The sequence below is a fragment of the Coleofasciculus sp. C1-SOL-03 genome, assembly GCF_040220555.1.
Taxonomy (GTDB): domain Bacteria; phylum Cyanobacteriota; class Cyanobacteriia; order Cyanobacteriales; family Coleofasciculaceae; genus Coleofasciculus.
This window is the reverse complement of the sequence record NZ_JAVJUO010000027.1, coordinates 1-115,343: the sequence shown is the minus strand read 5'-3', so window position 1 is coordinate 115,343 and position 115,343 is coordinate 1. Positions and strand designations below refer to the sequence as shown.

The following is a 115,343-nucleotide window of genomic DNA, read 5'->3' as shown; positions in this document are numbered from 1 at the left end:
CTTTGATAGTTATTTAAAAATTATCAACACGCCTCCGACAGCCTATTTGATTTCCAAAAAGCTAGACCGATTAGAAGCCAAACTCCAAACCACTCAGATTCAACTTCAAACCACTCAGGAAGAAGTGCAACATATCTCTATTAGATGGCAACACAGCCAAGCTAGAATTGAAGCCATGGAAAGCAGTAAATTTTGGAAATTGCGGCAACTGTGGTTTCGATTTAAACCCAAAATTGGCTTATCAGTAGATGAGTGAGACAGAAGTGTTGCAATTTGAACGCCAACAGACTAAAACTGAACTAAAACTCCTGCGAATTTACCCCTAACGAATTAAAGTGAATCTAGACGTTATGCCAACCCAACAAACGCCGACTGACTTGAATCGCCTCCAAGTTCAACTGCAACAAACTCAAGCTGAGCTGGAACTCACCAAAAGCCAACTGCAACAAACTCAAGCTGATTTAATACAAGCTAAGGCTACTATCATAGCCATGGAAAGTAGCAAGTTTTGGAAATTGCGGAAAGTATGGTTTAGTCTGAAACAAACGTTAGGGTTAACCAATCCAGCTACGGCTACAGCCCTAGAAAGGCTTAAGTTTTGGCAGCAGACGGCGTGGCGATCGCCACAGGGAGGGCAATTAGCAGGAGAACCCCCCATTCCTCCTCCCCACTTGATCCATTTCGTTACAGGTTCCTATGACGCCTCCTGGTTTCTTAAGTCAGGAGCCTTAGCTGCCCAAAGCATACGGGATACCTTAGAGAAAAACGGACTCCAGATTGAGAACTTTAGCTCAATTCTGGATTTTGGTTGCGGCGTGGGAAGAGCGATCCGCTACTGGAACAGGTTAGAAAAAACCGCTGTATACGGTACGGACTATAATCCCGATTTAATTGAGTGGTGCAAGAAAAATTTAACCTTTGCCCACTTTCAAACGAATAATCTTGTTGGCAAGCTTGAATACGAAAATGAGCAGTTTGATTTCATCTATGCTTTGTCAGTGTTTACTCATCTAACTGAAGCTAATCAGTTTTTTTGGATAGAGGAACTGACCCGAATCTTACAACCAGGGGGCTACCTTCTGATCACCACCCATGGAGAGCAGTGTACTTCCCATCTATTTCCAGAGGGGCGGGAACTGTTTAATCAGGGGCAATTAGTAGTCTATGGAGGAGAACAAGAAGGTACAAATGTATGTGCGGCGTTTCATCCACAGAGGTATGTACGGGAAAAGCTAGCTAAAAATCTAATCGTAGTGGATTTTATTCCAGCAGGCGCTTTAGGCAATCCGCCGCAAGATGTTTACTTGTTGAAAAAACCTTTAGCTGATTAGAAAGGCAAGTATCTGGTTAGTAATTATTCAGCTAAGGAAAGCAGTCAGTGTTGAAAACGTGATCAAGTACCAGCACCCCTCGGAAACCACTATCTATTCTGATGATCGCCCTCTTCTTGCCACACCTGAGGGGGGCAAAATCGCACTGGATGCTGTTTTATTTTCTCTATGGCAGCAAGCGAAGGATCGCGAGTTAGACGAGATTGTCGCTAATTTTCAAGCTCAAGGAGCCACATCCAACGCTATTAGTGCGGCACTAGCCTGCTTAGCGGAAGCGGGACTGCTGATCAGACCAGCCCCACCGGAACCTCAGCCACTAAAATCCTTTTCAGGGGCTTTAGTTTCTGCCATAATCGTGAGCTACAATAGCCGGGATTGGTTGGACGATTGCCTTCAGTCTCTTTTTTCTCAGACCTATTCGCCCCTAGAAATTATTGTGGTAGATAATGGCTCGGCTGATGACTCAGTAGAGTGGTTAAAAGCCAATTATCCCGATGTCAAACGTTTAGGTATAGAAAAAGCTCGCTCACTAGCCTATGCGCTTAATCAAGGAGTGGCTGTAGCAGAGGGAGCCTACTTTCTGGTTTTAAACCCAGACATCAAGCTAGAATCTGATGCTGTGGCGCAGATGGTTGCTGTGGCAGAAAGTGACCCCTGCTGTGCGGCTGTCGCTGCCAAACTTAAGTTTTGGTGGGCGCCTGCTTTTCTCAATGGCTTGGGGAACCGAGTGGAAGCGTTTTCCTGGGGAACAGATAATGCCATAGGACATCTAGATTTGGGTCAATTTGACGATTGGCATGAAGTTCCCTCCGCCTGTTTCGCGGCTACCCTGATTCCCTGTTCCGCCTGGGATGCTGTCGGTTCGGTGGATGAAGCGTTTCCGCTTTACTACGAAGACAGTGAATGGTCCTATCGGGCAAGATTGTTAGGCTACACGGTGCGTGCTGCTCCCCAAGCGGTCGTTTATCATGCTTTTGGCAGTAAAGTTCCTTCCGGTGAAGACAATGGGTTAACAGCTCGTAAACTGCGTCGGGTCGTACATGGTCGCTTGCGCTTTGCGGGAAAGATTTTAGAGGTTCCTTACCTGAGAAAATTTTTCCGCAACTATATAGTAGAAGATTGGGTCAACTTTTCGCGATCGCTATACCAGCGTCAGTGGTCTACGGCTTTGGCGTATCTCGCTGGCTGGTGGGATTTTTGCCAGAACCTGCCCATGCTGTTCCCTGAACGGCGAAGGTTGCAGGCGCGTCGTTCTCGTGGCGATGACGAATTATTCGCTTTACAAGACGGTATGCCCTCTGGACTCGTCTGGCAAGGGTTGCCAGAACTCACCTGGGATTCGATACTGTATCATTACTTACCCCTGTTGCGATCGCACCAGACACGACCCATGCCAGAATTTGAAGCTTGCCAACGCCGCCCTCATTTACTGATTGTCAGTAATGATGTGGTCAATACCAAAATGGCGGGTCCGGGAATGCGTTATTTAGAGATGGCGCGTGCCTTAAGCAGCGATATGGACGTAACCCTCGCTGTCCCCTCTGACACTGACTTGGACGTTCCGGAGCTGCGTTTAGTCCGTTACTGGTTGGAGCGTCCAGGAAGTTTACACCTGCTGGTAGAAAACAGCGATGTGGCATTAGTTTCTGGCTACATGATCGAACAATTCCCGTTTCTCCAACTCACTCAGACTCGCATCGTTGTGGATCTTTATGATCCGTTTATCCTAGAAAACTTCCACTACCATCTCAACGAACCGATTGCCGTCCAGGAAAGCTTCAATCAAAAAGCCGTAGATATTACCAATAGTTTAGCCCGCTTAGGCGATTTTTTTATTTGTGGCAGCGATCGCCAACGGGATTTCTGGATGGGTACATTAGCATCGAATGGACGTATTAATCCCCATACGTTTGCCCAAGATCCGACGCTGCGCTCCTTGATTGATGTTGTCGGCATCGGCTTTCCCCACCAAGAACCGCGATCAACTCCCATGCTACGTGGCATACACCCCGCATTCCCAGAGGATGCCCAAATTGTATTGTGGTGGGGCGGAATTTGGGATTGGCTAGACCCCCTAACTTTAGTCAAGGCTTGGACTCAAGTGGTGGCAAAGCATCCCAAAGCCAGGTTGGTTTTTGTCGGCACACGCCATCCCAATCCTCTAGTACCACGCCATAAAATGGTCGATCAGACACTTGCTTTGGCGACTGAAATTGGTGAAAAAGAGCGTACAATTTTCTTCTATGAGTGGTTAGCTTATGATCAGCGAGAAGCGTTATTGTGTGAGGCAGATATTGGTGTGACACTTCATCCCCCCTACGTGGAAACCCGCTATTCAATTCGGACTCGGATCTTGGATTATCTCTGGGCACGTTTACCTGTCCTGGTCAGTGAGGGTGACGTAACCAGTGAATGGATCAGCCAATACGGTGTGGGGCAAGTCGTGCCTCCTTTGGATGTGGAAGCACTAGCACAGGCATTAACAGAAATGTTAGACAAACCCAAATCAAGCTGGGCTTCAGCCTATGAACCTTTCCGAGACTCGTTTTGTTGGTCACAAGTCGTCGAACCCCTTCGTCGCTATTGCTGGCAAGGAGAACAAGCTCCTGATCGCCATTTGCGTAACCTATCCGTAACCCTGCCAACAGCGGCACTTAGACGGGGAAGGGTGGCGCGTGCGATCGAAATTTGGCGCACGGATGGTCTTCAAGTTCTCCTATTTCGACTCCGGCAAAAACTTCAGCAGAAGCTGGTACGCCTGTAGGGTAAAGAACTGTAACTGAATTCCTGGACATAGGAAAAATAAAAGATTGATTGACGGAATGACGCAAGCTATCAAGGATGTACAGTGATGCTGTTAGGGCTCAAAACTGAATTGAAGTTGAACAACAAGCAGCGAACCGCATTAGCCAAGCACGCAGGCGTTGCCCGTCATGCTTGGAACTGGGGGCTAGGTTTGACCAAACAGATACTTGACCACAATCAGGATAATCCATCTGATCAAATCAAATTTCCCACTGGGATTGATCTGCACAAGTGGCTGGTAGCGCTGGTCAAGCCGGAATGTCCTTGGTACTATGAGGTGAGCAAATGCGCTCCGCAGTACGCACTCAGGCAATTAGTTGAAGCCTGGAAACGGGCATTCAAGAAAACAAGCAAGCCACCTCGGTTCAAGAAAAAGGGGCGGGGTGATAGCTTCACCCTAGATGGTTCAATCAAACTTGACCATTTTCAAATCAGAGTCCCGGTCATTGGTTGGCTGAGGACGTATGAACAATTACCCATTTGTTTTCAGCCCAAATCTGTTACCCTATCCAGAACGGCTGACCGATGGTTTATCAGCTTCAAGCTGGAATATGATCCAGTCAACCGCCCCAAGCCCCACCCTGTAGTGGGAGTCGATTTAGGTATAAAAGCGCTAGCCGTCTTATCTACAGGTATCGTGGTCGAAGGCGCTAAGAGTTATCGGAAGTACTCCAAAAAACTCTCACGTATGCAATGGCTAAACCGTCATAAACAAATTGGTTCAACTAACTGGAAGTCTTCCCAAATCAAGATAGCTAGACTCCATCGAAAAATAGCTAACATTCGCAAAGATACATTACACAAGCTCACGTCCTATTTAGCCCAAAACCACAGCCGGATAGGAATAGAGAACCTCAATGTGTCCGGCATGATGGCTAATCATAAATTAGCTAAAGCCATTCAGGATATGGGATTTGGGGAATTCAAACGCCAGTTAGAGTACAAGTGCCAATTGTACGGGTCAACCTTAATCGTGGTTGACAGATGGTATCCTTCGACTAAAACCTGTTCAAGATGCCACACCGAAAAGGATGAAATGCCCTTATCTGAGAGAGTTTTCCGCTGTGACAACTGTGGGTTTGAGTGCGACCGAGATTTGAACGCATCGCTCAATTTAGAGCAAGCCGCCAGTTAGGTGGTGTTAGCCTGTGGACTGGTTAAGTGCCGTCACTGCCAGGATGAAGCAGGAAGTAAGTTCCAAGGATGTCCATTCGTGGGTAACTTTGGGTAGGTCTTATGTAACGGTTTATGAAGATATTACATATTACTCAAGGTTATTCCCCAGCCATTGGCGGTACTGAATGGCTGATCCAGCGTGTTTCGGAAGAGTTGGTTCAGCAATTTGGTGACGAGGTAACTGTTTTTACGACGAATCGCTATAACGGAGAGGGTTTCTTTAATCCAAAGTTACCCCGTATGCCCATAGGCTGGGAGAAAATTAATGGGGTAAACGTCAGGCGCTTTCCCGTTTACAGCCACATCAGCCAGATGTTTCGACGACCTCAGGCATTGGCGTATCGTCTGCGCTTACCCAAGAATGAGTATTTGCGGGCAATTTCTGGAGGACCGATCATTCCTGGGTTAAGGCAGGCTATTCGAGAATTTCCGGCTGACCTTATTGCTGCCTCTTCTTTTCCTTTATTACACATGTTTTCTGCTTTAGGCAGCGCTCAAGAAACTGGACGCCCTTGTGTCTTCTATGGCGGTTTACATCCGGAGGATGATTGGGGATATCAGCGTCCCATGATCTATCGTGCTATTGAACAGTCTACTGGTTATGTTGCGTATACAAAATTTGAAGCCGATTATGTAATTCAACAGGGGGCATCCCCAGAACGTGTATTCGTAGTAGGTCTGGGAGTAGATCCAGAACCCTTTGCACAAGTTTCCTCAGATGAAGCCAAACAGCGGCTGGGTTTTGACCATAAACCAGTAGTAGGGTTTATCGGTCAGTTGGGGGGTCATAAAGGCGTAGATACAATCTTGAAAGCGATGCCAATTGTATGGCAAGTTGTGCCTGATGCTCATCTATTAATTGCCGGGGCACGTACCATGTTTGCAGCGCGATTGGAGCAACTTATTCAATCCTGGTCTAAAGAGGAGCAAGATAAAATTACATTGCATTATAATTTCTCGAATGAAGAAAAACCTGCTTTGTTTGCCGCCGTCGATGTATTTGCTTATCCATCGGGTTACGAGTCTTTTGGGATAGCGTTTTTGGAAGCTTGGGCAGCTAATAAACCTGTAATTGGTTGCCGTAGAGGAGCCGTTCCCTGGGTCATTCAGGCAGGAAAAGATGGATTATTAGTGGATTATCAAAGCGAGCAAATGTTAGCCGAGGCAATCATCATGCTCTTAACTAATCCTGTCTGGGCAAACCAATTGGCAGAATTTGGGCGTCAGAAAGTACGTTCCCGCTATACTTGGTCAACCGTAGCTAAAAATTTCCGAGAAGTTTACGTTGAAGCCAGTAAGAGATCACAAAACCTAGTTAATTAATCTAATTGCAGTAATTAATGTCATGACTGAATTACAGGTGATTTTAGCCGAAGCATTTGTTGAAGTCCCACTATATAACCATAGCGGTTTTCCACAAAACTGCATAAGTCTGCTTCAGTCAGAGATATATGGATGCAGGCAAATACGCCATATCTAAATCAGGAGAATCCCATGGTTGACATACTCTTTGATGAAAGTGTTTACTTAGCCACTTACCCCGATGTTGCTGCTGCTGTGGCGGCTGGGTTTTTTGGCTCTGGGCGAGAACATTTTCTTAAACATGGTCTGGGCGAAGGTCGGGTGGCAATTTCGTCGTCTTATGATGAGCAAACCTATTTAGACGCTAACCCAGACGTGGCGGCGGCGGTGGCGGCTGGTGGTTTCAGCTCTGGACTGGAACACTATGCCTTTCACGGACAGTTCGAGAATCGGGCTGGAGTTGCTTCAGATGCAGTAGTACCGCCTGGTTCTTTCTCTATCTTTGACGAAAGTTTTTACCTGTCAATTTACCCAGATGTGGCGGCTGCGGTGGCGGCTGGTGGTTTCAGCTCTGGCTTTGACCATTTTCAGCAGTTTGGTTTACAGGAAGGTCGTATCAGCTCAACATTCTGGAATGAGGGAGCGTATTTAGCTGCCAATCCTGACGTGGCATCGGCTGTGGCTGGTGGAGCTTTTGGTTCCGGCTTGCATCACTTTGCCCTGCATGGACAGTTAGAGAATCGTCGTGGAGCCTTGCCAGGTGCTGTAGTACCGTTTGGTTTCAATGAAGAATTCTATCTCTTAGATAATCCCGATGTAGCCGCTGCCGTTAATGCTGGAGGATTTGGCTCAGGTTTGGAGCATTACAATGAATTTGGACAATTTGAAGGGCGACCAACAGTTTTTGGTGGAACTTCAGGCAGTGATTTGGTTGTTGGGTTTGGAGGTTTGGAGGATGGATTTAACGTAATTACAGGAGTTGCAGTTGAGCCGACAAGGGTGTTTGAAAATGGAGAATTCATCAGGGCAGATGTTAACTTTGTTAGTTTTGGAGTTGGCGAATTTGATACCCTTGTGGGTAGTGTAGGAGTAGATGTATTTGAACTAGGAGTACCTACTCTTATTGCCCCAACTGTTTTGTCAGAACCGTTTTATGTCGGTCGTGGCAATGCTGACTTCGCTACAATTAAGAACTTTAAAAGGGGTGAAGATATTATTACGTTAGCGGGTTCAATAAGTGATTACCGTTTTGATCCCTCTAACGGTAATTTCAACATTTTCTTCTCGGGAGATCTAGTTGGACGTGTTGAAGGTGTTACAGATTTGCTAGCATTGCCTTTTCCTGACGCACCTGGAGCACTTATACTCATTTAATGCCTGATTCAGTTGCATAGAAGCTATTTTAGCTTCTACCTTAATGTAAGTTCTGTTAAGCCGAAGTTCTTCTGACCCGGAGAACTTCGGATTTTTCTAAGATTGATTGAACTCCAGTGATATCATATCCGGTCAAACACCCCTCAATTACCAGTTGCTGCTGCACGACTATCTTAACCAGTTCTGAGCGGGGCAACTGTGGCAGACGCTCTAAATCTAAATCTAAATCTAAATCTAAATCTATTTCTGGCTTCATGGCAGTAGCATAACTCTCGACTTGATTAAAGCACATTTTTTGGTGCTTTGATTCAATGATTGCTCCAATTCCACGCTTAGGGCGGACAGTGAGGCGAAAGTCGGGACTCCCGCCAGAAGTTGACATTGGACAGAAATTTACGGTAGAATTCGGATTAATTATTTGTTCAATCAGTAATCAGGGGGTTAGCCAGACATTTGATTATTGTTTTTATTGTATTTATCAATACTATAAATAATCTTGCATCATTTTATTAAATTCCCTAAGACAGATTTCCATTAAAGCCATGAAAAAAATAAAAGAACCTTTATTAGAGCCGCTTTTGCGAGAGATGAGATTAAAAAGAGTAAAATATTATATTCCGAAATGCTCTACTTTACTAGATATTGGTTGTGGCAATTCAGCCGCTTTTTTAAGATCTATATCTAGTTACATAAGACATGGAATAGGTGTAGACTTTAAAGTGCAGTTCTCTCAATGGAAAAATATCACAACTAAACAAATAATACTAAGTGATTATTTGCCTTTTGAAAATTCGAGTTTTGATGTCGTTACAATGCTTGCTGTTTTGGAACATATTGAATATGAAAAGGAGATTTTGCAAGAAGTTTATCGAATTCTTATTCCCGGAGGTAAACTTATTATTACGGTTCCATCTATCTGGTCTCAACCCATACTAGAGTTTTTGGCTTATCGACTAAGGATAGTCAGTGAAGCAGAAATTCGAGACCATAAAAGATACTATACTCGTCAGCTTCTTGAAAAACTTTTGATAGATGAAATTGGATTCCAAAATTTTCATCACCAATACTTTCAATTGGGGATGAATAATTTCTGTACTGTAACTAAGGGTAAGTAACTATTTCAACATGAAACTATCAGTTGTCATACCTTGCTATAACGAACTAGGAACAATTTGCCAAGTGGTTGAAGCCGTAAAAGCAGCTCCCGTTATAGATATAGAAATTATCATAGTTGACGACTGTTCAAAAGACGGTACACGAGAACTCCTACAATCAAGAATAGAAGCACAGGTTGACCAGGTCATTTATCATCGGAAAAATCAAGGTAAAGGAGCCGCTTTACGGAGCGGATTTGCCGCTGCAACGGGAGACATTGTGATTGTCCAAGATGCCGATCTAGAATACGATCCTCAAGAATATCCTATCCTGATAGATCCTATCCTTAAGAAGAAAGCAGATGTTGTTTTTGGCTCGCGCTTTCAAGGAGGTAGACCTCACCGAGTTGTATATTATTGGCACATGGTAGGTAATAAGTTTTTAACCACCTTTTCTAATATGCTCACGAATATAAATCTAACCGATATGGAAACTTGCTATAAGGCATTTCGACGAGAGATTATTCAATCAATCAAAATTCAAGAAAATCGATTTGGCTTTGAACCCGAAATAACAGCCAAGGTAGCGAAAATGAATTGTCGCATTTATGAAGTTGGTATATCCTATTATGGTCGTACCTATAAAGAAGGAAAAAAAATCGGGTGGAAAGATGGAATTATAGCTATATTTTGTATTTTAAAGTACAATATTTAATGATCAATATTTTTATTCTATGCTGTGCTATTTGAATTTAAATGTTTGTAATTTGTCTATAATTTTATTCAATAAATTAATGAAATTTAAATTCAACTGGAATACGTTTACACCAAAAGTCAAATGCCTGCTTGTTTTTTTGATTAGTTTTACAGTTTACTTGATAAATGATCGAACTATTGCCGCAGGTGATACAGTTTCTAACTCGCTTTTAATATTTAATTTTTTAGAAAATAAAACGTTAAATTTTGATTCATTTAGTACAAGTTATTTTGCCAGTGATTCTTGTTTAGAGTGTTTTTTTAGAGAATCCCCTAACGGACATTTAACATCTGTTTATCCTATAGGTACGGCAATTTTAACGTCGCCTATATACTTGATTTTTTATGGTTTTTTAAAGGTGTTTAACATTCCAGTTGAATTAACTCATGCCGATTTTGAACCCTATAGATTATTTTTTGAAAAGCTGGCAGCAACCCTAGTAACGTCAACGTCTGTTGTTATGTTTTACTTAGCCTCAAAATCGAAATTCAGCGATAAAATCTCAGTTACTTCAACTTTTATATTTGCTTTCACCACAAATACATGGATGACAAGTTCACAAGGGTTATGGCAACATGGTTCATCTAATTTAGCGGTTATAATTATTATTTTATGTTTCCTCAAACTAAATCACACTAACGTTAAGAAAAATAAAATTTTATTTTTAATTGGCGCGGGTATTATGGGTGGATTGCTGCCTATAATTCGTCCAACAAGCACATTGTTTTTAATTGCAGCTTTGGTTTATTGTTTAGTAATAAATAAATATAAATCTGTTTTTTTTATAGTAGGAATGCTGTCCATATTGCCAGGTTTAATGTGGAATTTTTATTATTTTGGCAACTTAACAGGAGGATACTCAAATATTGGTCAATCTTACTATTCATTTACCCTAAATACTTTTTTAGAGTCTTCATTAGGTACTTTACTAAGCCCCAGTCGGGGTGTTTTATTTTTTTCTCCAATCCTAATATACTCTTTGGTCGGAGCTTATAAAGTATTTCAACTGAGATTTAGGAAAGATGAGCAATTAATCCTGTGTATGACTACTGCTGTTATCCTGTTATTTTTAAATTACTGTTTCTATACCGTTTGGTGGGCTGGACATAGTTATGGGCCAAGATTCATGACAGATATTATGCCTGTTGCCTGCTATCTGATGAATTACTCTCTAGGTAATGTAACAAACAGACTTTTTTCCCATAAACCCAAAAACGTTAGTTCTTTTGTATTTTTATCACTTCTGATGTTTTCTTTGTTTACTCAGGTAGTAGGAGCATTTGGCAATAGGGGTGTGTATTGGAATGGTTCTCCTCTTAATGTAGATGTTTATAGGTCTAGACTCTGGCAATTAAAAGATAATCAGATAGAGAGACACTCAAAAGCATTATTTTACAGGATATTTTCTCCTCCTGTAGAGAGTAAAAAATATATTAATGGTCTTAGTGGGACTATAGAGTCGGTAACCTTTGCTAATCAAAAAAATACAAATAAAAAGTTGCAATTGCCAGCCCATTCCGGATTTTTACTAAAAGCTCAAGTTAAAAATACAGGTTTGTCACAATGGTTTGGTTATCAGTCGGCGATTTATAAAGGAGAAATTCGCGTCAAAGTTAGTTTTTACAATACACAAGAAAATTTAGTCAAAGAAAGCGATTTATATGTATCTGGTCGCATAAGTAAAGGCGAGACAACACAGGCAATTGGAACGGTTGTTAGTCCTGATCAACCAGGAGTATACGATATGATTCTTGAACTCGTCTCTCATAATAATGTTGATTTTCCGGAAAATTCCCATAATCCATATAAGTTGCAAATTATAGTTAAATAAATTATAAAATTTATGATTGATTGTGCTTATTACTTTCACTTTATGTGATTTACTTCCTTACAGTTAACTACTATTCAACCTCGCTAATTGAGCAACTTATCCGTTCAATTCCAACTAACCTAGACATTCCTTACAAAATTGTCATCGTTAATAACTCAATCCATGACCAAACGCTTCAACAACTTCAGACGCCATCCCTCCAGATTCTGCAAGCCCCAACTAACTTGGGTTTCGGCAAAGCTTGTAATCTGGGACTACACTGGATCTATTCTCAAAACGCCAATGCAATAGTCTGGATTATCAACCCTGACACCTATCTGCCCGAAAATACCCTGGAAAAAGTCCCTATTTTCTTTCAAGCCCATCCCGACGTTTCCATTCTCGGCACCCTCATTTATACCCCTACTGGCGATATCTGGTTCGCTGGCGGTCGATTTGTGCCTCAACGTGGTGCTATTGTTTCCCTAGACTTACTGTCCTGTGATCCAGAAGCCTCTTATATACCCTGTGACTGGGTGAGTGGCTGTAGCTTACTTCTCAACCTGCGCCACTTTCCAACGTGCCCCCAGTTTGATCCGGCTTACTTTCTTTACTATGAAGACTTCGACTTCTGTCGCCGTTATGCCATGCAGGGTCATCAAATTGCCATTACCACTCAACTCGCAGTCATTCACCAACCCTCATCAATTACAAATCGCCATATCGCTCAAAAATATAAGCATAGCACCTACAGCTACTTACTCACTTTAGAACGGTACACCAGCAAATGGATTTTGCTGATGCGATTTGGACGCCTTCTCTTCCATGCCTTTATCTTACTCGTTCTCAAACCTAAAACGGCGTTTGGTAAACTAGCGGGCATAGTCTCCTATCTGAAGCGAGTGCTGTCAGTAAAAGCGTAGTGGTGTGATGAGTGAAATGGCGATTTCCCTAACCAATGTATCCAAGTGCTATAAGCGCTATAATCGTCCCCTAGACAGACTTAAAGAAATAGTACTGCCAGGAAAACGTCGCGCCCAAGAGTTTTGGGCATTGCGCGATATTAACCTAGAGGTTGACCAAGGTGAGACTCTAGGTATTGTCGGACAAAATGGTTCAGGGAAAAGTACCCTGTTGCAGATTATCGCCGGAACGCTGACACCAACCACAGGTGAGGTGTGGGTTAAGGGTCGAGTTTCCGCCTTATTGGAACTCGGAAGTGGGTTCAACCCAGAATTTACCGGGCGTCAAAATGTTTTGTTTAATGGTCAAATTCTGGGATTAAGTCAAGCAGAGATAGCCGCGAAGTTTGATAGGATTGCGGCTTTTGCTGACATTGGTGATTTTCTCGACCAACCCGTTAAAACCTATTCCAGTGGAATGGTTGTCCGGTTAGCGTTTGCTGTGGTGGCGAATATCGATCCCACGATATTAATTGTAGATGAAGCCTTAGCCGTTGGTGATGCCCGGTTCCAGGCGCGTTGTATGAAGCGAATTCGCCAGCTTAAACAGCAAGGGGTAACCATTCTGTTTGTCTCCCACGATTCAGCTAGCGTGAAAATGCTCTGCACTCGCGCCGCCCTGATGAATTATGGTTCCATCATTGAGGTGGGTCAGCCTAAAGGAGTTATTGATCATTATACAGCGCTATTGAGTTCAGACAACCCACGCCATAATCCAGAAAGTCTTTCGCCGACAGAAAGACTCGAGTTGAATCATCGCCAAGCTGAAACTCAGTCAAACCCGAAACTACAGGAACACAGACATGGTAACCGACTCGCTGTAATCCATGAGGTGAAGATTGCCAATATCTCTAACCAAACGGTAGACATTATCGAAACGGGTTCTTGGTTTCAGATCCTGGTTAAATTAAAGGTTAACACCAAACTATCCGATCTGGTTATTGGTATCTCTATTAGAAACTTGATGGGGTTGGTAATGTATGGCACAAATACCAAATTAATGAACTGTCAATTGCCAGAGATTGACAGGGGACAGGAATTGACGGTAGGATTTCAGCTTCCCTGTTACTTACACAAGGGAGTTTATACGGTAACCGTAGGGGTTCATTCGGAAGAAGGAGTCAGTTATGACTGGATTGATGATTTAGTCGTGTTTGAAGTCATCAATGGTAACCATTGTGAAGGGGTTATCGATTTGCAAGCTAATATTCAGGTTAAAGCCAATGCTGTTTTTTGTCTCTCTGATCAGTCGTAGGACTCAACTCAAAAATTACTGAAATCCCTGGATTAATATGATTGAAGCCAACAACCCGGAAATTGATGTTGATGAATTAATGGAGAAAGTGCGGCAAGAAGTAGCTAAACGCCAGAATAAACCCTTCGGTAAAGAAAAATTACCAGAAAAGCCAGGGGATAAAATTAGCCATTTTCTAATCAACCAAATACAGGCGTTACTCAATAATGCAGAATCTAAGTCTCAAATTCGCACCGAGTTTCCGGAAAAGCTGAATCGTTTTCCTTTTACGATCAGCCGACGGTTCCAAAAGTTTTCATTAAAACTCTATGGGTTTTTATTTAAAGAGCAACGTGCCGTCAATTTTTCTTTAATTCAAGCCTTGAAAGACTCTCTCGCGCTCAATCAACAGTTAATTGAACAAGTCACTGCCCTTCAAGCAAAAATAGATTTTATCGAGAAACAGCAAGAAAAACTAAACTTAATCGATGAACTCCAAGAAAAAGTAAAGCCAATTGATGAGCTACAAGAAAAAGTAAAGTCTATCGATGAGCTACAAGAAAAAGTAAAGCCAATCGATGAACTGCAAGAAAAAGTAAAATCTATCGATGAACGTCATATCAGAAACGACAGTTACTTCAAAAATGATTTAATTCTACAAAAGCGCCTGATTACCCTATTCTTAGACGAGGCACATCGGAGATTACCTGAACCCTTTGATCGAGAACAGCTACAAAGTTTTGTCCAGGAAAATCACCATTTACTCGATTCATTTTATGTGGCATTTGAAGATAAATTTCGGGGAAGCCGAGACGATATAGTTGACCGATTAAGGTTTTACTTACCGCGAATTGCCGAAGCTGAGATTGGCACACAAGACTCGCCGATTTTAGACGTAGGATGTGGGCGTGGGGAATGGTTGGAGTTGCTGGGTGACTCTGGATATACTGCAAAAGGCGTAGAAATTAATCGGGTTATGCTAGAGTTGTGTAAAAGTAGAAATCTTGATGTTATCGAAGCAGATGGATTGACGTATCTGAAATCTCAACCCGATGCTAGCCTGGGTGCGGTGATAGGGTTTCACTTGATTGAGCATTTACCTTTTCCCATTTTAATTAACCTGATTGAAGAAAGTGTCAGAGTATTAAAGCCCGGAGGATTAGTCCTCTTTGAAACCCCAAATCCCCAGAATGTATTAGTGGGAACACATAATTTTTACATCGATCCCAGTCATCTCAAACCCTTACCGAGTGCATTAGTTAAATTTATGCTAGAACATAGCGGATTCGCTCAAGTGGACATTATCAATCTCCATGCTTATGACGAATCGTTTAAACTCAGTGGTTCTCCAGTAGCCGAACGCTTTAATGACTATTTTTACGGTTCACAAGATTATGCAGTGATTGGGTACAAACCATGAAACCCCTGGCTATTGTAACGCCTTGGTTTGGTAAAAATCTAATGGGAGGAGCCGAGCAACAAGCTCGGCAAATAGCTACCCGTTTAGCACGTCGTGGTGATAAGGTTGAAGTGCTAACCACCTGCTGTCGTTCCTTTGATGATGACTGGGCGGTAAACCATCTCAAAGCCGGAGTCAGTCGGGAGGCGGGGTTACTCATTCGGCGGTTTCCAGTGACTCGTCGCGATCGCGCGGCGTTTGATCAGGTGAATCGGGTTATGCTAAGTTTACCCCCTTGCCACCTTAAACCAGGGGTTAATCCGGTTAAGTCTGGGGAATCAGCTATTTTCGCCTCGGAAAATATTAATTCCCCTAAGTTGCTGAATTATTTGTCCAAAAAAGCCCAACGCTATCAAGGGTTTCTATTTATTCCTTATCTGTATGGAATAATATTAAACGGACTGCCTATTGTGTCCAGTCAAGCGTTTTTGCAGCCCTGTCTGCATGATGAAGTTTATGCTTATCTGCCAGAAATTGCGACTATTTTTCATCAGGCAAAGGGTTTATTATTCAATAGCGACGGCGAAGCTGAACTGGCGAGACGGTTATATGGTTCCGGAATAATTCCTAAAAGTGTAGTCGTTGGGGAAGGCATAGAAGTTAGTCAGGATGCTCCTCAAACCTTAGCAGATAGGGGAAATAAAGAAAATCCAGAACGCTTTATTCTTTACTTAGGGCGTCGTGATCCCACAAAAAACACACATTTTTTAGTCAAGTCTTATCTCAGATTCAAAGCGAATTATCCCAATTCGACATTGAAATTAGTCCTGGCTGGTTCAGGTAATCAATCATTAGATCACTCAGAACAGGGTGTGATTGATTTGGGTGTAGTAGATGAACCCAAAAAAGCCGCATTACTCACCCACTGTATCGGATTATTTCAACCCAGCCGTAACGAAAGCTTCTCCCGTGTAATCATGGAAGCCTGGTTTTACGGGAAACCCGTGGCGGCGAATCGAGACTGTTTAGCAACAGCGATGGCGGTGGAAGCTAGTCAAGGGGGTTGGCTAGGGGGGAGTGAGGGAGAATGGGCAGAATTATTTGCCAAAATTGATCAGATGCCAGAGGAGGAACGGGTAAACTATGGGGCTAGGGGTCAAGCTTATGCCCAAGAGCATGCGGTATGGGATAAAGTGATTGAACGGTATCAAGTCGCCCTGGGATTATCTCAGCCAGTCAAACCGCTTCTACAGCCGACAAGACGGGGAAAACTAAAGCAAATCCATCAACTCCTTCCCAATCTAGCTTATGGGGATGCCATCTCAAATCAGGCACTCACCATTCGAGATTATCTGCGTCGCTGTGGTTATGATTCAGATATTTTTGTTCGCTATATCGATGAGCGAGTTGCCCATGAAGCCAAAATATTTAAGCCAAATCACATTAGCCCGCAAGCTGGGATCATCTACCACCATTCGATTGGCTCAGAACTCACCGACTATGCGATCGCCCATCCTGGTTCTAAGTGCTTAATCTATCATAATATCACGCCAGCGGAGTTTTTTCGCCCCTACAGACCCGAATTCGCTCAACTGCTGGAAAAGGGACGAACTCAACTGAAACAATTGGCTCAATCCTTTCCCTTATCCGTAGGCGATTCTGCCTATAATGCGGCGGAACTCACAGCGGTTGGGTTTCATCAGCCAGGGGTGTTGCCGATAATCGTAGACCCCAGCAAATGGGATATGCCTGCGGATGCTATGTTGATGGAGCAATTGCAGGATGGAAAATCCAATTTACTCTTTGTGGGTCGTATCAGCCCAAACAAATGCCAGATTCATCTAGTAGAATCATTCTACCATTACCTGACAATGGATCAAGAGGCGAGGCTAATTCTGGCGGGATGGGGAGATGTGAATGATCCCTATTACTGTCATCTTCTGAATAGAATACAAGAACTCGGTTTAAAGGATTATGTTTTAGTTTCAGGGTTAGTTAGTGAAACTCAATTGCTAGCATTTTACCGAACAGCACACCTATTCTGGTCGATGAGTGAACATGAAGGGTTTGGTGTACCATTCGTTGAAGCGATGTGGTTTGATAGTCCGGTTCTGGCGTATAAAAGTAGTGCTGTCCAGGAAACCTTGGGCGAAGCGGGAATTCTGTTTACCACTAAAGATGATCGGGTTCAGGTTGCTGCTTTAGCCAAGTTAATGGTCAAAGATTGGAGATTGCGAAAGACTGTACTCAACGCTCAACAGAAAAGACGAGATAGTTTTCTCCAAAATCAAGTGAATCAAAAGATACTTAATCTATGTGTTGAATTAGAAAATTTATAAATTTTCATCAATGAACAAAATTATTCGAGCGACCAAAAAAATCAAACATAAACTTCAAACTTCATTAAATAGAACAGGAAACACGGTCTTTCCTTTGAACCCCGAATTACCTCTGCCTGAAGGAGTGAGTGAGGCGGAACTCCGGGATTATTTAAAGTCGGTTTTAGTCACTGATGCTCCTCCTCAAGAAATGGCGAATTACTGCGACCAAGATTTTCGACGATTTGTCTATACCTACGGATTAGTCAGGGATGTATCGGGTAAGTGCTTAGAATTAGGCGCTAATCCTTATTTCACAACTCTGCTGCTCAAAACATTTACTCAACTCGAATTAGTCTTAGCCAATTATTTTGGTTCTCATCATGCAGATCGCATTGTCCAAGAAGTACGCTACACAGATTTTCACACAGGCAAACATTGTTCCATAAAACTTGAATCATTCCATTTTAATATAGAAACTGAAAAATTCCCATTTAAAGATGGCGAATTTGATGTCGTTCTCTTTTGTGAAATTATCGAACACTTACTCATAGATCCGGTCGCCGTTATCCAGGAAATAAAACGAATATTAAAGCCAAATGGTGTACTAATATTGACAACCCCCAATGTCAGTCGATTAGAAAACGTTAGTAAAATGATTGCTGGCGCTAATATTTACGACCCCTATTCGGGTTATGGTTATTATGGCAGACACAATCGAGAATATAATAAGCACGAGTTGCATTTATTACTGAATCACCTAGGTTTTACAATAGACGCAATGTTTACGGCGGATGTCCATGAAAATCATGCCAATCATTACTGTTCAGTCGCTCAATTAAAACCTTTTTTAAAGCATCGAGAACTCGATTTAGGACAATATATTTTTCTGCGAGCAATAAATCAGCGAAAAGCCAGGACTAAAAAGCCTGCTTTTTTATACCGAAGTTATCCTGAAGACCAGCTAGAATATGCCTAAAGTTGCCTTTGTGGTTCAACGCTGCGGATTGGAGGTTAATGGGGGGGCGGAATCGCACTGTCTTCAGATTGCTCAACGGATGTCTCGGTACTGGGATTTAGAAATTCTGACCACTTGTGCTTTGGACTATATGACGTGGCAGAATTACTATTCACCAGGAGTGTCAGACGTATTGGGTGTCAAAGTGCGGCGGTTTCCGGTAGCAAAACCCAGAGATATCGCCAGTTTTAATCGGTTATCTGATAAAATTTATGCTCGGCTCAAAACAGTCTCGCTCAAGGAACAGGAAGCTTGGATGCAAGCGCAAGGACCTTGGTCTCCTGACCTGATAAATTATGTCAAAGCCCGTCAAGATGAGTATGATGCGTTTATCTTTTTTACGTATTTATATGCGACGACTTATTTTATCTTACCCTTAGTGGCTCAAAAAGCCTATTTAGTCCCTTTAGCTCATAATGAGTGGACGCTATATCTGAGTATGTGGGATAGGTTATTTGAGAAACCGCGTGGGTTTATCTTTAATACGCCGGAAGAACGGGATTTGCTCAAAGCCCGCTTTCCCCATGCTAACTGTGAAGGACCAATTGTGGGGGTGGCGGTAGAACCCCCGGATGCTTATAGTGCAGCAGCATTTCGGCACAACTATAAGATTGAGGAGCCATTTTTGTTGTATATTGGCAGAATCGATCCGTCTAAGGGATGCGAGGAGTTGTTTCGCTATTTCATCGAGTCGCGATCGCACCAAACAAGACCCAGACAGTTAGTCTTGCTGGGAAAGCCCACTATGCCGATTCCCCAGCATCCCGATATCATTGCTTTGGGGTTTGTGGATGAGCCAACCAAGTGGAATGCGATCGCGGCTTGTGATACTTTAGTTATGCCATCGCCTTATGAAAGTCTTTCTATGGTTTTGTTAGAAGCTTGGGCGGTAGGTAAGCCTGTTCTCGTTAATGGGCGATGTGATGTTTTAGTCGGACAGTGTCGGCGGGCGCAAGGGGGACTTTGGTATAGGAATCAGGATGAGTTTCAGGTAGTTCTAGATTTAATGGATGAGCCAGTCAGGAATCAGTTAGGTGTGCAGGGAAAAACGTTTGTGCAAGAACATTATACGGGGTCAAAAATAGAACAAGACTATTTGCGAATAATTGGGTAATTGTCAAAAAATGCTCAACCCTATATTCAATACTACTATAGTTTATATCGGATTGCTTTTAGTCATTACTCTGAGCTTGCCTTATTCAGGTCAAGGAGAGGTGGTGCAAGTAACTTGGTCGGATCAAAGCGTTTTTTTAAAGGCACTTCAAGAGGTTTTAGCAAGTCAGCCGTCTGGGCTGATAGCAAATGGTGTAGTCGGTCCAGGTTATACAACTCTAGGAGTTCTGGTGACTCAGTTTCTGGGTGTTCGTCCTCAAGCGGCTTTGGTATTACTGAATCGATTCTCCTTTGTCTCAACAGTTCTCGTGTTTTTTCTGCTATCTAAAATTAGCACCCGTCAAGGATTAAAGTCAATAAAATTAGAGCATGGCGTTTCTTCGCCAAGGCAATATATCCTTCAAAACCATTCTAATGTAATCGCCTTAATTTATACAGTTATATTATTGTTTTCATCCCATTTCGTTTCATTCTCTGACATTCCTTGGTCTCATTTCCCCGCTACCCTACTGGCACTGTTAGGCATTCTGTCTATTCTATATCTTGATGATACTTTTAAAAAGGGTAACTCTAAACTAATTTGGCTCTGGTTGAGTATTTTCGGTTTATTGCTGGGACTTCTTACCCAAGTCCGTTCCTTTGAAGGAATTGCCCTATCAATCAGTGTGATAATTTGGGGATTTTTCGTGAGCGTTAACGCGATTAAAAGGAGTGGTGTTAAAACCTACTTAAAATCTATTGTCGGATATTTAATTGTCGTTGCTCTATCTTTTGCGGTGACGTTTTACGGTAGTCTTGTCATTACTCACCAAACTAGCGTTCCTCTGCTTTATGCTAGTTTAAAAGAACAAAATCCTTTCGCTAGGGAAATATTTACCACTTATCCAGATAATTTTTTGGTTAAATTTGTTCAAGTCTTTATCGATCCCAACTTTTTTAGCCTCGATCAAAGCTATAAAATTAAACCGCTAATTTTTGGATTTGAATTTGATGCTTGGCGGATGCCATTTTTGTTACAAATTCCTAGCTTAATGTATAGTATTCCGGCAATCTTTTTACTCGTGATAGTTCTAGTCGTCAAAAGGAAACATCAAGCCTGGGTAGAGCCGAGTATTTTAATTCCTCTACTGGTTGGTTCGATTTTAACATTAGCTTATATTTGTAGCCCAACATTTGGTAGTCCCCATTTAAAATATGGCGTTGTCCGGAACATGATGTTAGTATCCTGGTGTTTTGCACTTGTAGCAAGTCCTGGAAACTTCTATCGTTACCTTGTATCAATGGGTAATCAATTCGTATTTTTAATACCAATAATTTTGCCTATTGTTGTCGGCATCATCTATGGTCAAATTCTGGTCAAATCGGGATTTATAGAATTTAGTCCTATGCATATCAAAGAAATAGAATTAGAACAAAACTGTCAACAATTAATCTGTTCAATAAACGTAAAAACTTATAACCCCAAAGGAAAGCCAATACAGCCCCCCTACCAACGTTATATTGTTACAGGAAGTTGTCCGTCAACGGGAAAAATAATGGCAACGACCTTATCAAGACAAGGGCAGCCGTTTACATTACTCCCCTGTCCAGAACGTTATCAGGTCAATGTCTATCCGATTAATATGGGATTTGCCGGAACCCCAGAAGTCCCTATTTCGTGGCAATTTACCCCGCCGATTTCTCAGAAATAGAGAGTTTATCGACAAAGATGTTAGCAAAATTGACTAAACAAAAACAAATTCCAAGTTATGAAAAGTGAAGTTCTTTGTCCGGTTTGCGATTCCAATCAACACAAGGTTAAGTATGAACCCTGGATAGACATTCAAGATCCCCAGAAGCTTTACGGTGCCGCCTCAGGTGTTCCGGGTACTCAACGGCTGGTTGAATGTGAAAACTGTGGCATGATTTATGAGACTCCCCGTTTTCCCGATGAAGTTATTTTACAAGGGTATTTGCGATCTGAGGAATCGGGACATGACAGTCAGTATCCGATGCGTGTCGAAAGCTTTTATCGAACCTTATTATCCTTGGGTTCTCGGATTCCAGCAAAAGGCGCAACGGTACTGGATATTGGTACGGCTGGGGGAGCGTTCTTGGACGCGGCGCAAAAATTTGGTTACCAGGCTGTGGGATTAGAACCATCCCAGTTTCTAGTCGAACAAGGGAGAAAACGCGGACTGAAAATAGAACAGGGAACCCTGGACAATCACCCTTTTCAATCGGCATCATTTGACTTAATATGCCTTTGGGATGTAATCGAACATCTGACCCATCCCAAAGCCGCACTTGAGCAAATCCAAACCTTACTCAAGCCAGGAGGAATTCTGCTGATTAATTATCCCGATATCGGCACTTGGCAGGCAAAATTAGCGGGTCGTCGATTTTGGTGGATCATTTCCGTGCATCTGCATCACTTTACCCGTCAGACTCTCAGCACGATTTGCCAACGGACGGGTTTTCAGGTGTTCCATTTTCAACCGTACTGGCAAACGTTACAATTTGGCTATTTGGAAGATATGGCAATTCTTTATAAAATTCCGTTGAGTCGGGTGTTGAAACAACTCACCCCCCGGTTGATTCAACAGATTCCGATCCCTTATTATGCCAGTCAAACCACAGCTCTGGCGCGAGTTAAACTATAAAACAAGTAACGATGTTAGTCGCTTATACCTACAAGCTATCGCCCTCTCGCCAACAGGTGTTGGTGATGGACAAGCACTTGGAGATGCTGCGACTCCAGTACAACTTCAGAATCAGGGAACGTACCGAGGCTTACGAGCAGGCATCTGCTCCAGTTCTGGGAAATTACTGTGATCTAAGAACCAAGGCAGAATGCTGTCCACTCACTTGCAGTGTCAGCAAGAATGCCTTATATGGCGACCCTTGGACTTCTAAGGGTAAGAAAAGGAGTGCGTTAGCTCAACAGGATGCCGACCTACCCAACCTGAAGCGGGAACGCCCTTGGTACAAGTCAATCCAGCACCACGTTCTCCAGCAGATGCTCAGGAGAGTTGAGAACGCCTTCCAACGCTTCTTTAAGGGAGAAGGAGGATATCCCAAACTCAAGCGTAGAAGCAAATATCGCTCATTCAGCTATCCACCGGGAGATGTGCGGTTTCAGGGGAATAAGGTGAGATTACCAGGAATCGGCTGGTGCCGATTCTTTCAGTCTCGTTCGTTCCCAGATGGGTTTACAACTCGGACGGTTACGGTTAGGAAGAAGGCGGACGGCTGGTACATCTGTGTCCAACTAAGTGATCAAACAGTTCCCGAAACCCCGACTCCCGATACCGTGCATACAGCAATCGGTGTGGACTTGGGGATTAAGAAGCTCGCATCAGTTAGCACTGGAGACTTAATTGCCAATCCCCAGTTTGGGAAGAAGGCGCAGCGCCGCCGTCAACTCCTATCTCGCAGGGCATCCCGGAAAAAGAAAGGTTCTGTCCGTCGTCGCCAAGCTTACTCGGCTCTAGCACGTTTGGAGCAAAAAGTAGAACGGCAGCGAACGGACTACCAATGGAAGGCGGCTCACCAGTTAGTAGGTTCTGCCGATTGCGTCATCTTTGAGGATTTAAACATTAAAAACATGATGGCACGGTGCAAACCTAAAATAGACCCGGAAACCGGGAAGTACCTGAAAAACTCTCAGGCACAAAAACGGGGATTGAACCGAGCTATAGCGGATGCAGCTTGGGGTGAATTGAAACAGAAGGTTAAACTTGTGACGGCAAAGTCAGGCGTTCGGGTTCATGAAATCAACCCCAAGCATACATCCCAAGAGTGTAGTTGCTGTGGCTACACCAGTCCAGCCAACAGAGATAAGGAAAAATTCCTGTGCGAATCATGCGGTTGGATGGCTGATGCGGACGTAGATGCAGCCGCTGTAATTAGACAACGAGGATTGTCTGAACTTGGAATCAATATTCCACTACCCGTAGTCCACGGGGAAGTTACGCTCAAGGAGCCTGTTGCAAGACAGGGTACATCAGTTGGGTTGCTAACTGAGCCTGAGAACCCTCGAATGGAATGGGAACAACTCAGTCTATTTGAGTGGAGGGAGGAGTGAGTAATTACTCTTCAGAATCCTCCGCATTCCATGGGCGGGGAGTCTTCAAAGTTTATATTCTCGGTGGCGGACCGGCTGGGCTAGCCCTAGCGCACGGTTTAACCCAAGATAGCAACGCCTCTTTTGTGCTGCTGGAACGAGGGTCGAGTTTGGGTGGACTTGCCCAAACCATTCATTGGTCAGGAAACGGCTTTCATGATTTAGGTCCCCATAAAATTTTTACCCTCAATCAAGCTTTGATGGCGCGAGTTGAACATCTTTTGTCTCCTGAAGATTGGTTGACTCGCCCCAAGAAAAGTAGTATTTATATTGGCGGTTACTTTCTACCTTATCCCCCCTCACCGTTTTCTCTGATTCAGGTGTATGGGTTAGCCTCATTTTCGGCAATGGTTTTTGACTATGGACTGGCTCAGATTAGTTCTGTGCTTACCTCGAAACGTCCCCTAACCTTTGAAGCTGATTTGCAGGGGCGGGTAGGGACAAAACTCTATGAGGCTTTGTTCAAGCCAATTGCGCTAAAACTCTGGGATGATCCCGCCCAACTTGATGTCAAACTGTCTCAAGGACGAGTGCAAACCCCATCCCTGACAGAATTGGTGAAGCGATCGCTAAAAATGAACCAATCGAGTAATTTTGAAGCCTTAGAATTTCGCTATCCTAAAGGCGGACTACAGAAACTGTGGCAAGCGATCGCGACTCAAACCAGCCACCAAGGTGAGTATCGGCTGAATCAGGAGGTGTGTCACCTTACTGTGGACAATAATACCATCCGAACGATCCATTATCGCGATCGCATCACCGGATCAGTCCAACAGATTCCGGTGAACCCGGATGACTGGGTGGTGTCCACACTCCCCCTACTCAAACTCACCGAACTCATGGGGGAGGCGCTTAAACCAACTACCACGACTCGGATGCAGCAGATTATTCAGCTCAACGACCTGATCCTGGTATTTTTAAAGATAGACCAACCGAGCTTGTTGGATGAGTCTTGGGTCTTTGTTCCTGACCCCAATATCGTGTTTCATCGACTCAGCGAACAGGAATCTTTTGATCCCCAGATGACGCCTGGGGGTAGTATTATTTGTTGTGAGGTAATGGGTTCAAAAACCAGAGCCATGAGTCAACGTTGTGACAGCGACTTAATTGCCCTAGTTAAGCAGGGGTTAAAGGATATGGGGTATAAAGGATTTTCCGTACTGGATCAACGAGTCATCCGCCTCCCTTCCTCCTATCCTGTCTATAAATCAGGGTTTGAGCCTGTCTTAGACACGATCCTTAGTCAACTGGATCGCTTCGCTAATTTTCGCACCATCGGTCGTCAAGGTTCTTTTAACTATATTGGCACGTTAGATGCGATGGATATTGGCTACGGTACGGCTGAATGGCTGATTCGGCAAATGACCGGACAGCAAGAGTATAGCTGGAAACAGGAACGGGACAGAACCAGTCATTATCCAGTCCTTGATTAGTATGAAAATCACGTTAATCTCTCCACGACTGGCGGTACAAAAAGGGGATTTCCTGGGTTCTGGAGTCCCCTATATGCCCCTGGAATTGGCTGTTGTGGCTGCATTTTTGAGGGAACAAGGAGATCATATCGGTGTGATTGACTTGTTTGGTAGTTCGCCCACCACCCTGGAATCAAGGCGCGATCATTACCTGCAAGGTGAGGCTTTTACCAAGTTTCTTGATACTCCTGAAATTGAGCAAGCCGATCTAGTAATAATTTACGCGATCTCAGTTATGTCTCATCAGGAAATTCTGGCGATTATTCAGGACTTGCGTCAATCTCACCCCCAGATGGCGATCGCGGTATTGGAAAATTCCCAAGCGGTTACCGCTTATGCGGTGTCTCAAGTGGCTGAGGACTTCTTTAATGCGGGTGTGGATGCACTTCTATGTGGTGAAATCTACTGGAATTGGCATGAAATTAGCGCCTACTTACAGGATCGCCAAACGGTTCCGGTTCCAGAAAACGTGCTGGTGTCAAATCCACCCCCAAGTCATACCTTGCGGCGGAACGTGGAAAAGCATCCCACCTATCCGATTCCCGCCTGGGATTTATTCCATTTAAATAATTATTGGTCGATTCCCTATTCTCATGGACCGAAAACCAGACGCTTCCTCCCGATACTCACCTCACGGGGTTGTCCCTACCCCTGTGACTTCTGCGTGGTTCCCGAAACCAATAACCAGCAATGGCGCGATCGCAAGGCTGAGGACGTGGTGACAGAAATGATCCTGTTGCGCGATCGCTTTAATGTCCGTCATTTTCAGGTTGAGGATCTCAACCCCACCGTGAGACATTCCCGATGGACTAAAATATGCCAACTCCTGATTGAACGCCAAGCTGGGATATTTTTCTACTTTGTCAGTGGCACCAAAGCGGAAACCGTAAAATTAGAACAGATTCCCCTTTATGCTCAAGCGGGATGTCGTTACCTTTCCATTAGTCCTGAATCCGGTAGTCCGGCTGTCCTTAAAGCCATTGGCAAACCCTTTAACCATGCTCATGGTTTAGCCTTAATTGCAGCCTGTCATCGCCAGGGAATTTACACTCAAGCCTGTCTGTTAGTGGGTCATCCCGCCGAGACAGTCGCCGATTATGAATTATCTTGTGATTATTTACGCGCCATGGTTCAGGCTGGACTCGATGAGGTGGCTATCTTTATTGTCGCCCCTTTAGCTGGGAGTCAATTACATCGTCAAAATAAAATTGAACTGGATGATTCAGAAACCTTAACCAGCTTTAGTCCCCAGGGAAGACGAGGATGGGAGGAGTTAAAACACCGTCGCCGCCAGCTGATTCAACTCTTTTTTTGGCAGAAGCTGAAAAGGGGACCGGGACTCTGGTTACAAGGAATTCGAGCGGTGTTAGGAATACCTCGCACCAAGATGGAGAACTTACCCCGCCGAGTTTTGTTTATCTACTGGCTTCTGCTCAAACAGTATTGGCGTCAGACGTTGTCCTCTAGTTCGTTATGAGCGTCGATTGGTGTAACCATGAGCCATCCTAGCACCATTTTAATTATTCCCTGTTATAACGAAGAAAATAATGTGGGTAAGCTCCTCCGTGAAATCCAAGACTTAAATCTTGGCTACGATACCTTAGTTATTGATGATGGGTCTCACGATAATACTTATGCCGTGGCGAGTCAGTTGTCTCCCTGTGTGAAACTATTAACTAATTTAGGCATTGGTGGTGCTGTACAAACCGGGATAAAATATGCGCTACAACACAATTATGAACTCTGTGTTCAGGTTGATGGCGATGGTCAACATCCTCCTAGCCAAGTTTACCGTTTAATGGAAAGCTACCTGACTTCACCCGCTAACTTAATTATTGGTTCGCGTTTTTTAAGGAAAAAAGGATTTAAATCAACCTGGAAACGTCGGATAGGAATTAGGATTATTAGCCGAGTCATTCAATGGCTGTTTCAGCATAAAATTACCGATCCGACCAGTGGATTAAGGATGATGGACAGAAAAGCCATTCAATTGTTCAGCACGGAATACCCGAATGATTTCCCCGAACCAATTTCATTAGCTGTAGCTATTGAACGGGGGCTTCGGGTGCGGGAAGTTTCTGTGAAAATGCGTTCAAGAGAGCAGGGATGCAGTTCTATTACTGGCATCAAATCGTTTCTCTATATGATTAGAGTGATTGGATATTTGATTTTAGTGAGAATGGGACGAGATCTATAAATATTTTATCCCCTATTCTAGTAAAGTTTAGATTCATAAAACTACTTTAAACAAAGATGAATTACACTCCAACACCTCAAACGATAATATTTGTATCAATCTTTATTATAGGCTATTTGTTCATATTAATAAAAAAAACAATTAAAAATACTATAGATTTATATGATTTATTACTGCTTTCCTCCTTAGCGATATTTCCTGGTCTATTTGTTTTTGCTCCTAGGTTTGTAGAAAATTTAGCTCATCTAATAGGTGTTGAGTTTCCTTTTGTAATTCTATTCGGAAGTTTATTCGTTTGTGTATTTATTTATCTTTACCGTTTAATAATTAAAGTCAACAAACAAGACAAACTGAATTTGCTCCTTATTCAAGAAATAAGTTTACTGAAACAAAGGATTGAAGGTAATCAGGCTATTTCAACTCATAAAACTGAAGAATGAGGTAAATTATTTAGTAACCCTTATCAAAGATAGTTTATAGGTTTAAAGAACTTTTGATAGTATAGCACTACGCACTAGGGTGAAAAATTAAAATCAGTTGATTATTATTCATGGAGCAAATTGTAATTGATGTTACTCCTCTATCTATTAAACCCAGTGGTATCAGTTTTTACATAGCCAATCTAATTCGTTGTCTCTCTACTCTCCAATACCAAGAAAACTTTGAACTTGCATTAGTTTACCAACCTAGACTCAGAAATTGGCTGTGCTGCCGCCTAGAGTTTCCTAACTCGCTTTCCCGCTATTCCAACTGCTATTTTTTGCCTTTACCCGTTAGAATCACTAACATTATTCTGGATTACTTTCCTCAAATTTTCTCAAGTCATCTCGCACATTACCTAGACTCACCCACGCTCATCCATGGAACTAACTATACGGTTTTTCCTTATCCAAATAGTCTAAAAGTCATGACAATTTATGACCTGACATTTATTAAATATCCCCATTATATTGATTCTGTTGTTAAAACCTACTCAAGGCGGGTAAAAAAATGTCTGAAGTGGGCAGATTTAGTAATTACAATTTCCGAAAGTTCTAAAAATGATATTATTAAATATCTCAACGTAAATCCTGACCGCATCCACGTCACCTCCCTAGCTAGCCGCTACTCTTGTGATCACCTACTGATTCCTCCCAACTCATCCGTTAACTATGACTTTTTCCACCCCTATATTCTCTTTGTCAGCACCATCGAACCGCGAAAAAATGTTACCACCCTAATTTCTGCTTTTAACTACCTTAAACAAAAACATAAAATCGAGCATCATCTAATTCTCATCGGTCAAAAAGGCTGGTATTATAAACCTATATTCGCCGCCATTGACAACTCTCCCTGGACTCATCATATCCATCATTTGAATTACCTTTCAGATGAAGATGTTGCCTTTTTCTACTCTAAAGCTGACGTCTTTGCCTATCCCTCCCACTACGAAGGATTTGGTCTTCCGGTTCTCGAAGCCATGACTCTGGGTACACCTGTAGTTACCTCCAATACCTCCTCTCTCCCCGAAGTCGCTGGCGATGCAGCCCTTCTCATTAACCCCAACGACCCCATACAGTTAGCCGAAGCTATCTTAAAAATCATCAGTGACACCCAATTATGCCAGGACTTAATTCAAAAGGGTAAAGAAAGAGCTAAATTATTCTCTTGGGAAAAAACGGCTAAAGAAACCCTAAACGCCTATAAATCTCTACTCAGTTCATGAATAATTCTTCAATCGCTTATTCAACCTTGTCTTCTCCCCTATTAATCAACCTCTCCATCCTCTTTTCCCAACCCACTGGCATCGCCACGTATGCTGCCAACGTATTCCCCTACTTAAAACCCCTGAATCCCACCCTACTCATTTCACCCCTCGCGTCGAACCACTTCCCTCTCGCCTCTGACTTTCACAGCTACCCTATTCCCGCCAATCTTAGCCCCGCCCATGGAACAAAAGGTCACTTCCGTCGCCTGTTATGGACTCAACTCCAACTTCCCCGCCTCTACCAAAGCTTAAACTCCTCTCTCCTCTTTTCTCCCATCCCCGAAGCGCCCCTGAATAGCAATTGTCGCTATGTGGTCATGGTTCATGATCTGATCCCCCTACGCTTTCCCAAACGTAACTCTCCCCTCACCCCCTACTTCCGTTACTATATCCCCCAAGTCCTCACCCAAGCCCAACATATTGTTTGTAACTCCACCGCCACCGCCAGAGACATTACCGACTTTTACCCTATCCCCGCCACCAAAATCACGCCCATCCCCCTAGCTTACAACGCCAACCACTTTCGCCCCCTCTGCGCCCCTCTGCGCCACCCTCTGCGCCCCTCTGCGTTTCTCAAAAAGCCCGATGAAGCAACTCCAGCTAACGATAACCCCTACTTCCTCTACATTGGACGTCATGATCCCTATAAAAACCTACACCGAGTGATCAACGCCTTTGCCACACTTCCTAACGGCGGCGACTATGAACTGTGGATCGCCGGGTCAAGTGACAAACGATACACCCCTAAACTTCAATCCCAAGCCAACCACCTCGGTTTAAGCCATCAGGTTAAATTTCTCAACTATGTTCCCTACAACCAACTGCCCATACTTCTTAATAACGCGATCGCACTCATCTTCCCCAGTCTCTGGGAAGGCTTTGGACTCCCGGTTCTAGAAGCCATGGCGTGTGGGACTCCCGTCATCACCTCCAACCTCTCCGCCCTCCCGGAAGTCGCGGGTGATGCAGCTATCCTAGTGAACCCTTACAACACCTCAGAACTCTCCGCCGCAATCCACACTATCGCCACCGACAGCCAACTGCGATCGCGCCTTAGCACCCTCGGACTCCAACGCGCCCGTCAATTTAGCTGGGCAAAAACTGGACAGCAAACGGTTGACGTCCTGCGAAACTATCTATAACTTTCTACAGAAATTCATGGTTCATCGCCCTTAAACAATGAACCATGAACAAAAAATCCCACGCTTAAAAGACGTGGGATCAACAGCAACCAGAATTACTCTTCCGTCGCTGACACAAATTCTTCATCAACCTCATACTCTTCAGATTCAGGACTAACGCCTTCCTGTTGTGCCAGCATCTTCTCCCGATACTTCTGAGCCATTTCTTCTGCCTTATCGTAGACTCGATCGCGATTGTTGATCATATCTCCCGGTTCAGGTTCCAACTGTTTCGTGGACAGCGAAATCCGACCGCGTTCTGCATCTAAGTCAATGATCATCACTTTCAATTCATCATTGACATTAAACACACTATGAGGCGTGTCAATATGATCATGAGAAATTTCTGAAATGTGGAGCAATCCGCTCACACCACCAATATCAATGAACGCACCGTAAGGCTTAATTCCCCGTACCGAACCAACGACCACCTCACCGACTTCTAAGCGGTTCATCTTGCGCTCAACCAAAGCGCGACGGTGAGAGAGAACCAGACGGTTTCGGTCTTCATCGACCTCTAAGAATTTTAGGGGCAGTTCTTCGCCGACTAAATCTTCCTTGGGTTTGCGAGTACTGATGTGAGAACCGGGAATAAAGCCCCGTAGCCCTTCAATGCGAACCAGCGCCCCACCCCGGTTTGTGGCAAAAACCAAAGAACGAACGGTCGCGTCTTCCGCTTGCAGTTGGCGCACCCGTTCCCACGCCCGCATATACTCAATCCGGCGAATGGAAAGGGTGAGCTGTCCATCTTCATTCTCGTCAGTCAAAATGAAAAATTCTCGCGTTTCATTTGACTGCAATACTTCTTCTGGAGCGTCAACCCGATTAATTGACATCTCCTGTATGGGAATATATGCTGCGGTTTTAGCACCAATGTCAATCAGAGCGCCTCTTGGCTCCAGACTGAATACTGTACCTGCGACAATATCACCAGGGCTAAAGTGATAATCATACTTGTCGAGGAGGGCGGCAAAATCGTCGTGAGTGAAGCCAATATCTATTGTATTTGTGTTCTGACTGAGCATGTGCGTTGTGTTTCCTTGTTTAATCTCCGTAATGACTATGCCTCCTGTCGATGTACTCGCACGTCGGTATTGTGCCACCTACACCTACATTGCTTTGTCTCAACCTTATTTTAAAAGATTTAATAAAGTCCAGACAGGTAATTATAACTCAATCTGGATCGCCCTGTTGAGATCGAGAAGTATACAAAACTTCATAAAAATCGGCTATACTGAATCATGGTAATGATCAAACCGTTACCTGATCAGGGTTTAGCCCCTCTTCCTCTTATCGTAAAACCTGTTGTTCCTCTGACGCAGGAGTGACTAAGTTAGCTGATGTCTCTGACTCATCCGACTCACTTGGAAGAGCGGGTGGTACAGGCGATATCTCAGGGTTATCTAGTTCAGTATTATTTCTGAGATGCTCTAGGGTTTCGATAAAATCGCGAATGCCCTGAAACTTCCGATAAACTGAGGCAAACCGGACATACGCCACTTCACTCTCGTGTCGCAGGTAGCGCAGGACTAACTCACCTACTTCATCACTGGTAACATCTCGCCCGTAGTGCTGCTGAACTTCAGCTTCAATCTCATCAACTATCGCTTCTAGGCGTCGTTGGGAAACCTCTGTTTTCTCACAAGCCCGCACCATTCCCCGTAACAACTTAGAACGGTCAAAGGATTCTCGCTTGCCATCCCGCTTCAGGACAGTAATCGGCACAAATTCAATCCGTTCATAGGTCGTGAAGCGATGTTTACACAGCAAACACTCCCGACGACGCCGAACACTTTGTCCTGCTTCTGTGGAACGAGACTCCAAGACGCGGCTGTCGGTGTGCTGACAATAGGGGCATCGCATAATCGCAAGTCTTTTCCGACGGGTTAAATACAGAAGGTTGAGCCGATACATTGCTCCATCTGACGATGGTAGCTTGGAAAAAACAAGTTGTCAATATTATCTAAACTGGCAAATAGTCCCACGCCTCCCGACGACGTGGGGCTTTGATCCATATTAAGCTAATGTCCTCCTGCTCGAATCCCTGTCGGCAAACGTAACCAGATAGACTCCTGTAGGCTCAGGGTATCCTAGAGAGCTGATCCAATTCACGATTATCATCAGGGATAAGATGGCGCTCTCCAGAAGGGAAGACAGAGCCAGAGGGAGACCTACTTTTCAATCCGAGGCGGTTCCCGGAATGCGATCGCAAAAAACAGAACGCCTAGAGCGCCAATCAAAACAAAGATATAAATGAGGCTTTCCATGTTACAACTTACCCAATTATCTGCTGTACTACCAGTTTACCCACAATAGCCAAACAGGCAAAAGAAAAATCAATTGTTCTTTTGCCCTCTACCAAATTAATGTAGAAACGCGCCATGGCGCGTCTCTACTGCAAGGTTTAGACCGCTTCTTTTTTCCGAGTGGTCGTATCACCCACTTTCTGGAACAGACCGAATTCGACTTGTTCGTCTAGGTCAGGATCAACCCCAGCAAATACATCTCGGAACAGAGTCCGGGAACCATGCCAGATATGACCAAAGAAGAACAACAGCGCAAATACGGCATGACCGAATGTAAACCAACCCCGTGGACTGGTACGGAATACCCCGTCGGAGTTTAAGGTTTCGCGATCAAATTCAAACGGTTCACCCAGTTGCGCTTTCCGGGCATACTGCTTCACCACAGCGGGATCTTCAATGGTTTGACCATCCAAAAGACCACCATAGAATGTCGCTGTCACACCAGTTTGCTCAAAGCTATATTTCGATTCAGCCCGTCGGAAGGGGATGTCCGCCCGCACAACACCATTGGCATCGGTTAAGACAACCGGGAAGGTTTCAAAGAAGTTCGGCATACGACGCACGGTCAATTCCCGACCTTCGCCATCAGTAAATACTGGATGACCTAACCATGCTTGAGCGATACCATCACCCTTGTCCATCGGACCAGTACGGAACAAACCGCCCTTCGCGGGAGAGTTGCCAATATAGTCGTAGAACGCCAGCTTCTCCGGAATCTGATTCCACGCCTCTGAAGGGCTAGCACCATCTGCCACTGCCATTTCCACACGGCGATCAATCTCTTCCTGGAAATAGCCTTGATCCCATTGATAACGGGTGGGTCCAAACAGTTCAATCGGCGTCGCCGCAGAACCATACCACATCGTACCCGCCACCACGAAGGCGGCAAAGAATACAGCCGCGATACTGCTAGAGAGTACCGTTTCGATATTCCCCATCCGCAGCGCTTTAAACAGTCGCTCTGGGGGTCGAACGGTCAAGTGGAATAACCCAGCAATAATTCCGACAATCCCTGCGGCAATATGATGAGCCACAATACCACCCGGGTTAAAGGGGTTAAATCCTTCTGGACCCCAGGCTGGGGCGACAGGTTGAACGCTACCCGTTAGACCATAGGGATCAGATACCCACATTCCCGGACCAAACAGCCCAGTCTGGTGAAACGCCCCAAAGCCAAAGCAGAGAAGACCAGACAAGAACAGGTGAATGCCAAACATTTTTGGCAAATCCAGCGCGGGTTCGCCGGTGCGGGGATCTCTAAATAGTTCTAAATCCCAGTAAACCCAGTGCCAACAGGCGGCTAAGAACAACAGACCTGCCAGAACAATGTGAGCAGCGGCGACGCCTTCAAAGGACCAAAAGCCGACATCGGTCGCCGTTTCCCCAGTAATACTCCAACCTTGCCAGGAGTCTGTTACCCCTAAACGCGCCATGAATGGCATCACAAACATTCCCTGACGCCACATGGGATTAAGGACTGGATCACTGGGATCAAATGTAGCTAGTTCGTACAGAGTCATCGAACCAGCCCAACCTGCCACGAGGGCAGTGTGCATCAAATGCACAGCAATCAGACGCCCTGGATCATTCAGGACGACTGTATGTACTCGATACCACGGTAGTCCCATCGACTACGCTCCTCCTAGAGATAGAGTTTCTACTTTGACGCTTCTTTTGAATCAAGATATTAGAAATTGAGCTTACCCGCCTACAAGCGTGAACCGATGACCGTTTCAGGTTATCCTCTATGGTCTACACGGCTAGGCGGGTCAGTCTAACTTTAAAGAAGTGTAACTTTTGTTAGAAACGATTGCAAGCAGAGGGGACGTTTTGACCAGTGCCTGCCCCAACGTAGAGACGTAGCATGCTACGTCTCTACCCAATTGCCAATCACCCATCCCCCGTTTCTGAGGAGAGATTCAAAACACTCGGCGCGGTGGTTAATCGCTCAATCACTTGCTCCGCACTCATTAAACGTTTGAGGACGACTTGACCAATGGTTTTTGCCGATTGGGGTGAGGCATCTAATGTCGGTCTAACTTCTACCATCAATACTGCATCCTCAACCCGATATAGCCATAACTTTTCCCCCTGCTCCAGAATGCAAAGGTTTAAGCGGATGATTTCGGGTTCGCGTCGCCAAGCATTGATATTCCACAGTCCTCCAAACTCCCAAACTCGTCCTACAGTCCAGCCATCGGATAGAAAAAAGTACTTTACAGACATTTGTATGACGTTACATTGTAGAATTTATGTTCTAGTGCATCAGGGTAAACGTTATTTTTTGGTTTTAGTCTGTATTGATAATAAAGGAGATGGGGTAGATCGGGGAAATGGGTTCAAGCCGGAAAGATGAGGGAAGATAGCCACAGATGGGGTAGATAAGGGCGGGGTCGGCACAAAGGTTACCCTCAATAAGTAGGTGGACATAATTAACGTCAACGGTGAAGAACTCGCTTTCATCGAGAAGCAAGCTACGTTTATGTAAGGGTTTAAGGTTGGGCAATGAGTCTGGGTAAATGGATTGGCATACTTGTCTTTATAATTTCACTATTTATTTTGTGGCAAATTCGGCAAATTATTATGCTTATTTTTGCTGCAATTGTACTATCCAATGCCTTAAACATTCTGGTAGATCGATTCCAGCGTTCTGGAATGCAGAGATTTTTTGCGGTTCTCCTGTCGCTTTTTATGCTGCTCTGTGTTCTGGTGGGATTTTACTTCTTAATTGTGCCTCCTTTTGCTGAACAATTTTTACAACTGATTGAGTTAGTTTCCCAAGGAATAGAACAATTAGCCGAATGGATAGAAGCTTTAGAAGCAGATATTTCTTCGGAGTTAATTGATCAGTATATCCCAGATATAAACCAATTGTTGCAACAGCTTCCGCCCTTGATTAATCGGGTATTAGGAGGGGGGTTCACGTTTTTTAATAATGCTTTGGGTGTCCTCCTAAATAGTTTGCTTGTCCTGGTTTTAACCCTGATGCTCCTTGCCGATCCTCACCCTTATCGGAAAAGCTTTATTCGCCTTTTTCCATCCTTCTATCGGCGTCGAGTTGATGAAATTTTGCAACAGTGTAATGAATCGTTACGAGGATGGCTAGCGGGTATTCTATTTAATATGGCAGTCATTTCGTTATTAAGTTTTTTCGGCTTACTGCTGTTGGGAATTCCCCTGGCACTGGCACAAGCCACGTTAGCGGGGATTTTGACATTCATTCCCAATCTTGGACCAGTCGTGAGTGTGATCCCACCCATTGCGATCGCGCTGCTGGATTCGCCATGGAAAGCTATTGCCGTATTAATTTTGTATATTATGATTCAGCAGGTTGAAAGTAATTTACTCACGCCCTTAGTCATGGCACAACAGGTATCCCTGCTACCGGCTATAACGTTGCTCGCCCAGTTGTTTTTCGTTACCTTCTTTGGATTTTTAGGATTATTATTAGCCCTTCCCCTAACGGTAGTAGCTCAAGTTTGGCTCAAGGAGGTTCTCATCCACGATATTCTTGACCAATGGCGTCATCCGAGTCACCAGGAGGCTCAACCTGTGGCAACAACGTTTGCTGTTTCTCCCACGGCTGATACAGTAAGGGATGGGGAAGATGAGGGAGCAGGGGAAGCAGGGGACGCAATGTAGAGACGTAGCATGCTACGTCTGGGAGCAGGGGAAGAGAATTACCAATGAACCATGAACAATCAACCATGAACAATCAACCATGAACCATGAACAATCAACAAATGACAACTTTTTATCGTGCGAACCTTAGCTGACATCAATGACAAAATTCACCATCGACGTGCCATCGTCTGGACAGTCGAGGAATTAAAAGCGCGAGTCGCCGATATCGGTGTCACCCAGGCGGCTAAAAACGTCGATGTGATTACCACAGGTACATTTGAGCCAATGGAGTCCTCGGGGGCGATTATTAATTTAGGTCACACAGACCCGCCGATTAAGATTCGTAAATGCTGGTTAGATGGTGTACCAGCTTATGCTGGCTTTGGTGCAGTGGATTTGTATTTAGGCGCGACTCAAGTGGTAGATTCTACCGATATGGGAGATCTGGCAGAGATTGAGGAATCTAGAGAACGAGGGGGGTCTCATGTAATTGAAGACTTGATTGCGGGTAAATCCGTGCAGTTGCGAGCGATAGGACAGATGACCGACTGTTATCCTAGAGCCTCTTTTGATACGACAATTACTCGCGAAACGATTAACCAATTCTATCTTTACAATCCCCGTAATCTCTATCAAAATTTTATCGTCGGCGTCAATGGGGGCGATCGCCTCTTGTACACGTATCTCGGTCCACTCCAGCCCAGACTCAACAATGCCGTCTACTCCAATCCGGGAGCCATTTCCCCACTCCTGAATGATCCCGAACTGAAAGTGATTGGGATTGGCACACAAATTTTCTTGGGTGGGGGGATTGGTTATATTGCTTGGGAAGGGACTCAACATTTCCCTCTCCAGAAACGCCTTCCCAATCGCACTCCTATTGGTCCAGCCGCTACATTGGCGTTAATTGGAGATGCCAAGCAGATGAATCCCAAGTGGGTACGGGGGTGCTACTTTAAAAATTATGGTCCGTCTCTGATGTTGGGCGTGGGTGTACCGTTACCTGTGTTGAGTGAAGCAGTGGTTGAGCAGTGTGCCATGTCGGATCAAGATATTGTCGCCCCAGTGGTTGATTTCTCCATCCCCCGCCGCGTTCGTCCCACGTTTGGATTAGTCAGCTACGCCCAACTGAAGCAGGGGCGCATTACCATTGACGGCAAAGCGGTGCGGACAGCGCCCTTGGCAAGTATATTTCTTTCCCGACAAGTTGCTGTGGAATTAAAGCAATGGATTGAACGGGGGGAATTTACCCTCACCGAACCTGTGGCGTCCATTCCCATGGATCGTTCCTTTCTGCCTCAAGATCGCTGGGGTTCTCAAATAAACTAATCCCACGACTGAGGGTCGCGGGATTAGCGTCATCTGTCATCTGTCATTTGTCCTTTGTTCATCATAGCACTTTACTGTTAATTGCTCACAGCCGCCTTTAACAGTTTTGTAAATCCCCTTCCAAGAGCGCAAGCAGGGAGGGGATGTAAGCTTGAGGAACGAAATCAGGAATCGCTAGAGGAATTCCCTTTCCCGGGCTTGTCCTTACGTTGGACAGGTTTGGCTAAGGATTCTGAACGCTTGGGTGAGGTTCCTTTTCCGGTTACTTCACCTGCACCACGACGGGGAGAACCCTTTTTCGGTCTTGACCCTTTGCGTGAGCGAGACTTCTTATTGAATCGCCTTTTGGGTGAACGCACGATACCAATATCATTGCCTTCCTCAATCATCAACGTATTGGTATGCAGTTTGACGTGCAAATCCCAAAAGTGATTAATCACCTTTTCTCCAAGCAATCCTTTGAGCTGAAGCTTGAAAAATTTGGTTTTCTCGGAGTCTCTCCGGGGAGACTGCTTGATTTTGACAATAACGTCTTCATTCTCCCGCGACTGGTAAATGACCTGACCCCGAATGGAAAAATAACCTTCGGGTAATTCCTCGGTCGGTTCAGGTTGAGAATGTTCGGGAGAGGGTTGGGCTTCAGGGGTTGACTCTTCCGGGGGTGAATCCGTTGATTCTGAAGCCGTTGTTTGCTCTTGATTGAGTGTTTCCGGTTCCCAAACACCAACAATTTGGACGTGTAAATTTCCGTCTTGTTGTCGGGTGCGAGGATAAACGACCCAAAGATGGGATAGAGCTAAATCGAGATGGTTTTTCACCAAACTCATGACTCGACCCAGTAAGACGGCATCAATGAGTGTACCGTCATCTGCTAGTAGAGTCCCTCTCGTCAATTGCTCTTGAGAGGGCATATATTTTCCCCGAATCAGTCCGATGGCTCGGTACTGCATGGGTTCACTGGGGGGAGGAATGGGTTGTTGTCGTTGGACATCTGATGGCATTGTCCCGGCTGAATCTGTTGTAGTAGATGAGTTAGTCACGTTTTGAGAATTGCCATTGGGTGGGGCTGAGTGTGGCGGTTGCACACTGGATACTTCTGGCAGATTTTCACCAGAAGACGTGGGTGAGTCGGAAGACCGATTCACAGAAGGACTCATATAACCTCCTAGCGGCGGAGACACATTCCCTTGTGGGAAATTTGGACGGACTGCTTGAATTTTAGTTGGTTCGACAGGCTTACTGGGGTGGAGCAACCGCTAGAATTATGTTCCTAGCTCTGTTTCCACCGAAAAACCAGCAAAGTCAGGGAACTCAATATCAGTCTGCCCATTTTACAAAATGCAGTCATAAGACAGGTACATCCGTAAAGTTTATGGAATCTTTACTCGCAAGACTTTACACTCTATGCAAATTTTGGCGAGACAATAGAAGAGTGGCGACAAATCTGAGTAATCCGTTACATAGTAGATACGAGGACGAGATATGAGTGACTCATCCATCAATTCCTTACTGGAGAACCTAAAAAACCCTGATGAAAACGTCCGCAAGCAGGCAACCGAAGAACTATGGCGTATCTGGTTCTATCAAAAGGGCATCTCCGGTATGGAACGGCTAGAGCGGACACAGATTTTATTAGAACGTGGGGACACAGCTCAAGCTGAAGCACTGCTGACCCAGATTATTAGAGAGCAACCTGATTTTGCCGAAGCGTGGAATCGACGAGCCGTTCTTTACTACCTACTTAAACAGTATCAAAAGTCAAGGGACGATTGTCAGCAGGTTATCCGACTCAATCCCATTCATTTTGGAGCGCTGCATGGTTTGGGATTGTGTCATGCGGCGTTGGGAGACTATCAAGCGGCAATTACAGCCTTTCGCAGGGCGTTGGAGATTCAGCCCTATTCTGTAATTAATCAAAAGTTGATTCTGGAATGCACGGCGCGGTTGAGTTAGGAGGAGATGGGGAAGATGGCGAAGATGGCGAAGATGGGGATATGTAGAGACGTAGCATGCTACGTCTCTACACGGAGGTAAATTTGGTGAACATCAATCAACCTAGTCCCTTACAACCAGGTAATTTGTTACGGGTGATTGCTCCGAGTGGGGCGTTACGAGAGGTTGACGCCTTCTATCAGGGCGTGGACATTTGGCGTCGCCGAGGTTATCGGGTTGAATTACCAACCAATTGGAATGCGAGGGAGGGATACCTGGCGGGTACAGATAATCAACGACGCCAGCAGTTAACCGCCGCTTGGTATGACCCAGACTGTCGGGGGATTCTTTGTATCCGAGGGGGCTATGGTAGCGCCCGTCTTCTGGAAGACTGGACGTGGACGTCTGTGATACCTCCCCAGCTTGTAGGGGCGGGTTTGACCGATAACACTACCCCAGAAACCGATAACGTGACTAAACCCGCCCGGCTTGGGGAACAGGGGAGTCTTGCTCCACAATCCCCTATCCCCAAATGGCTGATTGGGTTTTCTGATATTACTTGTCTGCTGTGGAGTCTAGCTGGAGTGGGAATTAGCAGTGTTCACGGTTCAGTCTTAACCACGTTAGCTAGTGAACCAGAATGGTCACTCAATCGCTTATTTGACTGTGTAGAAGGACGCCCTCTGTCCCCTCTATCTGGGAAGGGTTGGGGTGGGGGTAAGGTTAGGGGGTGGCTTTTGCCAGGAAATCTGACTGTAGCAACTCATTTACTGGGTACGCCGATTCTACCCCCGCTAGATGGGGCAATTCTGGCGTTAGAGGATGTGACTGAAGCGCCTTATCGGATTGACCGCCTGTTGACCCAGTGGCGGATGAGTGGCATGTTACAAAAGGTTAAAGGTATTGCCTTGGGACGGTTTAGCCGCTGCCATCCTCCCCAGAATGTGCCAAGCTGGACAGTTGAAGAGGTATTACGCGATCGCTTAACGGATCTGGATATCCCGATTGTCTCCGAGTTACCCTTTGGTCACGATGGGGTCAACGCGGCTTTGCCTGTGGGAGGCGAGGTTGAACTGGATGGAGATCAGGGAACATTATGTTGGAAAACTTCATAAATAATTCTCAACCCGAAATGGTAAGCTAACAGAGCGCTGAAAACTTTGTATAGGGTAGGTCTAGTATGACTGGGTTAACCCAGGTTCCTTATTTATTACGAGCCGCTCGTGGTGAAAAATTAGAACGTCCGCCGGTGTGGATGATGCGACAGGCGGGTCGATATATGAAAGCCTATCGGGATTTACGCGATAAGTATCCCAGTTTCCGGGAACGCTCCGAAATTCCCGAAATTGCTATTGAAATTTCTCTCCAACCCTGGAAGGCGTTTCGTCCCGATGGGGTGATTCTATTTTCCGATATCCTCACGCCTCTACCGGGAGTCGGTATTCCCTTTGACATTGTGGAAAGCAAAGGTCCGATTATCGATCCGCCGATTCGCTCTCAAGCACAAATTGACGGGCTTCATCCCTTAGAGTTAGAAAAGTTAACATTTGTCGGGGAGATATTACAAGCGCTGCGTCGGGAAGTCGGGAACGAAGCCGCTGTCTTAGGTTTTGTCGGTGCGCCTTGGACGTTAGCCGCTTATGCGATTGAGGGCAAAAGTTCCAAGAATTACTCGATTATCAAAGGGATGGCATTTTCCCAACCCGCCATGCTGCATGAATTTCTGGGGAAAATCGCTGATGCGATCGCGGTTTATGTACGCTATCAAATTGATAATGGTGCCCAAGTCGTGCAATTGTTCGATTCCTGGGCGGGTCAACTGAGTCCCCAAGACTACGATACCTTTGCCTTACCCTATCAGCAGCGCGTGGTTGAGCAGGTGAAAGCTACCCATCCAGATACGCCTCTGATTTTATATATCAGTGGGAGTGCGGGTATATTAGAACGCATGGGTAAATCCGGTGTGGATATTATCAGCGTAGACTGGACAGTGGATATGGCAGAAGCGCGACAGCGGTTAGGCTATCATAAGAACGTTCAGGGGAATATGGACCCAGGGGTGCTATTTGGGTCACAGGATTTTATCCGCGATCGCATTTTGGATACAATTCGGAAAGCTGGGAACCGAGGTCATATCTTTAATTTGGGTCATGGTGTCTTACCGGGAACCCCAGAAGATAACGTCAGGTTCTTCTTTGAAACAGCGAAACAGGTTGATCAATTGTTAACTGTTCATGCTTGAACTATCTTAAGCAACGGGGAATTGGAGAAGAAAGACCCAATGCTAGGCTCAAGCACATGGTTTGTAGGGGCGGGTTTAGGAACTTTAGGCGTGGCTACTGATGGTAACGTTTATGCAAAACCCGCCCTTTCCTAATGTAGGGACGTGGCACAGCAAAATGGTGGAAGAGATTTTACTGTTAAACTGGGCGCACGTCTGTGCGCCCCTACAGGTTGTTAATTGATCCAGGTGGGTCGATCTGACAAGCCTAATATTCACATATTGTAATATCGGTTGAGTTAGGATCAGATTATCAAAAAATCTAAAATCAAATGACTCCCAAGCGAATCTTCATGACTGGTGCTAGTGGTTGCATCGGTCAGTATGTCGCCGAAAGTTTAATTCAACACACGGATCACGAGTTGTATTTATTGGTCAGAAATCCCGATAAATTAGGATTTGACTATCATGCTCGTCCGGGGATTACGATTTGTCAAGCTGATTTACGGCAGATTGATCAGTTTGGTGATTTACTCAAAACAGTAGATGTTGCAATTTTGGCAGCAACAGCTTGGGGGGGAGTCCAGGAAGTTTTTGATATTAATGTGGTCAAAACCCTGCGATTGCTGGATTTGCTGGATACTCAACGTTGTGAACAGGTGATTTACTTTTCCACCGCTAGCATTCTAAATCAACAGAACCAGTTACTCAAGGAAGCTGGTCAACTGGGAACCGACTATATCCGTTCCAAATACGACTGTTTGCGGCAAATCTCAAAACTCGCGATCGCGCCTAAAATTACTACCGTGTTTCCCACGTTGGTACTAGGGGGAGATGAGCATAAACCGTATTCCCATATTTCATCAGGGATTAAGGATGTAGTCAAATGGATGGACTTGATTCGCTGGTTCAAAGCCGATGGCAGTTTCCACTTTATTCACGCCCAGGATATTGCCCAAGTGGTGTGCTATCTGGTTGATCATCCTCCGACTCAGGAATTGACCACTAAAACGGGTGAAGGATTATCGACGAATCGCTTAGTCTTAGGTAATCCGCGCCTCACCGTTAATCAGGCGGTAGAGGAAGTCTGTGCGTATTTAGGTAAAAAAATTTATCTTCGCGTCCCCTTATCAATTGGACTAGCGAATCTATTAATTATCCTATTCCGGATTCAGATGGCGGCGTGGGATCGATTTTGCCTCAATTATCGCCATTTTACCTATCAAAACCCAGTGAATCCCCAAACATTCGGTTTACCCACGTACTGTCCCACCCTGAGTGACGTGTTGAAAATTAGTGGGCTTCCGTAGGGGCGCACCGACGTGCGCCCTTTACCAACGTGCGCCCTTTACCGACGTGCGCCCTTTACCAACGTGTATCTGTATCAACTTAAGCCACAACCCCCTCACCCCCAGCTCACAAGGGTAGGTTTTTTAAGATGGGGGTTTAGGTAAGACTTAGAAGACAGGTAGACCAGTAGACAAGGAAGAGTGAGAACGGAAAATCGGGCGTTTCGGCTTTTAGAAGTGAGTTTGACCGAACAAGATTCTGTACGGTTTTCCTTCCTTGTCCTCTTGTCCACCTTGCCCTCCAAGTCTTGCCCCAACCGCACAGTAAAAAACCTACACCTGTCAGCTCACCCCCAGCCCCTCTCCCACCAGGGGAGAGGGGAGCAAGAAGCAAGCGTTATTCCAGAGTTACTTTGGAAGCGTCTTTATGTGATGGTTCCCCTTCTCCCTTGAAACAAAATTTACCGACATGCATCTGCATAAACTTAAGCCCAAAAAAAGCGATACCTTGATCTAACCCCTCCCTAACCCTTCCCTTGCCAAGGGGAGGGAATTTCAAGGACTTTGGTTTTTAGGTCATCCTCCCGACATCCGATAACCCATACCCGACAAACTGGTTCAAAATGTAAATTGTTACCTACGCCCTATCGCTTGTTCTATACAATGGAAGAGAAAGAGATGGAATTAGCAGATGAACCCCTGCTCTCCATCCAGCTTTTGCAGATGATACCCTGGTCAAAAACGGTTCCTTACACAAATCTAAATAATCCTTCAGGAATCCGTCCCATGGGTGATGTAGATTAATACAGACTTTGACAAAGGTCACTCATTCCCCAAGAGGGTATCGCGTATACTATCTGCTAGAGGAGAAGCCCAGTCATCTAACCTGAGACAGAATTTAAGCCCAAAATGCTGATAATTCTGTAAAAACGGAAACTGGGGCGATGCGTTAGCAGTAAATCTCAGTAAGGGTTTCCTGGAAAAACAGGTAACCCTTCGCGGTGAGAAAAACGAAAACGCTGTTATCCGGTCATCAAGGGTGGGAATTCTAGTAATAAGTGATGACACACTTCGATCAAGTGTCGTTATCGGTCGTAATCTAAGAGATCACTATGCCAGCCACTCCTTTTGCCGACACTGAATTCGACCACGACCAACCTACCTACAGCTTGGATTTGCAGGATACCCACAGCGATATCGACAATTCTGTGGATGAATTCGTTGATCCAGATGAAGAGGATACCGACACGACTAGCTTTGCTAAAAGTGCCAACCGCCGTACCACTGATTTGGTGCGGCTATATCTTCAGGAAATCGGTCGGGTTCGTTTATTGAGACGAGATGAAGAAGTCTCAGAAGCCCAAAAAGTTCAGCGCTATATGCGATTATTGGACTTACGAGGGAAGTTCGCCACACCAGAGGAACCCGTTATTGAGCATTTCGTTCATTTAATCGAAACCCATGACCGTTTAGCCTCGCAGTTAGGTCATCGTCCCTCCTTAGAACGCTGGGCGACAACTGCTGGCGTGGATGTGGCTACCCTGAAGCCAAGTCTAGTAAAAGGAAAACGGCGCTGGGCGGAGTTAGCCGAACTAACCGTTAAGGAACTGGAACAGGTTCAAGCCGAAGGGTTGCAGGCGAAGGAACACATGATTAAAGCCAACCTGCGCCTGGTGGTGTCGGTGGCGAAGAAGTATCAGAATCGCGGGTTAGAGCTGCTGGATTTGATTCAAGAAGGTACCTTGGGGTTAGAACGGGCAGTTGAGAAGTTTGATCCAACGAAGGGGTATCGGTTTAGTACCTATGCCTATTGGTGGATTCGTCAGGGAATTACCCGCGCGATCGCGACTCAAAGCCGGACGATTCGCTTACCCGTCCACATTACCGAAAAGCTGAATAAGATTAAGAAAGCCCAGCGGAAGATTTCGCAGGAACAAGGGCGCACCGCCACGATTGAGGATATCGCCAAAGAGTTGGAAATGGATGCGCCCCAGGTGCGGGAAGTGCTGATGCGAGTTCCGCGATCGGTTTCCTTGGAGATTAAAGTTGGCAAGGAGAAGGATACGGAATTGGGGGATTTACTGGAAACTGAGGAAACCTCCCCAGAAGACGTATTGATGCGCGAGGCTTTACAGCGGGATTTACAGCAACTCCTAGCTGATTTAACCAGTCGCGAACGGGATGTGATTTGTATGCGGTTTGGTTTGGGCGATGGACATCCCTACTCCTTAGCTGAGATTGGGCGGGCGCTGGAACTGTCTCGCGAACGGGTGCGGCAAATTGAGGCGAAGGCGTTGCAGAAGTTGCGCCAACCCAAGCGGCGGAATCGGGTGCGGGATTATTTGGAAGCGTTGAGTTAGGGGATTTCCCACACATTGTAGAGACGTTGCATGCAACGTCTCTACAAAGGTAGATTTAGAAACCATCAAGATTCTGGAACGTCCACTGTGTCTCGTTCTGTGCGAATCCACTTATTCTCAGGTTTGACTAGAAATGCGAAATACAGGGGAATCCCAGTCGATTTAGTCTACGGGGACAGACTAAGTTTTTCACCCGAAACGATAGGACGGAAATGGTATCCTTGGGTGTAGGGTTGGGGGTTGTTCTAAAAGGTCAATGGCTTGAGTGGGTCTTTTGGACGTGTTAGCCCGTTGAGCAAGTTTCGCGATCGCGCCTTGATGTACGATACAGGCAGCATCCACGAGTACCACGATATCGGGTGGGTCTGTTGCAAGGTACATTATCCCATAGTCTAGGGCATATCCCTTACCTTGGCATTCTGTATCCTAGCATTACCGTTGCGCCTAATTGACCTGCGATCGCGGCGGTTTCATTGGTATAGTTATCGGCAATAACTACCAGTTGTCCCGGGGTGGTTAGTTAGGGTAATATTGTGTTCAGGTTTGGGCAGTTACCAAATACCCCTTTTTGTGACTAACATTGGATTTTCTGAAATATCACAGCAACCCAACTGAACTCAACCATCCAAATTATAAGTCATCTTTAAAATGGTAGATAAAAAACTGAAAGTTTTACTGATTGTAAATCAATGCAATCCTAACGGACGTTCTGTACCGTTAGTTGGATTTAAGTTCTTTGAAAACATTAATAAGTTGGCTGATGTAACGCTCGTCACCCATGAAAGGTATCGAAATCGGCTGAAAAAAACAGAATATTCTAACATTGAATACATAAAACCTAGTAGTTTTATAAATAAATACTGGTTACTTAGCTTAAAACTAATTAAAATAACGAAGCAACAAGGAAATTGGCCCCTGCGTCTTACTCTAGATTTTCCTTTTTATGCTCAATTTAATCAAAGAGTTTATCACGAGTTTGCCCGCCAAGTCATCCGAGGAGACTATGATATAGTTCATGCGATAACCCCGATGATGCCTAGATACCCTTACAAAATAGTTAAGGCATGCCAGCATACTCCTTTTCTGCTCGGTCCAGTGAATGGAGGTATACCCTTTCCGCCAGGATTTAGAGAAAAAGCAAAAGAAGAATATGCTTACCTGAACTTTTTGAGAGCTGTTGGTCGAGCCTTAATACCGGAATACAAAGAAACTTATCAAAAAACTGACAGGATATTAGCAGGGTCAACCTATACTTTAAATCTCTTAAAGAATTTGTTTAAACTTCCAGATAGCAAAATTGGTTTATTTTATGAAAATGGAATCGACAAAGCGTTTCTGATCGAAGCGAAAAATAAGTTTCCAAAAAACAGAGATAAAATAAATTTACTATTTGTTGGTAGATTAGTTCCTTACAAATGTGCTGATATTGTTATCGAATCTATTAGTAAGCTGAGGCAATCAATTCAAAATAACATAGTTTTGACAATAGTTGGTGATGGCTCAGAAAAAACAAAGCTAGAAAACCTAGTGCAGAAAGTCGGTTTAAGTGAAAAGGTAAATTTCACAGGTCGGATTCCGCAACAGGAAACACTGAACTATTACAGACAAGCGGATATTTTTTGTTTTCCTTCAATTCGGGAATTTGGTGGCGCAGTGGTGTTGGAAGCTATGGCTTGTGGACTTCCCTGTATTGTGGCAAATAATGGCGGCATTGGTGAATATGTTACGGAGGAGACAGGGTTTAAGATTGAACCGCTTTCGAGAGAATATTTGACACAGGAGTTGACAGATAAGATTAAAATCTTAGTTGAAGATGAGCAATTGCGGGAAGATATGTCAACCAAGGCTGTTGAAAGAGCGAGAGAATTTACCTGGGAAAACAAAGCCCAAAAGATTGTTGATATTTATCAGGAAATGATTGAAAAAAAATGAATTTATCAAAATCTCAATTTGAACAAGCTTACAACCAAGTGATTTTAAAGAATGACTTTTTTGAAAGAGACTCATACTACATCCAATATAAGCCGAGATATTGGAATACTTTAAAACACATTTGTCAATGTACCCTACCTGATTCTGCTCGTATTCTGGAAATTGGGGGGGGGCAAATTGCTTTACTTTGCCAAAACTTATTTAACTATGAAGGAACTGTCGCTGATGTGAATGACAAATATAAACAGGGAATTTTAGACCAGAATTTATCATTTCGATGTTGCGACCTCTTACACGACGATCTGGAAGAACGGGATTATTATGATTTAGTAGTTATGTGTGAGGTTATTGAACATATGCCAATACCTCCCTATATTGTTCTAGAAAAAATCAAATCGTGGATTAAACCAGGTGGTCTACTTTTCTTAACCACTCCTAATCTGTATCGATTCAGGAATTTAGTTAGACTTGCCCTAGGGTTACGTGTATTTGACACCTTCCGTATTCCCGAACGGGGATCGGGAATTGGTCATCCCTTAGAATATAGTCGAGAGCATTTGAAATGGCATCTTGAAAAAGCTGGTTTTGAGTCAATCCATATTGATTTACGGCAACTTGACCATTCTGGTGCAACGTTATGGACACAGCTAGGAAGAATTATGGCTAGTCCTTTTTTACTGCGTCCGCTTTGGCGAGATAAGTTAGTTGTTTTTGCTCAGAAACCGGAGAAATCTATGCCAGTCGAGGGGGAAATCTAAAACTACTGTAATCGCTAATCCTATAAGGATTGAATTGACCCAGTAATCGCAGTGCCTAATCATGGAAAAATCAAAGTCTGTTCGCTTAGATCCAATATTTGTCATTGGTTACATGCGATCAGGTACAACAATGTTGCGTTTGATGATCAACAAGCATCCTGATTTGTTTGTTCCTAGGGAGTCAGCGTACTTTCAAAGATTACCAATGAAATATCCTGATCGGATGCATCAGGTTCAAGACATTGATAAGCTGGTAAAATCGGTACCGATAGGTTCTTATGGTCGCCTCTTGGATAAAGAGTATTTTAGAAAATTATTACAGGAAAATTTGCCTGCTGGTAATAATGTATTACTAGCCTGCTTGTATCAAGCCTATGCAGTTTCACTGGGCAATAATGATGTTCGTTGGGGAGATAAAAAGCCTCAACACTGGCAGTTCGTTTACTGTTTGCGAGAATGGTATCCTGACGCGCAGTTTATTCATATTGTTCGCGATCCCAGAGATGTCATCGCATCGATAGAAGATTACACAAGAAATAAAAATGTGAAGCTGACTAATCAACAGTATATATTTAATGGACAACTATTGCCATCTCATATTGTCTTGGCTTGGCATTGGCAATATGAATTCAAAACAATGAGTGAGCAGGCTCAAATTCTAGGGGATCAACGATATTTGATGATCAAGTATGAAGAGTTAGTTGCAGAACCTAGCTATCACGCTGAAAGAATTTGTCATTTTTTGAACTGCAAAACTGAGTTTATAGATGAAATGTTAAAATTCCGGGAGGATGCAAAAAACAAAAAGATACGAGATGACTCCAGTGATAGCATATCTCCTCATAACCTGGAGACAACGAAGGAAGTAAACCAGCAAAGAATTGGACGATATAAAGCTACGTTAACTGAACAGCAAATCGGGGATATTGAATTTATCTGTGGCGACATCATCAAGGAGATGGGGTATGAAGAAATTTCTACGAATATATCAGTGGCTAGACAAGCTTACATAAATTCTCTTTGTAATCTGCTACTGCTAGCTTGGAAAGGATTACGGGCAACTCGTCGGATCAGAGGAAGTTTATAGCCGTTCTCGTTGGGGTACAACGCAGATTTATGGGTAGGGTAGCGCCGAGTTTCGCCCAACCATCTCACAACTCCTCATTCGGAAACATCCACTGCATCTCGTTCTGTACGAATCCACTTATTCTCAGGTTTGACTAGAAACGCGAAATACAGGGGAATCTTCCACAAAATATAAAAGGGTACAGTTAAAAGGGTCTGTACAGGTATATCTTCACAGCAAAACTTAGCCCATGCCCCAATAATTGATAGTAGAATTAGTAGTCCTTCTAGCCCTACAGAAATAGCTGGTAGCCAGGATATTCCCAAAACCCCTGCTAGTACCGTTCCCGCCATCGCCGCTACCCAAATCATGACTAATAGGGAAAGAGGGGGTACAACTAAATCAAGAGCGATCGCGAACAAGTCAACCCGTCGCTGAAACACAGACTCAGCAAGGAGTCGCGGGACTTGGGTGAGTAAGGTTTGTAAATGTCCATGTTCCCAGCGGGTGCGTTGAGTTTTGGTGGCTTCCTGCTGCTGGGGGAGACATCCGGTGACTCTAGCGTCTAAACAAAATAGGGGAGAATGTCCGGCTATGGCTAAATCGATGCCAAGCTGCATATCCTCGACTATATTATTACTCGCCAGGGGCGCTTGGCGGATAACTGACCAAGGAAACGCCATTCCCGTACCTGTCAATAAGCAGGGGAATCCCAGTTGATTTAGTCCACAGGGACGGACTAAGTTTTTCACCCGAAACGCTAGGGCGGAAATGGTATCCTTGGGTGTAGGGTTGGGGGGTTGTTCTAATAGGTAAATGGCTTGGGTGGGTCTTTGGGAAGTGTTGGCACGTTGAGCGAGTTTCGCGATCGCGCCTTCATGTACGATACAGTCAGCATCTACGAGTACCACGATATCAGGTGGGTCGGTGGCAAGGTACTTGATCCCGTAGTCTAAGGCATATCCTTTACCTTGGCGTTCTGTATCCTGGCGTTCGATTACCGTTGCGCCTAACTGACGTGCGATCGCGGCGGTTTCATCGGTACAATTATCGGCAATAACCACCAGTCTGTCTTGGTCGGCTAACTGGGGTACTATGGTTTTTAGGGTCGTGCTAATTCCAGAGGCTTCGTTGTGGGCGGGAATTAACACGGTTAGGCGGGGAGGAGAGGCTGGGGCGGCTTCTGGGTGTTGACGCGGTGGGAAGAGGGCGGCGAAACACTCGATAAACAGCATCCCGATGGGGACGAGAAGGGAGAGTGCGATCGCCAATAGGACTATTTCCACGATAATAAGCCAGGGTTGATTGGTTAACATGACCCGGAAACCTCGCTGTGTCTGGAACTCTGGGGAATAGGGATAGTGCGATCGCTAGGAAGTGGTTTGGGAAATCGGTGTTTCCCAGTCAGAATTCTCTTGAGTTTCTGACTGAGAATGGGTAATAATTCTGGCAGGGACTCCTACGGCTGTTGCGTCGGCTGGCACATCACAAAGCACGACGGCGTTAGCCCCTATTTTGGCATGGTTACCGACCTTAGCCTCATAAAAGATTCTCGCACCCGCACCGATATCAACATGACCGCCGATTTTGATATCCTTACTTATGGTGACCTGTTGCATAATCAGGCAATTGGGTCCAATCGAAGCCTTGGGATGAATGACAACCCCATTGGGATGAGGTAGGAGTAGTCCCCCTTCAATTTGGCAGTCTAGGGGAATATCAGCGCCTGTGACCACACTCCAGAAGCGATGCTGGAGGACGTTAACCCGACGCAAAAATCCTCCAATAAGTCCTCCTTTTGCATGCCATTTTTGATACGCACGGATAGATTTGAGGAGTTGGCGGCTTGGGTCCCACCAGCGGCGCAGTTGTTCGCGACTCCAATCGGGTTCTGTTGCAGAAATATTGGGGACAGTGACGGATTTAACCATTGTCCTGAGTGTTTCGGGATTTTATGATCTTAGCAGGTACGCCCACGGCTGTTGCGCCTGCTGGCACGTCACAAAGCACGACGGCGTTAGCGCCAATATTAGCATCATCGCCGATAGTTACATTACCAAAGATTTTCGCACCTGCACCAACGTTAACGCGATTCCCTAATTTTGGCGCATCGAATGGATGCTCTACGTAGCGATTGCCCAGGGTAACGCCTTGACGGATAATACAATCATCACCAATGGTACAATCGCCGTGAATCACAATCCCATGTTGATGTTCGATGATCACACGACGACCCAGTTGAACGCTATAGGGTAATTCTATGCCGTAGGTATTACGGATTTTACGATACAATGCTCGGTAGAGAATACTAAATGGCGCTCGTAGGAGTTTGGGTTGAATTTGCATTCGCCACACCCCAAAGCGCTGAACCGCAACAGCGCGGAATCCGGGTCGAGTCCAATCGCGATCGTGGGCAATCCAGTCTTCTTTGATTTGTTGCCAGAGTCCGAGATTTTTAGGGACTGATTTGTCTATATTAGATTGTATCTCTGGTTGCGTGACCATAGTTTTTCTTGTTAACGGGGCGGTTTAAACCGCAGCTACACAAACTAAACCCGCCTGCGCGGGTTTCCACACCTCTAGTTTTTCGGTATTAGTCCGCGTAGGCGGACTTGGTTTGTCTAGCCGCGATTTCCAATCGCCATGGCTGAAGCTCCCTTCTTGCTCCCCTCTCCCCAGGGTGGGAGAGGGGCTGGGGGTGAGGGGGTTAGCGTTGACACGGATGGATATTATCTTACCCCTACGGGAGTGACACTATGATACACCGCCTTTGAGAAACACGCTATTGCGGAGGAAATCTCCCAGGAGTTGGGGCGGATCATTATCAGGTTTCCGTTGAATCACCCGGCGCAAGCGCCACAGGGTAAACCCTGAAGCCCACAACATATCAGCGCAGGAGGCGTACAGCCAACCGTAATTTTTGATAAAATACCGTCGTCGGGAATCAAACCAGTATTGGGGGCGGCGTTTTGGTGGGCGTTTGGTATCCGTGACACCGGAACTTTGTCCAACCAGGTGGACAACCCGACTGTCAGGTACATACCAGCAACTCCACCCGGCTTTTTTCGCCTGTAAGCAAAAATCCATTTCTTCGTAGTACATGAAGTAGGCTTCATCGAGTAAGCCTACCTGTTCAAAGACTTCACGGCGAATAATCATACTAGCACCCGCAACCCAGTCGGTGGGACAAGCTTGTTCGGGAACGGGGGGCCACACGACCCATTTTGTCAATACTTTCGAGACTAAACCGAGACGTAAACTGCTATCGAGTTCACTCAGGGCGGTGTGAAAGCGAAAGGCTGAACATTGGGGGGTTCCATCGGGATCTTCTAAACGACTTCCGGCGATTCCTACGTCGGGATGTTCGTTCATGAAGTTGACTAAGGTTTTGATGGCATTAGGGCGTGCGATCGTGTCGGGGTTGAGGAGTAGAATGTAGGGAGGGGGATTAGGTGACTCTAGGGCGGGACGAATGGCGGCGTTGTTGCCGAAAGCGTAGCCGCCGTTGTGGTCTAATGGCATAACTGATGCCCAATCACTCCAACCTTCGGTTTCTATGGCGGTGCTGATTTGTTCGACTGAACCGTCGCCAGAGGCGTTGTCGGTAACAACAACGCGAGTACCGGGTAAGGATGGGACTTCATCGACTAGGGAACGGAGGCAGTCGATGGTCATACCGGGGGTGCGGTAGTTGAGGATGACTACGAGTAGGGGATAGGGGTGATCAGGTTGAGTTGTAGTAGACATGGCAGAGTTGCTCTTTTGGGTGAAGCAAATGGAAATTTCACTCTAAATACTTCTTTAAGTTATTTTAGAAAGAATATGGGAGGTTATCCTATAGCGTATAACACAGAGTAGGTGTAGGGTAGTACTGACGCACTTCTTAGCCTGCTCTGTACTTTCTAATAAGGAACTTATCCTAACGGGCGTTTGTTATTACCAGTTATACCGAGTTCCCAACAGAGCATAAAGCTTTTCATTAAAGGGAGCAAAATAATTTTTCAGTAACTCTATTTTGGCTTCGTCATCAGGAGTTTTTGAATATTTATATTTACCTACATTGTGCTTTTGATTATGAAAATTATCAATCTTAGCCTGAGGAAAATTTTCGATCTTGAGAAAATCACAGACGCGATTGAGGACGGACTTCAAATTGTCACGAAATTGCTCAATGTTTAAGATTAAAATACTTTCTCTATCAAAATAATTATAGTAATTTTCTAGCTGTTCAACATACTTCCCCCTATCAATATAATCATAAGGGTATTTTGCCGGATTAAACTCAGGATTTAGCTCTTGTTCAATCGCTGTAGCAAAACTTCTTTTATCGGCTATCGCTTTCAACTGTTCATTAGAATTATTGACAAAACTGTGATGCATCTGCCATGATGAGTAGGCACGAGCAACAGGGTCTCTCAATACAGCGATCATTTTGATATTTCCTAAATCTTGTTTTATCAATTTAGGAACATGTTGAAAGTAGAGATAGCTAGGTGTCGCATCACAGGTCAGTTTGTGCTGCTTTTTCAACTTAGAAGGAAAATGTCCCAAATACCAGCCAAACCCGTAACGATAGTTTTCGCTTTTGTCAAAGTAGTGAATTTCTTTCCATGTATTATTCTCTAGAATTTGAGGATGTTGGCTCAGATAACGATACAACGCGGTTGTTCCTGCTTTTTGCGCTCCAATAATTAAAAAGTCAGGTTGGGACTTAAAAATTGGATAAATTCCACTTTTAATTAGTTTTTTAATCATTATTTATACGCTAAAGTATTTTATTGATAATCAGTCTAGCATAATAAATATTAATTTTAGTTCATACAAGCCAGATTATCTATCTAATTCATGACCATGAATTATGACTTGAGAACGTTGAATAAATATTCTTTTGATTTATCAATTTCTGGCTTGAGATTTTCATGAACCAATTGATAGTCAATATTTAATGATTTTTGCATGATTAACTCATAATCATTTAAATCTGATATCACAATATCTCCGAGTTCCAATCTACTTAGTAAATCAGCAACTTTATTAGATTTCGCTTTTTTTCCAAAAACCATAAAAGGCTTCTTGTATATAATAGAAAAAATGGAGCCATGATAAGTGCTAGTTATTACAAATGAAGCTTGACTGAAGTATCCCAACCATTTTTTTGGGCTGATATCAATCAAGTTTTTAGTGGCTGTAGGCATATATTTTCCTACAGAAATTACTATTAATTGTCTAATTTTTGCTACCGAATTTATGATGCGCTCTTGCTCTTTAGTTAGTCCAGATGGGATATATACAAGTAGGTAATCTTGACTAGAGTTGGGCAAATCTATGATTTCGTCATAATTGACTAAAAATGTTGGATCAACTACTATCTTAGCCGAACGGTTACATTCGTTTTCAATTAGTCGCTTACTATTGGTATCTCGAACTGAAATATCGTCAAACTTAGCAATATGATTACATATTGAATATTTATGTTCACCTAGATCGCTCGTGTTACCAAAGCTAGCGGCATAACTTATTTTTTTAGATTTATCGTCAACAAAATCCAAAAAATATGAAGGATCGAAGCCACGAATAAACGGATCAAGACACCAAACTTGATCACTGCCGCATATCACTAGGTCATAGGTCTCAGAATAAAATTTTAACCCTGATTTTCTATAAAATATTCGTGAACTCAGTTTAATCTTTTCTTGCAAAAATTTTCTCATATTCCACGCTTTCAATAAACTGTATATAAACCAGCGATTTTTGAGTAGTTTTTTATTATAGAAATAAATGGGAAATGTTTCTTTTAGATAGAAATAAACGGCACGATAGGGGCGATAATCAATAACTTCAGCTTCAAATCCCAAGCTTTTTACAGTACTCCATAAAGCGTAGGCTTGTAGAGTAGCGCCGTAGTTGGTCGTATGATGAAAAGTTAAAATTCCTACTTTCATGTCTTCTCAACTCAATCAACAGTAATTATTTCCAGTTCTGCCTTTTTTCTCAGCAGGATATGTAACAGTTTAGCTATAGCAATAAGTATAAGAATAGAATTACTATTCGTAGACTTATTTAGTATCCAATTCGTTGTCTTAGCGGAAAATCCTGATTGACCAATCCATAAACCTTTTAATCGCTTTAAAATGCGACTATCAGCTACCTTAAATACAGAGCCACAATTTGGGGCTGAATAGTCTTGAGCTTTTTTTGACCATTTACACCTCTCGGCTATGGGATTAGATTCTAGAGTAATAGGGTTAAAACCAAAAGTCGCACTAAGAATAAGACACGATTGACTCCCCGTAAATATCGTTTCTCTATAGCCTTTCACAATCTCTTTTTTGTTTAGAGTTTTTAGGCAAGAATTTTCAAAATCAAACACGACCACACTTTCAACGAAGTCATATATGGTCAACCCATGTCTTCTACCCCGACCGGCATTCATAGCCAGTGCCCCTCCAATGGTTGCTGGTACTGATGCCAGATAATAAAACGAGTTTAAGGAGTTTTTCTGGCAATATTTTAAGACATCTATTACCAAAACCGAAGAATAAACTTCTAATCGATTTTCAGAAAGAACATTTATAGTTTTAGGAAGCTTGTTTTTTAAAATCAATGATTTAATTTTTTTGTGAACGAATAAGGTGTTTGAACCGTTGCCTAATATATATATATTGCAATTATTTTCTTTTGCCCAGTGGCAATACTCGCGGAACTGGTCAATTGTTTCAAATTCTCCATAGTTTTCAAAGATATGTGAAGTTCTATAGAAAGATAAATTATCACTTGTAACCGTTCTAACGAGTTCCATATTTTTATCTAAGTAAAATAATTGATCGTGTTAAAAGTTAAGATCGAATAGCCAAGGGTAAACTGCTTAAAGCCGGATGCCCTCTAAACAGATTATGCCATATACCTAACCAATTTTTGGGGATTTCAAGCCATTCTATATCTTCCTGAAGTAATTCTTTATAGCGGCGGGCAACGCAAGCATAAGGTGATATAGTCGCGTATATGAGTTGATTGCCTTGAGCCAGCCAGGGCTTTTTAGCCATTACATGAATGATCGGAGGTACACCCCAACTAAGGCTCATGAGTCGTTGAATCGAACTATAACTACTAGGTATACCACAATGAGCAATATCCCGTCCATTTCTTAATAGCTTGATGGGTAGGTTTTCATACTGTTTAGAACCTAAAAGAGCAATCAAAAGAGCATCACTGCCTCTGGCATGTCTGGGTCGCTCGTTACGCGGACGAGCCTGCCAGGTTTTATATTCAGAAGATTCCATCATATTTTTCCACTGCTCAAGCAAAGGTCGATGGGCTTGGGTAACCTGAATACAACAAGCTGAAGGGTTATAAACAAAAGAGCGACCCGGTTCTAAACCCCAACCTAACGTTCGTTCATGAGTCTTGGATGGCTTGGGCAGTTCAGATGCCACAAGGACATTCGTTGGTTGGTCAAGGAGTATTTTAGGTAAGGGATTTGATAGAATCATGTCACTATCGAGCCACATTGAACGGGTATAGCCTCGGTCTAATGCCCAAAGCAGGGCATCTGCTTTCACATTAATTCCCGTGGCGACGCTGGGAGATTGCAAGTGCAAATGCGATGAGGCGCTATGAGAACTCACCCAGTTTTGGAAACTATCAGTTGCTTGAGGAGCAAAAATGTGAATATCAGCCTGAGGAGAGTGAGCGCTGAGACTGAGGAGAAGAAGCTTGAGAGCTATCTCATGGCTGGGTCGGTTTTCATATATAACTATCGCTGCATCTCTAATCGGGTTTGGCATGGGATTTGTTTTTTAGTTTTTTGTTTGAGATTAAATGTAGAAAAGGTTTGGGTGGAGCATGTACTATAATTACATGTATAACACGAGAGGGCAATCCATGAGTTTAAAGATTTTGTAAATATAAATAAGGCAATCAAATTTTGCCTAGAGAACACCAGTCTAGGGTATCGGTCAAGAAACTGGGTTTCTTGGTAAAATGCCGATGTTTCGTTGTCCTCCTTACGGACTACTTGACCTACGCTCTAGAAAACGAAACCGTTTGCTGAAGTGACGAAACAAGTAGCATTTGCTACCAAATAACCCAGTTGGAGGCTTGGTACAGATGTTCCAGCAGAACGTCTCTACTGACTTTTGACTTCTTGCGACGGCTCACTATGGCGACTAGACGGATGTGAGGACGTCAGTCAAGAATAAAGAAAATAGCACTCATCGTTCAACTGTGGGGTCATGGAAAAAAATTTCGCAATTGCTGCAAACCTCCGTAACTTCATGAGTCAAGTTGGGAGACAGTCACTCTATCACTACTATTTATGGCATTTTAAGGGGAAAGAACCTCCACTTAAACTTTTTATCCTGAGTCACATGCGCTCTGGCTCTTCCCTGCTCACACACATCCTTAATACTAATCCAGAAGTGTTGGGTTTTGGTGAGACTTTTACCCAATATTCATCAGAGAAGGATTTCTATCAATTGATGGCTGACGTGCATTTTACTCTACGCCAGTTCCGAGTATCGGAAACCTATCTTTTGGATAAAATTCTTCATGATCGCATTCATCGTCATGGTTTAATCAATAACTCCGATATTCTTAAGTCTGACAAAACGTTCGTTATTTTTTTGATTCGAGAACCTGAGTCTAGTCTAGCCAGTATGCTCAAGCTGATGCACAATTTAAATCAAGAAAAAGCTTTAGAGTATTACACAGGGCGTTTATTATCTCTGGAAAATCATGCTAAACTGATTGACAACAAAGAACGTTGTCTTTTGCTCACTTATGACCAACTATGTCATCAAACTGAGTCGGTTTTGAAAAGATTACAAGAGTTCCTGAATGTGCAACATGCCTTTTCGGAGCAATACCAGATCCTACGAACAACAGGTCGTAAATATGTAGGTGATCCTTCCGCTAACATACAAGCAGGGAAAATTATGAAAAATAATAAAAATGTAGATATCAGCATCTTCCCCAATATAATTGAGAAAGCAACGCATGCGTTCAATCAATGTTACGCGAGTTTATCTGACTATTGTTTGATGATAGATTCAGAATAATAATCTTTCATTCAGTTAACATCCACTCAAATTTAGTTCCTTTCAACATCGCTTCTAGTTCGTCGTAATTTTCCACAATTTCGCGGATGGGGAATGGATTGGTTCGCTGGTTGAGAATATCAACCGCCATCGGCTCGACTTGGATGAATTTGCATATCTTACGATAGGCAATACGGGGATCAGGAAGGATATCGTCTTCGTAGGTCAGCCAAAGTGACGATTTGTCCTCCAGCAGTGATTCGAGTTGGCGATAGGTTTGGTCGATTTCCTCTAAGCAATTGATTAAAGGCTTGGGATTGTAAACAATACCAAAGGCTACCTTGTCCAAATCCAGTCGCGTCTGGGTCAATTTGGCTTTACTCTTGGAATTGAGATGTCGAGTTTTAGTTTGATAGCCAAGAATTGCTGAGATTATCCGCCGGAGATAGTTTTTGCGCTCCAACACAATGAACCGTTCGACGCCTAGTTCCGGGAGTTCATTAACTAACTCGGGTAGAGTTTGATGGAGGATTGCCAGTTGCTGTTCGGGGTGGACTTTCACCTCAAAGCCGTAGAAGCGGTTACCCGCAACTAGCATTTGTTGACGGAAGAATGTTTTTGTATCAAAGGGTTTGAGTTGGTAGTTGTTGAAACTATACTCGTTGTAAACGACTTCACCATCCCAGTATATTTTTGGGTGTTGGTCAAGTAAGTTGCCAACAACGGTACTACCACATCTGCCGACGTGAAACATAGCAACGCTACCCAATCGCCAGTGAGATGGCAGCCAGCCGATTACTTGGTCGAAAGTGCGAGCCAGTTTTCTGGCAGGTTTAGCCCAGGTTTTCGGGAGGGTTGAGGTGATTGAGCTGCGTAGTTTTCGGGTTAGTTTTTGTGGCATTAGGCTAGCTATATGTTTACTTGTTGAATGGCGGGAATTCAGGAGTTTTTAGAGATATATAATTAGTAATGGCATTTTTTCGTAAAAATTACAAGGCGATGAATCCCTTAAATAAATAAATTTCCGGCAAACCTGTTGTCACCAACTACTATTTTTTCTAGAAAATAATGCAATTTATAAACCCTATTCCTAAGTCTCCTTAAATTCAATGTTAAACCTCAATCAAGTTGACAAATTGTAAGCTTTTAATACTCGAAGTGGTTTGGACAGACATTGGCTTGGATTTTTGGGGGGCAGAGAGTTTGAGGTCTTGGCGTCTATATTATTTATATTCTATATTATCTCCGTCCTCACCAGGTATAACGAGTCCCTAAAAGTTCATAGAGTTTTTCATTAAACGGAACAAAATAATTTTTGAGGTGTTCTAAGACTTGCTCATCGCCAGCACTTCTTACATAGGCAGCCGCCGCGTGCTTTTTCTGCTGAAACTGCTTGATTTTCTCATCCGGAAAGGGTTCGATGTTTAAAAAATCGCAGATTTGCTGGAGGGCTGAACTTAAATCATTGCTCAACTGCTCGAAGTTCAAGACGAGAATGTTATTTTTGTCAAAGTAGGTATAATAATTTTCGAGTTGTTGTACATACTTCCCCCGATCAATATAGTTGTAAGGATATTCAGGGGGGGGGAGTTCCGGATTCAGTTCTTGTTCAATGGCTTGAGTAAATGTTCTTTCATCGGCTCTCTCTCGTAAATGTTTGAGTGGGAGATTGGAGTAGCTATGATACATCTGCCAAGCTGAATAAGCGCGATCGACAGGATTTCTCAGGATGGCAATCATTTTAATATTGCCCAAGTCTTGCTTGATTAGCTGTGGGATATGTTTATAGTAGAGATAACTGGGTGAGTCTTCAAAGGTCAGTTTATTTCCTTTGCGGAGTTTAGAGGGGAAATGCCCTACATACCAGCCAAAACCCTTGCTGTAATTTTCGGGTTGGTCAAAGTAGTAGGTCTCTCTCCATTTGTGAGTAACTACGATTTGAGGATGTTGAGTTAAGTAGTGATACAGAGAGGTTGTAGCTGATCTTTGCACTCCTATTACCAAAAAATCAGGTTTTGACTTAATCAATGGATATAGTGGATAGACTATCTTTTTTAGGGATTGTTTTATCATTGCATCACTGTTCTGTCGCTGATAGTAACTTGTCTCGATCAGGCTTCATTATTGCCAATTATAATGAGTACCTAAAAGGGTATAGAGTCTCTCATTGAAAGGAGTAAAATAACTTTTTAATAACTCCATTTTCTCTTGATCTTCAGGGGTTTTCGAGAATTTATACTTACCAGTATTGTGCTTTTGATTATTAAAATTATTTATCTCATTTTCGGGGAAGTTTTCTATATTCAGGAAGTCACAGACGTAATTTAGCACTGTTTCTAAATTCTTCCGGAATTGAGCAACATTCAATACTAAAATACTATCTCTGTCGAAATAATTGTAATAATTTTCTAGTTGCTCAACATACTTTCCCCGGTCAATATAATCATAGGGATATTTGGCTGTATTAGACTCAGGATTTAGCTCTTGTTCAATCGCCTCAGCAAAACTTCTTTCATCTGCTATGGCTTTTAAGTTTTCATTGGGATTATCAGAAAAACTGTGATACATCTGCCAGGCTGAATAAGCACGAGAAACAGGCTCTCTTAGTACAGCAATCATTTTAATAGTTCCTAAATCTTGCTTAATCAGCTTAGGTATGTGTGGAAAGTAGAGATAGCTCGGTGAGGCATCACAAGTTAGTTTATTTCCCTTGGAAAATTTAGATGGAAAATGCCCTAAGTACCAGCCAAAACCTTGACTATAATTTTCAGGTAAGTCAAAGTAACGAATTTCTTTCCATGTTTTGTTTTCCATAATTTGAGGATGCTGACTCAGGTAGCGATAGAGTGAAGTCGTTCCCGCCTTCTGCGCTCCGATAATTAAGAAGTCAGGTTTCGACTTAATTATGGGATAAACTAATCCTTTAACCAATTGCTTCATTATTTAATTTTCTTACCTACCTAGAAGTATTTTATAGCTAAGCTAGCTATATACCATAAGGTGTCATAGCTAGCTAGACTGAATTTGCTCAATATACACAACTTATTTATTTGAAGTGTACCATGATTTTGGCTGGGGTAGACAGAGGTTCGCTGACTGCTTTCGCGGCTAGATTAGTCCTTGTTCTTGTCTTTATTTTTTTTCTTCGAGTATGCCCTTTTGAGCAAGGGAGCAAATCCTAACGCTGTTCCTGTACCAAGGATGGTGAGAGGTTCAGGCGCTGCGGGTACTTGCGTAATCACACGAATCGGGTCCATTGCTGAGTGAGTTGTAAACGACACTTCTAATACATTTCCCCTATCTCCTGTAATCGTCGCGATATCTCGAGGAAGTGAGGGTTCGTCTAAAGTGCCAATCCTAGATACACCCCGATCATCTGGGAAAAAGATATCGTTAGTAGGAACAATAAGACGGCGATCGCCCATTAGACCAATAATAGGTGTATCAAAGGTAATAGTAGCACTTGCCTCTACTCGCCCTTCTGAGGGGGTTGGGTTCCACATATATATAAAGTGGCTATTCACCCGAGTCCCCTGTTTGATCGTATCTAAATCTGATAGCTTGTCCCAATTTGTCGGATCACTTATCTCTATATCTCGAGGCAATACGACGTTCTGTTTTTCGTCAAATGCTAGCAAATGCTTTTCCCTTGGTGTAGCGAAGTAGTTATCGAGGAGCCAAAAAGGAGTGTCAAGTATTTCTACTTGTCCTTTTGTCCCTATAATGGCTGCATCCGCTGGATGAGCCGCTAGGACGGTAGCGCTAAGAGCGGCTAAGGGTAAACCTTTAACGAGGGTATTGATTATTTTTGTTTGTGTCATATTGGATTCCTTTGACTACATTTAGGATGTCACCGCCCCCACAACTCAGGCAATGAGCATTTTGTTGAATTAATCATCTTTCTAGCTCTCACACCTCCCCAGTGGGAGTTGTTACAGAATCCAGAACTTCATCTTAATTCTTACAGCAGTTTCACGACGATTTACTCTAGCCTTAGTGGTAACTTACAGGCAATCCGTAAATGACCTACTGACTTTCTATCTAGGATAGATGCTAAACTCCAGGTTTTGTATAAAGTAACGGTGAAGAATACGGCTTTAATCTTAAAGACACTGTAAAGAAATATTGACTAAACAAGTGAGGGGCAAAAAATATAGGAGAACCCGACACCAATACCAGTACCAGCGCTCTCCTTTGACTTCCTGTTGCGCTACCCTCTGATCGGGTTACGCATGGTTGACTATCCCCCTCAGGTATCTGACCCATAAACAACAGGTTCACTGGTGCCCCCCTCTGAAGGTTTATCATTAAATTCTCTGGAATTGGTGTTCCCATAGCGGTAAAGGCTTACCCTGCAACCATTCCGGAATTGGCGCTCCCATCAAGTCCAGAATCGTTGGTCCCAAATCCATGACATGACCCTCTGATAAACTCGATCCAGCCTCAATACCCGAACCCAACGCCATAATAAACCCTTCTGGACGATGACTGCCTCCGCGATAAGGCGGTAGAGGACCAAACCGCCCATACTCAGGACTATCCATCACATCCGTAGGATACTCTTCCTGCCATACCACAATTAAATCAGCATCGGGCAACTTCGGATCGCGCTCATTCGGATCATTCCGTGTCCGCACAATGCGCTTAACCATCGGTATCCCCTTACGAGCATCTTTAAGCGCATAAAGCTTCTCACACAGCTCATCACATAGAGCATGATACTCCGACGGCGGCACAATCCCTTGCGGTTCTCGCCCCTGAAGGTTAATCCGGACATACCCCTCAGCAAAACTGGGTAAGGCAAATGCCTTCATCGAGTGCCACAGGGGTTTATACCATTGAGCTGGATTCCACGGTACCACTCGCTCCCCTTGGCGTTTGAGTTGGAAGGATGAAATTAAATCCGGTTCCTGAGTAGAATCAAGCCAAGGTTCAATCAGCTTAAACAGTCGAGACGGCGTTTCCCGCCGCAGAAAACGCCGAATGGGATTCGGATCATACTTGGTTCCCCATAAATGCCGCTCCCACCAGTTCCACTTCATCTTGGTTAACGGGGGTGGCAAGGGATCTGAAACTTTTCCATAGCCAAGTCCCCATTTACCGGGAAAATTATAGCGGTAAAGAAATTCAGGCAGATAGACAAAGCTGGGTAAATCAATGGTAGCCGTTCCCGTACCATGAGCAGAGAAGATCACAATATAGGCATCATCAGGCGCCTTCGTCAAAATCTCCCCGATCGCACGATCCATGTCCTGGTAAACTGCCAGCAAAGGGTCATGGGAGATACGGGATCTTAGAGATTCATATAACGGATGATCCGGTTGGCTCAAGTGCCAAAACAGATGACCCCCAGAATGCGGATCATTGAATACTGTCAAAAATAAATCCCAGTTTTCCCGTTCTAGCAAATCCTGGCAAATCGCCGATCGCCGTTCAATGCCAACCTTTAACCGTTCCTCAACCTGAAAGGTTTTCGGCAAATCCAGACACACTGAGTAGTCGTTGTGCAATGCTGGACTCGCACCATGCTGATCAACCAACTCTTGATACAGGGTTTCCGGTAACGAACCCGTATCCACTTGCGGCGAGTGCGCTCCCCAACCCGCCACCTCTACCCCATTTATCTGATCCGTCAGCCGCACCTGGGGAACATCGAATGCGGCGACTCGATACTCCTCACCCAAGGCGTAAAAAGCGGGATACTCTTGAAAATCATACGCCGCGCGGGTTTCAAAGTTATACGTTCCTTCCCGCAATCCCATGTGCGCCCAAAACCCTGTTTTCTGGGGTGGATTCCCGGTGGCAAAGGTTGTCCAGGCGGTTTCCACATTCGAGTCTCGGAAATTATCCAGACGCCCATAGATTCCCTGCTGCCGCAGACGGCTAAGATTTTTTAGGTATCCTTGCGCCATCCACTTTTCCAGTAGGGACGGTTCAGCGGCATCTAGCCCGATGGCGATAACCGGATGCTTGCCCTTTACCATGAAGTTAGCCTCGGTTGAGTGCAGTATTCTGTGCCTACAATTTAGCAGACAATAGCCGATTGAGTAAATATTGTCGATATTGATACTATAGAGTGTGGCGGCTGGCAACAGTGCTGTAAGCACTGTGGAATAGGTTGTAGTGGCGTGGCACACCTTATTTGGTGGATTAGAATTGGTTCGTAGTGAGGGCTTCAGCCCTCTCCAGCTAAGCGTTATAGCACTCTTCGTGCTTACTACACACAAAACCCTATTTTAGTAGTAACCCCCAAAGCTTTGATATACGGTGCGTTACGCTTCGCTAACGCACCCTACGGGTTGACACAGTACCTTTATAATCCAGTCCGCGCAGGCGGACTTGGTTTGTGTAGCCGTGACTTTGAGTCGCCAGGGCTTCTTGATATACGGTGCGGTGCGTTACGCTTCGCTAACGCACCCTACGGGTTGACACAGTACCTTTATCATCCAGTCCGCGCAGGCGGACTTGGTTTGTGTAGCAGCGACTTCGAGTCGCCAAAGCTTCTTCTCAATCCAGCATATCTCCAATGATCTGAGACATTCTTTCCCCCCACTTATCCCAGTTCAAACGCTGATCATATTCCCGGCGACAAGAGTGAACCAACTGCTCATAGCGATTCGGTTCTGAAACGATATCGGCGATTAAACCAGCATACTCCGCTCCTGACGCCGAAAGCGGTAACATATAACCATTTTCTCCGGACTTAACTATCGTTGGTATACCACCCACATCCGTAGTCAACACGGGTAAACCAAACGCATTGGCTTCACAAATCACAATGGGTGAACATTCAGCACGAGTGGGAAAAACAAAAAAATGGGACTGCAGAAACAACTCATTCAGTTTCTGTCGCTGCTGCGGCACATTTTTATTTAAATAAGGAATCACCTTCAGTTTCTCATGCTTAACTGGCGGCACCGTTCCCACAACCACCAGTTCCGCCTCAACCCCTTGTTCAAGTAACGCCGTTAGGGTTTCAAAGACAATCGTTCCCCCCTTCCTCTGCCAATCTTTGCCCACAAATAACAACTGACAGGGTGAAGCCAGTTTTCGAGATAGGGCTTGCTCTGCCAAAGGCGGGTCATCTAAATTTGCCCCCAAGGGAATTATCTCAATTTTAGTTGCATCCGCCTGATAATCCTCGATCGCCGACTGAGCTGCCCATTCTGAGGAATACACTAACTTAGTCGCTTTTGATACCGCTATCTTTTCTTGCCGATCTTTCCATTCGATCTCTTGCTCATCTAAATCTAAAGGATAATATTTTTGATATAATTTTAACGTCGTATCTGAATAATAAATAATTGGTAAATTGGTTTGAAAAAAACTCAACTCCTCTGAAGCAACGGGAGCAAAAAGCAGATCACAATTTCGTTGAATAATCTGCTTTTGTACCTCATAAGCGAATTTGGTATACTCAACCAGGTAATCAGGGGAACCTATTTTCCCAGACGACTTATCTTTCCTTGCCCGGTTCCAAATCTTCCGCCAGCGATAAGGGGTTTGGGGATTGCCTAAATCCACCACCTGAAGCTCTGTTGCTTTTAATGCCCTGTACATCGAGTTGAGAGTCCCCGAAAAGGCATTTCTATCTAAGTAATTACGAGACGAGAAAAATCCAACTCGATGGTTTGGCATTGTTGACCTACCTGAATAGTTTCCGACAAATCCTCTTTATTTTTTGCTCAAACTATAACGCGATTAAGTAAAATATTGTTTAAGGCAAACATTTTTAATAACGGCGTCAGCCTCCTAACTAACGTTTTCAGCCGTTTCCGGCGATGGCTACTCCCACCACTGAGACAGAGGACTGCTATCCAGAATGCGCTCGACTAACTCGATCTGCTCTGGCTCTAACTTCTTATACCATGCCGTCGCGATCGCGGTGGAACTTGATGCACTTTTGGCTATCTCCGCTTCGATGTCCTTTGTCCAGGATAGATGACATTTATCATAAACATGCTTCGCCACCTCAATGGGATTTGCAACTAAATCCTCGTAGACTAGCTGCACATAGTTGGCACGTCCCTCACCTGTAGTATGAATGGTTTCGCTAGCATAGCGCCAATACCACAACTCCGATTCCTCGACAGACATGGCGTCTATATCGCCAAACCGTTCAGCCCACTCCGGTTCATAGTTTATAATCTGCCTAAGGCGTTCCCGGTTATTCTGCTTAACCACCGTAATATCCTGATCCGCCCAATAGCGACGACTCATCGAATTCAAAAATCCACCCGGATGTCGGACAATATGAATCACCAGAACAGTAGGACGATTGCGTAGAACCCAATCCGCCCAGGCTGGCGCCATGTTAATCTTTAAAACAGTCAACGCTTGCTTCAAGGCATCTGGGTGAGCAAACCACCAAGGAACGAACCATTCCGGTTGTCCTAACCAAGGAAACACAGGGGAAAGGAACTGACGTACCCGACGTTTCCCCAGAATCAAACCACCGCCTAACCGACGCACAGGTTCATAGATATGGGACTTCCGACGAGTGCCAATTCGGTCGCGATCGCCCATACTTAAAGAAACTGAGGCAACCGCTTGATCCCACTCAGAGGGAAAAGAATCATCAAGGGGGTATCGGACAGTCGGCGAGGGGAATTGGGCGAGAGGGGAATTTTCCAACTCATTCGGTTCATTGCGACAATGAGTATCGGGGCTAAGGTCGAGGAGGTCGAGTAACCAGTTTGTCCCCGAACGCCCTTGTCCTACGATTAAGATGTAATCTGACATCCTCGCCTCCTTTTCTTGGTTTCACAATCATACCAAGTTACAGTTAAACTGTTCGGCATTTAAACCTTAATGTCAATAATGACGAAATCCTTGTAGTGCGAGCATCTTGCTCGCTACTAATACCCAATTTAAATGCATGATATTATGTCCGGTTGAATACTCACATTTAGTTGGAGACAAGGCAGAGGGCAGAAGGCTCCAGGGCAGAAGGGAAGGAGGAAGGTTGCAAGGAAGAAGGATATTACGGTTATTTAGGCGGACATGATATGACAGCTTAAACAGATCAGGCACATCTCTACACTACTCCTATCTTGCTCCCCTCTCCCAACGTTGCTATGCATTACCCACATTTTTCTTAACATTAGCGAGAGCGATCGCTCTCGCCCTCTCCAACCCCCATTCCTACATAGCAAATTCTCAATAAATTTAAGCTTTTATCAAGAAAGGTTTGTGGTAATTTGTCAAGTATATTGGAATTCCTTGACTTTGAAAGCCTTGTGAAACAAGGCTTTCAGGATTGTTAAGAAAGATGTGTATAAAGGATAGCCCAACGTTGGGAGAGGGGCTGGGGGTGAGGGCGTTTCCCGATCAATTCCGAACGTATGAGCTTAAGTTAATATGGATAGCAAGGTGAGCATGGCAGCGCAAGTCGGTTGAGTCCTTGAAACGTAGGCTCTCGCCTTCTCGTTCGCTTTTGGCGTTTCCGAAGGGTAGAGTATACCCAACTTAGAGAAAGCCTGTTGGGTTTCGCTATTGCTCTACCCAACCTACTTGAACGTTTTGTGCAGAACTGACATGCTCCCCTAGCAAACCTTGCGCCCCAATATGTAAATGTAATGACGTTTGAGGTTTAATCTAGCACTACTATTGCCTCTTTTGGATTAACGCAGACCTTGCCACTAATGGGTGATTACCTCTCATTTTTTTATGAACCTTTGTCCCTTGCAGTACAAATCCTGCTATTCCCCCACTAACCAGTGGAAAGACTGGGTTAAACATACTATTTATCAGATTATCATTCATATACAGCGTTACAGTAACTGCCACCGCAATAGCTGGTGCGACTTTAGGATTAAACCAGTATTGAGCCGGATAACGCCAACACAAGACTACCACAGGTAGCAATAGGGCGGCTGTTATACTGAATATGCCCACTAACCCTCTATTGCCAAAAGTAATCATCCAAAAACTATCAGTGATGGTCAGATCTATAGGTTCTCCCCATCGATTATACTCATACACACGGTTTCGGTTCCATCCGCCCCAACCAAAAATTATCCGCTGCCTTGCCTTTTCTCCCAAAAGTTGCTCCGCATCAAATCGGAATTCTAATGAACTAGCTCGTTGTTCATTGGTTATCTGGCTCACAAAGGAAAGAACCTGATCCTGCTGTTGCGGTGTAAACTGTCCCATGGCTACATAGGATTGGTAGAAAAAGATACCCCCAATCAGAAGTAATAAGGGTAGGGCGGTGCGGAGCCAGCGGGCGGCAAATAGGATAATCAGTCCAAAGCCACACAGCAACAATGCTCCCGTTGATTTACACAGGATAAAAGTAATCAGCAACAGGGGTACGAGCCAACCTATGGGTATTCCCCAGACTTTTTTAATCACCCCGGCTTGCCACAGCCAAATTCCGACTAGGGTCGCTGCCATCATCCACACGCCCACGGCTAAACCGTGCTGCATAAACACTTGCGGTCTAAATCCGCCATAACGCATGGTTTGTAGAAAGCTATGGGGAAAGTAACCATACACCATTCTGTGTAGTTGGGGACTCATGCGAACTTCGTACAAGCATAAAGGCACATAAACCATGCCACCCAGGAAAATGGCAATTGCCAACAGACGCAATCCTTTAAGATCGTTGAAATAGATGCGACCGAGAAAATAAGGAAATCCCCACTGTACCGTTTGACTTAGAGTTTGTGAAAGACCATCATAAAGTCCCAAGCCATTGCTCAGGGATGAAGCTAAAGGACATACACACCAAATTAGCATTGGCAGATCAAGCCAACGGAATTTAAAGGAATGAAAGCGCCCCACATCAAAGATGCAAGTCGCTAGCAAAATGCCATAACTTGCTGCTGATACTCGGTTATAGTCCGGGAAACCGATAAACGAAAATGCTGCTCTCTGGGGTAGAAATAGCCAAGCGCCGATGAATCCAATAACCACTGCCTTCTGTACAGGGAACCGAGTAAACAGGTACAACAGTAGTGGTATCCAGGCAAGCATTGCCAATTGAGCTTGGGGAGTCATTATTTTAGCTTCAAATAAGCGGTAATTGAGCTGTTTTAAGCTTAACAAATACTTTCTAGTTTATCATTGATCAAGGTTTTTATAACATTTACATAACCTAATTTGTATGGGATAAGCTCGAATAAATTAAACCCTCCTATCTGTGATATCAGTCTAAAATCCAATGCTTAATTTTGGAGTAACAAAATCGTTTCCATAGCTTAAATGTAATCTTTCCCAGTCGGGTCTTATTGCATTGAAGCTGAGTCAACTTGATCTGCATCTGCCTATCGAAAGGAACGGTTTGCCGACGCAGCGCATCAGCGGCAATCCATTGTCCAAATGCCTCAGCCGAGTCAAACTTGAGGTTTCTGGCGCTTAGGGCTGAATCGGGTTTTAGACGCCCTGATTTGGTTTTGACATTCATTGGCGATCGCGGATCATCCATATTGTGAGCGTATAGCAAGGGAACCGGATATCCATTAACCAAACCATCCACAGACATGGTAAATCGAGCCACAGGAAGACCATGACGGGTTTTTTTATGGTAGCGAATCAGGTAATCGCGTCGCGCTAGAAAAGATTGCCCCTGAATTCCCATACAACGGAATACCCGTTCACCGGATAACTCTATAATATTGTGTTGGGCAAGGGTTTCGTTCCAATCTTCCGGCATGAAAATCCAGCAGCCTAACATGCCAAACTTTGGTTCTTTGCGGATCATTGGCGCGATTCGCTCCGTCCAACCTTCTGGTAGAAGGATATCATCATCAATCTTACCAATGACATCACTGGTAGCTGTTTCAAAGAACCAGAGACAAGGCTGGTACTGAACAGCATTTTCCGGGTTGAAATGGCGCTTGACCAGGCGGGGGTCGTTGATCGAGGCAATCAAGTCGGCTGTGCCATCTGTAGAGGCGTTGTCCCAGCAATACAAGCGAAAGTCTGACGGATCGGCTAAAAGATTCGGCAGTGTCTTTTCCACATACTCTCGGCGGTTCCATGTAATTAGCAGTAAGTCTACGGGTTGAGACATAGGATACAGAACTCATAGAAACGCCGATTAGGATTTAAGAAGACTCCTTTTGGGTAAGGGTGAGTTGTATTAAAATGTTATCGGTGATACCTTTTTTATAAACGACTAAACCCGCCCCGACCAGTCTTCTAAAGATTTTCTGTAAGCAAGGCGATCGCTCTGGTGGGTACCTTACACCATTTTAGTGTGCTATTCCAGTAGTGGTATGGCACACCGATGAGGTACATTCTCGTCACCCTCGTTTCCTGTTCTGAAAAGGGATTCCCCCCTATAAAACGTTAGAAGCGTCGTTCTAAAACGGCAGGCAACAAAGGAAGCCTACTGGACTGACACAGCTAAAATTGTGGAATAGATTTGACGCTTAAACTGGGCGCAAGCCTTGCGCCCCTACAATTCTAATCTACCATTTTAGGTGTGCCACGACAGTAGTGGACTGACACAGCTAAAATTGTGGAATAGATTTTACCATTGAATCGGGCGCAAAGCTTTGCGCCCCTACGGTTTCGGGGCGTAATTCTAATTCATCAAATAAGGTGTGCCACGACAGTAGAGTCGGTGTAGGAGGACGTAACTCAGTGATGCGAACGTTTACGGCGCTAAAGCGCAACTACGAACCTATGACTTGAAAAGCGCTGTAAGCTAAATGGCGCTGACTCGCATAGACTGGAAATAAATGAATTATAATCGCCATAGCGGTTAGGACGCATCATTTGGTAGAGACGCGCCATGGCGCGTCTCTACAACAGTTCGTTTGTCCTAATTGATGTGTCTACGGCTATAACTCTTTGAACCCGTTTCAACGGGTTTCAGCTTTGAGCCAGTACTTTAGTTGAGGGCTTAAGTCTAGGTCACCATCCACGCAAAGCGCAGGCAAAAACTTTCCATGATTCCACCGCCAGGGGTTGTCTGGCTAAGGCTAAGAGCGCGTGCTTTCTTGCTGTTGCCAGATTACCCGATCTTAATGCCCACCACGTCCATTGACGGTGTAAGCCGCTGATTGACTTGGACGGTTCACTGCTACTATCCGATAGGATGGGCGGTTCCAATCCTCGGCGCTGATGGGCTTCTATTGTGGCTAAATGGGCGCACTGTTTTTGTTCAGAACGCCGAGAGTGACCGACACTCGTGGGGTACAAGCGGAATTTCATCAGTGTGTCTGGCAGATTGGCGAGTTTGCCAACTTCTGCGAGTCTTAAGAACAGATCTCGATCCTGTGCGTAGGTAAATTTTTCCCGATAACCACCAATGCTTTGCAGGACACTACGACGCATCATAACCGCTGGATGACCAATAATCCCAGCTTGACCCGCCATGTATGCCGCATCAATTTCTTCATGAGTGGTTAGTTTTGAGCAGGTAAAAATGGGCATCCCTTCAGGATCAATGACTAACATGCGACAACCAACGGCTACATGGTCAGGATTTTCGTCTAGAAACGCCACTTGTTTGGCAAATCTATCGGGTAAGGCAATATCGTCAGCATCCATGCGGGCAATATATTGTCCTTGAGCATAACTGAGTCCTTCATTGAGCGAAATCGTCAGCCCCTTATGCTCCCGGCTAATCAGTTTAATCCGCTCATCCTGCTTTTGCCACCCTTGCACTATGGACTCAGAGTTATCAGTCGAGCCATCATTGATGATGATAAATTCCCAATCCGTAAATGTTTGACTGAGAATACTTGCTATCGACTCGTTTAAGTAACGAGTGCCGTTGTAGACCGACATGATAACACTGATTTGGGGCGGCATAAGAATGGGGTTAATGATATTTGGCTAGAATTACCATTTTTCCGCAATTTTATACTGAGTTTGGGTTAGCCACGTATTTTATATACTGCACACGATCACAATCTGAGTAAGCTGTCATGCATTTAAATTGGGTATTAGTAGCGAGCAAGATGCTCGCACTACCATCCTTTCGCCATTATTGACATTAAGGTTTAAATGCCGAACAGCTTATTTGTCATAGTCCTGAGCGAAGCATCTGGTGAGATTCTTCACTCCGCTTCAGTTCCTTCGCTTCGCTCAGGACTCAGAATGACAGATTATGACTGTGCAGAGTATAATCCAGTCCGCGTAGGCGGACTACCCTTCGGGAAGGCTTCGCATACATTTGTGTAGCAGCGATTTTAATCGCCGTGGCAAAGAGATTCCTAACGACTGGACACAACTGAATCAAGGAAAGAGAATAACAGACTTTGATTAAGCCGTGCCTCTTCTTTGAGTTTATACCAATTCTGATCACGAATGGATACTTGACGGCGACTACTTTGGATGGCACGGTCTATTTTTTCCATAACTGTATCTTCAGTTACATCGTTAAGCCTGGTGCATTGTGAGGGGCGATCAATCTGTCTGTAGAAACGAGGTGTTTTTTGATGATTGGCAAAGGATTCACAGTAGACACCTAAACCGTAAGCTACGATGCCAACATGAAGCTTGGGGGTTAAAACGGCTGATAATTGAGAAATTAATGCCGTCGTTTCCCATAGTCCATGGAATGGAAATTCTAAACATTGCTTGCCCGTAGAATTCTGAATTATGTGGGCTAAATTGTTACAGGATTTTTGGGATGAATGAATATCCCCATCATCTGAAAAAAGGATGGGGATAACATCTGAAGCTGAAGTCAAAGACGCTAGTAAACTTTTTCTCAATAACTCGGCTTGAGGATTTTTTCTCAGATAAAGGGAGGGTTGATGAATTCCCAATAATACCCTTCCTTTATAGGGGGCTAAGCGTTGAGTCACGACCTCAAGTTCAGCGGTGGGAATATCTGTTTCATTCAATGCCAAAGCCGCATCTGGAGCAACGACTATATGAGAATGAATACCTAATTCTTCTTGTAAAAATTGCTTTGATTCTATGTTGCGAACCGATAAGACTTTGGCATTTTTGACGATGCGTCTGACTTCCTGTCTGACAAAGATATTGGAAAGGGGTCCGGCTTCTACTCCCAGTATTGCATAAGAAATCTTCCGCCACAGACAAATTTCAGCAGGTAATACATGTAGGCGAAAGAATCGTTTACTCCATTTTCCACCAAAAGTCTTATTGCGGTTACTTTCAGGTTCGCCGAAATATCCTCCTCCGGCATAAATTAAAGCTTGCCAACGTTGGCTTTGTTCTAGACCAATAATTGCCTTAGGGAAATGAGTCCTAAAGCTATCTCGATCTGGCTTGGGTACTAAAGGATAGACAATGGTCTGATTGACTTTGCTTTTAATCCAATTCTCAAAAATTTTGATTAGCAGTAAGTCGCCAAAGTTATTATTGTAGTAAGCCCCATGAAGAGAAATCATGACATTTTTGTAGCTGTTATTTCAAAAGTACGGGAAAAATAGTGCAGCGCGGCTTCAAATACTAACCAGTTAACAAGCTCCTTAAAAGCAGCTACATTATGTTCCTTATAGCCTTCTGCCATCTGCCTTCGGACTTCTGCCTTTACTAGCATGATTACGGGCTTTTTACTAATTGACTAACGATTGGACAGCTTACCGTCATATCTGTTGGTCTATTTAGACCAATGGGATAAATCTCGATTTAGAAATTCAGACAGTCTTTGATTCGGTTCCTGGAATCTCTCTAACAACATCTGACGGGTTTCTGGAAGCATTGGCTGAGGGTAGTATTGTTTCTTAACCTGTTCTCCGTAAGCGGTCTTCTTTAACATCTGGTAGATCTGATTTTTCCACGACTGAGGCAGCAACATCCTCATTGAATTCGCTCCTGGAATTTTACGCAAAGGAGCAAATAGCTTGGAACGATGAATATTTTCCAAATGTTGACTTGCTTTATTGGCAGCCACCTCATTTTCTGACATCACATCAATTCCATCATCAATACCAATAAAATTGAAAACTTTTTTCAAGGTATCTTTAGGCTGCTGAACCAAGTCATCCATTAACAGGAAAAGGAATGCTTCCTTAGGAAAAAACTTGAGATATTGTTCTATTTGTAACATATAATTGCTGCCATCTAGGGAAACCGTTGTTTTTTGAATATGCTCTTCAAACGTTTCTTGAAAATTTAATTTGCGATTAGTGCGATTAAGATGTACATAGTAAGAATATGCCCGATCTACTGGATGTCGCATAATGTAAATCATCTTTACATCAGGCAGATGTTTAGCGATACGCGCTGCCGATTCTGGAAACTGCGGATACTTGGTATAGTCTGTTGTTGCCTCACCACAAACTTGATCAGGTCTAGCCCGACTGAACAGTGAAGCATACCAGTCAATTCCTTTGGCATAAATATCATCGCGACTAAAAAAATTAGGTTCTTTGTTTCCTTTTTTGCCCAAAATATCACGATCTTTATATGGGTTATAGAATTGCGGATGCTTACATAAATACCTAAATAATGTTGTTGTTCCGCTCTTAGCAGCACCTATAATTAAGAAGTCAGGTAAGCGCATATTTTTATTTCCGAGAATGTTGAGTTTTGCGTTATGTAAAACGGCTCCCAGGTGCGTGAGGTACACCCAAATGTAGGGGCGCAAGGCTTACGTCCTCCACATCCACACAAGTACCCCATCCTGATGAGAAATGCTATATTACGTGTAAGAACTAACTTGAGCAACTAACAATTCACTTAACTAAGATCAGAATTATGTACAATTAGGCGAAATTTTACTTCTTGAACATAATTTGTCATACCACCACTTATTTATGTTTCCAAAACTACTTCCTGATAACTCCCCGACTTAACCACCCTTCCCTTCTCCAACATATATACGCGATCGCAGTTCTCCACCGTAGACAGCCGGTGAGCAATCACAATCAGGGTTTTCGTCCCCGCCAGAGCGTTAATTGCCGCTGTCACCCGACTCTCTGTCTCATTATCCAATGCCGCCGTCGCTTCGTCCAGCACCAAAATCTCTCGCTCATGATAAATCGCCCTAGCAATGCCAATCCGTTGGCGTTGTCCCCCTGACAAGCGTACCCCCCGTTCACCAACCCCTGTCTTTATCCCATCTGGCAATTGCTCAATCAATTCCTCAAGCTGCGCCGCTTTAATTGCCTTATACAATCGTTCCTCATTAATCTGAGCATCAGGAACACCAAAAGCAATATTCCGTTCGATTGTATCATCCGTCAGAAAAATAGACTGAGGAATATACCCGACCAGATTTTGCCAAGAGCGCAGATTCTCATAGATGGATACACCATCGACTTTAATATCTCCACTCTCTAGCTCCAAAAGTCCTAATATCACATCCACTAACGTCGTCTTTCCTGCTCCCGACTTACCAATTAAGGCAATGGATTCTCCCTTCTTAATCTTAAAAGAAATCTGGTCAAGCGAGAGTTCTGAAGCCCCCGGATAACGATAGGTTACCTCAATCAGCTCTATTTGATTCGCGAAACTCAACAGGTTCCTATCTTTATTTCCCCGCTTAACTTGCTCTTTCGCTGTTGAACCGTTTAAACTCTCTAAACGATTGTAGACTTCTCGTTTCTCTATCTCCTTGAGATCCAAGTAGAGCATATCCAGCGCATGGCTAGACGTTCGCATTTTTCCCATTGCACTAATAAACTGACTGGATGCTGGAATTAAGCGCACTGCCGCCACAGCAAAGACTCCCATCACAGCGGTCAAATCTTGCCCACCCTCAGTAAAGAAAATATTGAACAGAGAAACAAAGAGGACGACAAATACAATTAAACAGGTTTTAATAAAAATGTTCGGTAATAAATTAGACGCTTGAGATAACGTAGCCGCCCTAGCGTATTTGCGAACTTGCTCATCCATTTTATTCTCAAAATAGGATTCACAGCCAATTACTCTGGTCTCTTTCAATCCGCCTAAACCGTGATTGACGGTGCGAATCATTTCTCGCTGAGTTTCAGATTGGGTTCTTCCCCACCGTTTAAATCGATGTCCCAATTTATTGAACAACAGAAATGTGGGTACTAAAATTACCAGAATCATCACCAATAGCAGGGGGCTGCTAAAAGCCATTAACCCCATTAAAACGCCGACCACAATACCGTTCGTTGTAAACAGGAGTAAGGCTAACAAACATCCATTCGTAAACTGATTCGTTTCACTAATAATATTCTTGATGATGTTGGCTGTATTTTGTTTTAAGTAAAATGTATAGGGGGCTGTTAAATAAGCTTTGAGTAATCGGGCGATCAGTCGGCTCTTTTGTTGATGAGTGTATCGGTATACATAGGTTTGAGCAAGGAAATATAACAGGGCTTGAATACAAAAAATTATAATAATGACAAATCCAACGATGGGAATGAATTGCTGAGGTGATTCAAATCCTGACCTTCGATAAGCCCAGTTGAGTACAGTAACACTCTGAATCGATTCTGGGTTGGACGCTAGGCTGATGAATGGTCCTACTAAACCAATACCAAAGGCTTCGAGAATCGAGGTAAAGATAAATACCAATAAGAGGAAGATCAGACTTTTCCGGCTTCCCGTTAAAACATATAAAACTTTGGAAAGATAGTCAATCATCTGGATAAATATTTTTTAGATTAGTGCCTATTTACATGAATTGCCGGGGATGGGGAAGGGCGCAAGTCTATGCTATTTACCTGACCAACCGCCAGCTAGGGGGAAGGGCGCACGTCTGTGCGCCCCTACGGATGACCTTTTTTGATAAACGGGATTTTCTTTGATCGGCAATACACATAGAATGCTGAAGGTGGGTTGGGTTATGACCACACTGTTAGCTTTATGGTGGAAGGCTGTAGCTAAATTCACTGACAGTCGGGTAGGGTAGCCAATTTATCCTATACTCTCCTAATTTTAGAGGATAAATAGCTCAACTGTTAACCTTGTCTGGGAAACACTTTTTGTCACAGAGGGTTGAGGAGAGGGCGACCCGAACCCATTCAGTAGCTGGAGTTGTTAATTAGTGCAAGCGGGTCGCCCCTACCTTACTTTTCACGGTATGTGGTGCAACGGAGGGAGGTAAGTTTTGACCCTTCGCTTCCCTCGATGACATGGCATCTCTGGTGTGTAGGGGCGGGTTTCACGACTATCTTTTCGGTTTCATCCAGATGTGACTAAACCCGCCCCGAATCCGGGTTCTAGATTTTGTAAAAAGTCAGGTCGCCCCTACAGGTTCACCCCAGGTGTTTTTGGGCGACTAACGTAGATCAAACCAATTCTATTTGCGAGTCATCGCCAATCATAAACCGCAACGCCTTAGGACGCCGTGGCGCTACACTCAAGTTTGCTCGTTGTCCAATCACGCTGTCCACAATCCGCTGCTGTACACCAATCACCTTCGCCCCCTGTAAAATCACACTATGCTCTAAGTCGGTATCAACCAGCGTAACCTGGTCAGCTACACTACTATAAGGACCAATAAAACAATTTTCCAGATGACAATTGCTGCCAATCGTCACGGGTCCGCGAATCGTACAGTTGACCACCTGGGAACCCTGACCAATCTTGACCCGCCCAATCACCTGGCTAGTTTCATCTACCTCACCTTGGACAGCGGTTTCTAGCAGGGTATCTAAAATAACCCGGTTGGCTTCCAATAGGTCATCCTTTTTCCCCGTATCCAGCCACCACCCTTGTAACTGAAAAGACTCCACCTTTTTCGGTTGATCAATCAGATATTGAATCGCATCGGTAATTTCCAACTCCCCTCTAGCCGAAGGTTGGATATTCGCGATCGCCTGGTGAACTGTGTTAGAAAATAAATAAATCCCCACCAGTGCTAGATTTGAGGGCGGCACTTTGGGTTTTTCTACCAACTGCAAGACTCGCCCTTCTTCATCCACCTTCGCCACGCCAAATGCTGTGGGATTAGGGACGGTACACAGCAGGGTTAAAGCATCTAGATTTCTTTCGTGAAACCGTTCGATAAATAAGCTCAAGTCACTTTGTACCAGGTTATCACCCAGATACATTAAAAAGGGTGAATCCCCAAGAAACGGCTGAGCAATCTTAACCGCATGGGCTAATCCGGCTGGTTTATCCTGGAGGATATATGTAATCTTAGCCCCAAAGCGATCGCCTGCTCCGGTTTTGCTCTTAACTTCTTCCCCCGTCTCTGGACTAATAATAATCCCGATATCGGTAATTCCAGCAGCGACAATTGCCTCAATTCCGTACCATAAAATAGGTTTATTGGCAACGGGAACGAGTTGTTTTGCTCCTGTATAAGTTAGGGGTCGTAGGCGCGTCCCTTTACCGCCGGAAAGAATCAGTGCTTTCATAAGAGTTGCTGAGATTGGCTGGAGTATAGCTGGGAACTAAATCATTCCCCGACACCCGCCAAGAACTCAAGTTCTTGGCTTATAGCTTAAGTCGTCTCAAGACGACTATACTTTTTATCCAGTCAGCTTTAGCTGACTTTAGCTTTTAGCCTTGGGTTTAAACCCAAGGCGGTTTAATGCTTCTGATCATAAAGTTGTTTCAGCATTCGCCGCAACGCTGTGCGCCAATGGGGAGGATGATTCCCTAATACAGCCGATATCTTTTGAGTCGAGAGAACTGAATAGGCTGGACGCGCTGCTGGTGTGGGGTACTCAGCCGTAGTAATTGGTACAACCTGCTTGACCTGCAACGGGAAGCCAATCTGTTGTGCTTCCTCAAATATAGCCACAGCAAAATCATACCAACTGGTGACACCGCTATTGGTCAAGTGATAGATACCCGTCAAAGGATCGGATTTGAGAGATTGAGCCAACTGCGCGATCGCACTTGCCAAGTCCCCCGTCCAAGTTGGTGTCCCCACTTGATCCACAACCACTCGCAGTTGATCCCGTTCCGCCCCTAGTCTGAGCATCGTTTTGACAAAATTGCCTTTCCCTTGCGCCCCATAAACCCAAGCGGTTCTGAGAATCAGGGCGCGATCGCAGTTTTTTAGCACGCCCTCTTCTCCCAATAGCTTTGATTGACCATAGGCATTGATCGGATCAGGAGTATCGTCTTCAGTATAGGGTGTATTTTTTTTACCGTCGAAGATATAATCAGTGGAAACGTGAATTAACGCCGCCCCCAACTGCTGCGCGGCTTCTGCCATAATCGTGGGCGCTGTACCATTGATCGCATTTGCCCGTTCAGTTTCGGTTTCCGCTTTATCCACGGCGGTATAAGCAGCCGCATTAACAATCACATCAGGTTTAAATTCACCAATAACCTGACGAATTTTATCCGGTTGCGTTAAATCCAACCCCTGACGGTCAACCCCCATCACCTCTCCCAGGGGGGCTAAGGTTTGTTGTAGTTCACTCCCCAGTTGTCCAGCCGTACCTGTGAGTAAGATTCGTGTCATGGATACAGTTCCGCTGTTTTCAAGGATTGTCCAGCTTGGTCTTTTGCCGATAAGATCGGCTCTGTGGTCAAATCCCAATCAATACCTAACTCGGGATCATTCCACAGCAATGTCCGTTCATGCTGCGGCGCATAATAATCCGTGGTTTTATACAAAACTTCAGCCACGTCGGAAACCACCAAAAAGCCGTGGGCAAATCCTGGTGGAACCCAAACCTGATGCTTATTTTCCGTACTCAATAGACAGCTTACCCATTGTCCAAACGTGGGAGAACTTTGGCGAATATCTACCGCCACATCTAATACTGTCCCCACAATAGCCCGTACCAATTTCCCCTGAGGTTGCTGGATTTGGTAATGTAGCCCCCGGAGAACATTTTTGACGGAACGGGAATGATTATCTTGGACAAAGGTAGCGCCGATATTCGCTTTTTCCATAAACGCTTTCTGATTGTAGCTTTCCAAGAAAAAACCACGCTCATCCCCAAACACGCGAGGTTCTATAATGACAACATCTGGAATTTTAGTGGGAATAATTTTCATTTAGCCTTCTGGAGCTATATATCTTTGCCGAAAAGGAGTCGTGCCGGAATTGATAGTACACCTCTAGAATAGAAGTTAACTGAGTCAATTGAAAAGCTACTGAAGTTAAGAAGTGTCAACGACCCGTCGCTAAAAGCGAAGGCTTCTAAAAGCTCAAGTTGACCAGCCTAAGTGCTACGCGCACTACGTTAACGGTAAGTGTTAAAGTTCCTACCTTGGGATGCGTGCCAGTTCTGAGCTGCTAGAACCAAGTGGTTAAACAGGTGTAAAGGGTTAAGCCAGTGCTGCTTGGAAAGTACCGACCGTTAACATTGGCGAGGCAAACATTACCCCGGGAACGGGAGTTAGGGGCAACCATACCCCAAGGGGGAGCAACCATACTCCCCCACCAAAATTGTTCAAGGAAAGTAGTACATCCTGCCCTGCTTTCCTCCCGTCGCTAAAAGCGAGGGTTTCCAGCAGGTTTTTTAAAGATGACCCGCATTGGGGTAGTCACCATTGGCAGAAATGAGGGACAGCGACTGATCCGTTGCTTGAAATCCGCGATCGCACTCCTTCCCCAGGATACACCCATTATATACGTGGACTCCGGTTCCACCGATGGCAGTGTAGAAGCCGCTGAATCCCTGGGTGTTCAGGTAATCAACCTGGATATGTCCCTCCCGTTTACCATGGCGCGGGGACGCAACACGGGATTTAGGTATCTAGTCGAACAGTTCCCCGATATCAAATACGTCCAGTTTATCGATGGCGACTGCGAACTTATCCCCGGCTGGATTGAACAAGCCATCGAAACCCTGGATAATGATGATAAATTAGCGATCGCCTGTGGACGACGGCGGGAACGCTTCCCGGATGCCTCAATCTATAACCGCCTCGCTGATATGGAATGGAACACGCCTGTGGGTGAAGCCAAAGCCTGTGGTGGGGATGCTTTAGTCCGCGTTGATGCCATTCGAGAAGTGAACGGCTACAATGAATCCCTCATCGCTGGGGAAGAACCAGAAATGTGTATCCGCCTGCGTCAACGGGGCTGGAAAATTGCCCGGATTGATGCCGATATGACCTATCATGATGCGGCAATGCTCAAGTTTAGTCAATGGTGGAAACGCTCTATCCGAGGCGGTTGGGCAATGGCAGAAGGTGCGGCGATGCACGGTAAACCACCAGAACGGTATATGATTCGGGAAAGTCTCAGTGGTTGGATATGGGGACTATTTCTCCCCCTAATTGCTATTGGTCTTGCCTGGTTCACATCCGGGCTAAGCCTCCTCCTATTTCTCGGTTATCTCGTCTTAATGGGACGAGTCTATCAATATCGCCGAAACTATGGTGATCCCCCTGCCCATGCTCGATTGTACGCGCTTTTCTGTGTCCTCTACAAGTTTCCCCAAGTCATCGGACAGATAAACTATTGGTTAACCCGTTGGCGAGGTAAACCAGCAACGCTGATTGAGTACAAAACGCCAATCATTGAAGGAATCGAACCTTAATTGGGTTAGGAGTCGGGGAGAATGGCAAATGCAGCAGAAATACCATCTAAGGATTTCCAATTTTATTCTCATCCCCAACATCAGCAGGATCAGTGGGTTATCGGTGAGGTATTTCCAGGTAAACGCGACGGATTCTTCATTGATGCAGGTGCTGGACCCGATGGGATAAAGTATTCCAATAGCTACGCCTTAGAGAAACAGCTTGGCTGGAACGGTATCTGTATCGAACCCAACCCTAACCGATATCAAAAAGTCCGGCAAAACCGTTCCTGCTATGTTGAACCCGTTGCTCTATGGGATGAGTCCACTGAACTACAATTTAACCTGAATTTGGATATACCTGGCACTAGCGGTGTGGTTGAGGAAATGAGTCAGTCCCATCGCCGCCTTTATTACGGGGATCAGGTACGATGTCAAGACATTACTGTCAAAGCCATCCCACTCTCAGACTTACTCAAAAAATATAACGCGCCCCAGTTCATTAACTACCTGAGTATGGATATTGAAGGGGCGGAATATCGGGCGTTACGGAATTTCCCCTTTGATGAATATAGGTTCGGGTGTATGACCATTGAGAAAGGTTCAAAGCATTTGCAGAAACTGCGTCAGCTTCTGTTGTCCCAGGGGTACAAGCTGGTTAAAGTTAAAGGAGCAGACGATTACTGGGTTCATTCCAGCTTAGACTATCACTTCCCCTTGAGGACAAGACTTGGGGTGACTATGCGACAGTGGGTACAACGGATACGCCCTCTTAGCCCTTGGCGATGAAACTTGTCAACCCGTAAAATGGGGTTTGACTGTTGACTGGCGGGTTGTTTCTGCCACCCTGGACTACATATTTAACAAAACCTCGGTAACGAAAGGAGTAGAGTGTTCATGGCGACAGCGCTGAAAGCAGCAGTAATTGGCACAGGGGGAATCTCGAAGGAACATTTAAATTTTCTGCAAAAGTCTGAACGGGCGCATCTGGTTGGTGTCTGTGACCTTTCCCCAGCGGCTGCGAACTATGCCTGTCAACGGTTTGGCGCTGACTCGGCTTATTTAGATTATCGCCAGATGCTGGAAAAAGCCAAGCCGGATGTGGTTCATGTTCTTACTCCGCCTCAAACCCATAAATCTATTGCTACCGATTGCTTAGAAGCAGGGGTTCACGTCATCTGTGAAAAACCAATTACGCCAACTTATGCCGAATTCAAAGAACTGTGGTCAATTTCCCAGAACTGTGAACGCCACCTAATCGAAGACCAAAACTATCGCTTCAATGAACCCATCCTCGCCATTGAACAACTGGTTGCAGCGGGAACCCTGGGTGAGGTACAGGAGGTAGAAGTCCGCATGTCCCTGGATATCCGCAGCAATAGTCCCTACGGCGACGCCAATCTCCCACATCCCGTTCACAAACTTCCCGCTGGCGTGATTCATGATTTCATCACTCACCTCTCCTACCTCGCCCTGCGTTTCCTACCCGATTGTGAACGAATTAGCGCCGCTTGGAGTAATCATGGCGGTGATAGCTTGTTTAAATACGACGATTTTGACGCCACTATCATTGGCGGTTCAGTGCATGGGCGGCTGCGATTTAGTTGTTATACCCAACCCGACTGTTTCATGGTTACAGTACGCGGCTCAAAAGGTTATGCTGAAACTGATCTGTTTCAACCATACCTGCGCTGTGTCGTACCTCGCTCCGGTGGAAAACAACTAACTCCCCTGATTAACCAGTTTGTCAATGGATGGGAATTCATGAGCGCCAGTTTGATCAATTTTCGCCGTAAGATTCTCCAAAAAACGCCCTACGAAGGGTTACAGCGGCTACTTGACCAAACCTATCAGGCGTTAATCGAGGGGAAGCCCTTACCCATCAGTTTCGAGGACATGGAACGGACAAGCCGTCTAGTTGAAGCCTTGCTTGCGGAGGAAAATCGCCGATGAAGTTATTGATCACTGGTGCATCCGGTTTTCTGGGAAAATATATTGTGGCTGCAGCCCTACGCCAAGGGCATCAAGTCCGGGCAGTCGTCCGCCCCGCTAGTGACGAAACCCGTCTACCGTGGCACAATCATCCAGAGGTAGAGTTAGCTCGTATTGATTTGCGTCAACGGCGGGGAATTGCCGATGCACTCCAAAATGTGGACGCGGTGATTCATCTGGCGGCTGTCAAGGAAGGAGATTTCTACACCCAGTTTGCGGGTACAGTTATCGCCACGGAAAACCTGCTGGAGGCGATGACACAGGCAAATGTGCGGCGACTGATTGGGATTAGTACGTTCTCGGTGTATGACTACCTGCATCGGCGTTCCGGAAGCCTACTGGACGAGGATTCCCCGATTGAACCGAATCCGTTACAACGGGATGAATATGCCCAAACCAAGCTAATTCAGGAACAACTATTCCGCGAGTTTGAACAGCAGCAGGATGGACAAGTCACCATTATCCGCCCTGGTATGGTGTATGGACGAGATTGCCTCTGGAATGCTAGCCTAGGCGGTCAACTGGGTGAAAATTTATGGCTGCGGATTGGGGCGTATGCGAAAATGCCCTTGACGTATGTAGAAAACTGTGCTGATGCTATAGTGGCAGCCACTGAATACGAAGAGGCGATCAGCCAAACCATCAATATTGTGGACGACAATCTCCCCAGACAGCGTACCTACGCCCATGAACTAATCAAGCGCATGGACTCACCCCCACGCACGATTCCGGTGAACTGGACAGTAATGCGACTGATTGCTAATCTAGCGTGGTTTGTCAACCAGTTCTTTTTCCAGGGTCAAGCTAGACTTCCCGGTATTTTAGTACCCGCCAAGTTACATGCTCGGTTTAAGCCATTACGATATAGTAACAAACGGGCAAAAGAAATCTTGCACTGGACACCCAAATACTCCCTAGAAACCGCGATTGAGCGCAGTTGTAGTGATGTCGAGTTACTCGATGTACCCCATCAGACTCCAGCATCACCCACACCTGTAGTTCGTAGTTCGTAGTAAGGGCTTTAGCCTTTCTTCCCGTTCGTAGTAAGGGCTAAAGCCCTTCTTCCACAGGTAATCAATCCCAAGTTACCCTGTGGTGGGCAAGAGCAACGAACGATGATATCAAGGTTTAACAGATTATAAGTCTTGCCCACCCTACATGAATATCTTCTTCCATACGGGTAATAAGTCCCAAGTTACCCTGTGGTGGGCAAGAGCAACGAACGATAATATTAAGGTTTAACAGATTATAAGTCTTGCCCACCCTACATGAATATCTGGCTTTCAATTTACATTAATACCAATGAGGGCGCACGTCAGTGCGCCCCTACCAGTGTCTCTTTGAGAACATAAGCTAGCCAAACCCCTCTTTTTTTCATCCCTGAATCCATGCGAATTGCCTATTTAACCGGGATTTATCCTAGGGCGACTGATACATTCATCCAACGAGAAATCGCTGGCTTGCGAGAGAAAGGTGTGGACGTATCCACCTTCTCGATTCGTCGTCCCGGTGATGAGCAGATAGTCGGTACAGAACAAAAGACTGAGCGTGACCAAACCTTCTATATCTTACCCCCAAACCCGATCGCGCTGCTGTTTGCCCATATCCGGCTTCTGTTCAGTTCACCGATACGTTATTTCAAGGCATTAAAATTGGCATGGTTAACCAACCAACCCGGTTTACGCGGCACACTTTACCAACTATTCTACTTTGCCGAAGCGGGTATTCTGGCACAACAGATTGGGACCAAGCAAATTCAACACCTGCACAACCACCTAGGAGATTCAAGCTGCACCGTCGCCATGCTAGCGGCGGAACTGGGGGGCTTTACATTCAGCTTCACGATGCATGGTCCCTACATCTTCTTTGAACCCTACCGTTGGCGGATTGATCAGAAAATCACGCGATCGCTCTTTGTGATCTGTATCAGTCATTTCTGTCGTAGTCAAGGGATGCTGTTTGCCCCTACTGACACCTGGAATCGCCTGCACATTGTCCACTGTGGGGTTGATCCCGCTTTATTTAATCTAGTTTCCCACAACCAACCCGGTAAACGACTGCTGTATGTGGGGCGACTCTCCGCCGCTAAGGGGTTACCTGTCTTACTCGAAAGTCTGGCGGCGTTAAAATCCTCCCACCCAGAGATTACCCTCACTGTTGTCGGTGATGGTGAGGATCGGGAAGAACTGGAACAGATGACAGCAAGGCTAGAATTGAATGGTAATGTAAAATTCGTCGGGTATCAATCTCAGGCAAAAGTTAGGGAGTATATGCAGGAAACTGATGTATTCGTCCTCCCCAGTTTCGCCGAAGGTGTCCCCGTTTCCCTGATGGAAGCCATGGCAGCGGGTGTCCCTGTCGTCGCCACCCAAATTGCGGGGGTGAGTGAGTTGGTGGAGAATGGCGTGAGTGGCTATATTGTACCTCCAGGAGATTCTACCACCTTGGCTGAGCGAATTAAAATATTACTCACTGAACCTCAGCGACGTACTCAATTCGGTGCTGCTGGAAGAGAAAAGGTGGAAACAGAATTTAACCTGAATCATGAAGTCGCCCGCTTGTATCGGGTAATGACGGCTGCCCTTGATGGTAAGATTGAATCTATTCGCCCAGAGGCTTTTTGAAGGTTGGGCGGACGCAAGTCGTTCATTGATTGGTGACGCCTTCAATTTAATCCCTAAACTCGCCCCTACCAATGATTGATGACGAATAAAATCATATTAGCTTCTGATGCTTGCCTAGAATCACAAACCTATAAAAATAAAGGTTTAAATCATTTTTATTAACAAGATTTAACCCGAAATAATATAACCTATCGTAGGGGCGACCCGCTGCATAAATCAACAACACCCATCCTCTCAATTTTATCGGGTCGCCCTTTACCAAATTGGGTTGGGTTATCTTATCCTGAACCCTATTGTTCATTTAGCGGTGGGGAGGGCGGGTTTCGTTGTTCAGTTATCGGTAAATAGCTGAATTTAATCCCTAAACCCGCCCCTACCAATGATTGATGACGAATAAAATCATATCAGCTTCTGATGCTTGCCTAGAACTGAAGTTCCCCCAGCCTAAAAATCAAAACTGGCTCACCGTGCGGCTTTGAGCGATTTTTTAGTCGCCCTACATGGGTACAATCGCTGAAACCCTGATGTAGCGTAGGTTTCAACCGATCTCTTGTCATATTGCCAAAATAGCGCGATCGCGCTATTTTGGCAAGTGCTACATGGGTACGATTTTTGAGGGTATTGAGCGCTCCAACCCTTACGGTGTAAGGCTTTAGCCTAGGTGTAGTACATTTGAATGGGGGGAACTTCAGCTAGAATCACAAACCTATAAAAAATAAAGGTTTAAATCATTTTTATTAACCAGATTTAATCCGAAATAATATAACCTATTGTAGGGGCGACCCGCTGCATAAATCAACAACACCCATCCTCTCAATTTTATCGGGTCGCCCTTTACCAAATTGGGTTGGGTTGTCTTATCCTGAACCCGGACAGGTTTTGCTGTTCCGTTATCGGTGGGAAAGGGCGGGTTTTGTTGTTCCGTTATCGGTGAATATATGAATTTAGTCCCTAAACCCGCCCCTACAGATTCCCTAAACCCTAGACGTTCCATCGGAGGAGTCTCTACAATACAATCACGAGACGGAAACCGGGGTTTTCTCCCAACTATTATCCTGGGGCGCGGGCGGTAACCCCAGAAATCCTGAACGTTTGATATGATTGGCGATAATTCCTAGTGTGGGCAAACCAAAGGCATCTAACTGGGTGAGGGTTTGCTTAACTAACGAGTTCTTGGTTTTCTGAATTGCCGTCACCAGCAACAACCCATCGGTGTGCCTTGCCAGATAACTGATATCCATACAACTGGGAAACTCTGGCGTATCATAAACCACCAAATCAAATTTAGTCTTAAACTCCGCCATAAGTTCCTGCATTTGCGCCGAGGCAAACCGCCGCGTCAGATTCGGACGGGGTTGACCTGCGGTTAATACAAACAGATTATCAGAAATCGGCGATCGCTCGATAAAATCATGAGGCATCAAATTATCTGCCAGCAAGTCACTTAACCCTTTGGCATTGGGTAAATTCAACTGCTGATGCATCTGAGGATGCATTAAATTCGCATCCACCAACAGCACCCGTTGACCCATTTGGGCTGCGGTTTGGGCTAAGTGTAACGCCACGGTGGATTTCCCATCCCCCAACGCCGCTGATGTCACACTTAGGGAACGAATCGGGCGGTCTGAAAACAGAAACCGGATGCTGGTATAAATAGAATCAAAGGCTTCCAGAAATGTCGCATCCGGATAACTCTGATCCCCAGTTTCTGTATCCTGCCTCGGATTCTGATTTTGATAAGCCGGAACTTCACCCAACACGGGCAAATCCGTCGCATCCTTAAGATCTTCTGTGCTATAAAAAATATCTCTAATTTTTTCTTGGAGAACTCCTAAGCCCAGACCTAAGACGACTCCCCCCATCATACCCATCAACAGCAGTTTGTCAGAGGATTCCGCCATATTGATCGGATTCCCGTATCGATCTCGGGCAACCTCCGGTTCCGATAGAATTTCCCACGGCAGTTTATTCCCCGCCTCCTCAACTTGGAATGTTTCCCGCTGCCTTAAAAGTTGATTCAACGTCTGTGTCGCCACTTCCAACTGCCGCTGGAGTTCGGTATACTGACGGATAACCTCAGGCATTTGCTGAGCTTGCTGGGCGAATGCCGCTCTCGTCTGGGCTAACTGCTGACTGCGTTCTTCCAACAGTTGAATTTGGTTCGTTGCTTCCACCAGTTGCTGAATCAGCCCCATACGAACAGAATTCTGAAACGTCATCACATCTGAATTATTGGTGGTGGTTTTGAGGTTCTCACCAATAATCCGCTGGGCTTCTTGATTCAGCAGCGCTTGTAAATTCTGTCGCTGTTCCTCTAGGGCTTGCATCCGGGGATTATCTGGCGCAAACCGGGCAGATTCAATAGCAATCTGACTCTCGACTTCCTGAATTTTTCCCAACAACCCTTGATAACGCGGGTCTTGGCTTAAGGCGGATGAGGCAATCGCTTCCTCTGGAGATAATCCTAACTGTTGCCGCAAATTAGTCGAGAGGGTTCTCAACTCCCGTAGCTCTTGTTGGGTGGCTCGCTGTTGATTTTCAAGATCCCGGACTTGAGCAAGTAATTCTGCCCCTTTAGATTGAGGCTCAATCAGGTCATAGCGCTCTTGAATACTCTGAATCTGTTTCTGATAGTTATTGACGCGCTCCTGCAATTTTGGCAGTTGCTCATCGATAAATTTAACCCCTTCACTAATACTGCTCTGGCGTTCTTCCAGGCTATACTTTAAATACTTTTCAGCCGTTTCCTCTAAAACTAACTCAGCCAGTTTAGGATCAGAGCTTTGATAATTCACTGCCAGAATCTTAGTTCCTGAATTTCTCCCTCTTCCGACAGTGACCTGTTCAATAGTTAACCCTTTTCTTAAAGCACCGACACTAACTTTACCAGGATATTGCGCTTCAATTTCCTCTACCACTGGTCCGAGAACACCCACTCCCTTTAAAATTTCAATCTGAGTGGGGTAATCCAAGCGAAACATTTGCTCACTCGGCACCCCACTGGTGCGAGCCAGGGCGCTAGGGTCACTTGCCCGTTCTTCAGTGGTTACGGGTTCCACTAATAGACGAAATCCCCCCGCATAAATTGGGGGTTCCTTAGAACTCACATACCAAGCGGCTGCAGTCGTCAGGGTGGTCAAGCCCGCAATCAGCCAAGCTTTCCGCTTCGCGGTTCGCAACAAGGGACGCAAATTCAATCCACGTTGAGGAGTCGCTGTCACCTCATCAGTCAAATCCGCAGACAATGGCGGATCATGTCTATCGCCCTTGCCGTTTGATGAAAGTGGAGAATCCCGTTCTATTTCCATGTTGACCTCTGTCACGTTGACTGTACCGCACCCAAACCCTTCTTTTGCAACAGTTCCTGGCATGTCTATTATGCCAGACCATTGAGCCAACTGTCTCTATCCTTAGGTGTCTCACACAAGACTTTTCCCAAATGGGCTAGTACAAGAAGGCAGAAGTCCGAAGGCAGAGGGCAGAAGGCTATAAGGAACCTATGGCAGCTACTTTTAGGCAGTTTGTTCGCTGGTTAGTTATTTCTGCCGCGCTGCACTAGTCTTCTCAATCCATTTTAAATGAAACCCCAGATGACCATCAATAAAGGTTTGATAAAGCAAAAGGCAGAGGGCAGAGGGCAGAGGGCAGAAGGCTCCAAGGGAAAAGATTGACTGGTCAAGGTTTCAGTACCTTCCTTTGTCCTCATCGCCTGGGCGACTGCTATAAAGTTTACTTCCAGGAGGGAACAGGGAATAGGGAACAGGAAGAAGAACCCCGCGCTTGTTGACAATCTTTGACTCAGTGAACCAAATTTATATCCAGGTGTTTAGAATAAATGAAACCTTTACTAGGTCATCATTTTTTTTAAGGGGTGAATCCCTATCCTAAAACGGAGCTTTATAAAGCTTTAACTTTTGTTTCAGAATCAGCCACAAGAAACCGACATCATCAACAAAATATCGTTTCCACAATCGTCTCGGTTCCAGCATAAAACGATACAACCATTCTAAACCAATGTCACGAAGAAACTTCGGCGCTCTTTTGACATTGCCCGCTTCAAAATCGATCGTTGCACCGATTCCCATAATTATTTTAATATTGGGATTAAATTTGTTCTTGTATTTACTGATAAACAATTCTTGTTTCGGTGCTCCAACTCCTACCCCCAACATTGTAGCGCCTGACTCGTTAATCAATTGCACAATTTTGTGGCATTCTTGTTCATCGTTTTCAAATCCCCATGGGGGTGAATATTCGCCTACAACAATTTCCCGACCGATTTTAGCGTTGATTCTCTCTTGAGCCTTCTTAGCTACGCCCGGAGCGGCTCCTAATAAAAATATGCGAATATCGGGATTATCTTTGTGATAGTGGCAAAATGCGGGAAAGATGTCTGATCCCGCTAGTTTCTCTTTGAAGGGAGTTCCCAAAAATTTAGAAGCGTAAACTAAAATTTGGCTATCACATATTACATAATCAGCCGTTTTATAAGCCTGCAAAAACTGTCGATTGCTTTGTAATTTTATGAGGTGATCGACATTCGGGGTAAATACAATACCCTGCTTTAATCCCTTTAAAAACTCATCTTTATAAAAATTATCAATATCCAAGTTAAGGATTTTAACTTTTTGGCGGACTGAAAGACCGTTATCTTGATTAGCTAGAGGCATCGGCATAACCTCGGGTTCCGGTGTAAACTGGCTGTCCTGTTGGTCTTCCATTGAGCGTGGAACTAATGATGAGTTCATAGTAGAGGCAACCTCACTAACACTAATGTTAGCTTATGCTTGAATTGAATGGCGGTTGGTTCAATTGAAAAAGTCTTGGCAGAAAATTCAATCGGTCAGCCGACTGATGTTCACAGGGGTGGCTGGTGTTAGCGGATACCCTATAGAAGATGGTCTACCTGCCTTTCCCTTTACCCAGAATGAAAGATTAATGGATTTCTTAACCCTATATCTGGTGGGACTCTTAGCGGAAATACGCCACCCTGGCATCCAAACCCTGCGATCGCAGCTGATGAGACAGACTTTCGGCATCGTTGCGATCCGCAAATGAGCCAGCATTGACAAATTTGCCCCGCCCGGAGTCGGCAGTAAATGCCCTGGACACATATCGTTGCACTCGGGTGAGTGTATCTCCGTTGTAAATGGGGATAACAACCACATAACGATTTTGTTCTAGCGTCGGGATTAACCCCAACGCCTGAAGTGTGTCTTGACTTGCCACACCATCGGGAAATAGGTTATTCGCCTCCTGAAACTGCTCAACGGCGTTCTGAGTTTGGAACCCATAAATGCCATCGACAGGACCAGGATCAAAACCTGCCTGTCTTAACTTTAGCTGAAGTTCAAAGACATCTTGACCGCGATCGCCAGGACGCAATTCTCTCAACCTAGACGGTTGCGTCTCAATCGGAGGCGGCGGCGTCAGTTGTCCTCTGGGAGGCGGTAAGACGTTTCCGATAGTAGGAGGAGTGGGCAAGGTGCCAATCGTTGCACTGGCGGGAGGTAAAGTAGTTGCTAGGGGAGAATCTAAGGGAGAAATACGAGTAAAGTTATCAAATAAGGCAGATTGAGTGCGTTGACCGACGATTCCATCGGGAACCAGCCCATTGCTGCGCTGGAATTGCCGGACAGCATTTGTGGTGATTGGACCGAAATAACCTGTGGGTTGCCGATTAAAATAGCCTAATTTCCGCAAACGCTGTTGAATCTCAATGACTTGAGAGCCACGATTTCCGGGCTGTAGTGTTTGGGCTACAGCTTTGTCTGTAAGTCCTAAGTTGCTGAGAATGACGGCGAATAATAGCCAGTGAAATGGTACAGGGGAAGGCTTGGGCGATCGCCACCCATCCCCATTGACACGTTCTCGAACCACCTCGGCTTGGTGTTCCGACGCCCAGACCAGATGGCTATAGGTAAGGGTTTCCATAGGTTTCCTAGATAACTTTTATGGCTAGTTTATCAAGCTATCTGGAAAGAGTAGTAAGTAGGTGGGAAAAATTCCAGTTAACGGTAGGGATCGTCATTTGTCTTATGTCATTCGTTGATTAGGAACTCTCTTCCCAGTTTCTCCCCCTGCTCCCAGACGTAGCATGCTACGTCTCTACATGGCTTCCCCTGCTTCCCCTGCTTTCTAACCCACCACAAGACTTATTCAGCAGACCCTATATTAATCCCGATCGCTCGATCAGAACAGCAGACAGCGCGGCTATACCTGTAATTGTCAAAGCTAATAGAGGGTGTTGACCCTGACTCACGGCAAACGAGGTGACGATTCCCGCGCCCAATGCGGCGGTAATTAATGCCGTCCAGATATCTTTATTTGTATTTTTGTGGTACATGCGTATTTTTGGTGAAAGGGTTTTGCCTTAATTCAGACCGATTTTCTCACCGTACCACTCTCTTTTGTTGAACTGAAGTCTTGGCTGAATTATTGCAATCAAGATTTAAATTTAGCTAACTTTCTTAATATAATCTCGATGTTACGATATATCCTTGTCAAGATAGTCAAGCCATTGCCATGGATGGGAATGGTCTGTGATGACCAGTATTTAAGTGGACATGAGATTAATCATCAGATTGAGGAGTGATCAGGATGAGGATAATTAGTCAGTGGAGTAAGCCAGCGGCACTCTTGGCGTTAGGGTTGACTGTAGCAGAAGGTTTAATGGCAACGGCGAGTGTCGCTGTTGACGCCAGACAGACGCCGTTGGTGACTGCTTTTGTTCATACTCAAGACAATGGGGAAAATAGCTATAACCCGACAAGTTCTTTTCTCCTCACCCAGGGATTGAGTGGGCAATGTCGGGCGGCGGCGCGGTCAATTTTTATCTACGCGGAACGTTCAACGGCTAATCCGATTCGCGCCTTACAAGCCGATGAACAAGTCATCCTGGCTGAAGCGAGTGGTAGGGAGGGTTGGATTGCGATTCGTTCTCCGATTAGTGGATTTGTCCAGGCGAAAGATCTTAAGCCTTGTGCGGGGAATTCTGGGACTACGCCCTCACCCACACCACCTAACCGTTGTCGCCGAGTAATTTATGAAGACGATGAAGGGTTAGCGATTCGGGAAAGTCCCACCACGAATTCAGCGAGAGTGGGTGGCGTCTTCTTTGGCGATCGCGTCACTCTTTCTGATCCACCCCAATTTAGATTAGATGATGCCGGACGGGAATGGGTCAGGATTACCGCCCCAACTGCTGGTTGGCTATCCAATGGATTTCCGCAACTAGGCGATATTAATCTAAAGGCGTGTTTCTAAAGGGAACAGGGAACAGGGAACAGGGAACAGGGAACAGGGAACAGGGAACAGGGAACAGGGAATGGGCAATGGGCAATGGGCAATGGGCAATAGGTAAGGTAGAGTTTTGAGTTAACCTCCCCTATCTCCCCCATCTCCCCCATCTCCCCCATCTCCTTCACTCCACTCGCTCAACATTTCCCGCCTTGACCCAACCTTCTTGTTCACTACCCGACAAGCGTACTCTCTGCCATTTTTTATCATCGCTTTCTTTGAGGATGATAATTTCCTTATTGTAGGCTACGCCACCAATGCGATTGGCATTGAGACTGGGAGAATCGCGCAGGCTTAATCCTTCGGGCCAAGTTACCCGCGCCTCATAAGCGCCAGGGGGTAATTCTTCGGGTTCTGGGGATTCACTGGGAGTGGGACTAGGACTAGGACTGGATTTCGGTTTCTGGCTAGATTGGGCGGGTTTCTTTGCCGAATCGGGAGATTCTGATTTGGCTTGCTGTTCTTCGGCAAAAATGGGTTTAGCGGGATTCGCTGACAATTTGGTGAAAAAGTAATAGCCGACAGCGCCCCCCCCTGCCAACAATATGACAATACCCAGAATGAACCCAATAAGAAATTTGATAATACCTGATAAGCTCATAGCAGTTGTTATGGATTATTGGTCATTTCATCGCACTACGCATTGAGGTTAGGATAATAACATTGAGTGAAAAGGCAACAGGCAACAGGCAACAGGCAACAGGGTAATGTCCTAATGTATCTTCGTCGTGCTATATCTTTTCGGTCACACTTAAACGTTAGTCAGGGCGGGTTTTGTATAAACCTTACTCTCAACAACACAAAGCAAGTTCCTAAACCCGCCCCTACAGATGTGCCATGGTATGCCTCTACATTCACGCACCCGGTTCCTGCCAACGAATTGAAGGATCAAAACCATGCCCCCAAAGGTGATGAAGGGTCACCACTCAAACCTGACAACCTCTACTGTAGTTGACGCTGAATCCGGCTACTTAAACGATTATCTCTTGACGCCATCCGTGCTTTTCCCGCCGCCGCCCAGTCTTTGAGAAATTGAATTTGTTCTTGGGCGGTACGGGCAAGGGGAACGATTTGGCTGGCGGCTTCTAATATATCATCGGTGGTAAAGTCTCGATTTTGACTAAAGCCAATGTGCATGGCTTCGATCAGGGTTTGTTCAATTTCTGCGCCGGAAAAGTCGGGGGTTTCATACGCGAGTCGTTCTAGATCATAGTTCTTCAGGTTATGAGGGCGCAGTCGCCCTAAGTGGAGTTCAAAAATCGCTTGGCGTTCCGCTTGAGAGGGTAAGCCGACAAAGAAGATTTCATCAAATCGCCCTTTCCGCAGCATTTCCGGCGGGAGGGCTTGGATATTATTGGCGGTGGCGACAACAAATACGGGGGATTTTTTCTCGGCTAACCAGTTGATGAATGTCCCAAATACCCGACTGGCGGTACCGGAATCGCCTTTGGACTCTACTCCCGCAAAGGCTTTGTCAATTTCGTCAATCCAGAGAATACAGGGGGCTAAAGCCTCGGCGAGTTGAATCATTTGGCGGGTGCGGGATTCAGATTCGCCGACTAAGCCGCCAAATAAACGCCCAACATCTAAGCGTAATAGGGGCAGATGCCAATGGTGGGCGATCGCCTTAGCGGTTAGCGATTTTCCGGTACCTTGGATTCCGACTAATAGTAAGCCACGGGGATGGGGTAATCCATAGTGTCGGGCGCGTTCGGTAAATGCACCGCCTCGGCGCAGCAGCCAGTCTTTGAGGTTGTCTAAGCCGCCAATATCGGAAATTTGTTCGCTGGTGGGGTAATAGTCTAAGATTTGGGTTTGCCGAATCGATTGGCGTTTTTCCTCTAACACCATTTCCACGTCATCGGGTTGGATTTGTCCCTGCGCCGCGATCGCGCGGGCTAAGACTCGGCGTATCCGTTCTAAGGATAACCCTTGACAAGAGCGCACCAGTTCATCTAAAACTTTGTCGCTGAGGGATTGACTGGTGGCGGCGACTAAGCGACTAATTTCGGCTTGGATTTCTGAGACATCGGGGAGGGGAAACTCTTGTACCGTCAGCACTTCGGTTAAGTCTGGGGGGATGGCGACTTGGGGGGTAACAATGACGATGTTTTTCGGCTGGGATTTGAGGAGTCGCGCCAGGTTTTTCAGTTTGCGGGAAATCGAGATATCCTCCAGAAAGCGGTGAAAGTCTCTGAGGATAAAGATAGACGGGGCGTTGGCGGGGATTTTCTCAACAAATTCTAAAGCCTGTAAGGGATTGCGGCGTCCAAATCCTTGATCATTGGGGTTCCCTTGATAGCCATCGACAAAATCCCACAGATAAACCGCCCGTTCACCCAACCGTTGAGCCGTCTGGGCGATCGCGACTTCGGCTCGTTCTTCTTCCAGGGTGGGGATGTAAATTAGGGGATAGCGGGCGCGTAGCAGCAGCTCAAACTCATCATTAAAACTCATGGGATCTTGGCGGGAAATGCAACAACTTTAAACCGAATCAGTCACCACACCTCATTTTACCTGCATTGATTGAAATCAGAGGAGGGCGGGTTTTGTCTCTCAGTTAGGAGGAACAATCCAATTAATCCCCAAACCCGCCCCTACCTTCTACATGGATGTTGACCAATGACCAATGAACAATGAACAATGAACCATTACCCTGGCAATTTTCCCTTCAAAATCTCCAAAGCATCCCAACGTCGATCCGTGGGCTTAGTGCTATCGTTCTCATCCATGACAATTCCTGGACAGTTGGCGTCACATAACTGTCGGGGCGGAATTTCTAGACACAACTGCTCATAAAGCCAACTACTGGGATCAAAAAACCCTTGAGGATGTAAGGTTTCCACCAACTCCTCCAAGGGCGTTTCGCGTTCCAGAACACCCTGATCCCTTTGCTCGGCGGCTTCATCTAACCAAACCAGTTCCGACACATCCACCGTTAACCGATGATTGTACTGCTGTAAACAACGGTCACAGGTTAGGGTAATAATCGTTTCCGCTTGCGCCGATACTTCCAAATAATTCCCTTGATGCTGAACTTGTAAGCCTCCTCGCACGGGGGTTAGCGTTTCTAAATCGGGCAGGAATTCATTGACCTGAATCACCTCGGTTTGCTCTGGTAATTTAAGCAATCCAGGAATATAAATTGCTTCCATGATGCCACTCCTTTGCTGCCAACAAACCACCCTTACCCCCGATTTTAAACCCTAATCGCCACTCAAGGACGCAGACGCACCACCAAGCGGCGGTTTGGTTCTTGACCCTGACTGTGGGTTTCTAAATCGTCGCATTCCTTGAGCAACGTATGCACTTGACGGCGTTCGGCGGCGGAGAGCGATCGCAGTTCATACTCTTGACCCGTCTCCCGTACTTTCTGCGCCGCCTGATCTGCCAGTATCCGGAGTTCCTCTTGACGCTGTAGACGGTAACCATTGAGTTCAACGGTATATGCCGCCTGATCCGCTAATGGCTTACCGAGGTTAAGCGTTGCATTTGCCAGATACTGTAGCGCATCAAGTACCTTACCATTAACGCCAATCAGGGCTTGAATCTCTGCCTCGCTCAATTGGCTTTGATCAATGGTTAACCAGTAGTTTGCTTTACTCTCTTGGTTCTCATCAGTGACTTGCACTGTCGCCGACACATTGGATAAGCGTAGCAACTCTTCTAGCCACTGCTGACCTCGCTGCTGATTACTCATTAAAACCGGTACTCGCATCAAGATATAATCCTCAATTGAGTGTTTAGATGAAACCGTGATAAGCGGTTTTGCAGATAATCCAGCTTGGGGAAGTGGCTGGAAGTGCTGATCAGAATTAGGCTCAGATGGTCTAGTCAGCTCTTAGTTACGAACTTGTCTTCGCTCTTCTCCCGGTTCAACGAAGTAACCGGGAGACGCTGACAGCTAACTTGACGCTTTTTTCTTGGAACGTTTCGGTTCAAATGGCAGTGATTCTCGCCCTTCGCCGGACTTGTCCTTTGATTGGGTTTTCCGTTCCGCTTTTTCTTGCTCCTCTACCATTTTTTGGATATTGTCCGGTAGGGGTTCTCGCATCAAAATGAAGGATTGCAGCGTCTGAAAAACGTTAGCAATCACCATGTACATCAACACCCCGGCGGGTAAGGGGAAGAAGAAAAACATCCCGGAGAATAACACTGGCGTAATTTTATTCACCGTATTTTGCTGGGATGAACCACTCGGAGCATTTTGACCGGTGAGAATCTGGTTTACATACAAACTCACGCCGAAAAATAGAATCATGCCCGCAATATCCCAGTGGATTTCGCCATCATCTCCAAAGGCACCCACTCGCCCTAAGGCATTAATAAATAGGAATCCTCGCTCCGCCGCCAGTCCGGGAATTGTCGCCTTTAGGGTGACGTCACCCGGTTCTAAGGCTTCCAATGTGCCATCTTCGGCAAAGCGCACCTTGTCTTCGCCTTTGGTGATTTCCCATTTAGGCACAATTTTGGTGTCTGGATATTCCTTCTCCAGGGTACTGAGGGATTTTCCTTCAACGGATTGAAAGTCGATTGGGGTTTTCTCGCCCACCACTAACCGATTACCACTAGGTAATACGGCGGCGACGGGTGAATGAACCCCATCAGCAAAGTAAATATTTTGGGGTTTGGTGGCAAAGGCTTGGGGTTGGATGAACTCCATTTTCTCCCGGGGAAAGATTTGCACATCCACCGTGTAGTTCACATTGGAAAACGGTGATCCCCGCAATGTGGCAAATAGGGCAAACAAGACAGGCATTTGCAGCAGCACAGGGAAACACCCGGCTAGGGGATTACCAAACTCCTGGAAGAGTTTGCTCATCTCCTCTTGTTGTTTTACCTTGTCATCGCCATAGCGTTGCTGAATTTCCTCTTGCCGCTTTTTCATTAAGGGTTGGGTAATTCGCATGCGCCTCATGTTGCGAATGGAGCCTGCGTTCAGGGGATAGAGAGCAAAGCGAATTACCAGGGTCAGTGCCACGATGGCAAGACCGTAGCTTGGCACAATCCCGTAAAAGAAATCCAGGATTGGCAGCATGACGTTGTTGGAAAGAAACCCGATACCAAAATCCATTCGTATAAAGTCAACCTAGGCGCTGTAACGTTTTCTGAATCTAATTTATCGAATATTGGCAGCAATGGGAGGCAATGTCGTGCAATTGCCCAAGGGATTCTCCACGCTTTCACTCGATGGGGGCGGCTTTCAGGCGATCGCCCTCTTGGGCAGTCTGGAGAATTTTAACGGGCAACTGTATTCCAAGATACAGAAAATTTTTAGAGTCTTTACACCTGACCCCCGACGAACATTGCTTCCCTACTTACCGCCGTTATACTCTAAGCCTTAACCGAATCTAAGGGCTTACCCGTTTTGGTGGACACTTTTTCAGCGATGTAATCGTAAATTTCGCGAAACCGAGGCATAGCCCGCAGTTCTAAACGGCTATTATCTTTCAGGATAACCACAATATCGCCCCACAGACCGATACCACGGGGAACTTTCCGCAGTTGGGCAATTTCAGAGTAGATAATATCCGTGCGATCGCGCCCTTGCCATCCTCCTGTCACGGAAATGCGGCGATTGGTCACCCGATAGCGCAGCCACAATGCTCGCACCACGGCGCCAATGGTTAAGGGTAAGGCGATAACCGTGAACCCCAACAAAATGTTTATAATCAAATCACCGATATGGGGACCCCCCTCATAATAGGTTTCTTCCTTAATGCCCATTTATGACCTCAGCATCTACCAATAACTGCTCTAATTCTTGCAAAAATTGAGCATATTCGCACTCTAAGGCGTTAGGACGCACGCCAACGATGACGTGCCAACCCGGTGTCAGTCGCGGCAATAATTGGCGCAAAGCGGCTCGTATCTGCCGTTTCAGGCGATTACGCACAACGGCTTTTTTACTGACTTTTTGGCTGACGGAAATACCGATGCGAGTGGGAGGTAAATCGGGAGGATTGAGCTGTAACTTGTCTGAACGGAGACCCTTCTCATGGCTAACCTTAGGCAAATGCAAACCTCGCACGGTTAAATGACGTCCATAGCGACGAATTCCTTTTTGGTATACTGCCTTAAAATCTCGCCAATGCTTGAGTCGATTCGCCTGGGGCAACAATTGTTATTTGTCCTTGGTCATTCGTTAGGGAACGGGGAACAGTGAACAGGGAACAGGGAACGGGGAACAGGTAATTTAGAATTCCCCCCACCCCATTACCCCATCACCCCGACTAGGACTAGGTGACATTACACCGATAAACGATGACGTCCCTTACTCCGGCGGGCTTTAATCACAGTTCGACCGTTTTTGGTTCGCATGCGGGCGCGAAATCCAGATTTTCGTTTTTGCTTGCGGTTAGTACCGCCTAATGTGCGTTTTGTCATTGTGGTTGATTGTTTATTGTGCTACCCAACCCCATCGGGATATAGGAAAAAAGTTCAACGAGTTAGACAATTTTCCCATTTGACCCTAGAGTCACAATCTATCATCTTAACATTTCCAGATGATAATTTACTTCATCCATTCAGGTGAGAACTAACTAACGGTAACAATCCAAACTCCCAGAGGACGGGGTAGGGGAATATCACCGGGAGTCCACACCAGACATTCAAAGTAGAACGTACCGCCAAACCGGGGATTTTTCAAATTAGACAAGACGATTTCCACCTTTTCTTGGGCGGGAATTGGCTGTTGCATATAAATCTGAAGCTGGTAATTGTCTTTATCCCAGTTCACCTCAGCAATGGGTAGGGATTCACCCTTAACCCTGACTTCAATCCGATCCGGATCAAATTTTCCGGTGTAATAGTCTGGATAACGCAGGTCAATCTGCTGCACCGCCAATTCCATCTTTTTGCTGGGAATCCTCAGTTTCAATCGATCCCAACCATCAGCCTGACCACCATAGTCAAAATGATACCTGAGAATATTTTCCCGTTCCACACCGCTAAAAATCGTCAGTCCGGGATTACTCTGAGCCAAAGTCCGGACAGCTACGCCGGTGAATAAACAGCCTGTTAAGGCAACGGCTGAAACCAAGCGTCCTAGAGGAGATTTGCGGATAAACATAAGTAGGGAACCTTTCGCTGTAAAAAAAACTAAGATTTTCACTAAACTTTACAGTTTTTGACTGTAGCAGATTTCAGATACATTTAACCTGGAAAAATCTGGCTATTGCTGGAAGTTTCTGGGTACGGCACAATCTGGAATGAGACGATCATGCCAGATGCGGAGGTATCTCTCAAAGCCTTCAACAGTCACACAGTAGTCAGGCGATAGTGCAGACGCTCAAGATGTGGGAAAAGTGTCTTAGGTTCATCTCCCGCTTTCCCTGGGAGCAGAGGCGCTAGTGCGTAAAACTGTCTCACCACCTCTCCCACCAGTAGAGACTCCTCCAGTGGAACGTCTGGCTGGGAGCTAAAGACAAAAGGACAAATGACGTAGTTGGTTTGGACAAAAGTGAGTTATGACCGTCTTGACTCTCCACGTTGACTCCGCTAAAGTGTCTGGCAGCTTACATCACCCTCGGGTTCGGCTTTGTCCTATCTGTAGTTAAATATACACAAAATTGGCAAAAAGCGGCTCATACTTCTGATGAGTATTACAGAGCGCGAAGGTGAAAGATAAAATCTATGCTAACTCGACTGAGTTCAGTATGGCTGGAAATAAAGAATAGCTAAAATCTCCCTAGCACCAGAAACACCAAGATTTATTCGGTGTGAACAGATGAGGTTCACTTGACTCTATTTTAGTTGCCTTGATCTAAGTTGATTGGGAGTATGTCAAATTTGCAGATAACGGGATTGTTAACCCAGGGAGTTGGGTTTCGTTCCAAGGGCCCCCCACCGACAAAGGTGACATATACCCAAGTTGATTGATGTATCATATCGAAATTGCTAAGACAAAATAAAAATGCTCAGGTGAATAACACAATTAACCTTAGACTAGAAAATTGTTAGCGGTTTGAATTTGCTCGTTGAGGCTGAACAATTGCAGGGAGAGGGATTGACGGTTTTTGTTCAAACGTCTCACCCTTCAATTTCAATGCACAAGATCTGACTCCATGGCTTAATTCAGGAATAGTTTCTACGCGATATTAGGGATGAGTCGCCCAGCCAAAAAGACGCTGGGTCTTCTCCAAAAGTGAAAGAGTACGTTCAGATTAAGCTATAGCTAAGGCAATCGTCCTCAAGATCAACAAATTTTCCCTGACCCCAATTGTAGGTGTCGGGTTAATGCAAAAGAAAAACATAAGGGCTATCATGGCATAAAAATCTGCCCTTCGTGTAAGGGATTTGCCAAAGGATCACGTTATAGTTTTTTCGGTTAGTCTATCAGGAGTTGTCAATGAAAATAGCACTGGTTAAAGAAATTGAAGTTGGCGAAAATCGGGTCGCCTTGATTCCGGACATTGTTGCCCGTTTGGTTAAACAGGGTTTAGAGATTTGGGTAGAAAACGGTGCAGGAGAGGCATCGTTTTTTAGCGATCGCGCCTACGAAGAGGCGGGAGCTACCCTAGTCTCTGACCCAGGTAAACTCTGGGGTGAAGCCGATATCGTCCTGAAAGTGGGCATTCCCAAAGATGATGAAATCAACCAGATGCGGGAAGGCTCAACATTAATTAGCTTCCTCAGTCCCCTCGGTAAGCCAGAGGTAGCTCAGAAACTAGCAAACCGCCAAGTGACTGCCTTCAGTATGGAGTTGATTCCCCGTACCAGTCGCGCTCAGAGTATGGATGCGCTATCGTCCCAAGCTGGGGTAGCCGGGTATAAAGCGGTACTGATTGCCGCCGCCGCGTTACCGAAATTCTTCCCCATGTTAACCACAGCCGCAGGTACGATCAAACCCTCCAAAGTATTTATCCTGGGTGCAGGTGTAGCTGGACTGCAAGCGATCGCCACTGCCCGACGCCTAGGTGCTATGGTAGAAGCCTTTGATATTCGTCCGGCGGTGAAAGAGGAAGTACAAAGTCTAGGGGCAAAGTTTGTTGAGGTCGATCTCCAAGAAGATACCGTGGCTGAAGGCGGTTATGCCAAGGAAGTCTCTGACACCGCTAAACAGCGCACCCAAGAGGTAATCGCTGAACACGTCAAGCAATCGGATGTAGTGATTACCACCGCCCAAGTTCCCGGCAAACAAGCCCCCTTACTGGTGACGGAGGAGATGGTTGAGCAAATGAGTCCGGGTTCCGTGATCGTGGATCTTGCTGCTGAACAAGGTGGAAACTGTGCCGTGACCGAAGCCGGGAAAGATATCGTCCGTCATGGCGTCACCGTTATCGGTCCAATCAATGTCCCCGCGTCTATGCCCACCCACGCCAGCCAGATGTACGCCAAGAATATCTCAACCTTATTACAGTACCTGGTCAAAGAGGGACAGTTACAACTCAATTTTGAGGATGATATTGTAGACAGCACCTGTATTACCCACGCGGGTGAAATTCGCAATCAGCGGGTGAAAGATGCCCTGTCTCAAATGAGTACCACCGTCTAGGCAGAGTTTAAGTTCAAGTTGATCCATTGGTTTTTGCCAATGAATCATCAACCCTCAAAAAGGAGAAAAAGATGACCACCACATTCATTGCCAGTTTATTTGTCTTTGTCTTAGCCGCCTTTGTTGGTTTTGAAGTGATCAACAAAGTGCCACCCACCCTACATACTCCCTTAATGTCTGGGGCAAATGCCATTTCCGGGATTGCCGTGATCGGCGCATTACTCATCTCCGGATCAAAGGAATGGAATGTCACCGTCATTTTAGGGTTAGTCGCTGTCGTACTCGCCACCGTGAACGTGGTGGGCGGTTTCCTGGTGACGGATCGCATGTTGCAAATGTTTAAGAAATAAGTGAGGTGAGACCATGACCGACTTTCTCCCGACTGGGATTGAACTGACGTATTTAGTCGCAACCGGATTATTTATCTTTGGGCTGAAGAAACTGGGATCACCGGCGACAGCACGCCAAGGAAACGTTTGGGCGTCAGTGGGGATGCTACTGGCTGTGGTAGCAACGCTGCTGAACCAACAGGTCTTAAATTATCAAATGATTCTGGTGGGGATTGCCATCGGTGCTGTCATCGGTGTGACGGCAGCCTATAAAGTGGCGATGACTGCCATGCCGCAGATGGTAGGCTTGCTGAATGGGTTGGGTGGTGCCGCCTCAGCCTTAGTCGCGATCGGAGAATTTTGGCGTTTGCTGAGTACAGGTCAAGGTGTACCGTTAGGGTCTACGATTACCGTGATTCTGGGGGTGCTGATTGGTGGCGTCACCCTGACCGGCAGCTTTATCGCATTTGGCAAGTTACAGGGATTGATTACGGGTAAACCGGTTCAGTTTCCCTTACAGCAGGTGTTTAATGCCTTACTGCTGATTAGCTTTTTGGTGTGCAGTGGCTACCTCTTAGTTACACCCGATAATACGACCATCTTTTTAGCGATGGTGGGGATTTCCTCGGTGTTAGGGGTTTTATTTGTCCTACCCATTGGCGGCGGCGATATGCCTGTGGTGATCTCACTGCTCAACTCGTTTTCTGGCTTAGCAGCAAGCGCAGCAGGTTTTGTCGTGATGAACGATATGCTGATTGTGGCAGGAGCATTGGTTGGCGCTTCCGGTTTAATCCTGACCAACATTATGTGTAAGGCAATGAACCGTTCCCTACCCAACGTGCTATTTAGCGCCTTTGGCAGCGGTGAGGCTCAAGGCGGCGCTGGTGGTGCTAGCAGCACAGGTGACAAGGTTGTCCATAGCATTGATGCCGAAGAAGGGGCAATGATGTTGGGCTATGCCCGCTCTGTGGTCGTTGTTCCAGGGTATGGAATGGCAGTGGCTCAGGCACAACATACCGTGCGCGAGCTAGCCGATCAGCTAGACAAGCTGGGGGTTGAGGTCAAATACGCGATTCACCCAGTTGCGGGTCGGATGCCGGGACACATGAATGTCCTCTTAGCCGAAGCCAATGTCTCCTATGACCAGCTCTATGACATGGATGACATCAATCCTCAGTTTGATAACACGGATGTCGCCCTGGTCATTGGTGCCAATGATGTGGTGAATCCCGCCGCTCGCAGCAATAGCAGTAGTCCGATTTACGGAATGCCGATTCTGGATGTGGATAAGGCAAAACATGCGATCGTGATTAAGCGCAGCCTGAACACGGGCTTTGCTGGGATTGAAAATGAGCTGTTCTATGGCGATAAGACCATGATGTTGTTTGGTAGTGCCAAGGATATTGTGGGGCAGCTTGTGGCTGAGGTGAAGCAGCTTTAATTAACCTAGGGGCGGGTTTGACGATGATCATTTTTTGCCATCCGAATTTGACTCAACCCGCCCCGACAATCGAATCATGGCAGGTGTTGTTGAGAGGTTATTGGTGGGAAAGGGCGGGTTTTGTTGAACGGTTATCGGTGAATAGCGGAATTTAGTCCCTAAACCCGCCCCTACAGAACATTAAATCCTATCCAGAAATGTCGGTAGGATAATCCGTGTGAACCGCTTCTAGCTTCATCACAATTTTCGGTTTCAGTTTCTCAAGCTCTTGCTTGAGAATTCGTTTACTGAGCTGGGGTTGGGCGCTGGGCATCGCTGCATGGCTGGCATTTGCCCAATCCAGGAGCAGTTTCCGCTGCGTTGAGGCAATGGTGGCGGTCATTACATTGGCGCAGCGTTGGGGTTCAGTCAGAGCAAAGAATAAAATCCGGTAGTTTCCTGAGTCTCCGAGAATACGGATCACTTTCTGACCCATCGCCGTTTTTAGATCCAAATAACAGGTGAGCCAACGAGCGCCATGTTGCCGATTATGCAGGGCGGTAATCCATAACACCATGGGATGGGGAGACATCAAGAACAGGAATTGGTTATAGCGGGTGCTAATGCGGCGGTTTTCAATATCCTCCTTCGTCAGCATCACCCAAAGGGTGGCTAACAGTTCCTGACTGGTGCGAATAATATGGGGAAATACAATCGAGGCTTGGGGTTTGTTTTTGGGCCACGAGGTTTGTAAGCAGAGGTCTTCAATGGAACGAGCAGGGGGTTTAGCAGGGGGTTTGGGTGGTTCGTCGGCGCGGGGTATTTTTGAGAGTACTGCGCCAATCCGCTGACCGAGTTGTCGCCCTTGACCAAAGCGCTGTTCTAAGGGTTCTAGGGTTTGAATCACTTCCTCAATCGTTTGCGGGCGATCGCTGGCTTCTTTTGCTAGACAACTCATTACCAGCGTTTCCAAGGCTTTGGGTAGTTTCAAATCCGGTTTCGCGGCTTCAAAGCGACGCGGTGGGCTGAAGTGATGGGCTTTGTACCATCCCCCAAAAGAATTCGATTCGCCCATAATCGGCATTTCGCCGGTGAGCATCTCAAACATCATCACGCCCAGACTGTAAATATCGGAGCGGTTATCCAGTTCCCGTCCTTCCATTTGTTCGGGGGAACAATAGGCTAATGTCCCCATAAACGAATGGGTTTGCTCGCTGTTGGACTGGATCAGCTTGGCAATGCCAAAGTCGAGGATTTTCACCAGTTCCCCGAAGGAGGCGTCTTGAACCACGAGAATGTTGCTGGGTTTAATATCTCGGTGGATAATTGGGCTGAGTTGACCTTCGATTACGATCCCTCGATGAGCGCATTGCAGCCCTAAACTAATCTGACGGCTAATATTCAGAAACCGAGGTAAGGGGAGGGGTTGTTCGCGAATGATTTCGCTTAAGCCATTGCCTTCCAGGAACTCCATCACGTAAAACGAAATATCATTTTCATCCACGCCATAGTCCCGGACGCGCACGATATGATTACTTTTTTCTCCCAATAGCGCACAAATCGTCGCTTCTCGTTCAAAGCGATCGCGCATTTTTTGGTTGAGCAAGGTTTGGGAGATGAATTTGACGGCGACAATCACACCGCCAAGTAACATATCCTTCGCTTTATACACTTGACCCATAGCGCCCTGACCGATTAACTCAACGAGTTGATAGCGGTTGGCGAGTATGCGACCATGATTAGGGCCTGTTGTCATGATTGGTTTAGTGAGAGCTTGGAGCAGTTGTGAACGATTCCTATTTACCAGTTTGACCCAAGCGCAATTCGGCAAGCAGCATTCTCAGGAACTAGACCCAATACCTCACTCGGTGATTCATGCCATTGTGCCATTGATGACCCGCTAGAGTGTATCGCTTCCTAGAGCGTTCAACTGTGGTTACACCTGTGGCAAACCTTAATCCTTTAACTCAGGAAGTTGGAAATGTCAAGGATGATGTAGAACTTAGCGGTCTATCCCGGATGATATGCTGCTACGCTAACACACAAAAGCCGATAAAACGTCGCCGCTTTTTCAGCAGATCAAATGTCCCTGCGTTATTTCATCGTTCACACTTCACGCTTGATACTTCTGATTATAGGTCTTGTCCTATTCGGGTTGTCGTTCTAGGGTTGCTTCCATGGTACTGGTCAGATAATGACCTGCCATGATGCTACTGGAGAGGTAGTAGGTATTGTCGTCAAGTTGATGGCGGGTTTCAAAACCACTACGCCGTTGGCGATCGCCTAACACCCAATAGCGCTGCACTATTGATTCGGGAGTGATCCAACCTTCGCCCTCAACACGACCTAAAACACTATGCTGTAAGACGAAGGTATACTGTCGTTCTCCGGCATCAAGACGCCCCCGATATTGGAACGAAATATCCTCGCGCTCATCCTCGGGAAAAACCAGCTTTGTCACCATCGTAAACCAGTTTTCTCGACCCCAGGCAACAATGGTTTTCCCTCTGACGCTCAGCAGCAATCCATTGCGCTCCAGCCAATTTCCCTGGAGTACCCAGCGTCCTGTCTCCATTAAAAAGGTGTGAGCCACGGCGTTACCCTTTGCCTCTGATCGAATATTGTTGGTTTAATGGTTCCTCAACTGTGACTGTGACACAATGCCTAACTAAGCCGATTGCCAAAATGGTAGTCATGAGGATAAAAAAAGGCAATTATGTTTCAGTATTTAGTGTAATCCCAAGTGGACAAGAAATGCTGGATTCTCCGTTAATTATTTAGGATGGCGCGATATTACCCAAAAGTACCGCCTGCTTCGCCCCCGTAACCCCTGGGAGATTCCCGCAAATGCCCAAGTCTCGCCAATAGGCTAACACAGCAAAGGCGATCGCTTCTTTGAAATCGCTATTTACCCCCGCCTCATCGGTGGTTTGTATCCCCACTGATGGCAATCGGGTTTGTAATCGCTGTTTGAGATAGAGATTACGACTTCCCCCACCGCTGATGAAGATCTGATCAGGCATCTTCGGTAAAAAGCGACGGTAGTTGTCCTCTATCGAGGCGACAGTGAGTTCGGTTAGGGTTGCCAATAGATCCGCCGGATTCAGGGAATAGGCTTGACTCTGGGCAATACATTGGTGTAAATAATCCCAGCCGAACAATTCTCGTCCTGTGGATTTCGGCGGGGGGTGCTGGAAAAAGTCATGGCTTAACCATTGGTTGAGCAGGGGTTGACAAACTCTCCCCTGTCGCGCCCAGTTTCCGTCTTGGTCATAGGTTTGACGTCCCTGGCTAAAATGCTGCACGGCTAAATCCAACAAAGTATTTCCCGGTCCTGTATCCCAACCACTGACCAAATCTAACCAATTTCCTTGACCGGGAGGAAGGTAGGTAACATTACCAATTCCGCCGATATTTTGGATACATCGGTGCTGAGTTGGGGAACAGAGCAAACAAGCATCAATTTTGGAGACTAAGGGCGCTCCTTGACCCCCAACGGCGATATCAGCCACACGGAAATTACTGACGGTTTTAATCCCTGTGGCGTGAGCAATCACCTCTCCTCGTCCTAACTGAAGACTATAGCCCAAAGGGGTGTAGGGGGGTGGGGGAGCAGGTGGACGATGGTAAACGGTTTGACCGTGGGAACCAATCAGCGTAGCAGCGGGTGGGTGGTGTTTCTGAATCGCGTGGACGGCTTGAGCAAAGTGTTGAGCGATCGCATCATCTAAACTAGCAAGTTCTGCCATCGAGATGGAACCGCCTGCACAGAGATTGAGAATTTGCGATCGCAGTTTTTCCGGGTAGGGATACGTCACTCCCGCCAATAACTCCACAGTTAAATCGGATTCTGAACCAGCAATCTCCACGAAAGCCGCATCAATTCCATCAACTGACGTACCACTGATTAATCCAACGACGCGAGTCATAGTTTTTGCTGGGGGAGCTGGGTGAGATGGGAGAGCGGGAGAAGTTAACTCAAAACTCACCGACTTATGCCGTTACATATTCTACCAAGATCTGGCATTTTCTCGAAAAAAAACCTCAGCCTCGAGGCTGAGGTCTGTGACATCCTCCCACACCAAATCAAAGATTCTGGTGTAGGCTTCCAAGCTTCACAACTTGGATTTCCTGGTTTTTCCCCTTCGGCTACGCTCAGGGGATTTCGACACTTACCTAGACTGAGCGGGAGCAGAATGTCTAAAAAATCGCGAAAAGCCTCACGGTGAGGCAGTTTTGCTTTTTTGGCTGGGGGAACTTCAGATTAAAAATTATGGCGTGGGTATTATTGCTCCCCCAAACCCCCACAGTTAGATAACCAAGGTGCATCTACCGTTTTTTCCGACAGCATGAACTTGATCCGATCAGGAAAAATCCTCACTCTGGCACACTAATTTCCATATCGCTTCGCCAACGCTACCGGAAGTAAAGAATTGTAAAGGTTCATCGTCGCTCAACTGAGTACGAGTGATCAATTCACCTTGGACATTGAAGCGAGCGATCGCCACAGGACGCCAAGCCCGCAGTGGACAAATCATCGCCGTGTACGTCTTTCGCGCTAATAGTCCTTGTTCATCCGGTTCTGGAAAGACAGACATTTGCCAGAACCAGACCGTATTATGGCGACGTTCGACAAATTCTGGATCAACGTAATAGTCGATATCGTTGTGATCACGGGCAACAAATACCCACTGGTCAGCCGCAGCCGGTAACGTGGTGAGAATGGTGGTAATGCTAGCTATAATTAGACGTTTGAGCCTCATCAAGCGTCCTCACTCATCGCGATCGCACCCTAACTCTTGCAATCGTTTTGCTCGTTTCACCCGTACCTGGGTATCATCACTACCACTGGCGATCAGGATATTTCTCTGTAAAACATTTATATCAACGCTATTGAATTTTCTGTTGTCAAATGACTTATCCACTTCGATGCCATCTAAATATTGTTCTGCTCGTTGCCCCTGAGTCGTGAGGGGCCACAGCATTGTTCGTCCGTCATCGCCGCCACTAGCTAAGTAACAACCCCCGTTACTCAACGCCACAGATCGCACAGGTTGACCGCCATGACCATTTTGCCATTGGTCAATAATTTCACAAGACGGTTGACCGTCCACCAAACAGGATTGCATATTCCACAAGGTAATATAACCCTGATTGTCAGCCGTTGCCATCAGATAGGGTTTCATATCAGCAACATCAATACTGAAAATATAGTCATCCTGACCCCCTGGACGATTCTGACCATCTTGACGATACTGCACAGGAACGGTCACATTCTCTGATTTGGACAAATTCCAAATAACCAATTGGTTAAACCGTCCGGCAACGGCTAAATTTTGATTTCCTAGTCCCACAAATTTTAGGGCATAAACAGCAAAGTCGGATTGTCCCCTCAGCACGGGTTCCTGATTGCCATTCCCTCCACCTACGACGTCCTCTAAACTTTGTTGAATGTCCCACCCCAGGATCAAACCACTGCCATGACCACTAAAAAGATAGCGCGAGTCATCGGTAAACTCTAATGCCAACACTCGATCATCTTTTTCCTGAGAAAAAGACATCATTAATTTTGGCGTTTCTGCCAATAAATTCAATAGTTGAATCTCGCCATTTTCTAACCCCGCCGCGACGACATTATTATCAACCGGTTTATAACGAATCACCCGCACCGCTTTCCCCGTATTGGCAATCTCCTCGACTTCTGGATTAGCAAAGTAATTAAAAAAGCCATCAACTCGCCATTTAATTAAGCTTTGATCATTAGACCCACTGACGACATTCTGACTCATACCATTAAATTGCACAGAATTTACAGCCGCTTGGTGTCCATACCAGGGATTATCAGGATTCAGCCAAGATAGCCACCAAAGTAGGTATAAAAACAGAAGTCCGCCGCCAAAGAGTAACCAGGTTGGAATAATCGGATAAACATCCAGTTTCAAAAATCGACTCGTGGGATTAGTATTCCCTAAACGCTGATCCGATAACGTCGCCACAGCTTCTAACGATAGTTCCTTCCTTCGACCCCATAAATGGCGTCGGGCTTGAACCCTAAGCGGTGCTTGAGCTGTTTGACCCGGACTCAATTCTGCGGGTTTATCTGGCAATTCTAAGGTACAGTCCTGTTTATCTTCACCCTGAATATTAACAGTGACGTGCTGCTGAAGATTGCTATGATTGTCAAATTCTAAGGTATAAGGAACGGGTGGATTCCGCCAGTTGGGTATCCAGGCGCGTTTGGCGGGAATTTGCTGTCGTTTGGGTATAGCACTAAATTCCACCAACCCCATGGGTAAGACTTCTAATGTACCCTGCACTTGGGCGGGAGAACCATGACGATGAGTCGCCGTAATCTCAAAGGGATAAATCCGGCTGGGGGCTTGGAGAATGTCAGGAATTTGGCAGATAAATGTTTCGGTAACTTGTCCGTTGGGAGGGAGGTACAACTGGCGTTCAGTTCCATCTACAATCCAGGTTGGATCTATGCCGGAAAAGTTTAACGTAACATGGGTTTCTAGTTGACTGGGATTATAAACCCGTACCGGAATTTCCTGCTGGCTTGCTGGACGTTCTTGAAACTCCCGTACTGGCAAATCCAATTTTAACGGAATTGAACCCGTACCCTGTTCTAAAATTAAACGCAATACTTCTCGGTCTTCATCCGGGAGTTCCATGGAGAAGACACGCACCGTTAAGTTCATCAATCCGACAAACCCAGGTACAGGATTATCGACAATCGCTACCTGAAAATGGGTAACATCACCTGGAGGCTTTTTCGTCCCCACTTCTGGGGAGATCGTGTACCAATCCGGAAGCCGATCAGGATCAACCCCAGCTGCCGTAACTTCCACCTGAAAACTGGCAAAGCGATCGCTATCATTAACGACCTTAACTTCAAACGAAGCGGGTAAACCTCCTGGCTTGAATCGAAGTTGTTTTGGGGAAACCGTTGTATCAATTAAATTGTCTACCATTATTGTTCTTCCTTACTCCCGAAACTCCTCTAGTTTCCCTGTGCCCTGTGCCCTGTTCCCTGTTCATCAACACCCTACATTAACTTATCAAACAGATCATCTCGACGCGATCGCTCCGACGGTTGGGATGGCTGAGAGGGCTGGGAGGAGCGTGATGTCGTCACGGTTGGCGGTGGCTGCTGTCCACGGGTGAGTTGTCGGCGACGCCAAGCTAAATGCAAAATGTTAATCCCTAATTCTTGGGCTGTACGCATGGCTTCACGGGAAATCAGTCGTTTTTCATTAATTCCCCAAGCCTCTGATAAGTTACCGAGGGCGACAATAATTCCGCCACCCCTTAAAATTTGCATCGGCTTTCTATTGATACGAGGTGCCGTAGCAAAGAGAAAGGGCTGAGTCCGTAGTAAGTCATGGCGGTCTAATTTTTCCAGTGGCGTTAACCGGGTTCCCATACTTTGGGCAAACTCTTGGAATCGACCCGCGATCGAATGCTTCCGTCTGGCTAACTCTGTAGAAATCATCTCTCGTTCACTGACAATATCTTGTCGGCATTGCTTTAATCGTGTATCCGTATCAATATTGGGATTACTATCGATTTGATTTAGCGCCTGTTCCAGGTCTTGGTAAATTTTATTTAGGTCTTTAATCGCATTACCTTGTAGCCAATGTTTCAATCCTGCCGACGCTTCGACTAAAACTGTCCCTCCTGCCTGTAAATACTGTCGCAGTCCCTCAAATTCCGATTCCCCTAACACCTGAACTTGGCGATCGGTCATGAACAATAAGTCATACTCTAAAAGGGTTTGTAGCTCTGTCGATTGTAAACTAACTTGTCCAATGTGATCATTCCCCTGTAGGGCGGGATAAAGTCCAGGGGTTGATTGCAGCAGGTAGGAGAGATTCGAGACAATACGCTCATGTTCATCATTGTCCACTGCTAGCCCTTGGTACATAGCCACTTGTACGATCGCCTGAGGTCGGGCTTGGGGCTGGAGGCGGTAGCGCAAGTCCAATTGGTTATAGCTAGGGGAGAAACTATTGACGGGCGCTTCCAGTTTAACCAGTCCTACTTTAAGCAGAATTCGACAGAGTTCCACATCCCCTTCCGTGGGTGGACTTGCCTTTTCATCAATCCGAAATGTTTCGACAATTCTATCGGTAATTTGACGAGTGCGTAACTCTTCGGGATCTCTAAACTTAACCACCAAGTACACCATCAAGGGTGCTTCGGAAGTCGCTTCTGAAGAAATCCGATAGGACATGGGTTCTGGCACTACGATAAAATTGCCAAATAAATCAATAGCCAGTCCCGGTTGAATTTCCACCCAACGTTCATCTCGGTATTTTGCCCCAATATCAGCGGGGGCGGGAACAACATGGACGCCCAACCCGAAGACAATTCCGGGCTGATATAGAGATTGATAAAAGGTGCTATGATACTGGCGATGATAGTGGTGAGCTAACTGCCAACGTTGGGCATCAATGAGTAAGCCATCGGTGACATGGAGACGCTCAAATTGTTGGAGAGATGGGGGAAGGAAGTGGTTCATTGGTCTTATGTCTTATGTCTTATGTCTTATGTTATTCAATATAGAGTTCATAAGTGCAAAAGACGGGTTTTTCTTGGCGGATAATTTGATGCACTAACAATTCGTCAATTTTAGTTGGGGGTTCAGGGCGTAGTCGGACAATGAAATGATACGGTTGTCCGCCACCAATCAGGGAGTCTTGATTTAAGCGGGTGTTTCCCATCATAAATCCTTGACCAAACACTTCTTGAATACAAATATGCTTTTGATGTTCGGGAAGATGGTCATCCAAGGGTAAGTCCGTAAATAGATGCAGGTAAAATCGTAATCCCCGACGTGTACCCCGCCAGCGATAAATCTCCATCGCCTGACGAATCAGATAGCGCTGTCGCTGTAGGCTTAAAGCGGGATTCAGTTGCCAACCCACCCAATGGGCGAGAAAGGGTAGAAGGGTTTCTGGTGTCATTAAAGGGTCGAGATACGCCCATAAAGCCTCCAGAGATTGTACGCTGGGTTCAAAGGCTTGCTCGAAAATTTTCAGAAAGCGCCCGATAAAATCGACGTCTTGATAAATTTCGGGTACAAAGTTTAGATATAAGCTACGAGGACGAACATAGAGATTAAAGCTAGCCGATTCAACCTGCTTGCTTCCCGTTCCCGATTGGCTGGAATAGACATAAATCTGACCGCGATAATCGAGACGGTGAGCGGGTTTCGCATCCCAATCCTGATTAGATTCAAAGAAATCGGCTGGCATATAAAAGCGAATCACTGCTTCCATGCGTCCACCAGCACGGAGTTCGGGCCCTTCCATACCCAAACGATACCATTGGGAGGGAAAATCTCCCTGGATTTGAATATCTAAGTGTAAGGTTTGGCTGCTGAGGTTTTCCAGTTCCAGCAGTAGTTCACTCGGTTCTCCCGGATAGAGAGTGAGGTAGCACCCGCGACGTTCTGTGTCCCGTGTGGCTTGGTTGAGTAAAGGTGCGGCTGACTCGCTTGACCCTGCAATCGGCTGAGGGGTGACCTCTGGCAACTGCATGGAGGTTAGTTGTAGGCGTAAGGGTAATATATCGCGAGCTTGTGTCATACTAAATCCAGGTTAACTCCCCCTGTTTTGCTAAGTCGGTGGGGACAATTAACGTTAATGGTGGGGATCGTCATTTGTCTTATGTCTTATGTCATTCGTCATTTGTCTTATGTCATTTGTCTTATGTCATTCGTCATTTGTCTTATGTCATTTGTCTTACTCGCTTCCCTTGAGAAGCAAGCTACGTCATTTGTCATTTGGTCAGGGCGGGTTTTGTACAAACGTTGTCATCAATAGCAAAACTAGATTCCCTAAACCCGCCCCTACAGATTCAAATTAGGTATTCTCCCCTACTTCATCCGAGCAACTCTACATCGTTCGGTCAGTGCATCTAATTGCATCAACCATGGAGTGATTATAGCAGTGAATAACGACAGTTCAACTCAGTAGGTTGGTGAAAATAAACTCAACCCTATTAAGTTGTGTAAATACCTCTCAAACCCTTACATAAGACGTAGCTGGCTACTCCGAGGAAGTAAGTATGACTCCCTCTACTGTTAACTTTTATTGTGCCTACCGACTTATCAGTTCTGTCCCTTGTAAGTGCCAGGATTAATCGGTTAATCAACTTGATTAAAAATCAGGATAAAGCTGATAACCTCTGACCATCACTAACTATAGCTTGATCTTTCGGGTACAACAGGAGAATGGGCGACTCCAATTCTGCTCACTCCAACACTGATTCAGCAAGTCCTATTGAGTATTCTGTGTCAATCTGTGTCCCTCACTATTTAGTATTCTGCCTGTGCCATTCAATCGATCTGTGTAATCTGTGTTTTTGTCAAGACCCTGCAATAATTTTTATCGTAAGTTTAACAAAATACATGCGTCCAAGGGAACGTTGGGCGGGAGACGAAAACCAGAGATTATACAAAGTTTTACCAATATACAAGGGGTTTAGCTAGCTTGGAATTATTTTTGCCCACAAAATATCCACCATAGATAATATACCTGAACATGGCACATCCGTCTCACAATGGCTGAATCCCCTGATAATTCGTAGATTATTCCGGAAACAGAGTAAAAAACGAGCAATTATGATGTTGTGT

The 115,343-nt window shown here is 45.3% G+C and carries 103 protein-coding genes (1 of these 103 running past the window's edge); 48 read left to right on the top strand and 55 right to left on the bottom strand.

Going from position 1 to position 115,343, the window contains the following annotated elements; translation table 11 throughout:
• The 6 genes from RIE73_RS04665 to RIE73_RS04640 form a co-directional block, all read left to right on the top strand.
• A protein-coding gene (locus RIE73_RS04665) for a class I SAM-dependent methyltransferase (RefSeq protein ID WP_446400085.1) crosses the window boundary here: on the top strand, window positions 1-256 show its 3' portion. The gene continues 1,655 nt to the left of window position 1, outside the view; the window shows 256 of its 1,911 coding nt (coding positions 1,656-1,911); its start codon lies off the left edge, out of view; it ends in the stop codon at window positions 254-256.
• Window positions 257-350: 94 nt separating this feature from the next.
• Window positions 351-1,331, top strand: coding sequence for a class I SAM-dependent methyltransferase (locus tag RIE73_RS04660; RefSeq protein ID WP_446400084.1), 981 nt, complete (start codon window positions 351-353; stop codon window positions 1,329-1,331).
• Between the two features lie 58 nt (window positions 1,332-1,389).
• Window positions 1,390-4,095, top strand: coding sequence for a glycosyltransferase (locus tag RIE73_RS04655; protein WP_446400083.1), 2,706 nt, complete (start codon window positions 1,390-1,392; stop codon window positions 4,093-4,095).
• An 87-nt stretch (window positions 4,096-4,182) separates the two neighbouring features.
• Window positions 4,183-5,271 (top strand): RNA-guided endonuclease InsQ/TnpB family protein, encoded by a 1,089-nt coding sequence (locus RIE73_RS04650; RefSeq protein ID WP_446400082.1) that lies wholly within the window; start codon window positions 4,183-4,185, stop codon window positions 5,269-5,271.
• 113 nt (window positions 5,272-5,384) lie between these two features.
• Window positions 5,385-6,635: a glycosyltransferase family 4 protein gene (locus RIE73_RS04645; protein ID WP_446400081.1), complete on the top strand. Its 1,251-nt coding sequence runs from the start codon at window positions 5,385-5,387 to the stop codon at window positions 6,633-6,635.
• 132 nt (window positions 6,636-6,767) lie between these two features.
• Window positions 6,768-7,988, top strand: a complete 1,221-nt coding sequence (locus RIE73_RS04640; RefSeq protein WP_446400080.1) for a hypothetical protein — start codon at window positions 6,768-6,770, stop codon at window positions 7,986-7,988.
• Window positions 7,989-8,043: 55 nt separating this feature from the next.
• Here RIE73_RS04640 and RIE73_RS04635 read toward each other — a convergent pair whose 3' ends face one another.
• Window positions 8,044-8,370: a hypothetical protein gene (locus tag RIE73_RS04635; protein WP_446400079.1), complete on the bottom strand. Its 327-nt coding sequence runs from the start codon at window positions 8,368-8,370 to the stop codon at window positions 8,044-8,046.
• A 160-nt stretch (window positions 8,371-8,530) separates the two neighbouring features.
• Here RIE73_RS04635 and RIE73_RS04630 point away from each other — a divergent pair, with 160 nt between their 5' ends.
• The 18 genes from RIE73_RS04630 to RIE73_RS04545 all read left to right on the top strand — a co-directional run bounded on the left by RIE73_RS04630 (window position 8,531) and on the right by RIE73_RS04545 (window position 30,356).
• Window positions 8,531-9,103, top strand: coding sequence for a class I SAM-dependent methyltransferase (locus RIE73_RS04630; RefSeq protein ID WP_446400078.1), 573 nt, complete (start codon window positions 8,531-8,533; stop codon window positions 9,101-9,103).
• A gap of 10 nt (window positions 9,104-9,113) precedes the next feature.
• Window positions 9,114-9,797, top strand: coding sequence for a glycosyltransferase family 2 protein (locus RIE73_RS04625; RefSeq protein WP_446400077.1), 684 nt, complete (start codon window positions 9,114-9,116; stop codon window positions 9,795-9,797).
• Window positions 9,798-9,876: 79 nt separating this feature from the next.
• On the top strand, window positions 9,877-11,670 hold the full coding sequence (locus RIE73_RS04620) for a hypothetical protein (RefSeq protein WP_446400076.1): 1,794 nt from the start codon (window positions 9,877-9,879) through the stop codon (window positions 11,668-11,670).
• Window positions 11,671-11,714: 44 nt separating this feature from the next.
• Window positions 11,715-12,572, top strand: a complete 858-nt coding sequence (locus tag RIE73_RS04615) for a glycosyltransferase family 2 protein (RefSeq protein ID WP_446400075.1) — start codon at window positions 11,715-11,717, stop codon at window positions 12,570-12,572.
• Window positions 12,573-12,579: 7 nt separating this feature from the next.
• Window positions 12,580-13,866 (top strand): ABC transporter ATP-binding protein, encoded by a 1,287-nt coding sequence (locus RIE73_RS04610; RefSeq protein WP_446400074.1) that lies wholly within the window; start codon window positions 12,580-12,582, stop codon window positions 13,864-13,866.
• A 37-nt stretch (window positions 13,867-13,903) separates the two neighbouring features.
• The gene (locus RIE73_RS04605; RefSeq protein ID WP_446400073.1) at window positions 13,904-15,265 is read left to right on the top strand and encodes a methyltransferase domain-containing protein; all 1,362 of its coding nucleotides are present in this window, start codon (window positions 13,904-13,906) and stop codon (window positions 15,263-15,265) included.
• Window positions 15,262-17,583, top strand: a complete 2,322-nt coding sequence (locus RIE73_RS04600) for a glycosyltransferase (protein WP_446400072.1) — start codon at window positions 15,262-15,264, stop codon at window positions 17,581-17,583. Before RIE73_RS04605 ends, RIE73_RS04600 begins: the two co-directional genes overlap by 4 nt.
• 10 nt (window positions 17,584-17,593) lie before the next feature.
• On the top strand, window positions 17,594-18,541 hold the full coding sequence (locus tag RIE73_RS04595; RefSeq protein WP_446400071.1) for a methyltransferase domain-containing protein: 948 nt from the start codon (window positions 17,594-17,596) through the stop codon (window positions 18,539-18,541).
• Window positions 18,534-19,694 carry a glycosyltransferase family 4 protein gene (locus RIE73_RS04590; protein ID WP_446400070.1) on the top strand — a complete coding sequence of 387 codons (1,161 nt, stop codon included), beginning with the start codon at window positions 18,534-18,536 and terminating at the stop codon, window positions 19,692-19,694. The genes RIE73_RS04595 and RIE73_RS04590 overlap by 8 nt, the downstream gene beginning before the upstream one ends.
• 10 nt (window positions 19,695-19,704) lie before the next feature.
• A complete protein-coding gene (locus tag RIE73_RS04585; protein ID WP_446400069.1) occupies window positions 19,705-21,384 on the top strand; it encodes a hypothetical protein in 1,680 nt (559 codons plus the stop codon).
• A gap of 57 nt (window positions 21,385-21,441) precedes the next feature.
• The gene (locus RIE73_RS04580; protein WP_446400068.1) at window positions 21,442-22,335 is read left to right on the top strand and encodes a class I SAM-dependent methyltransferase; all 894 of its coding nucleotides are present in this window, start codon (window positions 21,442-21,444) and stop codon (window positions 22,333-22,335) included.
• 11 nt (window positions 22,336-22,346) lie between these two features.
• A complete protein-coding gene (locus RIE73_RS04575; protein ID WP_446400067.1) occupies window positions 22,347-23,759 on the top strand; it encodes an RNA-guided endonuclease InsQ/TnpB family protein in 1,413 nt (470 codons plus the stop codon).
• Window positions 23,756-25,231 carry an FAD-dependent oxidoreductase gene (locus tag RIE73_RS04570; protein WP_446400066.1) on the top strand — a complete coding sequence of 492 codons (1,476 nt, stop codon included), beginning with the start codon at window positions 23,756-23,758 and terminating at the stop codon, window positions 25,229-25,231. Before RIE73_RS04575 ends, RIE73_RS04570 begins: the two co-directional genes overlap by 4 nt.
• 1 nt (window position 25,232) lies before the next feature.
• Window positions 25,233-26,747: a B12-binding domain-containing radical SAM protein gene (locus RIE73_RS04565; RefSeq protein ID WP_446400065.1), complete on the top strand. Its 1,515-nt coding sequence runs from the start codon at window positions 25,233-25,235 to the stop codon at window positions 26,745-26,747.
• A gap of 18 nt (window positions 26,748-26,765) precedes the next feature.
• Window positions 26,766-27,467 (top strand): glycosyltransferase family 2 protein, encoded by a 702-nt coding sequence (locus RIE73_RS04560; RefSeq protein WP_446400064.1) that lies wholly within the window; start codon window positions 26,766-26,768, stop codon window positions 27,465-27,467.
• A 56-nt stretch (window positions 27,468-27,523) separates the two neighbouring features.
• Window positions 27,524-27,907, top strand: a complete 384-nt coding sequence (locus RIE73_RS04555; protein WP_446400063.1) for a DUF2304 domain-containing protein — start codon at window positions 27,524-27,526, stop codon at window positions 27,905-27,907.
• Window positions 27,908-28,017: 110 nt separating this feature from the next.
• Window positions 28,018-29,172 carry a glycosyltransferase family 4 protein gene (locus tag RIE73_RS04550; RefSeq protein WP_446400062.1) on the top strand — a complete coding sequence of 385 codons (1,155 nt, stop codon included), beginning with the start codon at window positions 28,018-28,020 and terminating at the stop codon, window positions 29,170-29,172.
• Window positions 29,169-30,356, top strand: a complete 1,188-nt coding sequence (locus tag RIE73_RS04545) for a glycosyltransferase family 4 protein (protein ID WP_446400061.1) — start codon at window positions 29,169-29,171, stop codon at window positions 30,354-30,356. Before RIE73_RS04550 ends, RIE73_RS04545 begins: the two co-directional genes overlap by 4 nt.
• Before the next feature lie 95 nt (window positions 30,357-30,451).
• Here the strand turns inward: RIE73_RS04545 and RIE73_RS04540 are convergent, their stop codons facing one another.
• The 6 genes from RIE73_RS04540 to RIE73_RS04515 all read right to left on the bottom strand — a co-directional run bounded on the left by RIE73_RS04540 (window position 30,452) and on the right by RIE73_RS04515 (window position 34,927).
• The gene (locus RIE73_RS04540; protein ID WP_446400060.1) at window positions 30,452-31,420 is read right to left on the bottom strand and encodes a 30S ribosomal protein S1; all 969 of its coding nucleotides are present in this window, start codon (window positions 31,418-31,420) and stop codon (window positions 30,452-30,454) included.
• 265 nt (window positions 31,421-31,685) lie between these two features.
• Window positions 31,686-32,258, bottom strand: a complete 573-nt coding sequence (gene nrdR / locus RIE73_RS04535; RefSeq protein WP_446400059.1) for a transcriptional regulator NrdR — start codon at window positions 32,256-32,258, stop codon at window positions 31,686-31,688.
• A 23-nt stretch (window positions 32,259-32,281) separates the two neighbouring features.
• Window positions 32,282-32,410 (bottom strand): hypothetical protein, encoded by a 129-nt coding sequence (locus tag RIE73_RS04530; RefSeq protein WP_446400058.1) that lies wholly within the window; start codon window positions 32,408-32,410, stop codon window positions 32,282-32,284.
• A 156-nt stretch (window positions 32,411-32,566) separates the two neighbouring features.
• Window positions 32,567-32,662 (bottom strand): photosystem II reaction center protein T, encoded by a 96-nt coding sequence (locus tag RIE73_RS04525; protein WP_063712032.1) that lies wholly within the window; start codon window positions 32,660-32,662, stop codon window positions 32,567-32,569.
• A 137-nt stretch (window positions 32,663-32,799) separates the two neighbouring features.
• Entirely contained in the window at window positions 32,800-34,329 is a 1,530-nt protein-coding gene (psbB, locus tag RIE73_RS04520) for a photosystem II chlorophyll-binding protein CP47 (RefSeq protein WP_446400057.1), read from the bottom strand.
• A gap of 262 nt (window positions 34,330-34,591) precedes the next feature.
• On the bottom strand, window positions 34,592-34,927 hold the full coding sequence (locus tag RIE73_RS04515; RefSeq protein ID WP_446400056.1) for a hypothetical protein: 336 nt from the start codon (window positions 34,925-34,927) through the stop codon (window positions 34,592-34,594).
• Window positions 34,928-35,206: 279 nt separating this feature from the next.
• On the opposite strand from RIE73_RS04515, the gene RIE73_RS04510 reads away from it, so the two are divergent.
• Together RIE73_RS04510 and RIE73_RS04505 are read left to right on the top strand one after the other, a co-directional pair.
• Complete coding sequence (locus RIE73_RS04510; RefSeq protein ID WP_446400055.1) at window positions 35,207-36,343, top strand: AI-2E family transporter; 1,137 nt, start codon at window positions 35,207-35,209, stop codon at window positions 36,341-36,343.
• Window positions 36,344-36,460: 117 nt separating this feature from the next.
• Complete coding sequence (locus tag RIE73_RS04505) at window positions 36,461-37,654, top strand: homocysteine biosynthesis protein (RefSeq protein WP_446400054.1); 1,194 nt, start codon at window positions 36,461-36,463, stop codon at window positions 37,652-37,654.
• A 164-nt stretch (window positions 37,655-37,818) separates the two neighbouring features.
• Here the strand turns inward: RIE73_RS04505 and RIE73_RS04500 are convergent, their stop codons facing one another.
• Window positions 37,819-38,811: a hypothetical protein gene (locus RIE73_RS04500; protein WP_446400053.1), complete on the bottom strand. Its 993-nt coding sequence runs from the start codon at window positions 38,809-38,811 to the stop codon at window positions 37,819-37,821.
• Between the two features lie 325 nt (window positions 38,812-39,136).
• Here RIE73_RS04500 and RIE73_RS04495 point away from each other — a divergent pair, with 325 nt between their 5' ends.
• The 6 genes from RIE73_RS04495 to sigC all read left to right on the top strand — a co-directional run bounded on the left by RIE73_RS04495 (window position 39,137) and on the right by sigC (window position 45,456).
• Entirely contained in the window at window positions 39,137-39,607 is a 471-nt protein-coding gene (locus tag RIE73_RS04495) for a tetratricopeptide repeat protein (RefSeq protein ID WP_446400052.1), read from the top strand.
• 56 nt (window positions 39,608-39,663) lie between these two features.
• Window positions 39,664-40,701, top strand: coding sequence for a S66 peptidase family protein (locus RIE73_RS04490; protein WP_446400051.1), 1,038 nt, complete (start codon window positions 39,664-39,666; stop codon window positions 40,699-40,701).
• A gap of 65 nt (window positions 40,702-40,766) precedes the next feature.
• Entirely contained in the window at window positions 40,767-41,828 is a 1,062-nt protein-coding gene (gene hemE, locus RIE73_RS04485) for a uroporphyrinogen decarboxylase (protein ID WP_446400050.1), read from the top strand.
• A gap of 311 nt (window positions 41,829-42,139) precedes the next feature.
• On the top strand, window positions 42,140-43,117 hold the full coding sequence (locus RIE73_RS04480; protein WP_446400049.1) for an NAD-dependent epimerase/dehydratase family protein: 978 nt from the start codon (window positions 42,140-42,142) through the stop codon (window positions 43,115-43,117).
• A 657-nt stretch (window positions 43,118-43,774) separates the two neighbouring features.
• Entirely contained in the window at window positions 43,775-43,900 is a 126-nt protein-coding gene (locus RIE73_RS04475; protein ID WP_446400048.1) for a hypothetical protein, read from the top strand.
• Between the two features lie 308 nt (window positions 43,901-44,208).
• Window positions 44,209-45,456, top strand: coding sequence for an RNA polymerase sigma factor SigC (gene sigC / locus RIE73_RS04470; RefSeq protein WP_446400047.1), 1,248 nt, complete (start codon window positions 44,209-44,211; stop codon window positions 45,454-45,456).
• 189 nt (window positions 45,457-45,645) lie between these two features.
• Here sigC and RIE73_RS04465 read toward each other — a convergent pair whose 3' ends face one another.
• Complete coding sequence (locus RIE73_RS04465; protein WP_446400046.1) at window positions 45,646-45,837, bottom strand: hypothetical protein; 192 nt, start codon at window positions 45,835-45,837, stop codon at window positions 45,646-45,648.
• A 267-nt stretch (window positions 45,838-46,104) separates the two neighbouring features.
• Between RIE73_RS04465 and RIE73_RS04460 the strand changes: the two genes are divergently transcribed.
• From RIE73_RS04460 to RIE73_RS04450, 3 genes are all read left to right on the top strand, one after another.
• Window positions 46,105-47,388: a glycosyltransferase family 4 protein gene (locus tag RIE73_RS04460; RefSeq protein ID WP_446400045.1), complete on the top strand. Its 1,284-nt coding sequence runs from the start codon at window positions 46,105-46,107 to the stop codon at window positions 47,386-47,388.
• Window positions 47,385-48,146, top strand: coding sequence for a class I SAM-dependent methyltransferase (locus RIE73_RS04455; RefSeq protein WP_446400044.1), 762 nt, complete (start codon window positions 47,385-47,387; stop codon window positions 48,144-48,146). The genes RIE73_RS04460 and RIE73_RS04455 overlap by 4 nt, the downstream gene beginning before the upstream one ends.
• A 61-nt stretch (window positions 48,147-48,207) precedes the next feature.
• Window positions 48,208-49,233 (top strand): sulfotransferase family protein, encoded by a 1,026-nt coding sequence (locus RIE73_RS04450; protein ID WP_446400043.1) that lies wholly within the window; start codon window positions 48,208-48,210, stop codon window positions 49,231-49,233.
• A 74-nt stretch (window positions 49,234-49,307) separates the two neighbouring features.
• Here RIE73_RS04450 and RIE73_RS04445 read toward each other — a convergent pair whose 3' ends face one another.
• The 8 genes from RIE73_RS04445 to RIE73_RS04410 all read right to left on the bottom strand — a co-directional run bounded on the left by RIE73_RS04445 (window position 49,308) and on the right by RIE73_RS04410 (window position 56,996).
• Window positions 49,308-50,528, bottom strand: a complete 1,221-nt coding sequence (locus tag RIE73_RS04445) for a glycosyltransferase family 2 protein (protein WP_446400042.1) — start codon at window positions 50,526-50,528, stop codon at window positions 49,308-49,310.
• 54 nt (window positions 50,529-50,582) lie between these two features.
• Entirely contained in the window at window positions 50,583-51,143 is a 561-nt protein-coding gene (locus RIE73_RS04440) for a serine O-acetyltransferase (RefSeq protein WP_446400041.1), read from the bottom strand.
• Window positions 51,136-51,717 carry a serine O-acetyltransferase gene (locus RIE73_RS04435; RefSeq protein WP_446400040.1) on the bottom strand — a complete coding sequence of 194 codons (582 nt, stop codon included), beginning with the start codon at window positions 51,715-51,717 and terminating at the stop codon, window positions 51,136-51,138. The genes RIE73_RS04440 and RIE73_RS04435 overlap by 8 nt, the downstream gene beginning before the upstream one ends.
• A 249-nt stretch (window positions 51,718-51,966) precedes the next feature.
• The gene (locus RIE73_RS04430) at window positions 51,967-52,959 is read right to left on the bottom strand and encodes a glycosyltransferase family 2 protein (protein ID WP_446400039.1); all 993 of its coding nucleotides are present in this window, start codon (window positions 52,957-52,959) and stop codon (window positions 51,967-51,969) included.
• A 189-nt stretch (window positions 52,960-53,148) separates the two neighbouring features.
• On the bottom strand, window positions 53,149-53,967 hold the full coding sequence (locus RIE73_RS04425; RefSeq protein ID WP_446400038.1) for a sulfotransferase domain-containing protein: 819 nt from the start codon (window positions 53,965-53,967) through the stop codon (window positions 53,149-53,151).
• Window positions 53,968-54,068: 101 nt separating this feature from the next.
• Window positions 54,069-55,154: a polysaccharide pyruvyl transferase family protein gene (locus tag RIE73_RS04420; protein WP_446400037.1), complete on the bottom strand. Its 1,086-nt coding sequence runs from the start codon at window positions 55,152-55,154 to the stop codon at window positions 54,069-54,071.
• A gap of 11 nt (window positions 55,155-55,165) precedes the next feature.
• Window positions 55,166-56,011, bottom strand: a complete 846-nt coding sequence (locus tag RIE73_RS04415; protein WP_446400036.1) for an FAD-binding protein — start codon at window positions 56,009-56,011, stop codon at window positions 55,166-55,168.
• 37 nt (window positions 56,012-56,048) lie between these two features.
• Window positions 56,049-56,996, bottom strand: a complete 948-nt coding sequence (locus tag RIE73_RS04410) for a hypothetical protein (RefSeq protein ID WP_446400035.1) — start codon at window positions 56,994-56,996, stop codon at window positions 56,049-56,051.
• A 447-nt stretch (window positions 56,997-57,443) separates the two neighbouring features.
• On the opposite strand from RIE73_RS04410, the gene RIE73_RS04405 reads away from it, so the two are divergent.
• Window positions 57,444-58,268, top strand: a complete 825-nt coding sequence (locus tag RIE73_RS04405; RefSeq protein WP_446400034.1) for a sulfotransferase family protein — start codon at window positions 57,444-57,446, stop codon at window positions 58,266-58,268.
• A 7-nt stretch (window positions 58,269-58,275) separates the two neighbouring features.
• Here the strand turns inward: RIE73_RS04405 and RIE73_RS04400 are convergent, their stop codons facing one another.
• The 17 genes from RIE73_RS04400 to rfbC all read right to left on the bottom strand — a co-directional run bounded on the left by RIE73_RS04400 (window position 58,276) and on the right by rfbC (window position 80,069).
• Window positions 58,276-59,148, bottom strand: coding sequence for a hypothetical protein (locus RIE73_RS04400; protein ID WP_446400033.1), 873 nt, complete (start codon window positions 59,146-59,148; stop codon window positions 58,276-58,278).
• Window positions 59,149-59,498: 350 nt separating this feature from the next.
• Complete coding sequence (locus tag RIE73_RS04395) at window positions 59,499-60,320, bottom strand: sulfotransferase domain-containing protein (protein WP_446400032.1); 822 nt, start codon at window positions 60,318-60,320, stop codon at window positions 59,499-59,501.
• 48 nt (window positions 60,321-60,368) lie between these two features.
• Window positions 60,369-61,190, bottom strand: a complete 822-nt coding sequence (locus tag RIE73_RS04390; protein WP_446400093.1) for a sulfotransferase domain-containing protein — start codon at window positions 61,188-61,190, stop codon at window positions 60,369-60,371.
• Window positions 61,191-61,360: 170 nt separating this feature from the next.
• Window positions 61,361-62,068, bottom strand: coding sequence for a PEP-CTERM sorting domain-containing protein (locus tag RIE73_RS04385; protein ID WP_446400031.1), 708 nt, complete (start codon window positions 62,066-62,068; stop codon window positions 61,361-61,363).
• 486 nt (window positions 62,069-62,554) lie between these two features.
• On the bottom strand, window positions 62,555-64,231 hold the full coding sequence (locus tag RIE73_RS04380) for an alkaline phosphatase family protein (protein ID WP_446400030.1): 1,677 nt from the start codon (window positions 64,229-64,231) through the stop codon (window positions 62,555-62,557).
• 523 nt (window positions 64,232-64,754) lie between these two features.
• Window positions 64,755-65,885: a glycosyltransferase family 4 protein gene (locus RIE73_RS04375; RefSeq protein ID WP_446400029.1), complete on the bottom strand. Its 1,131-nt coding sequence runs from the start codon at window positions 65,883-65,885 to the stop codon at window positions 64,755-64,757.
• Window positions 65,886-66,032: 147 nt separating this feature from the next.
• A complete protein-coding gene (locus RIE73_RS04370; RefSeq protein ID WP_446400028.1) occupies window positions 66,033-66,989 on the bottom strand; it encodes a sulfotransferase in 957 nt (318 codons plus the stop codon).
• Between the two features lie 864 nt (window positions 66,990-67,853).
• On the bottom strand, window positions 67,854-69,251 hold the full coding sequence (locus RIE73_RS04365) for an O-antigen ligase domain-containing protein (RefSeq protein WP_446400027.1): 1,398 nt from the start codon (window positions 69,249-69,251) through the stop codon (window positions 67,854-67,856).
• Window positions 69,252-69,399: 148 nt separating this feature from the next.
• Window positions 69,400-70,266, bottom strand: a complete 867-nt coding sequence (locus RIE73_RS04360; protein WP_446400026.1) for a glycosyltransferase family 2 protein — start codon at window positions 70,264-70,266, stop codon at window positions 69,400-69,402.
• Window positions 70,267-70,708: 442 nt separating this feature from the next.
• A complete protein-coding gene (locus tag RIE73_RS04355; protein ID WP_446400025.1) occupies window positions 70,709-70,873 on the bottom strand; it encodes a hypothetical protein in 165 nt (54 codons plus the stop codon).
• A 241-nt stretch (window positions 70,874-71,114) separates the two neighbouring features.
• Window positions 71,115-72,017, bottom strand: coding sequence for a glycosyltransferase (locus RIE73_RS04350; RefSeq protein WP_446400024.1), 903 nt, complete (start codon window positions 72,015-72,017; stop codon window positions 71,115-71,117).
• A gap of 404 nt (window positions 72,018-72,421) precedes the next feature.
• A complete protein-coding gene (locus tag RIE73_RS04345) occupies window positions 72,422-73,570 on the bottom strand; it encodes a polysaccharide pyruvyl transferase family protein (protein ID WP_446400023.1) in 1,149 nt (382 codons plus the stop codon).
• Between the two features lie 212 nt (window positions 73,571-73,782).
• Window positions 73,783-74,772, bottom strand: coding sequence for a sulfotransferase family protein (locus tag RIE73_RS04340; RefSeq protein ID WP_446400022.1), 990 nt, complete (start codon window positions 74,770-74,772; stop codon window positions 73,783-73,785).
• Between the two features lie 167 nt (window positions 74,773-74,939).
• A complete protein-coding gene (locus tag RIE73_RS04335) occupies window positions 74,940-76,745 on the bottom strand; it encodes an ABC transporter ATP-binding protein (RefSeq protein WP_446400021.1) in 1,806 nt (601 codons plus the stop codon).
• 647 nt (window positions 76,746-77,392) lie between these two features.
• Window positions 77,393-78,466 carry a glucose-1-phosphate thymidylyltransferase gene (locus tag RIE73_RS04330; protein ID WP_446400020.1) on the bottom strand — a complete coding sequence of 358 codons (1,074 nt, stop codon included), beginning with the start codon at window positions 78,464-78,466 and terminating at the stop codon, window positions 77,393-77,395.
• Window positions 78,467-78,639: 173 nt separating this feature from the next.
• Window positions 78,640-79,527: a dTDP-4-dehydrorhamnose reductase gene (gene rfbD / locus RIE73_RS04325; protein WP_446400019.1), complete on the bottom strand. Its 888-nt coding sequence runs from the start codon at window positions 79,525-79,527 to the stop codon at window positions 78,640-78,642.
• Window positions 79,524-80,069, bottom strand: a complete 546-nt coding sequence (gene rfbC / locus RIE73_RS04320; protein ID WP_446400018.1) for a dTDP-4-dehydrorhamnose 3,5-epimerase — start codon at window positions 80,067-80,069, stop codon at window positions 79,524-79,526. Before rfbC ends, rfbD begins: the two co-directional genes overlap by 4 nt.
• Window positions 80,070-80,542: 473 nt before the next feature.
• Here rfbC and RIE73_RS04315 point away from each other — a divergent pair, with 473 nt between their 5' ends.
• The 5 genes from RIE73_RS04315 (at window position 80,543) to RIE73_RS04295 (ending at window position 86,157) form a co-directional block, all read left to right on the top strand.
• Entirely contained in the window at window positions 80,543-81,562 is a 1,020-nt protein-coding gene (locus tag RIE73_RS04315) for a glycosyltransferase family 2 protein (protein ID WP_446400017.1), read from the top strand.
• Window positions 81,563-81,583: 21 nt separating this feature from the next.
• Complete coding sequence (locus RIE73_RS04310) at window positions 81,584-82,330, top strand: FkbM family methyltransferase (protein ID WP_446400016.1); 747 nt, start codon at window positions 81,584-81,586, stop codon at window positions 82,328-82,330.
• Window positions 82,331-82,438: 108 nt separating this feature from the next.
• Window positions 82,439-83,494, top strand: coding sequence for a Gfo/Idh/MocA family protein (locus RIE73_RS04305; protein WP_446400015.1), 1,056 nt, complete (start codon window positions 82,439-82,441; stop codon window positions 83,492-83,494).
• Window positions 83,491-84,546: an NAD-dependent epimerase/dehydratase family protein gene (locus RIE73_RS04300; protein ID WP_446400014.1), complete on the top strand. Its 1,056-nt coding sequence runs from the start codon at window positions 83,491-83,493 to the stop codon at window positions 84,544-84,546. Before RIE73_RS04305 ends, RIE73_RS04300 begins: the two co-directional genes overlap by 4 nt.
• Before the next feature lie 375 nt (window positions 84,547-84,921).
• Complete coding sequence (locus tag RIE73_RS04295) at window positions 84,922-86,157, top strand: glycosyltransferase family 4 protein (protein ID WP_446400013.1); 1,236 nt, start codon at window positions 84,922-84,924, stop codon at window positions 86,155-86,157.
• 706 nt (window positions 86,158-86,863) lie between these two features.
• Here RIE73_RS04295 and RIE73_RS04290 read toward each other — a convergent pair.
• From RIE73_RS04290 to RIE73_RS04270, 5 genes are all read right to left on the bottom strand, one after another.
• The gene (locus tag RIE73_RS04290; RefSeq protein WP_446400012.1) at window positions 86,864-87,151 is read right to left on the bottom strand and encodes a hypothetical protein; all 288 of its coding nucleotides are present in this window, start codon (window positions 87,149-87,151) and stop codon (window positions 86,864-86,866) included.
• 22 nt (window positions 87,152-87,173) lie between these two features.
• Window positions 87,174-89,528: a GumC family protein gene (locus tag RIE73_RS04285; protein ID WP_446400011.1), complete on the bottom strand. Its 2,355-nt coding sequence runs from the start codon at window positions 89,526-89,528 to the stop codon at window positions 87,174-87,176.
• Between the two features lie 513 nt (window positions 89,529-90,041).
• Window positions 90,042-90,827 (bottom strand): WecB/TagA/CpsF family glycosyltransferase, encoded by a 786-nt coding sequence (locus RIE73_RS04280; RefSeq protein WP_446400092.1) that lies wholly within the window; start codon window positions 90,825-90,827, stop codon window positions 90,042-90,044.
• A gap of 301 nt (window positions 90,828-91,128) precedes the next feature.
• Window positions 91,129-92,091, bottom strand: a complete 963-nt coding sequence (locus RIE73_RS04275; RefSeq protein WP_446400010.1) for a peptidoglycan-binding protein — start codon at window positions 92,089-92,091, stop codon at window positions 91,129-91,131.
• A 235-nt stretch (window positions 92,092-92,326) separates the two neighbouring features.
• Window positions 92,327-92,503 carry a hypothetical protein gene (locus RIE73_RS04270; protein WP_446400009.1) on the bottom strand — a complete coding sequence of 59 codons (177 nt, stop codon included), beginning with the start codon at window positions 92,501-92,503 and terminating at the stop codon, window positions 92,327-92,329.
• A 254-nt stretch (window positions 92,504-92,757) separates the two neighbouring features.
• Between RIE73_RS04270 and RIE73_RS04265 the strand changes: the two genes are divergently transcribed.
• The gene (locus RIE73_RS04265) at window positions 92,758-93,423 is read left to right on the top strand and encodes an SH3 domain-containing protein (protein WP_446400008.1); all 666 of its coding nucleotides are present in this window, start codon (window positions 92,758-92,760) and stop codon (window positions 93,421-93,423) included.
• 157 nt (window positions 93,424-93,580) lie between these two features.
• Here RIE73_RS04265 and RIE73_RS04260 read toward each other — a convergent pair whose 3' ends face one another.
• From RIE73_RS04260 to yidC, 5 genes are all read right to left on the bottom strand, one after another.
• Complete coding sequence (locus tag RIE73_RS04260) at window positions 93,581-94,057, bottom strand: SH3 domain-containing protein (protein ID WP_446400007.1); 477 nt, start codon at window positions 94,055-94,057, stop codon at window positions 93,581-93,583.
• Window positions 94,058-94,398: 341 nt separating this feature from the next.
• Window positions 94,399-95,913: an AAA family ATPase gene (locus RIE73_RS04255; protein ID WP_446400006.1), complete on the bottom strand. Its 1,515-nt coding sequence runs from the start codon at window positions 95,911-95,913 to the stop codon at window positions 94,399-94,401.
• Window positions 95,914-96,107: 194 nt separating this feature from the next.
• Window positions 96,108-96,611: a YceD family protein gene (locus RIE73_RS04250; protein ID WP_446400005.1), complete on the bottom strand. Its 504-nt coding sequence runs from the start codon at window positions 96,609-96,611 to the stop codon at window positions 96,108-96,110.
• Between the two features lie 62 nt (window positions 96,612-96,673).
• Complete coding sequence (locus tag RIE73_RS04245) at window positions 96,674-97,156, bottom strand: Jag family protein (protein ID WP_446400091.1); 483 nt, start codon at window positions 97,154-97,156, stop codon at window positions 96,674-96,676.
• A 204-nt stretch (window positions 97,157-97,360) separates the two neighbouring features.
• Window positions 97,361-98,530 (bottom strand): membrane protein insertase YidC, encoded by a 1,170-nt coding sequence (gene yidC, locus RIE73_RS04240; RefSeq protein WP_446400004.1) that lies wholly within the window; start codon window positions 98,528-98,530, stop codon window positions 97,361-97,363.
• A gap of 64 nt (window positions 98,531-98,594) precedes the next feature.
• On the opposite strand from yidC, the gene RIE73_RS04235 reads away from it, so the two are divergent.
• Entirely contained in the window at window positions 98,595-98,801 is a 207-nt protein-coding gene (locus tag RIE73_RS04235) for a hypothetical protein (RefSeq protein ID WP_446400003.1), read from the top strand.
• Here RIE73_RS04235 and RIE73_RS04230 read toward each other — a convergent pair.
• The 4 genes from RIE73_RS04230 to RIE73_RS04215 form a co-directional block, all read right to left on the bottom strand.
• Window positions 98,791-99,183 carry a PH domain-containing protein gene (locus RIE73_RS04230; RefSeq protein ID WP_446400002.1) on the bottom strand — a complete coding sequence of 131 codons (393 nt, stop codon included), beginning with the start codon at window positions 99,181-99,183 and terminating at the stop codon, window positions 98,791-98,793. The two genes, RIE73_RS04235 and RIE73_RS04230, sit on opposite strands and share 11 nt — an antisense overlap.
• Window positions 99,173-99,577, bottom strand: a complete 405-nt coding sequence (rnpA, locus tag RIE73_RS04225; RefSeq protein WP_446400001.1) for a ribonuclease P protein component — start codon at window positions 99,575-99,577, stop codon at window positions 99,173-99,175. The genes RIE73_RS04230 and rnpA overlap by 11 nt, the downstream gene beginning before the upstream one ends.
• A gap of 128 nt (window positions 99,578-99,705) precedes the next feature.
• Window positions 99,706-99,843, bottom strand: coding sequence for a 50S ribosomal protein L34 (gene rpmH / locus RIE73_RS04220; RefSeq protein WP_446400000.1), 138 nt, complete (start codon window positions 99,841-99,843; stop codon window positions 99,706-99,708).
• A gap of 151 nt (window positions 99,844-99,994) precedes the next feature.
• Window positions 99,995-100,528 carry a DUF2808 domain-containing protein gene (locus RIE73_RS04215; protein WP_446399999.1) on the bottom strand — a complete coding sequence of 178 codons (534 nt, stop codon included), beginning with the start codon at window positions 100,526-100,528 and terminating at the stop codon, window positions 99,995-99,997.
• Between the two features lie 1,278 nt (window positions 100,529-101,806).
• Between RIE73_RS04215 and RIE73_RS04210 the strand changes: the two genes are divergently transcribed.
• The 4 genes from RIE73_RS04210 to RIE73_RS04195 all read left to right on the top strand — a co-directional run bounded on the left by RIE73_RS04210 (window position 101,807) and on the right by RIE73_RS04195 (window position 104,877).
• Window positions 101,807-102,952 carry a Re/Si-specific NAD(P)(+) transhydrogenase subunit alpha gene (locus tag RIE73_RS04210; RefSeq protein ID WP_446399998.1) on the top strand — a complete coding sequence of 382 codons (1,146 nt, stop codon included), beginning with the start codon at window positions 101,807-101,809 and terminating at the stop codon, window positions 102,950-102,952.
• Between the two features lie 71 nt (window positions 102,953-103,023).
• Window positions 103,024-103,302, top strand: coding sequence for an NAD(P) transhydrogenase subunit alpha (locus tag RIE73_RS04205; protein WP_006105018.1), 279 nt, complete (start codon window positions 103,024-103,026; stop codon window positions 103,300-103,302).
• A gap of 13 nt (window positions 103,303-103,315) precedes the next feature.
• A complete protein-coding gene (locus RIE73_RS04200) occupies window positions 103,316-104,722 on the top strand; it encodes an NAD(P)(+) transhydrogenase (Re/Si-specific) subunit beta (RefSeq protein ID WP_446399997.1) in 1,407 nt (468 codons plus the stop codon).
• A 23-nt stretch (window positions 104,723-104,745) separates the two neighbouring features.
• The gene (locus tag RIE73_RS04195) at window positions 104,746-104,877 is read left to right on the top strand and encodes a hypothetical protein (RefSeq protein WP_446399996.1); all 132 of its coding nucleotides are present in this window, start codon (window positions 104,746-104,748) and stop codon (window positions 104,875-104,877) included.
• A 32-nt stretch (window positions 104,878-104,909) separates the two neighbouring features.
• Here RIE73_RS04195 and RIE73_RS04190 read toward each other — a convergent pair whose 3' ends face one another.
• On the bottom strand, window positions 104,910-106,457 hold the full coding sequence (locus RIE73_RS04190; protein ID WP_446399995.1) for a serine/threonine protein kinase: 1,548 nt from the start codon (window positions 106,455-106,457) through the stop codon (window positions 104,910-104,912).
• Between RIE73_RS04190 and RIE73_RS04185 the strand changes: the two genes are divergently transcribed.
• Entirely contained in the window at window positions 106,456-106,605 is a 150-nt protein-coding gene (locus RIE73_RS04185; protein ID WP_446399994.1) for a hypothetical protein, read from the top strand. The genes RIE73_RS04190 and RIE73_RS04185 overlap by 2 nt on opposite strands.
• Window positions 106,606-106,847: 242 nt before the next feature.
• On the opposite strand, the gene RIE73_RS04180 is transcribed toward RIE73_RS04185, so the two are convergent.
• The 6 genes from RIE73_RS04180 to RIE73_RS04155 all read right to left on the bottom strand — a co-directional run bounded on the left by RIE73_RS04180 (window position 106,848) and on the right by RIE73_RS04155 (window position 114,294).
• Window positions 106,848-107,294 (bottom strand): hypothetical protein, encoded by a 447-nt coding sequence (locus RIE73_RS04180; protein WP_446399993.1) that lies wholly within the window; start codon window positions 107,292-107,294, stop codon window positions 106,848-106,850.
• A 184-nt stretch (window positions 107,295-107,478) separates the two neighbouring features.
• Window positions 107,479-108,630 (bottom strand): anhydro-N-acetylmuramic acid kinase, encoded by a 1,152-nt coding sequence (locus tag RIE73_RS04175; RefSeq protein WP_446399992.1) that lies wholly within the window; start codon window positions 108,628-108,630, stop codon window positions 107,479-107,481.
• Between the two features lie 435 nt (window positions 108,631-109,065).
• Entirely contained in the window at window positions 109,066-109,464 is a 399-nt protein-coding gene (locus RIE73_RS04170; protein WP_446399991.1) for a surface-adhesin E family protein, read from the bottom strand.
• Window positions 109,465-109,473: 9 nt separating this feature from the next.
• Window positions 109,474-111,675, bottom strand: coding sequence for a hypothetical protein (locus RIE73_RS04165; protein WP_446399990.1), 2,202 nt, complete (start codon window positions 111,673-111,675; stop codon window positions 109,474-109,476).
• Between the two features lie 74 nt (window positions 111,676-111,749).
• Window positions 111,750-113,225, bottom strand: a complete 1,476-nt coding sequence (locus tag RIE73_RS04160) for a DUF4159 domain-containing protein (protein WP_446399989.1) — start codon at window positions 113,223-113,225, stop codon at window positions 111,750-111,752.
• Window positions 113,226-113,256: 31 nt separating this feature from the next.
• Window positions 113,257-114,294 (bottom strand): phage tail protein, encoded by a 1,038-nt coding sequence (locus RIE73_RS04155; protein ID WP_446399988.1) that lies wholly within the window; start codon window positions 114,292-114,294, stop codon window positions 113,257-113,259.
• Window positions 114,295-115,343: the final 1,049 nt, after the last annotated feature.

Bases quoted from the DNA above. Each gene is read 5' to 3' on its own strand.
- RIE73_RS04440 (WP_446400041.1), bottom strand. From the start codon at position 51,143: ATGGTTAAATCCGTCACTGTCCCCAATATTTCTGCAACAGAACCCGAT.
- RIE73_RS04510 (WP_446400055.1), top strand. From the start codon at position 35,207: ATGAGTCTGGGTAAATGGATTGGCATACTTGTCTTTATAATTTCACTA.
- RIE73_RS04525 (WP_063712032.1), bottom strand. From the start codon at position 32,662: ATGGAAAGCCTCATTTATATCTTTGTTTTGATTGGCGCTCTAGGCGTT.
- RIE73_RS04305 (WP_446400015.1), top strand. From the start codon at position 82,439: ATGGCGACAGCGCTGAAAGCAGCAGTAATTGGCACAGGGGGAATCTCG.
- RIE73_RS04645 (WP_446400081.1), top strand. From the start codon at position 5,385: ATGAAGATATTACATATTACTCAAGGTTATTCCCCAGCCATTGGCGGT.
- sigC (WP_446400047.1), top strand. From the start codon at position 44,209: ATGCCAGCCACTCCTTTTGCCGACACTGAATTCGACCACGACCAACCT.
- RIE73_RS04270 (WP_446400009.1), bottom strand. From the start codon at position 92,503: ATGTACCACAAAAATACAAATAAAGATATCTGGACGGCATTAATTACC.
- RIE73_RS04205 (WP_006105018.1), top strand. From the start codon at position 103,024: ATGACCACCACATTCATTGCCAGTTTATTTGTCTTTGTCTTAGCCGCC.
- RIE73_RS04165 (WP_446399990.1), bottom strand. From the start codon at position 111,675: ATGGTAGACAATTTAATTGATACAACGGTTTCCCCAAAACAACTTCGA.
- RIE73_RS04380 (WP_446400030.1), bottom strand. From the start codon at position 64,231: ATGGTAAAGGGCAAGCATCCGGTTATCGCCATCGGGCTAGATGCCGCT.
- RIE73_RS04580 (WP_446400068.1), top strand. From the start codon at position 21,442: ATGAAAAGTGAAGTTCTTTGTCCGGTTTGCGATTCCAATCAACACAAG.
- RIE73_RS04365 (WP_446400027.1), bottom strand. From the start codon at position 69,251: ATGACTCCCCAAGCTCAATTGGCAATGCTTGCCTGGATACCACTACTG.
- RIE73_RS04310 (WP_446400016.1), top strand. From the start codon at position 81,584: ATGGCAAATGCAGCAGAAATACCATCTAAGGATTTCCAATTTTATTCT.
- RIE73_RS04585 (WP_446400069.1), top strand. From the start codon at position 19,705: ATGCTCAACCCTATATTCAATACTACTATAGTTTATATCGGATTGCTT.
- RIE73_RS04540 (WP_446400060.1), bottom strand. From the start codon at position 31,420: ATGCTCAGTCAGAACACAAATACAATAGATATTGGCTTCACTCACGAC.
- RIE73_RS04285 (WP_446400011.1), bottom strand. From the start codon at position 89,528: ATGCCAGGAACTGTTGCAAAAGAAGGGTTTGGGTGCGGTACAGTCAAC.
- RIE73_RS04250 (WP_446400005.1), bottom strand. From the start codon at position 96,611: ATGGAAGCAATTTATATTCCTGGATTGCTTAAATTACCAGAGCAAACC.
- RIE73_RS04360 (WP_446400026.1), bottom strand. From the start codon at position 70,266: ATGTCTCAACCCGTAGACTTACTGCTAATTACATGGAACCGCCGAGAG.
- yidC (WP_446400004.1), bottom strand. From the start codon at position 98,530: ATGGATTTTGGTATCGGGTTTCTTTCCAACAACGTCATGCTGCCAATC.
- RIE73_RS04610 (WP_446400074.1), top strand. From the start codon at position 12,580: ATGAGTGAAATGGCGATTTCCCTAACCAATGTATCCAAGTGCTATAAG.
- RIE73_RS04625 (WP_446400077.1), top strand. From the start codon at position 9,114: ATGAAACTATCAGTTGTCATACCTTGCTATAACGAACTAGGAACAATT.
- RIE73_RS04265 (WP_446400008.1), top strand. From the start codon at position 92,758: ATGAGGATAATTAGTCAGTGGAGTAAGCCAGCGGCACTCTTGGCGTTA.
- RIE73_RS04190 (WP_446399995.1), bottom strand. From the start codon at position 106,457: ATGACAACAGGCCCTAATCATGGTCGCATACTCGCCAACCGCTATCAA.
- RIE73_RS04290 (WP_446400012.1), bottom strand. From the start codon at position 87,151: ATGGAACGTCTAGGGTTTAGGGAATCTGTAGGGGCGGGTTTAGGGACT.
- RIE73_RS04550 (WP_446400062.1), top strand. From the start codon at position 28,018: ATGGAGCAAATTGTAATTGATGTTACTCCTCTATCTATTAAACCCAGT.
- RIE73_RS04280 (WP_446400092.1), bottom strand. From the start codon at position 90,827: ATGCCTCTAGCTAATCAAGATAACGGTCTTTCAGTCCGCCAAAAAGTT.
- RIE73_RS04430 (WP_446400039.1), bottom strand. From the start codon at position 52,959: ATGTCTACTACAACTCAACCTGATCACCCCTATCCCCTACTCGTAGTC.
- RIE73_RS04495 (WP_446400052.1), top strand. From the start codon at position 39,137: ATGAGTGACTCATCCATCAATTCCTTACTGGAGAACCTAAAAAACCCT.
- RIE73_RS04600 (WP_446400072.1), top strand. From the start codon at position 15,262: ATGAAACCCCTGGCTATTGTAACGCCTTGGTTTGGTAAAAATCTAATG.
- RIE73_RS04650 (WP_446400082.1), top strand. From the start codon at position 4,183: ATGCTGTTAGGGCTCAAAACTGAATTGAAGTTGAACAACAAGCAGCGA.
- RIE73_RS04160 (WP_446399989.1), bottom strand. From the start codon at position 113,225: ATGAACCACTTCCTTCCCCCATCTCTCCAACAATTTGAGCGTCTCCAT.
- RIE73_RS04455 (WP_446400044.1), top strand. From the start codon at position 47,385: ATGAATTTATCAAAATCTCAATTTGAACAAGCTTACAACCAAGTGATT.
- RIE73_RS04410 (WP_446400035.1), bottom strand. From the start codon at position 56,996: ATGCCAAACCCGATTAGAGATGCAGCGATAGTTATATATGAAAACCGA.
- RIE73_RS04415 (WP_446400036.1), bottom strand. From the start codon at position 56,011: ATGGAACTCGTTAGAACGGTTACAAGTGATAATTTATCTTTCTATAGA.
- RIE73_RS04425 (WP_446400038.1), bottom strand. From the start codon at position 53,967: ATGATTAAAAAACTAATTAAAAGTGGAATTTATCCAATTTTTAAGTCC.
- rpmH (WP_446400000.1), bottom strand. From the start codon at position 99,843: ATGACAAAACGCACATTAGGCGGTACTAACCGCAAGCAAAAACGAAAA.
- RIE73_RS04170 (WP_446399991.1), bottom strand. From the start codon at position 109,464: ATGAGGCTCAAACGTCTAATTATAGCTAGCATTACCACCATTCTCACC.
- RIE73_RS04630 (WP_446400078.1), top strand. From the start codon at position 8,531: ATGAAAAAAATAAAAGAACCTTTATTAGAGCCGCTTTTGCGAGAGATG.
- rfbD (WP_446400019.1), bottom strand. From the start codon at position 79,527: ATGACACGAATCTTACTCACAGGTACGGCTGGACAACTGGGGAGTGAA.
- RIE73_RS04385 (WP_446400031.1), bottom strand. From the start codon at position 62,068: ATGACACAAACAAAAATAATCAATACCCTCGTTAAAGGTTTACCCTTA.
- RIE73_RS04255 (WP_446400006.1), bottom strand. From the start codon at position 95,913: ATGAGTTTTAATGATGAGTTTGAGCTGCTGCTACGCGCCCGCTATCCC.
- RIE73_RS04245 (WP_446400091.1), bottom strand. From the start codon at position 97,156: ATGAGTAATCAGCAGCGAGGTCAGCAGTGGCTAGAAGAGTTGCTACGC.
- RIE73_RS04175 (WP_446399992.1), bottom strand. From the start codon at position 108,630: ATGACTCGCGTCGTTGGATTAATCAGTGGTACGTCAGTTGATGGAATT.
- RIE73_RS04530 (WP_446400058.1), bottom strand. From the start codon at position 32,410: ATGGATCAAAGCCCCACGTCGTCGGGAGGCGTGGGACTATTTGCCAGT.
- RIE73_RS04350 (WP_446400024.1), bottom strand. From the start codon at position 72,017: ATGCCGCCCCAAATCAGTGTTATCATGTCGGTCTACAACGGCACTCGT.
- RIE73_RS04590 (WP_446400070.1), top strand. From the start codon at position 18,534: ATGCCTAAAGTTGCCTTTGTGGTTCAACGCTGCGGATTGGAGGTTAAT.
- RIE73_RS04555 (WP_446400063.1), top strand. From the start codon at position 27,524: ATGAATTACACTCCAACACCTCAAACGATAATATTTGTATCAATCTTT.
- RIE73_RS04185 (WP_446399994.1), top strand. From the start codon at position 106,456: ATGATTGGTTTAGTGAGAGCTTGGAGCAGTTGTGAACGATTCCTATTT.
- RIE73_RS04445 (WP_446400042.1), bottom strand. From the start codon at position 50,528: ATGTTAACCAATCAACCCTGGCTTATTATCGTGGAAATAGTCCTATTG.
- hemE (WP_446400050.1), top strand. From the start codon at position 40,767: ATGACTGGGTTAACCCAGGTTCCTTATTTATTACGAGCCGCTCGTGGT.
- RIE73_RS04195 (WP_446399996.1), top strand. From the start codon at position 104,746: ATGATCATTTTTTGCCATCCGAATTTGACTCAACCCGCCCCGACAATC.
- rfbC (WP_446400018.1), bottom strand. From the start codon at position 80,069: ATGAAAATTATTCCCACTAAAATTCCAGATGTTGTCATTATAGAACCT.
- RIE73_RS04395 (WP_446400032.1), bottom strand. From the start codon at position 60,320: ATGATAAAACAATCCCTAAAAAAGATAGTCTATCCACTATATCCATTG.
- RIE73_RS04450 (WP_446400043.1), top strand. From the start codon at position 48,208: ATGGAAAAATCAAAGTCTGTTCGCTTAGATCCAATATTTGTCATTGGT.
- RIE73_RS04315 (WP_446400017.1), top strand. From the start codon at position 80,543: ATGACCCGCATTGGGGTAGTCACCATTGGCAGAAATGAGGGACAGCGA.
- RIE73_RS04500 (WP_446400053.1), bottom strand. From the start codon at position 38,811: ATGAGTCCTTCTGTGAATCGGTCTTCCGACTCACCCACGTCTTCTGGT.
- RIE73_RS04405 (WP_446400034.1), top strand. From the start codon at position 57,444: ATGGAAAAAAATTTCGCAATTGCTGCAAACCTCCGTAACTTCATGAGT.
- RIE73_RS04375 (WP_446400029.1), bottom strand. From the start codon at position 65,885: ATGCCAAACCATCGAGTTGGATTTTTCTCGTCTCGTAATTACTTAGAT.
- RIE73_RS04480 (WP_446400049.1), top strand. From the start codon at position 42,140: ATGACTCCCAAGCGAATCTTCATGACTGGTGCTAGTGGTTGCATCGGT.
- RIE73_RS04210 (WP_446399998.1), top strand. From the start codon at position 101,807: ATGAAAATAGCACTGGTTAAAGAAATTGAAGTTGGCGAAAATCGGGTC.
- RIE73_RS04545 (WP_446400061.1), top strand. From the start codon at position 29,169: ATGAATAATTCTTCAATCGCTTATTCAACCTTGTCTTCTCCCCTATTA.
- RIE73_RS04460 (WP_446400045.1), top strand. From the start codon at position 46,105: ATGGTAGATAAAAAACTGAAAGTTTTACTGATTGTAAATCAATGCAAT.
- RIE73_RS04295 (WP_446400013.1), top strand. From the start codon at position 84,922: ATGCGAATTGCCTATTTAACCGGGATTTATCCTAGGGCGACTGATACA.
- RIE73_RS04475 (WP_446400048.1), top strand. From the start codon at position 43,775: ATGGAATTAGCAGATGAACCCCTGCTCTCCATCCAGCTTTTGCAGATG.
- RIE73_RS04300 (WP_446400014.1), top strand. From the start codon at position 83,491: ATGAAGTTATTGATCACTGGTGCATCCGGTTTTCTGGGAAAATATATT.
- psbB (WP_446400057.1), bottom strand. From the start codon at position 34,329: ATGGGACTACCGTGGTATCGAGTACATACAGTCGTCCTGAATGATCCA.
- RIE73_RS04640 (WP_446400080.1), top strand. From the start codon at position 6,768: ATGCAGGCAAATACGCCATATCTAAATCAGGAGAATCCCATGGTTGAC.
- RIE73_RS04575 (WP_446400067.1), top strand. From the start codon at position 22,347: ATGTTAGTCGCTTATACCTACAAGCTATCGCCCTCTCGCCAACAGGTG.
- RIE73_RS04370 (WP_446400028.1), bottom strand. From the start codon at position 66,989: ATGTCAGATTACATCTTAATCGTAGGACAAGGGCGTTCGGGGACAAAC.
- RIE73_RS04345 (WP_446400023.1), bottom strand. From the start codon at position 73,570: ATGATTTCTCTTCATGGGGCTTACTACAATAATAACTTTGGCGACTTA.
- RIE73_RS04155 (WP_446399988.1), bottom strand. From the start codon at position 114,294: ATGACACAAGCTCGCGATATATTACCCTTACGCCTACAACTAACCTCC.
- RIE73_RS04560 (WP_446400064.1), top strand. From the start codon at position 26,766: ATGAGCCATCCTAGCACCATTTTAATTATTCCCTGTTATAACGAAGAA.
- RIE73_RS04335 (WP_446400021.1), bottom strand. From the start codon at position 76,745: ATGATTGACTATCTTTCCAAAGTTTTATATGTTTTAACGGGAAGCCGG.
- RIE73_RS04200 (WP_446399997.1), top strand. From the start codon at position 103,316: ATGACCGACTTTCTCCCGACTGGGATTGAACTGACGTATTTAGTCGCA.
- RIE73_RS04275 (WP_446400010.1), bottom strand. From the start codon at position 92,091: ATGGAAACCCTTACCTATAGCCATCTGGTCTGGGCGTCGGAACACCAA.
- RIE73_RS04260 (WP_446400007.1), bottom strand. From the start codon at position 94,057: ATGAGCTTATCAGGTATTATCAAATTTCTTATTGGGTTCATTCTGGGT.
- RIE73_RS04660 (WP_446400084.1), top strand. From the start codon at position 351: ATGCCAACCCAACAAACGCCGACTGACTTGAATCGCCTCCAAGTTCAA.
- RIE73_RS04490 (WP_446400051.1), top strand. From the start codon at position 39,664: ATGCTACGTCTCTACACGGAGGTAAATTTGGTGAACATCAATCAACCT.
- RIE73_RS04235 (WP_446400003.1), top strand. From the start codon at position 98,595: ATGGGAGGCAATGTCGTGCAATTGCCCAAGGGATTCTCCACGCTTTCA.
- RIE73_RS04515 (WP_446400056.1), bottom strand. From the start codon at position 34,927: ATGTCTGTAAAGTACTTTTTTCTATCCGATGGCTGGACTGTAGGACGA.
- nrdR (WP_446400059.1), bottom strand. From the start codon at position 32,258: ATGCGATGCCCCTATTGTCAGCACACCGACAGCCGCGTCTTGGAGTCT.
- RIE73_RS04215 (WP_446399999.1), bottom strand. From the start codon at position 100,528: ATGTTTATCCGCAAATCTCCTCTAGGACGCTTGGTTTCAGCCGTTGCC.
- RIE73_RS04595 (WP_446400071.1), top strand. From the start codon at position 17,594: ATGAACAAAATTATTCGAGCGACCAAAAAAATCAAACATAAACTTCAA.
- RIE73_RS04435 (WP_446400040.1), bottom strand. From the start codon at position 51,717: ATGGTCACGCAACCAGAGATACAATCTAATATAGACAAATCAGTCCCT.
- RIE73_RS04400 (WP_446400033.1), bottom strand. From the start codon at position 59,148: ATGCCACAAAAACTAACCCGAAAACTACGCAGCTCAATCACCTCAACC.
- RIE73_RS04565 (WP_446400065.1), top strand. From the start codon at position 25,233: ATGAAAATCACGTTAATCTCTCCACGACTGGCGGTACAAAAAGGGGAT.
- RIE73_RS04605 (WP_446400073.1), top strand. From the start codon at position 13,904: ATGATTGAAGCCAACAACCCGGAAATTGATGTTGATGAATTAATGGAG.
- RIE73_RS04635 (WP_446400079.1), bottom strand. From the start codon at position 8,370: ATGTCAACTTCTGGCGGGAGTCCCGACTTTCGCCTCACTGTCCGCCCT.
- RIE73_RS04330 (WP_446400020.1), bottom strand. From the start codon at position 78,466: ATGAAAGCACTGATTCTTTCCGGCGGTAAAGGGACGCGCCTACGACCC.
- RIE73_RS04465 (WP_446400046.1), bottom strand. From the start codon at position 45,837: ATGTACCTTGCAACAGACCCACCCGATATCGTGGTACTCGTGGATGCT.
- RIE73_RS04420 (WP_446400037.1), bottom strand. From the start codon at position 55,154: ATGAAAGTAGGAATTTTAACTTTTCATCATACGACCAACTACGGCGCT.
- RIE73_RS04230 (WP_446400002.1), bottom strand. From the start codon at position 99,183: ATGGGCATTAAGGAAGAAACCTATTATGAGGGGGGTCCCCATATCGGT.
- RIE73_RS04620 (WP_446400076.1), top strand. From the start codon at position 9,877: ATGAAATTTAAATTCAACTGGAATACGTTTACACCAAAAGTCAAATGC.